Here is a 97,959-nt window from a genome sequence, read left to right as displayed (position 1 = left end):
TTAGGGGCGTCGCCAAGTGGTAAGGCAGCGGGTTTTGATCTCGCCATCCGTTGGTTCGAATCCAGCCGCCCCTGCCATCTATTTCATTACATACCAACCGCCAAGGGTGCTTCATGCCCAATCTTGTCGTTTTTAGTGGAAATGCTCATCCACAGTTCGCTCAAAAAGTCGTAAGTCACTTACATATCCCTCTAGGTGCTGCATCAGTCGGTCACTTTTCTGATGGAGAAATTTCAGTAGAAATTACTGAAAATGTTCGTGGTAAAGACGTATTTATCGTTCAGCCTACTTGTGCGCCTACCAATGATAACCTTATGGAAATCTTGGTTATGGCAGATGCTTTGCGTCGTGCAAGTGCTGGTCGTATTACCGCTGTTATTCCTTATTTTGGTTATGCTCGCCAAGACCGTCGTCCACGTTCTGCACGTGTGCCGATTACAGCTAAAGTTGTTGCAGACATGCTTACCACTGTTGGTATTGATCGTGTCGTAATGATTGACTTACATGCTGACCAAATCCAAGGTTTCTTCGATATTCCAGTCGACAACATCTACGGTACTCCTGCTTTGCTTGCTGACTTACGTCAACAACAACATGATAACCTTATGGTGGTTTCTCCTGACGTTGGTGGTGTAGTACGTGCTCGTGCTGTAGCCAAACAGATGGGTGACATCGATTTAGCAATTATTGACAAACGTCGTCAAAAAGCCAACGAATCGCAAGTTATGCATTTGATTGGTGATGTAAAAGATCGTGATTGCGTTATTGTAGATGACATGGTTGATACTGCTGGTACATTGTGTAAAGCAGCTGATGCACTTAAGCAATTCGGTGCACGTCGTGTTGTTGCATATGCAACTCACCCTGTACTTTCAGGTAAAGCAATTGAGAACTTACGTAACTCAGTAATTGATGAGTTAGTCGTAACTGACACAATTCCTCTTTCTGAAGAAGCATTGAACTTGGGCAAAATCCGTCAAGTTTCTGTTGCTAGCATGGTTGCTGAAACGATTCGTCGTATTAATAACGAAGAGTCTATCAGCGCGATGTTCGATAGTTTATAATATTGCAGCTTTTTCTTAACCCTGGCCTTGGCTGGGGTTTTCTATCACTAAACTGGTCGCAAGTTTAGTTTATTTAATCTTTAATGAGGATTTATCTCATGGCAAACTTCGTATTCAACGCTCAAGCGCGTGCTGAAGACAAACAAGGGAAAGGTGCGAGCCGCCGCCTTCGTCGCGAATCTTTAGTTCCAGCTATCATCTACGGTGGTAACGCTGAACCTGTAAGTGTTACTTTAGAACTTCGTGAGCTTGTAAAAGCTTTAGAAAGCAATGCTTTCTTTGAAGAAGTTGTAGAAATCAAAGTGGGCGATAAAGTTGAAAACGTTAAAATCCAAGCGTTACAACGTCACCCATCTAAAAACACTCCTATGCACGCTGACTTCAAACGCGCATAAGTGTTTAAAGGCGTAAATTAGTGTCAAATATTTCGCTAATTGTTGGTTTGGGCAATCCTGGTTCAGAATATGCCCAAACCCGCCATAATGCAGGTTTTTGGTTCGTTGAACAGCTTGCAGATAAATATGGCATTACATTAAAAAATGATCCAAAATTTCATGGAATTAGTGGTCGTGGTAATATAGAAGGGCACGATGTTCGTTTACTTCTACCAACGACTTATATGAATCGTTCCGGACAAAGTGTTGTTCCTTTCTCAAAGTTCTATCAAATTGCTCCTGAAGCAATTCTGATTGCTCATGATGAACTTGATATGAACCCTGGTGTAATTCGTCTTAAAACAGGCGGTGGGCACGGCGGTCATAACGGTTTACGTGATATTGTGCCACATATTGGTCCAAATTTTCATCGTTTACGAATTGGTATTGGACATCCAGGTTCAAAAGAAAGAGTTTCTGGGCATGTACTCGGAAAAGCGCCAAGTAGTGAACAAAGCCTGATGGATGGAGCAATTGATCACGCTCTTTCTAAAGTGAAGTTACTTGTTCAAGGACAAATATCACAGGCCATGAACCAAATTAATGCGTATAAACCAACTTAAATTGTTGAACAATCAAGCTTGCTATCTTGCTTTTTTAGGAGCAAAATGCGCATCAGCCACATTGCCAGAACGGCAAAGGCAAAAGATTTCACTATAAGATCTTCTTAGGTCTACTCAGGAGACGCTAGCCATGCTATCTCGTTTATTAAAATGCAAAATTCACCGTGCAGTTGTAACCCATGCTGAACTTCACTATGAAGGTTCTTGTGCAATTGATGGCGTATTAATGGATTTAGCTGGTATTCGTGAATACGAAGAAATCCACGTTTGGAACGTAACTAATGGCAAGCGCTTCACAACTTACGCGATTCGTGGTGAAGATAACTCTGGCATTATTTCAGTAAATGGTGGTGCTGCTCACCAAGCAGATGTTGGCGATCTTGTAATTATTGCTACTTTTGGTGATTTCACCGAAGCTGAAGCAAATGCTCACAAACCACGTTTGGTATATGCAAACCCAGACAATACAGTCAACCACACAGCGAACTGCATTCCTGTGCAAGTTGCCTGATTAAAGATTTAAAAGCAAAAAAGCCCGTAAATACGGGCTTTTTTATACACCTTTATAAACTTCTAGCAGTCCCCTTCCACCAACTGTGCTGTTGCTTACAGTTTAAAGGCTGTAGCTCTTCTCCACGTAAATCAAATAAAATCGCCTCTCCTTTTGTATTTACTTTAAATTCAGCATACTTTGCTTTCCCATAACATTGAGCTAGACCTTCGGCAAATAAGAAGCTTCGAGAAGCTGGATATAAAGCCTGTAAACGATTTTCAGGATTTTTTAAAATTAAACGCTGCCCAGTAAATGAATTGTGAGTATCTAAAATGGTACGAACTACTCGATTTTGTGAATCTAAAATAACTTTTGCTGGAACAGAAGCATGATTAAAAATCACTTGATCTAAAGCCTCACTTTCACTTCCCGAAAGCGCTTTGAGAGATTGTAAATTTAATTCATATGCGAGCGCCATATAGTCCCCCTGTAAAATAGAGCGAGGGTCAACCGGCTTAAGCTTAATAAAAATACTTTTACCCTGATACAGGTGCCATTCATTTTTCGCAACCAAACCTGCAAAAAATAATACAGTGGCTACTGCAAGCATAAGGGAGAAATACTTTTTCATTACTTTTCCCCCTCAATAAAATTGCTTTTAGCTTCCTTCAGAAGCAATCCATATAAAGCCAACAATATAATTCCTGACACTAAGATTGATGCACTTTTAGCTAAAAAACTTAATTGTAAACTGTAATAAAGTTGCCAAAGCACAAAGGTAAATACTATGAGCGTAACACCATAAACAATGCGATCTTGATTTTTTAAAGCCCATGTCAAAATTACAAATAGAATGAATACATCAAAATAGCCGAGTGCAATAAGTGCTATGCCAAAAATTAAAAAAGCAACGAAAGTGATAGCTTGAAGCTGCCTATATAAATAGAAAAGGCTAAAACACAATAACCATAGACTTGGAAAAATATAGATAAACCATAATGGCTGATCAGCAGAATCAATCAACGCAAGCCCCATAAAATTGTCAAAGAATGAGCTCACAAAAATGACGCTAAGTACAGATAAAAAAATACTCCGCTCATACCGTAAAACCGCTTTACTCCCTATCAGTAGTATCAAGCTAAAAATCAAATAGTTAAGTAAAGTTAAATTGAAATAAGTTTGAGTAGAATGTACCGACCACAGTGAATGGTCTAGTTGCAGTATGTAGATAAATGCTATGCCATAAGTTGCGAGCATTTGAATTAAAACAAAGAACCAATGAGGCTTAAGAAAATAACTGACGCATAGAATAAAAATCTGGGCAATCAATACCCATAAAATTTGATTTGTTTCAGAACCAAGATGAAATAAAAAAGCAGTCTGTCCACTCACAAATAAACAATATGCAAATTGCCGAATGAAATAGCTTTGCGATTTTGTTAGTAAAGTTATAGCTATAGCAACAAAGATGATTCCAATAACTAAGGAAATAGTTTCCCAAAATACTAAAGTAAATGCTGCAAGTGCTAAGCCAGCAAGCCAAGCACCAATTGCTAAAGGAATGATATAAAAACGGCTTTGGCGAAAAATTCTTATTAAGAAATAACTAATGAGTGCAAACCAAATAAAAATAATGCCCGCAATCAATAAGAAAATGAATTCATTAGAATCTTTAAATAGATGATTAATACCATCAACAAGCCATATTGTAGCTGTCACGCCAAGAATAGCAGCCATTAAACTGGCACATAGCTGATCATTCTTTTTGAAGAAATAATAAAAAGCAATAATTCCTAGTAAGAACGCCGAGATCAGATAGGGTAAATTTTCACTTGATAAGAATTGAATCATCCCTGTTATTGAAATAACAGCAAACCAAGCAATAAAAACAAAACGTAAGGCTATATATTTCTTTTGACAGATCCAGAACTGTACAAGACTTAATAAATTTAGAGCAAAAAGATAAAGATAAGGAAACTTTTCTGCCCAGAAAGTCTGTTTAAAAAATAAAAATAGGGCGAGTTGGCTTGTAATACAAATTAAAGCAAAGATTCCAATATTTGGTCGATATAGCCACGGCAATAAAAGCAAAGTCCAAATCAAGAAAAGTAAATAACTGTCTGCACCAGTTTGATAAACTTGTCCAATTACAGCCAAACTCAAACCGATCATTAAGCCGCAAGTACCATGTAAAGTCTGCCGTATTCCCTCGCTTAAGGTATCTTTTATGCTCACCCAAGCTATGACAAGCAATATAACAGGTGGAATGATGAGTTGAATGCTATCAGGAAGCATCAACCAATTAGCAGCAATTAAGTACAGAATACTGAGCGCCATAAATACATAACTGAAAATATGGAGATGCTGAATAAATAAAGTATTCCTAAATGGATAATAGTCTCTTATCTGCATGAAACACCTGTTTTATTTATAATTTTCTATAAAAAAACATAGCATTCCCTTTTAAAGCCAACAAGTAAGCGCTTGTTAAAAACCTATTTCGATTTATGAAAATACTTATTCATAATGAGACTTAGCATTCTACAAAAGCATCTAGCCAATTTTGCCAAGCGCGCTATAATAAAACCCATCGCTTCAGGGCGGGGTGTAATTCCCCACCGGTGGTAAAGTTAATTTTCATATATAAATTAACAAGCCCACGAGCTTAAATTGTGTAATTTGAGCAGATTTGGTGAAACTCCAAAGCCGACGGTATAGTCCGGATGAAAGAAGACGACGAACTGGGATAAATCCGTTTTATTTCAGTGCCAGCCTGTTTTTACATCAGTCCTGAAATGTTCAACCGTATTTTTACGAGAGCGTTTCATTATGTCTAGCTTAATTCAACCAGAACTTTTTTTCTCAGCCCTCTCTCCTGCAGAACAGCGCATTCAACAAGCATTAGAAGATATCCGTCAAGGTAAACCTGTATTGGTGATGGATGACTTTGATCGTGAAAATGAAGCAGATTTAATTGTTGCAGCCGAAACCCTAACTGTTGAGACCATGGCACGTATGATTCGTGATGGCTCAGGTATTGTATGTTTATGCCTGACAGAAGAATTAGCAGATCATTTAGATCTTCCACCAATGGTTTCTCAAAACTCAAGTCAGTTTCACACTGCATTTACAGTGACCATTGAAGCTGCTCAAGGTGTTACCACTGGTGTTTCTGCAAAAGACCGTGTAACAACGATTAAAACTGCAATTAAAGATGGTGCTGTTGCAAGTGACTTAAATCGTCCTGGTCACGTTTTCCCATTACGTGCACGTAATGGCGGCGTGCTTACTCGACGTGGTCATACTGAGGGAACAATTGATTTAGCAAGATTAGCGGGTTTAAAACCTGCTGGTGTGTTATGTGAATTAACTAATCCGGATGGCACTATGGCATCAGGCATTCAAGTTTTGGCTTATGCGCAAACTCATCATTTAACTGTGATTACGATTGAAGAACTTGTTCAATATCGCCAACAACACGGTGTTTAAATAAAAAAAGGTTTGGCTTTATATCAAAGCCAAACCTTTAAATTAAAACTTACTTATATTTAAGAAACTTTCTTTTGTGCTGCCACTTCTTCAACATAGTCCAAGAGTTCAGAGAATTGATTAATCATTGCTTTTGGCTGTGCTTGAGCAAGTTCCTCTGCTGTTCCATAACCATAAGTCACAGCTACCGCCTCAATACCATTGTGGCGAGCACCTAAAATATCATATTGACGATCACCCACCATTAAACACTCTTCTGGATTTAATTGCTCACGTTCAAGAATATAATGGATAAGCTCAGCTTTATTGGTGCGTTCACCCGTTAATTCACTGCCATAAATATGTACAAAATACTGGCTTAATTCAAAATGGTCTAAAATTCGTTTTGCATAAATCGTTGGTTTAGCAGTAGCAACGAACAAACGATATCCTTCTGCTTTTAAAGCTTTAAGGGTTTCTGCAACAGATGGATATACTTCATTTTCAAATAAGCCAATCACCGAAAAACGCTCACGGTAAGCAAGTAAAGCTTGCTCAGCTAGAGCATCATCTTGGGTAGCTAATAATTTTGCTAATGATGCTTTTAATGGCGGTCCAATTGTCCAATCAATATTTAAATCGGCAGCTAAAGGATAACCAAGCTTCTCCATTGCATAACGAATTGATGTATGGATGCCAACTTTAGGGTCTGTTAAGGTTCCATCTAAATCAATCAAAATATGTTTTATAGCCATTCAATCACTAACCCAGTAAAGTATTTAATTCAATTGGTCGAGAGTTTAATTAAACTCTCTTATACTAACGTAAATTTAAATTGAAAAGGAAATAACCGTGCGTCCAACCGTACTTTGTTTCTCGGGTTTAGACCCTTCAGGTGGTGCAGGTTTACAAGCCGATATTGAAGCGATTGGACAAAGTGGTGCCCATGCAGCAATTGCGTGTACAGCTCTTACCATTCAAAACTCACAACAAGTATTTGGCTTTGAAGCAACCTCAAAAGAACTATTATTAGCCCAAGCAAATGCTGTTGTAGGCGATTTACCGATTAAATGTGTTAAGTCCGGCATGCTTGGCACAACAGATAATATTGCGGCTCTAGCCGAATTTTTACGTGCCCATCCTGACTATCAGTATGTATTAGACCCAGTATTAGTTGCTAATAGCGGTGGTTCTTTAGGAGATCAGGCAACTTTAGTTAAAGCATTTGTTGAGCTGATTCCCCTAGCGACACTTATTACGCCAAATACAGTTGAATTACGTGCATTAACAGGTATTGATGACTTAGAAGAAGCGACTCACAAGCTCTTTGAAATGGGTGCTAAAGCTGTATTAGTAAAGGGGGGACATGAAGATACCCCTAACTTCATTAAAAATAGTTTATATATTGATGGTGAACTTGCAGCGAGTAGTACTTGCCCTCGCCTTGAAGGTGAATATCATGGCTCAGGGTGTTCATTAGCAAGTTTTATTGCAGGTCGCTTAGCTTTAGGTGATTCTCTAAAAATTGCAGTACAGCATGCAGAAACATGGTTGTTTGGTGTTTTAAAAAATGCCGAAACACCTGTACCTAATGGACAAAAGATTCCAAAACGATTTTAACAACCAAATAAAAAGGCGCTTAAAGCGCCTTTTTATTTATTCCAATTACTGTGGAATACGTAAAACTTGCCCAGGGAAAATCTCATCCGGATCTTTGAGCATTGGTTTATTTGCTTCAAAGATTTTCGGATACTGGTTGGCATCACCATAAAACTCTTTCGCAATTTTTGAAAGATTATCACCAGATTTTACCGTATAAAATTTGCTTTCCGGTTCAGGCGTAGCAACGGTCATCTGGTCATCTACATGTGCAACATGATCGACGTTACCAACAATAAGAATAATCTTTTCTTTATCCGCTTGGCTTTGTACTTGACCATTAATAGTCGCAGTATCAGTTGAACCATTATATGTTACAGATAAGCCTTCCACCCCGAGGCCTAAACTTTTAATTAATCCTAATAATTTATTCGCTACTTCTTGTGCAGAAGGTTCTGCTGGCGTTGCTGGAGCTGGTTGTGGTTCTGCTGGTGCGGTATTTTTCTTACCAATACCTTTTACAAAATCAAAAAGACCCATTTTTAGTCCTCATCTTATTGTTTATAGTAAAGTCATTAAACTGACCCTTATTGTTATACTTGAAAAAAGAGACACCTCTGCTATCAATTGAGGTTGATCTTGTAAAAATATGTATCTCTCCCAATTATTTTACTCAAATAAAAAAAGCCACCTTACGGTGGCCTTCTTTTTAATCAGCAATATGCGAATTAACCAAGTTTTTTAGTTACATAGTCAATTGCAGATTGAACTGTAGTGATTTCGTTTGAATCTTCATCAGGGATAGTGATGTCGAAGTCATTTTCGAAAGACATAACAAGTTCAACTAAATCTAAAGAGTCAGCACCCAAGTCATCCATGAAAGATGCTTCGTTTTTAATCTCTTCAGCTTTAAGACCAAGTTGTTCTGCAACCGCTTGTTTAACGCGTTGTTCGATATCGCTCACAGGAATTCTCCTCATTGCTTGTGGCGTTTGATTTGCCACTAGTTTAATTGAATATAAAAATTTTTAAAAGTTTATACATCGGCGTTAGGCCATGTATAAACCACCATTTACATGTAATACCGTACCGGTAATGTAACCTGCTTTATCACTTGCAAGGAAACTCACCGCATTTGCGATATCTTGTGGCTCACCTAAGCGATTTAAAGCCACTTGATCACTCATTTTTTTGCGAATGTCTTCACTAAGTGCATCTGTCATTTCTGTTGCAATAAAACCTGGTGCCACACTGTTTACAGTGATTTGGCGGCTACCCATCTCTTTTGCAAGACTACGGCTAAATGCTTCAATACCTGCTTTAGCAGCAGAATAGTTCGCTTGGCCTGGGTTTGCAAAATGAGCTACAACAGAACTGATATTAATAATGCGACCAAAACGCGCTTTCGTCATACCCTTAAGCACGCGTTTAGATAAACGATAAACGGCTTTAAGGTGGATATTGAGGATGTCATCCCAATCATCTTCAGACATACGAAGCAACAAATTGTCTTTCGTAATACCTGCATTGTTAACGAGAACAAGTACAGGACCATAGTTCTGTTCAATATGAGATACGACTGCTTCAATCTCATTGAGATTGCGCACATCGAGAGCCAAACCTGTACCTTGCTCACCAAAGCTATCAGTTAGCTTTTGTGCACCAGATTCAGAAGTCGCAGTACCTACGACAAAATAACCGTCTTGAATAAGTTGCTGGGCAATTGCAGCGCCAATGCCCCGACTCGCGCCCGTTACTAATGCAACTTTGCGTTCTTGTGTCATGCAATTTTTCCTTCTGCCACTAAAACAGCATTTAGGGCATCTTCCATTTTGCTCTTACTATCAATAGAAAAAGCTTTTTCAATATTTGGTAAACGCTTTGCGAGATTACTCAATACTGTACCTGGGCCACACTCAACAATGTACTGAATACCTTGGTCTTGAAGAGACTGCATGGTACGAGTCCATTGTACAGACTGGTACAATTGTGCTGTTAAAGCCTGACGTAATTGAGCAACATCGGTAGCAATTCCCGCGTTGACATTTTGTATTACAGGAATGGTAGGTAGCTCAATGGCAGTTTGTTCCAAAGCTTCTGCAAATTTTTCTGCTGCCGGCTTCATCAATGAACAATGCGATGGAACAGAAACCGGTAAAGCAATTGCTTTAGCAGATTGTTCTTTTGCAAGTGCCATAACTTGCTGTACAGATGCAGTACTACCAGCAATCACAACTTGACCTTGTGAATTATAGTTTGCTGCTTCAACTGAACCTTGACCTGATGCACTCACGCTCTGGCACAATTCAACTACTTTATCATCAGCTAAACCAAGAATAGCAGCCATAGCGCCTTCCCCTTGAGGAACAGCATTTTGCATGAGTTTTCCACGCAAATTAACTAATTTAACTGCATCCGCCAAACTCATTGAACCTGCTGCAACTAAAGCGCTGTATTCACCTAAAGAGTGACCTGCAAGGTATTTAGGGGCTAAACCACCTAAATCTAACCATAAACGCCATAAAGCAATACTGGCAGTTAATAATACAGGTTGGGTATTTTCTGTTTGGTCTAAACCTTCACCACTTTGTGCAATGTGCCAAAGATCAAATCCTAGCGCGTCTGAAGCTTCGGCAAAAGTTTGCCCAACTCCACTAAACTGTTCTGCGAGTTCAGCGAGCATACCAACTTTTTGTGAACCTTGACCTGGAAACACAAATGCAGTTTTTGTGGCTAAAGCTACTTGTTCAAGACGTTTAGCAGACATAAGAAATCCTTTTTGGGTTTTCACTCATTTCTCTGGAACGGAAATTTAACATTTAATTTGTATATTTATAATTGCGAAAAACAACAAAAAAAGGGAGCTTTCGCTCCCATTTTTTCTATACTTAAGCATCACGCTTAATGCATATCATGCAATTATTCAGCATCAGCTGCTTTAGCGAATAATTGGCGACCACGGTAGAAACCGTCTTTAGTCACGTGGTGACGACGATGAGTTTCACCAGTTGCTTGGTCTACTGTTAATGCATTCTCGGTTAAAGCGTCATGTGAACGGCGCATGTCACGGCGAGAGCGACTTTTACGGTTTTGCTGAACGGCCATGATGGCTCCTTACAAAGATCGAAAAAATGGATCAGAACAAATTCAGTTGTCTTATCTCATAATCATAACACAAATTATGAGTTAAGTTTACCCTTCAAACCTGCCAAAACATCAAACGGGTTATCCCGTTTCTCTTCGACAACGTTCTGAATGGTAGGTTGATGTTTATGTTCACAAGCATCATGCTTGGGAGATAAAGGCATCAACAATAACAGTTCATCTTCTAGTAATGCGAGTAAGTTGATCGAAGCAGGTGTATCAAAATCACCTTTTGTCGAAGACTCACTTTCACCTAAAACGATGAAATCAGCATCCTCATCCAAGCGCTCTATCAGTGACTCATCATCTACAAGTGCAATATGAAAGTCAGAAACAATTGGCATTTCAACAGGTTCCAAACAACGTTGGCACTCCATTGGAACTTTTGTTTCCATGTGACCATCTAACCACACAATGCGATGATAGGCATCCATTGATAGCTTACAGTCTATGTTGATCAATTGGTTATCAATTGATCCAACAGCTTCACGAGCAATACGAGCAAGACGAGACAATGGCAGTTGACCTGACCATGTAAAGCCTTGTTCAGCCCATTTAAACGGCTCAATCTGTGCCGGAAAGGTATTTGCTGACATAATTAAGGCGGCAATTCTACAAATTCATCGGTACTCTGTCAAAGATTAAGATACAATTTTGTACTTCTTTAGACAGAACTCGGGGTAAATTAAGCAATGCACCTGTTGCAGCCGCAACCTGAAGTTAACACTTCATTACTCGTTTGCACCCATTCAACTCACCAAAACACTCTTTTACCTGACGTGGTGCAACTCTCACCATGGCCAAGCTCAAAATTAGAGTCTGAGCAAGTTGATTGGCTTATTTTACACTTTAATCACTGGTTTTCCCACCATAATGTGACATTAGTTCGTGGAGAATTTGAACCAGAATATTTCCCAGCAAATGAACATGAGCCAGCTAAAATCCAATTTGCTCATGGTTTTTTCAATAGCGCTTTGCATGAAATTAGCCATTGGACAATTGCAGGTGCAAAACGACGTCTGTTGCCCGATTTAGGTTATTGGTATGCGCCAGATGGCCGAACTAAAGAACAGCAGGATTTATTTGAACAAGTAGAAATTAAACCTCAAGCCATTGAATGGTTATTTGCCCAATCTTTTGGCAGAAAATTTAGAGTATCTCTAGATAACCTGACAGGTGATGGCGGAGATGGCAAAAAGTTTAAAGATAATGTTTATATCCAAGTTCAACGTTACTTTTCTGGTGAAGCTAAACTACCTGTTGATGCAGCAAGATTCATTGAATGTATTTGCCAATGTACACGATCAGGTACAGCGTTACAATTAGATGAATTTAAACGTGAACTCCTTGATTAAATGACAAAAAAACTACGTAAGTTACTTGCTTCCGAAGTTTGAAAAGTCTAATACTATTTTTAATAATGGCGTGATGGAGTCTCTAAAATATGCTGCATTTACATGTACATCCTGAAAATCCACAGCAACGCCTCATTGATCAAGCAGTTGAGCGTATTCGTGCAGGCGATGTTGTGGTCTACCCGACCGATGCTGCCTATGCAATCGGATGTCAGATTGGTAATAAAAATGCGATGGAACGTATTGCCCAGATTCGTGATTTAGGCCCTAAGCATCAATACGCAATTATGTGTTGTGATTTATCAGATATCGCGACTTATGCAAAAGTTGATAATGCGACGTATAGGTTATTAAAAGCAAATACACCTGCCATTACGACTTTCATTTTACCTGCAACAAGTGAAGTTCCACGCAGGTTAATGCATCCTAAAAAGAAAACGATTGGTTTACGCATTCCAAGTAACCCGATTTGTCAGGCTTTATTAAAAGAACTTGGTGAGCCTTTACTTACAAGTACATTAATTTTACCCGGACAAGAAGACCCACTTGATGATCCTTACGATATTGAAAGTCAGTTGTCTAAACGTATTGATGTCTTTATCGATGGTGGTTTTGGTACTTTAACAACAACTAGTATTGTTGATTTATCGGGTGAACATCCGGAAATTATACGTCACGGTGCTGGAGATGTAAGTGCTTTCGAATAAGCACTTATTCTCCTTTTTACCAATAGTTAAAAAAAAAGTATTATCAAGAAAAAAAATACTCTTTATTTAGTTTGGATTTTTTTTACACTTTAGTCGTTAAGCAATTTATTAAAAGCCACAATTCCTTTAGAATGTTTTTCACTATCTGCTGTTCTTCTGCTACAGCTCTTATTGACTTGAAAACAAGTCTCATGCTTTTGAAAATTCGCGTGGCTTATAATCGTAATGAACCAATCACTTCATCAATCCATGGAAGACGTTCCACACATCCGTGTTTTAGATGAGTGGCACGACACAATTCCTGAAGATCTTTATATTCCTCCGGCTGCTTTTGAGATTTTACTCGAACAGTTTGAAGGACCACTCGACTTTTTAATTTATCTGATTCAGAAAAACGGTTTTGATCTCATCCAGCTCGATATTGCACCTATTGCAACTCAATATTTGGCTTATATGGATAGTATGAAATCCTTAAATATTGAGTTGACTGCCGACTATATGGTTATGGCTGCTCTATTGGCTGATTTGAAATCTCGCTTACTCTTACCTAAACCTACAGTAGTGAGTATCGAAAAAGATCCTAAACAGGATCTTATTGATCGACTTGAAACTTATTTACGCATTAAACAAGCGGCTGAACGTTTAGGTCAAATGCCAGTTCTTGACCGTGATACATTTAGTGCCAATGTAAGCTTAGGTCATATCGCGCCTGTTTATGAAGGTTATGATGTTTCAGCATTACATGACGCTTTGTTTTGCGTATTTAATCGTCCTGAACCCGTAACACACACAATTGCGCAAGAGCCTGTACTGTTAGAAGAACGTATTGCTTATATTGAAGAGAAATTAGAGTCAGGCGACGTGTTAAGTTTTAAAGAATTACTTAATCCCCAACAAGGCCGTATGGGAATGGTTGTAACTTTTATGGCTGTTTTAGAATTGACCCGACAACAAAAGATTAAAATTATTGCTACAGGTATTGAAGCTCCATTGGCTATTCAAGGGTCTGCGGCATGAGTTTTGAACAAAATAATAATGATTTGTCATTAGCTGACATTCATCACGAAGTTTTATTGCAACTTGAAGCGATTATTTTTGCCAGTGAAGCACCTGTTTCGATTGCTCGTTTAAAAGAAGCTTTTAATAATCAATATAACAAACAACAGCTTCGTCAGCTTTTACAACAACTTGCCCTCTTACAACATGGCCGCTCTATTGAGTTGATTGAAACCGCGCAAGGCTTTCGTTTTCAGGTAAGATCCAAATATCGCAATATTATTGCGCAGATTTGGCCAGAGCGACCAACAAAACTGTCGCCATCTTTACTAGAAACCTTGGCTGTCATTGCGTATCATCAACCAGTCACGCGTGCTGATATTGAACAAATTCGTGGTGTATCTAATAATAGTCAGATTCTCAGAACGCTATTTGACTGGAACTGGATTAAAGAAGCCGGTTTTAGAGATTTACCCGGAAGACCTGCGTTGCTAATTACAACGCCTCAATTTCTGAATGCTTTTGGTCTAGCCTCTTTAGGCCAATTGCCTCCCCTACAGAACGCCAAGGAAGCATTTATGGCTCTCGATGCGAATGCACCGAAATCATAAAGAGGTGGACTGTTGATCATTATGTCTAAGGTTGTGCTGTCATGAGTGAAAAATTGCAAAAAGTATTAGCGCGAATCGGATTAGGTTCTCGCCGATATATGGAAGAGGTTATTGCCGCAGGACGCGTGAGTGTAAACGGCCGCGTTGCCCAAGTGGGTGAGCGCATTGAACCAGGCGATGAATTACGCATTGATGGCCGTAAAGTTCAGTTCCAGATCGAAGATGAAATTCGTCGTCGTGTACTGATTTATTATAAACCAGAGGGTGAGATCTGTTCACGTAATGACCCAGAAAAACGCCCAACTGTATTTGATCATTTGCCACAAATTGCAAATGACCGTTGGGTAATGGTAGGTCGTCTGGATATTAACAGTACAGGTTTATTACTATTTACAAACGATGGTGAGCTTGCTAACCGCTTAATGCACCCGTCTAATGAAATTGAACGTGAATACGCTGTACGTGTAATGGGTGAAGTAACACCACAATTACGCCAAAACATGGTCAATGGTGTAGAGCTTGAAGATGGCCCAGCCAAGTTCGAATCTTTCTCTGAAATTGGTGGTGAAGGTATTAACCGCTGGTATCAAGTTGTAGTGAAAGAAGGCCGTAACCGTGAGGTTCGCCGTATTTTCGAATCGCAAGGTCTTAAAGTAAGCCGCTTATTACGTACTCGCTACGGTACTGTTATTTTACCACGCGAATTACGTACTGGTCGTTGGATGGAACTCGATAAAACTGATATCGACAACTTAGCTAAATCTGTTGAGTTGAAACCACGTCAAGGTACAGGTTTATTTGGTATGGCAAAACGTCGTACTGACCGTATGACCGAAAAACCAATGGCAGCACGTCGTGGTGGTTATTTACGTCAACAACGTCGTGATGATGAAAAAGAAGCACCAACTAACACAGGTAATCAGCGTAAATCGACTGGTTTTAACCGTGGATTTAAAAAGTTCTAAGTAAAACTTTTAAATCAAAAAAACCGCTCACTTTAGAGCGGTTTTTTATTATTTAATTTCAATTAATTCATTTTTGCTAGTTCAATCCACTCAGCTTCTGGAAAATGAATAGCTAAATAGTTCTTTAAATAATTTGAAGTATCCTGCGAAATTAATGGATCTTTTGATTCATCTTTTAAGTTATAAACCAAAGCTTTTAATTTCAGACCGCGTGACTTAAGTGCCTCGAGACTAAGCAAAGTATGGTTAATACTTCCTAGACGACCAGATGTCACTAAAATAACAGGAAACTGATGCTGAGCAACATAATCAATGGTGAGTAAACTGGTGGTTAAGGGCACCATTAAGCCACCCGCCCCTTCTAATAATACAATTTCAAAACGCTCAGCTAATGTTTGAGTCGCATTTTCAATTTTTTGAAAATCGATTTCTCGATTATCAAGACGTGTTGCTAAATGAGGTGAAGCAGGATAACTAAAGATTTCGGGCATAGTCAGCTTATCGTGATCTTCTTGAAACCAACCTTGCCCCATAATTTCACGATGCTTTTCAATATCTTCAGAAATATCAGCATTACCTGTTTGAATGAGTTTTTGGGTAATTACTTTTTTACCCTGCTCAGTCCATAATTTTGCTAAAAAACCTGTCGCGTAGGTTTTACCAATTTCGGTATCAATCCCACTGACAAAATAGATCTGACCACTCATTTACTTCATTCTCCGGGCAATACAATAAATTGGGTGATATGTTAGGGCATATCCCTCGGCGTGCTTATACCGATCATAATCTTGATAAAACTGCTGTAAAGTTTGCTTGGTCCAACGGTGCTGCGCTGTCGCTGTTACACCAGTCGCTTTTAAATGTTGTAATACAGCTTTAGGTAAATCGAAATAGAGCTGAGTTTCTGACTCAGATAGATACAGAACTTCAAAACCAGCCTGAGTTAAGGCACTGTTCCAACTTTCAAGATTCCAATAATTTAAACCTTGTCCGGTTAGCTCTTTAATTTCAATTAGGTTCTTAGGGCCAAATGTTGAAAAGCATAGCCAACCACTGTCAGTTAAAACATCATTACAACGCTTCAGCAAAAGCGGCAAATCCTGCATCCATTGCAAGGCAGAACCTGAAACAATCATATCGAGCTGCTGAGGGAGTTCTAAGGTTTCAACATCTCCAATTAACCATTTTAAATGCTCTTCATGATTGAAGTGCTCCTGCACCTCTGAGTACAGATCATTCAAAATTAAATCTTCAATTTGAAAAGCTTCAACAAGCAGACGAGTTAAATTGCCAGAACCACAACCAATTTCAAAAACACGTCGTATCTTACTTGGGCAAAACTGCTTGAGTAAGCTTGTTAAATTTTGACAAATTTGTTTTTGAACAACTGCGTGCTCTGAATAGCTTTGACCTGCTTTAGCAAAACGCTCGGCAACTAAATTTTTATTCAGACTCACAGAAAACTCACCAGTGCTTCAAGCTCGTGTTGCTCGACCATTGACGTTAAAGAAATACGTAAACGCGAACTATTTTTAGGTACGGTTGGTGGGCGTACAGGCATGGCATAAAAACCACTTTCCTGAACCTGCTTCGCCTTATCGATAGCAGCCTGACTTTCTCCCACAATCACTGGAATAATATGGCTGGTCGATGGACTCAAATAACCCTTTTGTACCACTGCTTGTTGAAGATATTGGCTAATATTTTTTAAGTGTTCACGCTGAGGTTGAGCCACTAATACTTTTTGAAAAATAAAATTTGCCCAAGCCATAACAATCGGAGGTTGAGCGGTACTAAAAATAAGCGGGCGCATTTTATTAATGAGATAATCTTTAATAATTGGATGGCAAATAATATAACCACCGACTGCTGCTAATGCTTTACCTAGGGTACCAACTAGAAAATCAATTTCCTGAATTACATTATATTGTTCAGCACACCCTAAACCTTGCTGTCCACGTACGCCAATTGAATGTGCCTCATCGACATAAAGCATGGTTTTACCAAAACGTTTTTTAAGCTGGACTAAAGCGGTTAAATCCGTTTCATCACCATCCATACTAAAAATACTTTCCGTGACCACAATGATTCGTTCAATCTTGTCATCATCATGATACTTTTGTAGAAGCTGTTCTAAGTGCTGTAAATCATTATGTCGATACCGCACATACTGGGCACCAGACAAACGGATCCCATCAATCATACTGGCATGAACTAACTTATCTGCCAAAATTAAAGTTTTACTATCAGCAACAGCGGGCAAAATACCAATATTCATATGGTAGCCACTATTGAATAACAGAGCTGCCCGTCCACCAAATGCTTGGCTTAGGCTATTTTCCAACTGTTCATATTCATCAAAATTACCTGTCAATAAACGGGCCGATGAAGAACTAAAATAGCTGCGTTCTAACGGTAAGCTATCTAAAAACTCTTGGCGAAGATTAATATCAGCCGCCAGTCCAAGATAGTCATTTGAAGCTAAGTTGAGCATTGTTTTATTTTTAATTGTAATAAAACGACCATGCTGCACATTTTGGGTAAATTGTCTGAAGTTACCTTGTTGTTTTAACTCATCTAACTCGGTAGCAAAATGATCGAGCAATGACATTTTAATGTGCCCCCTGCATCGTTTTAACTACTTCAACCAACTGTTCAAGCAAGTCACTTAACTCTTGTTGAGTAATAACATAAGGTGGCATCACATAAACCAGTTTGCCAAAAGGACGAATCCAGATTCCACGCTCTACAAATTGTTGCTGTAAAGTTTTCATATCGACATTAAAGGTGAGTTCTACCACACCAATTGCACCGAGCACTCTTACATCAGCAACATAATCAAGCTGGCTTAAAGGTGCTAGATATTGGCTAAGCTGTTGCTCAATTCGCTTAATATTGGCCTGCCAATCTTGCTCAATTAATAATTGCGTACTTTTTAAAGCAACGGCACAAGCGAGTGGATTGGCCATAAAAGTTGGGCCGTGCATAAATACCCCAGCCTCACCGCGACTAATGGTTTCAGCAACATGCTTTGTCGTTAAAGTCGCAGACAAAGTCATATAGCCACCAGTTAACCCTTTACCTAGGCACATAATATCTGGCTCGACTTGCGCATGTTCCCAAGCAAAAAGCTTACCTGTACGACCAAAACCAGTAGCAATTTCATCGAAAATTAACAACAGATGATATTGTTCACAAAGCGCTTTAGCCTGACGTAAATATTCAGGATGATAAAAGCGCATGCCCCCTGCACCTTGAACAATCGGCTCAATAATGAGTGCAGCAAGGTTTTCATGATTTTGCTGAATGGCTTGCTCTAGCTCGGCAATATCTTTTTGGTTCCATTCTTCATTAAATTTAGTTTGTGGTGCTGCTACAAAAAGACGATTCGGTAAGCTGGTACCAAAAATCTGATGCATACCTGTCACAGGATCACACACAGACATCGCATTCCATGTATCGCCGTGGTAACCGGACCGTGTGGTAATAAAGTTTGTTTTTTGTGGTTTTCCCTGTGCTGTCCAGAATTGCACAGCCATTTTTAAAGCAACCTCAACAGCGACCGAACCTGAATCTGCATAGAAAATTTTATCGAGACTTGGTGGGGTAATTTTTAAAAGAATTTTACCAAGCTCAATAGCAGGATCGTGAGTCAAACCACCGAACATGATATGTGACATGTTTTGTAGTTGATCGGTCACTGCTTGATTAAGTTCAGGGTGGTTATAACCATGTATTGCACACCACCAAGACGACATACCATCAATTAAAGTTCTACCATCATCAAGTTCAATCGTTGCCCCATAGGCACGCTTCACTTTAAATGTGGGTAAAGGTTGGGTCATTGAAGTATATGGATGCCAAATATGTTCCAAATCAAAATTATCGGTCATCCTCTATACCCTTTTACAGCAATCAAATCTTTCATTTAACGCATGTTAAACCTGTTAAGAATGAAAGAAAATTGCGAGATCAACCAAAGCTTATGAAATTTGCTGATGAATTATTAAAAATTGGCAGATTTCTTCAATTGTTCTTTCAGCCTGCAAGTAAGGAAAAGCGTGCGTAGCGTCTTTTAGCAACTTATAAGTCATGTTTTCTGTAGCGAAATCCTTAAAATTCTCGATAATTTTGCAAGGAATGACATTATCTTGCTCAGCAAACAGGTGAAGCTGTAGACCTGGATAATTTTTCAAGTTACCTACCAAGTTTAACTGTTCTAACATTTTTAAACCGTCTACCAGTATTTCCTGTGCGGGTGGATTTGCGATGTTTTGTACGCTCATCCAATCTTGTTTCGCTTGAGATGAGCCAAGTGTAATCAAATAATAAAAACGCTTTAAAGTGGCTTGTGGGTTCTGTAAAAAAGACCCTTTAAATTGACTAAATACATAAGCAGGCATTGCGGTTTGCCAATTATCATGAGCAACAAAACAAGGATTCGACGCGAGCGTAATTAATATTTTTGTTTGCCCTGTTTGCTTGTAAAAAATATCAACCAGTTGAGTTGCTAACTGCCCACCTAAGGACCAGCCTATTACCACATCAACTTCAGCCACTAAATCAAGCCGTGCTTGAAAGCTACTATCTAAAACATTAAAAATATTAATCAGTTGTGTGTCATAGCCAAATTTATTTAAACCTAATTTTAACGATTGCAGAGGTTCTATACCTACTCCCCACCCTGTAATCAATAAAATTTTATTTTGTAACTTCATATGCCTATCCACAGTCAACTTTAGGAAGATTATATATGAAGTTCAATTCTAAATATCTTTTAAAATCAACAGAACACTTGAATTTCAAAAAGTAAAATCAGTCATTTATAGTAGATAAATATTCTGAAATATATTGATATACAAGAGCTAAAATATTCATATGAAATATACAAAAATTTAATTATCTAAACATTGAAGCAAATCAAAAAACAACATAATCCACACTTCCCCCATAAATCCATTGTGCAATGTAATTAATGTTAATAGTTATGTTTTTTTATTAAAAAAAATGACTCATCAATTCACTTTAATGTTAGAAGATTAATTAATGATCAAAATAATGGGCGGATTAATATGAATACTCAAAGTGAAATATCTGACGGGAGAGAAAAAGATACATATTTTGTTACACCCAACGATATTATAAACACCTTACCTGTAGATAAAAATTATTGTTTATTTCTGGATATTGATGGAACATTAGCTCCATTTCAAATTCATCCTGAGCATAGTTTTATACCTAATACTACATTAGAAGTTATAAAAAAAATTATTGAATTAAATATACCAGTGATTGCTGTAACAGGACGTGATGTTGAAACAGCTAATAAGCTATTTCAGTCTATTGAAATTCCTATAGCTGGCTTACATGGTTTAGATATTTATTTTGATTCCGACAATTATATTCGTCCAGATTTAAGCAATATTAATTTCAAAAAATTAAAAGAAGATATTATAAAATCTTGTGAAAAATATCCCGATTTATTAATTGAGGATAAAGGATATTCTATTGCTTTACATTATCGAAAAAAACCAGAATTAGAAGATAATGCATTTTATATTATGCAACAAATTAAATACTTCTATCCTCAATTAAAATTAAATAAAGGTAAATTTGTCATTGAGTTATTACCTAAACAGGCAGATAAAGGTAAAGCAATTCAAACAATATTAGACCATCTTAATTTACCATTAATTCACCCAATATTTATTGGAGATGATTTAACGGATGAATCGGGTTTCACTTTTATTAATCAACAATTTGGTACTTCAATTAAAGTAGGTTCTGGTGAAACAGAAGCTCACTATAGATTAAAAGATATTAACAGCGTTTCTAATTTTCTTTTTTTCTTTCTAGAAAAAATCAAAAAGTTATACGTCAAAAATAGTCAAGATCAGAATGGAGAACAAATATGTCTAAATTAATCGTGTTATCGAATCGAATAAGTATGCCATCAGGTAAGGCCTCAGCAGGTGGCCTTGCAGTAGCTGTACAAGACGCATTAAATGACAGTAACGGTATTTGGTTAGGCTGGAACGGTCAGCAAATTACCGATACTGAAGCGCCTGAATTCGATCAGGCATATTCTCATGGAATTGACTACATTACCTGCCCTCTTACACATCAGCAATATGCACAGTACTACTGCGGTTTTGCTAACAAAGTTTTATGGCCTGCCATGCATGATCGAGATGAACTGATCGAATATGATGCTGAAGAATATAATACTTACCAAAGGGTTAACCGTTTATTTGCTGAAAAATTAAAAGAGACTGCTCAGCCTGATGATCTGATTTGGGTACATGACTATCACTTTTTTAGTGTAGCTCGTCATTGCCGCGAATTAGGTATGCAAAATAAAATCGGTTTCTTTTTGCATATTCCTTTCGCAAGCTTAAACATTTGGAGCAAAATTCCAGTTGCACTGCAGTTGGTACAAGACCTTTGCCAATATGATGTAGTTGGCCTACAAACCCAAGCCGATCAAAACACCTGTATGCAAACGTGTATGGGCTTACTTGAAGCTCAAAAAATACTAAGTGACCGAATCAGCTATAAAAAACGTCAAGTACTCATAAAGTCCTACCCTATTGGCGTGCAACCAGAACTTATTCAGCGCCAAGCACAACAGGCATTTCATACTCCCTATGTATTTAACTTTGAAGATATACCACGTCAAAAAACCATTATTGGCGTTGACCGGATTGATTATTCAAAAGGTCTGCTTGAACGCTTCAATGCATTTGCGACCTTCTTGGAAACTAACCCTGAATATCATGGACTGGTACGCCACCTTCAAGTTGCAACACCTTCACGTACAGATATTCCGGCTTATCAACGCTTATACCAACGATTTAAAACCAAGTTAGAACTGATTAATGAAGAGTTTGCTCACGAAGACTGGCGTCCAATTGATTGTTGCTACGACACTGTTCAACATGACAGTCTCATGCATATTTATCGTCGCTCTGATATTTGCTGGATTAGCTCATTACGGGATGGTATGAACTTGGTCGCAAAAGAATATATTGCGGCTCAAGATCCAGAGAACCCAGGTGTGCTGATCTTATCTAAATATGCCGGTGCTGCTGAGCAAATGACTCAGGCCTTAATTGTTGACCCATTAGATCGGGCAGCGATGATGGATACTCTAAAAACCGCTCTAGAGATGTCTAAAGCTGAACGTATTAATCGTTATGAACAGTTAATAGAAGGTCTGGCAGCCACTGACCTTAGCGATTGGAGAAATAATTTCTTGAAAGATCTTGAAAATGCTCCAACCTTTACGAAGACTAAGTTGTCATTACAAGACAAGTATCAACCCACTTATCATGTTTTGTAATGATTTAAGCTTATAGAACATCGAGAAGTTTTTCTCGATGTTCTATCGATTGGTAAATTGACTTAAGTTATTTTGCCTTTACAAGAGTAAAGCGATTGAGTATGGCAATCATAGTTAATAAAACCGCTACCCCAGATAACACTGTGGTTAGACTGGTCCACTGGCCAATCAAGCCAATTAAGGCGGGACCACTTAATGAACCTGTATAAGCAATCGTTGACACTAAAGATAGTGCCGCAGCCTTCGGCATATCATTTTGGCGTCCAACACGAGAGAACATGACTGGTACAATATTAGAACAGCCTAAACCCAAAAGTGCATAACCCAATACGACAACTTGCCAAACAGGTGCCATCACAATAGTAACCATAGCAAGGGCTGCAACAATTGCACTATAAGTCACAATAGTTTTCTCACCCCATTGTTTTAACAAGAGATGCCCTGCAAAACGACCACTTGTCATACTAAGCGCGAAGAAAGTATAGGCCAGCCCAGCAAAAGCAGGGTTAAGATGATATTTACTGGTCAAATAAATACCACCCCAGTCCATTGCTGCACCTTCTGACAAGAAAGCAATAAAACACATCATTCCAATCAACAGGATCGCACCATTCGGACGCGAAGTTTTTTTAGGTGCGTCAGTTATTTCAGCTGCACCTTGTTCATCTTGCTCAAATGTTGTTAAAGCAGATGGAATAGCAACAAAGCTCACGACCATTAAAATCATGACCACAGATAGCGTACTCATGAGTGGTGAAAGGCCAATTGCTAGTAGCGTGGTGACGAGCATGGCGCCTATTAAACCACCAAGGCTGCACATACCATGGAAACTAGACATGAGCGCACGTAAGCTGTGTTTTTCCACCACAACTGCCTGCAAATTAATAGCTACGCCAAGGCTGCCTGCTGCTGTACCAAAAATAAATAACGCCACAGCCATCGATACAAGACTATGCCAGATCGTTAAACTTGGTAGTAACACCATTAAGAGTATGGTCGCCACAGCAATTAATGGACGACATCCCCAACGCTTAACTAAAGCCCCTGTCGCAGGCATAGCAATCATTGAGCCGATTCCCATACAAAGCAGCAATAAACCAAAATTTGCATGATTTAGGTTTAAACGTTGCTGTGCATACGGAATGAGTGGTGCCCAAGCAGATATCGCAAAGCCCAAGCTAAAAAAGCTAAGACGAGTTGCTAATCGTTGTGTGCTTAAGAGAGTAGCTGTATCTAAAACAGCAGGTTTGGAAAATAACATATACGCGAAGCTCACCATAAAACCATTGGCGATCCATACCAACCGATTCCCCATAGAAAAACCCCTGCCTTATTAAGTTCCAGGCAAGGGTTTTTGTTGGCGAAATTATATCCAATTCCACAAAAAAAACATGGGGTCTGATACAAATTTTCTGACTTTTTTGTAACTGCCAAAGCCTTATATAGTAAGGCTTTGAATATATTCAATTTGACATTATTAACATCTAATCAGTGACTTCATTTTATTAAAATGAGCCAATAAAAAACCCAGCTTAAGCTGGGTTTTTCACATCATTAAATTTGAGACTGAATATAATTTTGCAGGCCAATCAGCTCAATTAAACGCAACTGTTTTTCAAGCCAATAAGTATGGTCTTCTTCAGTATCTGATAATTGTTGACGTAACATGTCACGACTAATGTAGTCGCCTTTTTCTTCACAAAGTTTAATACCTGTGGCTAATTTTTCACGCACATGATATTCAAGTGCTAAATCAGCTTTTAAGCAAGATACAACGTCTGTACCAACATTGATATCTTCACGGTGCATGTTTGGTTTGGCACCTAAAAACAATACACGACGAATGATTGCATCGGCATGAGAAGCTTCTTCTTGCATCTCATGGTCAATACGCTCATAAATCTTGTTTAAGCCCCAATCTTCATACATACGAGAATGGATTAAATATTGATCACGGGCAGCCAACTCTCCGCCAATGAGCATATTTAAATAGTCTATGACTTCTGGATTGCCACGCATAATAAATCTCCTATCGTATGAGTCTATTATGGGCAAACTTAAAAATGATTGCAAAATAAAAAATAGTTAAGTTTATGATTTTTATCAAATTAAAATGAGAAACATACGCATTTGCAGTTTAAGTTATTTAAATTTCCTTTGCAAAAAGAAACGCTTGTCCGATTTATAAGCTCAGACAAGCGTTCAAATATGGCATAAACCATCAATTTATAAATTTGTAACTAAAATCAATGGTTCTTATTTCGCTAAGTCTTTTAGCTCAAAGTCTGCCCATAACTCGCCATGAGTGATAAGAAATCTGTTTCATTCATGACAGGAATACCTAATTTCGTAGCCTTTTCTAATTTTGAACCGGCTTTTTCACCTGCAACCACACACTTCGTTTTGCTTGATACGCTACCGCTTACACGCGCCCCTAATGCTTGTAGCATTTGAGTGGCCTGATCACGGGTCATTTGCTCTAACGTGCCTGTAAGTACCCAGCTTTCACCATTTAAGGGTTGGCGTGTTGGTGCAGTTGGCGCATCCCAATGAATACCCGCGGCAATTAAACGATCGAGTACTTCAATGTTATGCGGTGCCAAGAAAAAGTCAGCAATCCACTCTGCTGTAATATCCCCTACATCCGGGGTTTTCTTTAAAACTTCTACATTCGCAGCTTTAAGGGCCTCAAGCGTTTGGAAGGTATTTGCTAACATTCTAGCCGTTGTTTCACCTACTCCACGAATACCTAATGCATAAATAAAACGTGCTAGAGTTGTTTTCTTACTTGCTTCAATCGCATCTATTAGGTTCTGTACTGACTTTTCTCCCATTTTTTCAATGCCCAACAGTGTTTCTCTGTGTTCATGCAAATGGTAAATATCAGCCACATCTTTAAGTAAATCGAGACGTAATAAAGATTCTACCCAACGATCTCCCAAGCCCTCGATATCCATCGCTTTACGCGATACGAAGTGACGAATGGCTTCAATACGCTGTGCAGCACAATATAAACCGCCTGAACAACGTGCGAGAGCTTCACCTTCAGGCATCACTACAGGAGATGCACATACTGGGCAGGACTCTGGTAAATGAACAACTTCTGCTTCAGCAGGACGGAACTCTGGCCAAACTTTTTCTACTTTAGGAATTACGTCACCTGTACGGTAAACACTTACAGTATCTCCAACACGTACATCTAGACGGTGAATTTCTCCAATATTATGCAAAGTCACGTTAGAGACAGTCACACCACCCACAAAAACAGGGTTTAAGCGTGCTACAGGCGTTAAAGTCCCTGTACGCCCTACTTGCCAGTCAATTTGCTCAACAGTCGTAAGAGCGGCTTGTGCAGGGAATTTATAAGCGGTTGCCCAGCGTGGTTCTCGGCTTAAGAAACCAAGCTGCTGTTGTTGTTTTAAGTCATCGACCTTTACGACCATGCCATCAATTTCAACTTGGAGGCTTGGACGTTCTTGCTGAATTTGCTCATAACGCTGCTGTACTTCTTGAATTGAATTACACAAGTACTGACGCTCAGCAATTTGGAATCCAAGTTCCGTTAACCATTGCAAGCTATCATGCATAGTTGTGAGACCATGATTTGGTTCACATTGTGCAATTCCATACGCGTAAAATGCCAAAGGTCGACCAGCAGCAATATTCGGATCAAGTTGTCTTAAACTTCCTGCGGCTGCGTTTCGAGGGTTAGCGAAGGTTTTTTCCCCTTTTGCTTCCTGATCGGCATTCAGTTTTTCAAAACCAGACTTAGGCATGAGTACTTCGCCCCGTACTTCAAGTAGACGAGGTATTTCATATTTTTCTGAATGCAGAACTTTAGGTAAGTTACGAATGGTTTTAACGTTTTGAGTAATATCTTCGCCAGTTTCACCATCCCCACGAGTTACACCACGAACCAGTACGCCATTTTCATACCATAGTGAAATCGCAAGACCATCGAGTTTTAACTCAACTTCATATTGTACTTTCTGGTTTGGTAGTCGCTCTTCTACACGGCGTGCAAATGCAAATAAATCTTCTTGGTTAAATACGTTACCAAGTGAAAGCATTGGCACCACATGCGTCACACTCTCAAATTTTGAAAGCGCTTGACCACCTACTTTCGTAGTTGGTGAATCGGTTTGTACAAGTTCCGGATATTGCTCTTCTAAAGCTTTTAACTGATGAAATAAATGATCATATTCACTGTCCGAGATTGTCGGCTGATCCATAACATAGTAGGCATGGTTATGCTTTGCAATCAGTTGAATAAGCTGACGCATCTGTTCGATCACGGAAGTTATTGCCATTATTTTATTCACCATAAAAAAGGGTGGAAATTTCTCCACCCTGAGCTGCGACTAGATATTTTGCAATTATCGCAACCTATACCAAAAATTTAAACTAGGCTGTTGCCTGTGCTGGACGATAATCAATCACATGATGGCGCCAATGTTCTTTTAACTGCGGCGTAAATTCAAGATTATTTTCATCATAAACCTTACCATCAATTTCACGAGCAATCAGACCTGCAATACTGGTCATCATGTCAAAACCTGTCACGGCTTTACTGTTTGGAAGTGCAAGGAAAAATGCCAAGCCTTGAACTTGTTCAGCAGATAAAGTTTCTAAATCGAAACCAGCAGGACCATTATCGGTCATACGAAGTACAGAGAACATGAGTGCACTTGGTTCATCTGTATTTTCATAGCGATGGAAACAAGACATTTCACCGTAACGTAGACCATATTTTAAAAGTACTTTCAGTGCTTTATCGCCCGATAATGCACGGCGCGGATTTGGATAAACATTTAATGCAATAATCTGTTCAGCCATTGCCAACGCACTTTCGTCGTCAAAACGTTGTTGCTCATGTAGATGTACATCCAGAATATTACTTTCACCTTCAAATTCGGCAATTTCAGCCGTTTCAATATTTGGGTTTAAACTTAATTCTGGCTCAATTTTCAGTTGCTCTTCTGCAACTTTTGGTTCTGATGAGCTAACAACTTCTGGTTCAGCAGAAACGGTATCGACTAACTCAACTGAACTATTTTCGCTTACAGTTGGGCTAACAGTATGTTCTTCAGCTTTAACTTCTTCTACTTCTACTGGCGTATTTTCAACGGGTACTTGTGTCTGGACTGTTTGAGCTTGCGAAGCCTGTTCTAGTTCTTTTGTTTCCTTTTCTTTTGGCTGTTCCTGCTCGCTTAAAGTTGGTTCCACTCGTTCAGCAACGGCTGCTGACGCAACAGTAACTTCTGGCTGTTCAAGTTGATCTCGTACATGACGAGGGATAACTGGTTGATTACTTTCAGGATTAATATGTAAATCACTGTCTAGCGAGGGTTCAGCATGGTTCGGCTTTTTTAAAATCATTCTTAAGCCAATTAGCATGATAATAATGGCAACAACGATGCCAATAATCGTATTGATTTCCATTCTATGACTCCGAAACTAACCCGTATTCTTTTGCCTGTTCTAAATTGACAGTGACTAATTTTGATGTACCCGGTTCAGGCATGGTTACACCCAACAAGTCAGTTGCCATGGTCATCGCCAGCTTATTATGTGTAATGTAAATGAATTGTACATGTTCAGAAAGCTCTTTTACCAAATTACAATATCTCTGTACATTCGCATCGTCGAGTGGAGCGTCCACTTCATCGAGTACACAAAACGGTGCCGGATTTAACCTGAAAATAGCAAATACTAATGCTAACGCTGTTAACGCTTTTTCTCCACCGGAAAGTAATGCCAGAGAACTGTTTTTCTTACCCGGTGGTCTCGCCATGAGCTTAACCCCAGATTGCCAATCATCCTCAAGACTTAAACTGGCTTCACCACCATTAAAAACTTTTGGAAATAGATTTTGTAACTCTTGATTAATCTGATCAAAAGTCGACATAAACAACTTACGGGTTTCTTGGTCAATGCTCTTCATTGCATCTTTTAACTGAGTTACCGTATTTTCCAAGTCTTGAATTTGATGACTCAACTCATCAAAACGCTGAGAAACCTCTTCAAACTCTTGTGAAGCAGCTAAGTTAACTGCACCGATTTTTTCAAACTGTTTCTGTACTTTTTCCAGTTTTTGCTGGTGTTCAGTTAAATCTATTTTCAAGCCCGTTTGAAGCTCGGCATTTAACTCTTTGAGCTGTTCTTGATAGTGCTCACGATCAGACTTGGCTGCTTGCCATGCTAAACGCTTTGCTTCAAGCTGCTCTCTAAGCTTTTCATCTTGCTGTTGGTATTGATGACGTTGGTCTGTAAGTGTTTGTTGCTTCTCTTGAACACTATTAAGCTCAATCTGCCATTCATTCCATGTCTTTTGCAGCTTTTCAGTTTGAGCAAATTGTTGTTGAAACTCTGACTCAAGGTTTGGCAACTCTAACTGAATAGGGTCCACAAACTTTTTCGCCTGTTCCATTTGCGCTGTAATTTGTTGATATTGGCTCTGCAAGAACGAAATATCTTTTTCAAGTAGCTCAATCTGTTGAGTTGTATGCGTACTATTACGGCGTAAAATCTCACGTTCTTGTTGTTGCTGTTGCAAGACTTGTTGCTGTTCTTCAAGCTGCTCTGTTAATTCTTCTACCTGAAATTGCAAAGTTTTATAGTCAGGTAAAATGGTTTCAAGCTTCATTGCTAATGCATGCAAATCAATTTCAAGATCGTCTTTTTGCATTGCATCTTCTTCAAGCTGCATATCTAACTGAGCGAGTTGATCTTTCAATTGTTGTTTTTGCAATAAAAATGCTTGTGCTGCGGTTTGCTGTTTAGCAATTTGAACATCTAGCTGTTGCAAGTCTTTTTGCTTTTGTTTAATGGTTTGTTGTTTCTGCTGTAAGTCAGCTTGTAGCTGTGTAAGTTTTTCTTTTTCCTGAACTACCGTTTCATCTAATGCTTGTAGTTCAGGTTGCTGCTTGTGAAGAACTTGTTCAATTTCATCTAGACGAATACGATGACTGAGCATACCTTGCGCACTTTGACTTTCGTCATCATACATAAGAGCAATTACCCAGTCCTGCCCAACATGATAACCATCCAAGGTTAAGATAGACTGGCCATGTTGCAATTGCTTTTGCTCGTTTAAAGCGTGAGATAAATCTTGTGCAATCGCCACATTGGAAAATATTGAAAGCTGTGGTGACGCAATCCAATCATTCAAGCAAGTCAGGTTGCCCTTAAATTTGCTTGATTGCTCTGAAGGTTTTAACTGGCGAGCAATTCCTTCCTGAAAAGCTTGTTCAGTTTCAACAATATGTGCCTGTAACCATTTTGCTAAAAACTTTTCAATAATCTGTGCGTGTAGTTTGCCCTGCTCGGTTAACTCTAAAGCCTGCATTAAACGTAGCGTATCTTGGTTTTGCTTTGGACTTTGTTTAGCAACAAGCTGGCTTAAGTTTTTCTGCTCTGACAATAAAACCTGTATTTCTGTCTTTAACGTTTGCTGCTGGTTTTTATTTGCCTGATACGATTGTTGAGACTGTTCAATATGCTGCACATACTGCTCAATATCAGCCTCTAAGGTCGAGATTTCACGACCAAGCTGCTGTTGCAGTTGCTCAAGCTCGCCTTGTTCATCTTCGTGTACTTGCGATTGAATCTGACTTGCCTGATGTTGCAGTGTTTCTTTTTGCTGTTCAATGCGCTGAACATTTTTGCCTAATTGCTCGATTTGAGCAGACATTTGCATTTTTTGCTGCTGTTGTTTTTCAACCTGAGCTTTTACTTGCTCAAATTGTTGCTGCGCTTGCCGTTGCTGTGATTGTAAACCAGCAAAATTTTGCTCTGCTTCAGCTGCTGTATGCTCAACTGCTGTTAAAGCTTCAGTTTGTTCTTCTAGCTGACTATTCAGTGTTTCAAGCTGTAATTCAGAAAGCTGTAAACGTTCTTTCGTTTGAGCTTTTTGTTGTTCCAATTGAACAAGGGTTGTACTATTTTGCTGAAATAAACTCTGTTTTTGCTCAAGAGTCATTTTAAGTTCAGATAATTTTTTTTCAGCTTGCTGCCACTCTTGTTGTAGTGGTGAAGATTGCTGAATAAGTCTCTGAAATAAAGCACTGGTAGATTCTAAATCATGTTCAATCGTACTTAGCTCAGAGCGAACTAATTTAAAAGTTTCCCCCAGTTCGTTCATTTGAACGGTATATTCTTCTTGTAGGCGTACACTTTTCTCTGCCTGAAAAGACAAAATTTCAATTTTGAGTGTACGAATTTGACTTTCTAAGGTTTTATATTGAACCGCAGCTTCTGACTGACGCTTAAGTGTTTTAAGCTGAGATTTTAACTCAAGCGCAATATCTTCCAAACGTGAAAGGTTTTGCTCCGTATGTTCAAGGTGCTGCAAGGTTTCGCGGCGACGCGCCTGATAACGAGAGACACCAGCTGCTTCTTCAATGAAAATACGCATTTCTTCAGGTTTAGCATCAACCAAGCGGTTAATCATGCCCTGTTCAATCACAGCATAAGAGCGTGGCCCTAAACCCGTTCCCAAGAAAATGTCGGTAATATCACGGCGGCGGCAACGTGTACCATTTAAGAAATATTCAGATTTACCTTCACGGGTCACCTGACGACGAACAGCGAGCTCGTTATAAGCGTTATAAGCTCCCCCCAATTTGCCATAGGTATTGTCAAAACGCAGTTCCACACTGGCAACACCCACTGGTTTACGCTTGGATGTTCCGGTAAAAATAACATCTTGCATACTACCACCACGAAGCTGACGAGCGTTTGACTCACCCATCACCCAGCGGATCGCATCAATAACATTGGATTTGCCACAACCATTTGGACCAACCACTGCTGTACGGTTAGCCTTGAAATTTAAAGTTGTACTATCTGCAAAAGATTTAAAGCCGGAAAGTTTTAAACTGCTTAAACGCATAATGCCCTAACTAACGGCGTGAGCGTCTCGCCCAAGCCAATTCAATCTGTTTCATTCGTGTCAGCGATTCCAACACAAGGTTACGTAAGTGTCGACAAAAATCTTCCATAAATAAAGCGGCTTGTTGTGATTTTCGGATCAAAATTGCATCAGTCACGAGTTTAAATAATGCAAACGCTTCTTGCAGTTCCCTTTTAGAGGTATTTAGCGTCAAAAAATAACTACGACGTAACGAAGGTAATAATTCTTTATAAAATTTCATTAAATAAGGATTACCCACCATATCTTGCTGTTCAGCCAGATATTGGAAAATGGCATCGTAGAATTTTTCAATATCGCCTGCTTTTACATGTTCAAGAAGCTGTTCTAACAAAAGCTGTAATTGATCAGCTTCATGGGCGCGCCATGTTTCACTGATGCGTTGTACAATATGCCCCAATAACATCATATTTGTATCAAACAGTGCTTTCACTTGTTGTGCCGACATTTCTGAAACAATTGCCCCCCGACGCGGAAAAATCTCAATAAGATGCGTACGTTCAAGCAATAATAATGCTTCACGAACTGACCCCCTACTTACATCAAGCTCTTTCGCAATACGAAGCTCTTGTATGCGTTCGCCTTCGACCAATTCGCCGCTAATAATCTGTTCGCTAATATATTTGACAATTTGCTCAGAAAGACTCTCTGTCTCTTCGAGATTCATAAATCACCCGCTACTTTTTATATGCATTAATCCATGCTTTTCTTTCGCATCCTTGTTTTTAACTGATCCCATCCATTAAAAACTATGTCATTGTCTGACAATTTTATTGCATTTTAAGCCAACCCGCCCAAAATCCATACAGAAATCGGATGAAAAACTCAGCTTTAGTCTGTTTAAATCTTCAAATAAAAAAAGCTTAAACTGTGAGAGTCTAAGCTTCCTTTTCTATATTTTTTAATAAAACGTTTTTAATTCATAAAACCTTTATAAATAAAATAACTGCCTACCACGACTAACAAGCAAGCAAAGCATTTTTTTAGCATTTGTGGTGACAATGCATGTGCAACCTTGGCACCAAGTTTAGCGGTCACAAAACTCATGACACTAATACCAATAAAAGCATAGATGTGCACATAACCAATCGTATTAGGTACAGAAATGTGCTCCTTAGCACCAAACCACATAAAGCCAATTGCACCCGCTACAGCAATAGGTAAACCACAAGCGGCAGAAGTCGCGACTGCTTTTTGCATGACTACACCATGACGGTTTAAATACGGAACAGTTAAGCTACCACCTCCAATACCAAAAATTGCAGAGGCAATACCAATACCACCACCTGCCATAAACTGCATAGGTGTTGAAGGAAGCTGACGTGTTGGATCAACAACCACATTTGCGCCTTTAAACATACGATAGGCCATCACAACTGCAAACACACCAATCAGAAGCTGTAAATGCTGACCAGATAAAAGATCGGCAATGCCTGCGCCTAAAAATGAGCCCAGCACAAGACCGGGTGCTAGATTACGAAAAACAGACCAAAGAACTGCACCTTTTTTATGATGGGCAGAAACAGAACTAAAAGACGTCACAATAATGGTTGCTAAGGAGGTTCCGACTGCAATATGCATGATTACTGCCGGGTCATAGTGCAACTGGGTAAAAACGACATAGAGGATTGGTACAATAATTAGTCCACCGCCAACTCCAAACAATCCGGCAGTAAAACCAGCAATTGCGCCAATGAGTAAATATATGATTAACTCCATAAATGTTTTACCACTCTGCTCATATTCAACATGGATTTAGAGACTCGCCAACTACAACAACTTTTAAGCGCAAAAAACCAGCTTCCAGAAGTGGTTTTATTAAAAGCAACCACAACTTCGACCAATGATGATATTCGTGAAATTGCCCAAAAAGGCATTACAACGGGCTTGGTTTGCAGTGCTCAACAAACTCAAGGGCGAGGTCAACATCAACGGCAATGGATTTCACCTGAAGGAAACATTTATTTAAGCACATTGGTGCAAACTCGAACACCCTTAGATGGTCGCTTAGCACTTGAAGTTGCTCTAAATATTCTGCAAATCTCACAGTTACAACCTTTGAGCTTACAAGTGAAATGGCCAAATGATTTGTATAGTGCGCATGGGAAATGGGGTGGAATTTTGGTCGAACCACTTTCTCAGCATCAGGCTATTGTAGGCGTGGGTATTAATTTAAAAACACCACCAGTGACTGATAGTGATCAGCCAATCACCTCTTTAGAAGATTTAGGTTTAGAGCAAATGAGTCGTCTTGAACTCATGTCAGAACTCTACGTTGCAATTCAAAATGCAGCTCGCTGGTTTGATCATGGTTGTTATAACTTAGCAGGTCGTTTTAACCATCATGCAGCTTGGTTGAATCAGTTAGTTCAATTCGAACATAGTCAAGGATTGGTACAGGGCCGTTTTGTTGGAATTTCTAATGAAGGTGCAGTAATTCTTGAAACTCCAGAACCACAGCAGTTTTATCAAGGTCGTTTAAGACCACAATCAACTCAGTAATCAGGTATTTTCCCCATGAAAAGTTTATGGCTTGATATCGGAAACACACGTTTAAAATACTGGATTACTGAAAATCAGCAAATTATTGAACATGCAGCTGAGTTACATTTGCAGTCCCCTGCCGATTTATTACTTGGATTAATCCAACACTTTAAACATCAAGGTCTACATCGAATTGGCATTTCTTCGGTACTTGACACTGAAAACAACCAGCGTATTCAGCAGATTTTAAAATGGCTTGAAATTCCTGTTGTTTTTGCCAAAGTGCATGCTGAATATGCGGGTTTGCAATGTGGCTATGAAGTACCTAGTCAGCTTGGGATTGACCGCTGGTTACAAGTATTGGCTGTTGCAGAGGAACAAGAAAATTATTGTATTATTGGTTGTGGAACTGCGCTCACGATTGATTTAACTAAAGGTAAGCAGCATTTAGGCGGTTATATTCTGCCAAACCTTTATTTACAGCGTGACGCACTGATTCAAAACACCAAAGGTATTAAAATTCCCGATTCAGCTTTTGATAATCTAAATCCGGGCAATAACACGGTCGATGCAGTGCATCACGGTATTTTGTTAGGCCTTATTAGTACAATTGAGAGCATCATGCAGCAATATCCTAAAAAGCTGCTCCTCACAGGTGGAGATGCCCCCCTTTTTGCTAAATTTCTAAAGAAGTACCAGCCAACTGTTGAAACAGACCTTTTACTAAAAGGACTGCAACAATATATTGCCTATTATCCTAAAGATTAAAATGTACAGCAAAATAAAAGGCGCTCTAGGCGCCTTTTATTTTATGGTTTTATTTCTTTTGGTCATTGTTACCAAAGAGTGGCCCCATACCGCCGCCACCGCCAAATTGTTTTTGCATATTGCCTAATGAACGCATCATTTTGCTCATACCAGATGGATTCGCAAACTTCTTCATCATTTTAGCCATTTGCGCTTGTTGCTTAATAAGCTTATTCACTTCAGCAACATCCATACCACAACCTGCCGCAATACGTTTTTTACGACTTGGGTTCATCAGGTCTGGGTTACGGCGTTCTTTAACAGTCATCGATTGGATAATTGCTTCCATTTTTTTGACTTGTTTTTCAGGATTCGCTTGCTCAATCGCTTGCTGGATTCCTGCACCGCTCATGCCAGGCAACTTGTCTAAGAAGCCCATCATGCCGCCCATTTTTTTCATTTGCTCAAATTGCATCAGCATATCTTCAAAGTTGAAGCTACCGCCTTTTTGCAATTTTTTCGCCATTTTTTCGGCTTTTTCTTTGTCGATTTTACGTTCAACTTCTTCGACTAAAGAAAGTACGTCACCCATACCTAAAATACGTTGAGCAACACGATCCGGATGGAATGGCTCTAAGGCATCAAGCTTTTCGCCCATACCCAAGAACTTGATTGGCTTACCAGTAATCGCACGTACAGAAAGTGCCGCACCACCACGCGCATCACCATCAGTTTTAGTAAGAATCACACCTGTAAGTGCTAATGCATCATTAAAGGCTTTAGCAGTATTTGCAGCATCCTGACCTGTCATGGCATCAACCACGAACAGAGTTTCAATCGGCTTAACTGCTGCATGCAATTCTTTAATTTCGTCCATCATGTCTTCATCGACATGTAAACGACCTGCTGTATCGACAATCAACACATCGGCAAACTGGATTTTTGCCTGCTCAATTGCACGGTTAACGATATCAATAGGCTTTTCAGAAGGATCTGAAGGAATAAAGCCTGCGCCAACTTCTGTTGACACAGTTTCTAACTGTTTGATCGCTGCTGGACGGTAAACGTCGGCAGAAACGGTCATTACTTTTTTCTTTTGACGTTCTTTTAAGAAACGTGCCAGCTTGGCAGCAGTTGTAGTTTTACCTGCACCTTGTAAACCAGCAAGCAATACAACCACTGGAGGCTTAGCACTTAAATCCAGTGTTTCATTGGCCTCACCCATCATCTTGGTGAGTTCGTCATAGACAATTTTTACAAATGCCTGGCCTGGAGATAACTGGGTCATCACTTCTTGGCCCAATGCCTCTTCCTTAACTTTCGCGATAAATTCACGAGTTACAGGTAACGCGACATCGGCTTCAAGAAGAGCCATACGTACTTCACGTAAGGTATCTTTAATATTGTCTTCGGTCAGCTGCCCTGAGCCAGTAACATTTCTTAAACTCTGCGTGAGTCGTTCTGTTAAGGTATCAAACATTGCAAAATCCGCTTAAAATGGCTAGTTGCAAAAAAATCTTTCTCGAAATAGAAAATTTATGCATAGAATGCTATAGGATACTTTAGTTCGCAGCGAATTTATATCTTATCTAGATGAATTAATCCTGAAAAAGGTTTGACATGATTAGCCTCCCCTTGGTTTACACAATTTTGGCACTCATCGCATATACCACTTCTTTCTGGTATCTGTTCATACGTTTAATGTCAAAACGTGAACCAAACCCATGGTTATTTGCTCTTGTTACGACCTTGGCACTGCTACTGCACGGCACAGTTTTATGTCATGCAATGCTCACGCCTTTAGGAATTAACTATGATGTTTTTAATCTAGTCTCTTTTACATCGTGGCTTATGTTGTTGTTAAGTTTAATTTTTAGTACTTTTCGTCCGATTGTACCTTTAAACTTATTAGGCATTCCTGTAGCAGCCATTGGTCTTATTTTAGGTTTTGCATTTAGTAAACCAAATCAGTTTATTGAGCAGCACTCATTAGGCTTAGATACGCATATTATTCTTTCACTTTCGGCCTATGCGGTTCTACTCATGGCAACCATACATGCAATCTTGATATGGTTCCAAAACCGTGAACTCAAAAAGAAACAAAAAAAACGCTTCTGGGTCAATTTACTCCCGCCCATTCAGGCCATGGAGTCCTTGTTATTTGATTTAATTATTACCGGTTTTATTTTATTAACCATTGCTCTGGCGTTTGGTTTCTTAACTGTTGATAGTTTCTTTGCTCAGCATCTCGCTCATAAAACCGTATTTAGTATTATTTCATGGATTATTTATGGCTCATTACTCATTGGCCATTACAAACTCGGCTGGCGCGGTCAAAAAGCGATTCGTTTTACCCTAATTGGTTTTGCATTATTAGCGATCGGCTTTATTGGCAGTAAATTTGTGCTTGAGATGATATTAGGCCGATAAAACAATTAAAATTTCAGCACTACTAGACAGCGTTATACATATCCCGTATAACACTGTTTTTGTTTTAATCAGGTGACTCAGACTGTGAAACTCATACTCGCTCCAATGGAAGGTTTAACTGACCCGATCATGCGGGATACACTCACATCTGTTGGTCATTTCGACTGGTGTGTAACCGAGTTTATTCGCGTTACAGACAGTATTTTGCCAGACCATATTTACTATAGTTTTTGTCCTGAGTTAAAGAACGACGGTAAAACAGCTGCGGGAACGCCTGTGCATGTTCAGTTCTTAGGGAATAATCCAGATATGCTGGCAGCAAATGCTGCAAAAGTGGTTGAACTAGGTGCTCCTGCAATCGACCTTAATTTTGGTTGCCCTGCAAAAACAGTCAATCGTCATAGAGGTGGATCCGTACTTCTAGATGAACCAGACGTGGTACATATACTCATTAAAGCAGTCCGCGATGCGGTACCAGCGCATATTCCTGTTTCAGCAAAAATGCGTCTGGGTTATCTCGATGAAAACCACACCATGGAAAATGCCCATGCGGTCGAAGATGCTGGCGCAAGCTGGTTAACAGTACATGCGCGAACGAAAGCAGATGGCTATACGCCTCCTGCCTACTGGGAAAAAATTCTACCGATTAAAGAAGCTTTAAAAATTAATGTCATTGCTAACGGCGAAATCTGGACCAATGCCGATGCAAAAGCCTGCCAACAGCAATCTGGTTGTGAAGATTTAATGATTGGTCGCGGTGCTGTGACGACTCCCGACTTAACGCAGTGCATTCGTAATAATATGGATGAGGCATTATTTAGTTGGGAACAACTCGTTGACTTACAAATCCGTTTTTTAAATGGTCAAGCCAAAACAGAAATTGGTATGGTTGGTCGTTATAAGCAATGGCTAGGTATGATGACCAAAGCCTACCCTCAAGCCAAAGAATTATGGGACCAAGTTAAACGCATTAAAGCTTTAGATGAAATTGTTCAAAAGTTACAACAAACCAGTTCATCACATCGTTAAACAATTAAAATTTATAAAAGAGGGTGGTTGTTTATACAACTACCCTCTTTTTTATTTCAGGTTAAGTAATTAGTTTTAAAAACCGCTTACTTTCATTTTAAAGTCGGTTACCGAAGCACCTGTAACTCCAAAACTCCCCATCGACCCATTAGGTAAATTATTAAACGTTGTTGGACTTTGTATTCCTGCATTTCCTAAAGTTATATTGTTAAGCGATGCATCAAATTTACTCGAGACACCTGTATTGCCAAAAGTAAGCCCTGTTGGGTCAACTCCAGCATAAAACCCATCAAGAACAAACCCTGTAGATGAATTTGTTCCTGCAAATTTAAATCCAAAATTCGCACCGGTATTATCAGACACTAACGTAATTGGACAACCAGATGCAGCAGAACAAATCGATTGAATGGCTCCACCAAATTTGACCATGACAGACTGGGCAGCATGACCCAATTGAATGTTTAAACGAGGTTTATTGGTCTGTACAAAGTTAATGTCCAAATTTCCAGTAGAGCGAATCAGTTCTTTCACGCCTGTATTTACTGTTGTTCCCGAACTAAAAATTGATTTTGGTGCATAACTAGTCACCGCATAATCCGAAGGACTAGAAACTGATGTATTAGGTGCCAAATAAACTGAAAATGGTGTAAGCCGAATACCATTGACATCACTTCCCATTGTGACAGCCAAGTTCACAAAAGGCTTACCGGCACCTGCATCGGTATCTATAGCAATATTGAAAGAAGGATTGGTCGATACAGCCGCTTTAATAAATTCTATACTTGGAACAGGATTAGTAGAGTTTCCTGCAATGACAAGACCAGCTTTACTATTGTAAGAGGTAGAAGCGATACCATTGGTATCAATCAAGGCGACTTGATTAAATTTAACTTTATCGGCCTGAATGCCTAGCGTTAAACCATTTTGACCCGTCGTTGCTGAAAGACTTTGGTCATCTAATGGTTGCATCGCAAAAACACTTGAACTACTGGCAAATAATAACCAGCAGACTATATTTTTATTTTTCATGTTGCTCTAATCCTTAAGAGACAAACGTTTATTATTTGTTCAGATTATCAGAATAATAGATGAGTACAAAACAATTATCTCTATAACCCGACGAATGCAAATCCAATCACATTCAAAATAAATTTTTTATAAAAAGTGGCGATATCGCCACTTTTCTTTATTAGTTAAAAGCACCATTTCTCGGCACAATACTGAAGCTACTATTTAAACGTCCACCAGTAATTGCAAGTTCACCTAAACGTGCGCCTGCCCCTGTTGAAGGTGGATAGAAATTAATATCTTTAACTCGTAAGGCACCATCAATATTCTTATCAGGGTTAAAGTACACTGCGGTATTTACACCAACCTTACCTAATCCACTCGCGCTGTCTTTTCCAACAACTAATGCCGTGTTAAACGCAAGCTTACCAGTCATATTCTCAAAACCAATTGCAGAGCCATCAATCGGATCACTAATTTGGACTGAGTTTCCAGTTGCTGTAGCAGGCATTGTAAAATCACCCAAAACAGTGAGCGCACTACCATCAGCAATTGAACTATTAGGTACAATCGATAAATTTAAATCACCGCCTAAGCGTAGTTTAAGACCAAATAAAACGTCATTATTTCTGGCAAAGTTATCAATTGGTGAAGTACAAGATCCTGTTACCGGACAAGTTTTATATTTAGCGCCTGGTAAATAACCCGCTGCAATTTCAGTTGATAAGGCCAGTAACATATCTTTTAAACCGATATTTAAACTGCCATTTTCTAAACCGATAGTGCCATTACCTTTGAGGAACATATCGATATTACGTAAGCCCATGTAATAGTCGGTAGGATTACCCGCATTATTGGCATTTGGAGAACCATCAATTAATAAAATTGAAGTTGTTTTTGTACCGCCTGTGTCACGTCCTGTTGTGCCAACAGCGACACCAAATCCTAAACGCGAAGTCGTTCCTGAGGTACCTACAGCATTCTGAACGGGTCTACCATTAGCATCTTTTGTATAGTAAAAAGCGCTATTCGCAGGTGCATCTACCCCATAAACTGCGGCATTAGCATTTAAATTATAAAAAGGTAACGCCAAGCCCCATTGATTACTTAAGCCATTATCTGCAAATTGATTAGCTGCAGCGACATTTGCACTGCTAGTAAAGCGACCACGTCTAGAAAATGCCTGAAACTCTGCTCCACGCATCGCAAGAATTAGACTAAATGGATTAGTCACCGTATCCCGGTGAATATTATGTTGATAATCGGCAGCGGTTGTTAAAGTGCCAGATCCTAAACGAATTGCATTTAACGTTGCGTTATTCGGCATTAATAAGGTTTTTGTATCAGCAAGATTTAAATAAATATTTCCGCTATCAAAGTAACCACGTGTAGCTGAGTTCAGCCCAGTTAAATTACCAAACTCAAAACCATAAGCATTCAACCCTGCCCCACCAATTTCTAAAGTCGTGGCTTTGCCATCGGCGCCTAGCATAGAATCGTTATCTTTAGTGAACTCACCTTTCATACGAAAGGCAATTCCAGTATTACCCAAAATACTATTACTTGAGGTGGTGCCTGAGGCAGTATTTGCTGTACCTAAGATTGCCGTGTCCGAAGAGCCATCCATACCACGGACTTGTAAATAACTATTTACCATACGTCCGCTTGCGCCTACACGAATTAAACCTTTTGAATTTTGCGGTGTATTCGTAGCATCTAACCCATAAGGATTGGTTTTATCTACATTAGAACTGAGCATTACTTCAATATTCAGACCTGAATTAGTCACTTTGCCATTGCTATCAACATAAGTACCTGCCGTTAAACCCGAAGCTGAGTCTGCTACCCGATTAAAATCGACATAGCCATATGTACTATTTGGTGTTTGTCCAATAGCAGCCATATTTGACCCAGTATTAGTTTGTAAAACCAAGCCACGGATAGGGTCAATAAACATGACACCTTTACCCACAAAATTAAAGTTAAAATTCTTTAAAATTAGTTGGTTGAGTTGACTACGAGCATCTAACTGTCCTAAATAAATATTTGCGTTATTTATACCCAATGTCATATTTGACTGGCTATTTGGAGTAAACAGGCCATCTTGAGTAGTCAATGCTAGATTTAAAGGTGATGTTGTTTGGATAGCCAACTGCCCTAACGTAGGTGAGCATGTAGCAGAACTATTACAAACCTTCACGCTATTTACCGTAATGAGGGATGGACTACTTTGCATAGAAAAATCGACCCCAGCTTTACCTGTAGTCGTATTACTCCCCACATCTAAACGGTAGTTCGTTCCTAAAGCTTGTGTAGAGGCATTACTTTTTTGTATTTTTACACCACTCGCTTGAGCTCTTAAAACCTGATCAGCACTTGTTGGCGTGCCCGCATGATCATCCCAATAAGCATTATCAACATTAATTTCGTTGAAAGTCGTTTGAATTGAGATCCCATCTTGACCATTGACTGCACTCAGATCGGCATCGGTTAAAGCTTCTAAAGCAAAAACTTGTCCACTCACTAACAACATGCTGGCTGTTAATGTATTTAAAATAAACTTTGAGCCGTGACTTTCTTTATTTTTGTTCATCACTTCAGTTCCTTTGAAATCTACATTAACCGTTAACAACGGGGATGGCTACCATCACAGCTAAACACCATGACTTTTCCTTGAATAGCCAAGTTGCCGTTCATCATTAAACCCATAAAACCTGTTTCACGTCCATAGTCATAGGCTGAAGGCGTTGCTGTGGCCACTTGCTGAGTCGCACTGTTTGCAGTTGCAGCATACGTTGGTTTTTTGAAATATGCATAATCATACATATTCGTACTCGAACCTTGGGTCGTTGTTGAACTTGTAAAGTTATCTTGCTCAATGGATAAAGCATTAAAACCAAAGTTACGAATTAAAATCGGTTGTGCTGCACTAAAACTAAGTTGAATAGCAGGTTTTATAATTTCGGTATTGGTTTTATCAAGATACTTCAAATCAGCACCATCCAAACCCATTTTTTGGATGTTTAAAGTTCCTTGTACACCTTTAAACACCAACCAAAGCTTATTACCGCTATCACTATTTTCAGCCCAACCACTTGGCTTAGTTGCATCTGCTTGCACAAAACGTTTATTAATTGCTAAACCAATGTGGCAGAACTCTACGTTTTCACAAACGCCGCCACTACCATTATCAAATATACCGTTACTGGTCTGGTTTAAATTAAGCATTAAAGACAAATCAGCACCAGCTTGACCATTAATCGCCTGTAAAGCGTCGTTGTCCAAAGTTTGTAATTCTGCATGAGTCGCAGTTGCCCAAAGAGTAAGGAGGAGTAAAGCAGTTATTTTTTTCATCGCATTATCCTCCTCTTATAGACCTTTTGTGGTGAGTTTTAAATGCTGAATGAGCAAGCCATCCACCACAGCAGAACCTAAATTATTGAGAGGAGTAATGTTATTTAATGCAGGTGCCTGATTGGCAGTTGGAATTACATAGCCAGTGGTACCATTACTGCTTCCAATAAAATCGTTGACGACTGCATTTCTTGATGTGAGCCATGGAATAGCAGAATTACTCCAGTCACGGTTTGAAACTGTTCCATACATTGGAGTTGAACCAGATGTACTTGTACATCCTAGCACACCAGAACAAGTTGCTGCATCAGCAGGTTTTGCTGTTGGGTTTGTAATCACCCAAGTACCTGTACCTTGGTTATATTCCCACTGATATAAATAACCAGCTGTTTTATAACCGCAGTTTGAATTAAACAAACCACAACTATAAGTTTGATTCCATATTTGAGTATTCTGTTGTCTTTGTTTGTAGCGGACTTCTGTCATGGTTGCAGATGTTGTTCCAGACACTGAGTTGGTCAATGACACTAGGCTACCAGCAGAGGTTCCAGAAACTTGTGTACCAGCTGAAATTAAGCGGCCAAAGGAGACTCCAATTGCACCTTCACTCGTATCTGCTAACAGAGTTTTTCCATTATCAGGACTGTAAACTGTCCCGATTGCGATACTGCTGTGTGTTGGATTAGCACAAGAATAAACGTTACAAGTGGCACCTTTATATGTGGTGTCAGCTCCAGTGTAATCGGTATAAATCTGCTTATATATTTCTGGCTTATTGGCAATTCGCGCAATTTCTATACTAAAGTTTTTGCCATCAGAACCCAAAATAAGGGGTTGATATAAATTACCTAGTACTAAGTTAATATTTGGATTGTATAGATATAAACCTTCAGTATCAGCAAACTTCGGTGCGATAGCACCAGTTGCATCTAATGCTAGTGTATATAGATTATTGGATGCATTTGGTGAATCTGAAGTTTCACGAGTACTCAATCGTAAAACTTTACTAGTATCATTAAAATCACTTCGTGTCTTACTTGATGTTTTTGTGTCTGTTCTTGTGCGATTTTCTACGTAATAGCGACATCCACGTAGTGTACTAAAACTTCCTGTACCACTATTACCACAGTCGCCACTACTGCTTGTACTTAAGGTTGAATTTGCACCAGCATGTACTGTTTGCCAACCATTATTCGCACTCGTTGCATAGGTTTGGGTTTGGCTCGTAACATTTTCAGTCACAATACTCGTATTTTTACTATCGCCCGTATTTAAGCGCACTAAACCAGACATTCCCAAAGTATTGTTATAAAAAGGACTCATTCCACCAGCAGAGGTTGCGCCACCTAGTGTTTGGAACATGCTAATCTGGCTACCATTTAGACTAAAACCATTTAGAATACCTTGTAAACGTAAACGGTTCGCACGACTTGTATCAATACTGGTACCAATTAATCCATTACTATCACCATATTGGAACTGTGCTAAAGAACCATTTGTCGTTGCTACAATATTAGGGTTCCGTACAAATGCATCTGCCCATAAACCTAATTTTAAATTATATGCGTCTGCACCCTCTGCACCATCAATAGTAGGTTGATATAAAGGAGCCTCTAAAGATAAATAGGTAACAGGATACCCCCCACTATCTGTAGTACTAAAGTTAGGAATATTGTTGACAGTTTTTACTTTAAATACCCAAGGGTTCGCACCTGTTCCCCAGCTTGAAATCGCTGCTGCTGTTGCAGTATTGGCAATACGTGAGTTGGCATCACCATCTGACTTAGAAAGTGCTAAACCATAAAGAAAGATATCCGCTTTCCCGACTGCTTTATCTTCGGGTCCAACAGTACCATTGCCACTTGTGTCTGCAGCGGCGACACTCAAAGGCCCAACAGGTACATAGTTAATGTAACCTGTATCTTTACTACGATCGGTAATTATTTGATTTACAGATTCATTTGGACCAGCACCACGAAATACCATGAATGCATTTTGAGGTAATATTGCAATACCCTCTCCCGTAGTTTCACTTAAACCGGCATCAGAAAGCTCTTCAAGAGCAAAACTCGATTGACTTAAACAGAGGCCAATTAAGCTTGCTAAAACGGTTTTTTGAAAACTGACCGTATAATTAAGTGTAGTCATCGTGACCTTCCTGTTTTATACGATGCCGCGCACCATATTTCTTTTTCTTTAACAGTCCTTGAAGTGTGATGAAATTATTTCCTTTTCCATCTCACAAGGGGCAAACTTCAAAATTGCCAACCTTTCCACATTTCCATTATGCTGAATATTTATTCAAATGCAAAATTAAATCAGCAAAAATGCATTTTTCCGATGAATGAAAAATGGTTAAAACACACAAATTAATCAGCAGAATTTTAAAGAACCATAACAGTTAGCAGAAAAACTCTGTTTTTGTAAAACAACATTGGTTAGGGTCATGGAAGCAGGTGTTTTACCAGTTAAGTCAACCGTCCCCACAGGAAGATTTCCTGCAATTAAACAACTACTTGCTAATAAACCACAATCTACAGGATTTTTATCTAAATACTTGCTTACTTGTCCTAAAGCATCAACAATTGTAGAAAGTGCAATATCAACACTACCAGCAGGAGTGATTTGACCAATATCAATCGGATTTGTAAGCTCTAGCCACCATCCAGTTTGTGCAGTAGAGGCAGCTTCTGGCCATAGAATATTCACGCCCTGTACAGATAAATAACCAGCAGATCCATTTAATTGCGCAGCATGGAAATAGCCCAGACTTTGTTTAATTGCTACATTTACATCTAAATTATTTACTGTCCCGGTTACATTACCTGAAATGGGAATAGGAAGTCCTAGTACAGTGGCCGTTGCATCTAAAGTTCCAGTAATAGCTAAACCACCAACTGTTGCTTTTGCATTTAAATTGGCCGTATTTATACGTTTACCCGTAATAACCTGCTGTCCCATAGACAGTGTTCCACTGCCTGCTCCCAAATTCAGATTATACCCAGTAGATGTAAATGGAACTGTATATACTTTACCTATAACTGTTGCCTGACCAGTAATTGCCGTGTTTGTCTCATCTTGAGTAATCCCATAGTATGGGTTGGTGGTTACCGTGCCTCCCGTTGGTTTAGTTACCATATATCCACTCAAAGAGTTAATACCACTCGCAGCATCCCCATTTTGTAAACCAAAAGTAAGTAGTCCAGAAAGAGATTTAGCACTTAATCGGAAACCTTGTATTTCACGTGTAGATGCAGAATTTGGGTTTTTAACCGCGAACTCTAAAAATGGATTGGTAATAACGGCGGAGGACGCAGCTCGTTCCGCACTAGTACTATCAACAGTGCCCCCACTTAGGCTCAAATAATCGATATCAATATCACAAGCCCCTGCTCCATTAACGCCACCACAACCTAATTGTAATTTTTTAATGTTGGCATTCAGTTCTAACTGGGCATCTAGGGCAAGTCGATAAAAACCCATGTTTCCGTTAGTGCTGGAGTTACTTGCAGCATCGGTAGGTGCGATATAAGACATACTCATCAAGGCTTGGCCACGAGTAGCTGACAACTCAGCATCTGACATTGGAACTAAGGTAGAACCAGCATAAGCTGAAGAAAAGCATAAACTTCCAAGTGCTAAAATAGCTAAATGAAGAGACTTAAACTGTCGCATGACCGACCTCCGTATCCTTGGGGGCATAATCTAATTTAATTTCTTTTTATTTGGCTTTCCTTTCTTTAATCTAATCTTAAATTGAATAAACAAAGAAATGCCGATATCTGATTTTTATGATTTAAATCCTTTTAAATTGTGTGATACAACTCAAAGAAACAAATCAATTATTGATCATTTTATATCATTTTTTACAAAAGAAAACGTTCATTTATAAATATTCCGATGAATGCCACTTTCTTTATTTTTCAACAAAAATGGGCCACTTCAAGTGACCCATTTTTTAGAATTTAATCTAATTTTAAAACAACTTAGGTTTTAGGAAGCGTAACGCCAGTTTGTCCTTGGTATTTACCACCACGGTCTTTATAAGACGTTTCACAAACTTCATCGCTTTCAAAGAACAACATTTGTGCAACACCTTCACCCGCATAAATACGTGCAGGTAAGTTCGTAGTATTTGAAAACTCTAAAGTAACGTGACCTTCCCACTCTGGTTCCAAAGGCGTCACGTTTACAATAATTCCGCAACGTGCATAAGTTGATTTACCCAAGCATACAGTTAAAACATTACGTGGAATGCGGAAATATTCAATTGTGCGCGCCAAGGCAAATGAGTTTGGCGGAATAATACAAACGTCAGACTCAATATCGATAAAACTTTTTTCATCGAAATTTTTCGGATCAACAATTGCAGAATGTACGTTGGTGAAAACTTTAAATTCACGTGCACAGCGTACGTCATAACCATAGCTAGAGACCCCGTACGAAATCAATTTTTCGCCATTCTTATCAAAACGGACTTGATTCTCTGCATAAGGTTCAATCATGCCGTGTTTTTCGCTCATTTCGCGAATCCAACGATCAGACTTAATAGCCATGTATTTTCTATCCAAAAGGTAATTTCATTGATTGCGACGTACTTTAACGTAAAAAAGCAATTATGAAAACAACGCTTGAGCTACTCTTCTCGATAAGAATAGCTCAGCAAGACTTTTAAAGGTTTAATAAAGCAGTATAGCTAATCGGAATTGAGAAGCTGACCAAAACCAGCGAAGCTGTTTTTTGTAAATTCGTCTGATTTAACCAACTTACTTTATTAGCTGCCAAGATTGATCCTAAAAAAATCCAAAATAAAGCAATCGGTGTAATTAAAGCCAAATAAGCCAGCATATGAATGAGATAAATATGAAAATCAGTCCATGCTGTAACAGGAAAAATTGCAGAAGCAAAAAGTAATGCTTTAGGGTTCAATAGAGTTGCACAAAACAATTCACGTGGTCGAATAGTTGGCTGATCTAACTCAAATTGTTGATTTGCTGTGTGCCATAACTTAATCGCTAAAAAAATAATGTAACAAGCACTTAGCAATTTAAGCATAGGAGGTAAGAAAGGAAGTGTTGCAGAAACTTTCCCGATTAACATGCCCCAAGCGGAAATCGAAATAATATATCCAAGAACTTCTGCTGGAATTAACTTAGCAGACTTCCTAAAACCAACTTGTACACCAGATGATGCCAGTAAAGTATTGGTTGGGCCTGGGGTAAGTAAAATTGTGGCAACTAAGCCAATAAAAAGCCATGAAATCATTTAATGACCTCACAATGTAGTCATCTCAGATTAATAGATATCTTTTATGAAGGCAAAATCTAATTGTAAGACGATTTTTTAAAACACTAACACGGCAAAAGTAAATATTATTAAACAAATAGATACAAAAAATTAAAGAAGCTTAAGCTAAAAAACTTTAGAGTCAGTTGTCGAGCTTTGCGTGCCAAATTGTATTAAGTAATATAAGTATTTTTATTTTAAATCTATTTTTAAGTTGAAAAGATCTATAATGAATTATTACAGCAGTAAGTTTAATTTTTAAGCTTTTAATAAGTTTCAATTAATATATTGTTTTTTTGTGTTTATATGAGTCACCAGACTCTACTATCCTATGATTATGGCAAAGCAATTTTTTCAGTCTTGGCTTCCTTCTCCAGAGAAAGTTTCAAATATGAAATTTTTAAGGATTTTTGGGCAAAAAACCCTTAATCCAGTGCTTTGGTATGTCAACCGTAAATCGATTACAAGAGCGGTTTTTGTAGGAACATTTTTTGGTTTACTGCCTATTCCATTTCATAGCGTTTTTATTGTGATGGCCGTATTGCTGTTTGAGGTGAATTTACCCATCAGCCTAATGCTTGCTTGGCTTAGTAACCCTCTCACATTAGTTCCTATTTTATATGTTGGATTCTGGTTTGGTTCACATATTTATCATGTACATATGATCAATAAAAAGATGCTCCTGGGCGTACTTCATCAGATTTCTAGATGGATTACTCATTTGGGTCATGGTCATATAGATTTCAGCCTCGCTAAAATTTTAATGACCGGGCTTATAGTTGAAGCTTTTGTCTTTGCAATCATACTGTACATAGTGACTGAAGTTTTCTGGCGTTGGATGGTCATCCGAAATTGGAAAAGTAGACCTGGTCATAAAAGACAAGAAGATGCCCTATAAGAACCCATCTTCTTGCCTATAGTTAAATTATTATTTTGGTAGTTTAGATTTCATATATTCTTCTGCCACATTAAGCACATAGTCTTGGCAAGCCTCTCCTGTACCAGGATCATACGCTCCATTATTAGTAATATTATTAGATAAAATCCGAATTCCTAAGAAAGGAACATTAAACTGACTTGCGATTTGTGCAACAGATGCTGCTTCCATTTCCTCAACAGAAGTACCATAACGCTGATGGAAAAATTGAATTCGGTCAAGCTCATTATTCCACACATCTGCCGAGCCAATCGTTCCTTCGACTACCTCACCTTTATCATAACGGACTTTATGCGCCGCCATTAATAGCTCTTGATCACCTTCAAATTTGCGTATTGCGATCGGTTCTGGGTCAGATTCATCTGTTGGCAAAACATCAAAGGCCTCAACCCATGTAAGTGAGTTTGAACCGCCACCTAATGGCTCTTTAGGCGTTCTAAACGCACCAATATTAGTTGCATATTTTCCTAAAACAATGTCATAAACGTGTAAATCTGGGTCATGACCACCTGCCGTCCCCTGATTAATAATTGCAATCGGCTTATAGCGCTCAATGGCCAAAGCTGTTGCAGCAGCAGAGTTACTCATGCCCATGCGTGTTTTAGAAATCACCATTGGGTAACCATTGTAAGTTCCTTTCCAGAATGTCCACCCACCTACTGTTTCAACAGTCACATTCTGTAATTTAGAAGCCATCTGTTTTGACTCTACAGGCAAGGCGCCTTGAATAATAATCGGCTGTAATTTCTGTTTTTGCTCTTCAACTGGCGTTGTTTGGGACACTGTTGAATGATCGTCGTTGCATCCAACCAAAAATAAAGCGCTACATAAACTGATAACGCCAAAAGTATATTTAAATTGCATTTCTCACCTATTTCTTTTTAAAAGCGTAAAGTAGCAATCTATATGCCAATTTCAAGTTCAGCTTTGTTATTTAGATTCAGTAATTTAATTTTTCTTTTAACCAACCAATAAAAAACCCAGCTTAAAGCTGGGTCAGTTGAATCAAAAGATTCGTTTATCATCACGCGTGCGTTGAGGAATTTTTTCAATTTGTTGCCACACAGCTTTAGCAATATCAATGTAGCTATCAGCTGCGTCATCCATTGCTACAACACTTGGTTTACCCTCATCAGCATGTTCACGTATTTGAGCATTTAAAGGCAAACGACCTAATAATGGAATATGGTATTGCTCGGAAAGCTTATCACCACCACCAATGCCGAAAATTTGTTCTTCATGTCCACAATTCGAGCAAATATGAGTCGACATATTTTCAACTACACCCAATACAGGTATGCCAACTTTATTAAACAGTTCAATTCCTTTGGTCGCATCCAGTAAAGCAACATTTTGCGGTGTAGTAACAATAATTGACCCTGTAACCGGAATACGCTGTGCAAGCGTAAGTTGAATATCACCGGTACCCGGCGGCATATCAATCATAAGTACATCTAAATCTGGCCAAAGTGTTTGGTTAAACAATTGCATTAAAGCACCGGTAGCTTTTGGTCCACGCCATGCAACAGGAGTATTGTTGTCGCCTGTTAAATGTCCAATAGAAAGCACAGCCATACCATATGCCTCCAAAGGTACAAAATTTTCACTTTCAATAAGAGGTGTTTTGCCTGCATTACCCAGCATGGTTGGAATACTTGGGCCATAGATATCGGCATCTAATACCCCAACCTTAAGCCCCATTTTCTGTAAGGCAAGTGCTAAATTGACAGTAGTTGTTGACTTACCAACTCCACCTTTCCCAGATGAAACTAAAATGACGTTTTTAATCCGAGGATGAAGTGGAACATCTCTTTGTTGTGGAGCAGCTTTTTGAATCGGAGGATTGTTTGGATCTGGCTCAGATTTAGGTGAGGCATCAAGCACAGGAGGTAAGTTCGCACTTTCTTTAGGTGCTTTAGATGAGCAGCCTTGGCCTGAACTTTCTTGAGCAGGACGTTTTTGTTGAACTACATGTAAGTTAAGTTCTTCAATACCACACTTTTGCAAAGCTCCAGCCAAATCATCATGAATTTGTTGCAAATACTCTTTTTCATCTGGAAAGGTATTAATGGTGAGTTGTAAAACTCGGCCTTGTACCTGAAGCTGACTAATGCGCTCTTTTAAGGCATCTTTTGAATGAGGTAGTAAATAGTTTTGGAGTACGGTTTGGATTTCATCTTCTTTCACTTCTTGTGCGGGTGAAAAAACGGACTTTAATGAAGAAAGCCAAGACATATTGTTTACTCCAAAAACAGATCATTACAGCTTGTTGGAGCTAGTGTAACAGTATTGATCCGCACTCGCTCAACTCGAAATGAATAATTGCTAATTTTAAAGCCTCATCATTTGAGTGAGGAGCACGAATTTTTGTTTAAATCAGCTTATTCAGCAGAATCGTGATTTTTCAATTTATTGAGTTTATCTGTTGCCGTTTTCTTCAATTCATCAAACTTTGCAGTTGCTTGAGTTTTTAACTCATCTAATTTTGATGCAGCCTCTTCCTTTAATTCTGCTGCTTTTGCTTTAGCATCATCAAGTTTATGAGCTGCTTCAGTTCGCAGGTGATCAAATTTGTCTTGCAGACTATGCTGAGCATCATCAAGTTTGCTCTTCAAATCACTGGCTTTCTCTTCCACTGCTTCTTTTGCAGCAGCCTGTTTCTCTTTTAAATTATCCTTCAAATCATCTAAGGCTTTTTCACCTTGGGCTTTTGCATCTGCTGCTTTTGCCTTTAGTTCATCTACTTTATCTTCAACTGCTTCTTTACCAGCAGCCTGTTTCTCTTTTACATTTTCTTTTAAATCTTCCAAGGCTTTTTCACCTTGCGCTTTTGCATCTGCTGCTTTTGTTTTCAATTCATCTACTTTATCTTCAACTGCTTCTTTGCCAGCAGCTTGTTTCTCTTTTACATTTTCTTTTAAATCGTCCAAAGCTTTTTCACCTTGTACTTTTGCATCAGCCGCTTTTGCCTTTAATTCATCTAATTTATTTTCAGTAGTCATCGTTGTTATCCTCATCGTTAATTAAAAAAATTACCTGAATAAGTTATTAGTTATACATCGTTATGGCTTGTTTTCTGACCGTAACTGCAATTTGAAACAAAGACAATACAGGAAGATTCAAATATTTTTTGATTTGTTTATCTGTTCTAAAGAGAAATCCTTTCTGGCTTGAGGCCCATTTCTGTAGATACCTCTTCTCTTTAGACAAAGATTATTAATCTTTGCTTATCTCCCTGCATCAGTTAAAATCTTCCACCTTATAAATACGAATGAGAGAATGAGATCCGTGCGTAAAATTTTAGTCACCAATGCCCTCCCTTATGCCAATGGTCCAATTCATATGGGTCATTTACTCGGTTATATCCAGGCAGATATCTGGGTTCGTGCCATGCGGGCAATGGGTCATGACGTGACTTATGTATGTGCGGATGATGCTCACGGTACAGCGATTATGCTACGTGCCGAAGCAAATGGTATTAGCCCAGAAGAGCAAATTGCGAATGTTCAAAAAGAGCACATTCGTGATTTTGACGGTTTTGGCGTTCATTTCGATCATTATGATTCAACTCATAGTGATGCAAACAAAGCTCGTTCAACAGATATCTATATTAAAAACCGTGAAGCTGGAAATATTGCAGTTCGCCCTGTAACTCAATTATTTGATCCAGAAAAAGGTATGTTCTTGTCTGACCGTTTCATTAAAGGTACATGCCCGAAATGTAAATCAGAAGATCAATACGGCGACTCATGTGAAGTGTGTGGTACAACTTATAACGCAACCGAATTACTTAACCCGCGTTCGACTTTAAGTGGTGCAACACCTGTTGAAAAATCATCAGATCACTATTTCTTTAAACTACCAAACTTCTCTGAATATTTACAGAAATGGACGCGTGATGAAGGTCGTCTACCTCTTTCAATTGCCAATAAATTAGACGAATGGTTTGAAGCGGGTTTAGCAGACTGGGACATTTCTCGTGATGCACCATATTTTGGCTTTGAAATTCCAGACGCCCCAAATAAATATTTCTATGTGTGGGTAGACGCCCCAATCGGCTATATGTCTAGTTTTGAAAACTATATCAAAACTAAACGTCCAGACTTAAACTTTGATGATTTCTGGAAAAAAGATAGTCAAAATGAGGTTTACCATTTTATTGGTAAAGATATTGTTTACTTCCATGCTTTATTCTGGCCTGCAATGCTTGAAGGTGCGAACTATCGCACTCCAACAGGCTTGTTCGTAAATGGTTTCTTGACTGTAAATGGACAAAAAATGTCTAAGTCTCGCGGTACTTTCATTAAGGCCGAGACGTATTTACAGCATTTAAACCCAGAGTATTTACGTTACTACTTCGCTTCTAAACTTTCAGATAAAGTTGAAGACTCTGACTTGAACCTTGATGACTTTGTTCAGAAAGTAAATTCAGATCTAGTTGGTAAAGTCGTCAATATTGCAAGTCGCTGTGCGAAGTTCATTAATAGTAGCTTTAACAATACTTTATCTGCTGAATGTGCAGAATCTGAGTTAGTACAAAGCTTTATTGATGCCGGTGATTCAATTGCTAAAGCATATGAAGCACGTGAATTCTCTACAGCTATTCGTGAAATTATGGCGCTTGCTGACCGCGCAAACCAATATATTGATGAGAAAAAGCCTTGGGCTCTTGCTAAACAAGAAGGTCAAGAACAACAAGTTCTTGATGTCTGCTCTGTTGGTATCAACTTATTCCGTCAACTCGCAGTGTACTTGGCGCCAGTTCTTCCAACTTTGGCGAAGCAAGTTCAAGATTTCTTAAAACTTGAAAGCTTCGATTTCGAGTCACGCAAACAAATTCTTGTAAGTCATGAGATTGCGCAGTTCCAGCCTCTTATGCAGCGTGTTGATCCAAAAGCTGTTGCGGCTATGGTTGATGCTTCTAAAGAGTCTTTAGGTGCGCCTGCTCCACAAGCAACTAAAGCAACAGCAAAGAAAGAGAAATCTGCCGAGAAAAAAGCAACCCCTACTCCAGCAGTGGGTGAAGCTGAAATTATCGGTATTGAAGATTTCTTAAAAGTTGACTTACGTGTTGCTCAGGTCATTGAAGCAGGTACAGTTGAAGGTTCAGATAAATTGCTACAACTGACGTTAGACGTAGGTGAAGCTGAACCACGTAATGTATTTAGTGGTATTCGTAGCCAATATGCGCCTGAAGACCTAAAAGGCAAATTAGTAGTGATGGTTGCTAATCTCGCACCACGTAAAATGCGTTTTGGTATTTCAAACGGTATGGTACTTGCTGCTGGAAATGGTGAAGGTATTTTCATTATTTCTCCAGATAGTGGTGCAAAACCTGGCGATAAAGTGTCTTAATTTGCCTTCATAAAAAAGCTCCCTAATTTGGGGGCTTTTTTTAACTATAAATTTTCTAGAAACATCTATAAGAAGATTTAAATTATGTCCATGGCCGCCCTTCACAAGGGTTACTAAGTAAAACATGTATATTCCCCAATTCCTCATTTGTTAAATAACCATTCTTATTTTTATCTAAATAATGAAATAGTTCTGTTTGCTTATTCTCTCCCTGAAAACGCTTATCCGTAGGCCAACGATAAGGATAGAAATCTTGTACCTGTTGAAACTCTTTTAAGCTGTACAAACCATCATGATTTACATCATATTTTTCTTGAAAAAGCTTCCAATCTAAAGATGCAGGCTCACAGGTACTTACTACATTTAAAATGCAGTAAGTGATGCAGCCTATGAGTAACTTAATAGTTAGATTGCTCATGATTGTTGGCTTGTAAATCAGAAATTTTGTAATCTTTTTCATGAACAGGAGTACCAACTATGCTCATAGTCCGCTCATTGGCTGGCTGTTGCTTGCTCATTGTTCTCATCTCACATCCTGTCGTTAAGATAAGAAAAGCTACAGAAATGCTCACCATCAATTTTTTCATAGCGTGACCCTCATTTCTTTTTGTTTTATTTATTAAGTTACCACTTTTTAAATGGTTAAGAACTAAAAAAGATATTTCAATTTGTATATATTTTACTCAAAAATAAAGCCAGACTATAAATAGCTGGCTCTGCATTTTTTAGATATTTTAATTAAAGACTTATCATTTGAAGAAAATTAACTTTAAGCCCAATATACTCACAATACTTCCAGCTACGCGGTCAACGCCAGTTTTTGCTTTTAGGTACATTGTTCTTGGCTTCTCTGAAGATAGCAGCATTGCAACACATGAATACCACCCCGCATCGATCATAAAACAAATCACTGGCAATGCAACATAGTAATAATTTGGGATTTCTTTGGGCAATAAAGCAGTAAATACACTCGCCAATACAACAGCAATTTTCGGGTTACTTAACTGTGTAATCAGGCCATATCGATATGCCTGTTTATAGGTCATTTTTGATTTGCCATCATTTTCCATGGCAATTGGTTCTTTGGCATGTTTGATAATTTTAAAAGCAAGCCAAAGTAAATATAGTCCACCACCAATTTTTAAAATTAGATAAGCTGAAGGCACTGCCAACAAAACTGCCTGTAACCCCATGACGGCTAAAAAACCAAAAAGAGCAGCCCCCGTACCTGTACCTAAAGCAGTAAACAAACCATGTTTACGTGATTTAGAAATTGAATTTTGTGCTACATAAATAAAGCTCGGCCCAGGGCTTATTGCTCCAAGCATCAATGCCATCGCAATTGAAAAAAGAGGAATAAGGGACTCAAACATTGTATTGACCTAGCATCATGCAATTTGGCGATATTCTAGCAGCTTTTTATGACACATATAAAAATGGAAAAATATAAATGATAAAAATTGAATTTTCATGTTTTTACAATTTATCTCTTCACAACGGACAAAAATGTCCGTTAAATATATCATCTTTAAATCTCCCCAATCCATGACATGAGTAAGCGTCAAAAAATTGCAGCCCATAATCGGGATGAATTACTCACTGCAGCCGAAGAATGTTTCCGTATTCATGGCATTAATGTGCCTTTACAAGTTGTCATTGACCATGCAGGTGTAGGTAGAGCAACCTTTTACCGAAACTTTTGTGATCGTAAGGCTTTAATTAGCGCTCTTTTAGAGCGCGCGATTACACAGCTAGAGCAAAAAGCTGCTCATTTTCAACAATTCGAGGATGGATTATTTCGTTTAATTGAAGGACATATTGCACAGCTTCCCAAACTCGCAATTTTGCAAGATTTTTGGAGAGTGATTGATCGACAAGATCCAATTATGTTAAAAATTTATGAAAGGCGAAATAATGCACTTAAACCACTGATTGAAAATGCGATAGAACAAAAATTGTGTCGAGCTGATCTGACTGCTAATGACTATGCAATGGTCACTGCAATGTTAGGTTCTTCATTTCAAGGACATGAGCCAGAAGAACAGACTCGCTTAGCAAAACGAGCAATTGAATTACTATTTAATGGTAGTCAAATACAAAAAATTCGAGGGATAGAATGAGTAAAACGCCTCGTTATTTAGAAACACCACCCGACTGGACACCAGAGGAACAACCGACTCTACCTGGTTCACCAGCAGCGATTGCACATTCTGTACCTAAACGTTTTATCTATTTTTTCATTGGCTTATTCGTTGCTCTTTCGGCAAGCTTAAGTAATGGCTTTATCACGGCAAATTTGCCTTTAATTCAAGGTGAGTATGGCCTAACCCCTTCCGAAGCTGCATGGCTGCCTGCTGCATATGTTATGGCAAATGTCAGTTCAAACCTGATTTTGTTTAAGGCCCGTCAACAATATGGTCTGAGAGTATTTTCAGAAATAGGTCTCGTCATTTTTATTGCGGTTCTTGTTTTACATATTTTTGTACATACCTATGAAATGGCGTTGTTCGCACGGGTTGTAGCTGGTTTAGCAGGTGCACCACTAAGCTCCTTAGGTATGTATTACACCATGCAAGCTTTTAAAAAAGCTGACATGGCAAAAGGTATATACATTGCCTTTGGTTTTCAGCAGTTAGGTGTTCCTCTCGCTTGGATTATTTCTCCATTTCTTGTTAGTACAGACAGTTGGTCTGTTCTATATACCTTTGAGCTTGGTTTAGCACTTTGTTGTTTAGCTATGGTTGTTTCATTGAAACTACCACGCAGCTTACGTATTTATGTGTTTGAGAAGCAGGATTTCTTTACCTTTGCTTTACTGGCTCCTGGTTTTGCATGCTTATGTATTGTGCTTACACAAGGACCAATTCTGTGGTGGTTTAATAGCGAATGGCTTGCTTATATATTAATTGCAGGTTTTAGCTTAGTTGTTTTAGGTTTACTTTACGAACACTACCGTGCCAATCCATTAATTATGACACGTTGGTTAGGTACTGCTTCGACACTACGTTTTATTTTTGGTGCTTTTGCGATTCGGCTTCTAATGTCAGAGCAAAGCTATGCTGCTGTTAACTTCTTAAAAGCCATGGGAATGGGGCCTGATCAGTTTGTACCTCTTTATGTTGTGATATTCATCGGGATTTTAAGCGGAACATTATTTAGTGCACTGACTTTTTCACGCGAACGAATTATCTTCCACTTACTTTTTGCAGAGTTCTTGATTCTGGTTGCCTGTGGACTAGATTATCACTTAACCAGTGATGTTCGACCTGTGAACTTTTTTGCAAGTCAATTCTTAGTGGGTTTTGCAGGTGGTCTATTTATTGGGCCGCTACTGCTTATTGGTTTCGCACAAACTTTAGCTAAAGGTCCTTCGTATGTAGTGACTTTTATTGTCTTGTTCTCTGCAACTCAAACCTTTGGTGGCTTGGTCGGGTCTTCTTTTTTCTCGACCTATCAACAACACCGCACACAAAACTATCAAGTCGAGATTATTAAAGATTTAGAACAATCCGACCCATTAGTTTCTCAAAGGCTCTCCACCTATCAACGTAGTGCAGCCATCACAACAAATGACCCAGCATTACAAACGACTCAGGCCATGCGCACACTCAATCAAGTGGTCACCCGTGAAGCCCAAGTGCGTGCCTACAATGATGTTATTGCGTTAAACGGTATTTTTGCTATCGCATTGCTCTTATGGGGTGGATTTAATATTGCCCGTAGTAAATATCTACAACGCAGAGGAATTAGCCGTCCTTAATGGCTTTCGTTATTGATGAAACAGAAATTGAGATTGATATATGTCAGATGATCAAAATAAACCGGAACAAAGCCCTGCTCAAACATCTAATAATGAGCCAACGCCTGCACCTGCACCTGCACCTGCACCTGCACCTGCACCTGCACCTGCACCTGCACCTGCAAGTAAACTGATTCCAACAAAACGCTCAACCCTCTTATGGATGTTAGGTGTTCTTATTATTGGTATTTTAGTGATTTTATGGGCATGGAGAATTGGGCCTTTTGCAACGAGTGTACAGCAAACGGACAATAGTTATGTCAAAGGTAAAACCACTGTTTTATCTTCACAAATTAATGGCTATGTTAAAGATGTATTAGTGAAAGACTTTGACCATGTTAAAAAGGGTCAAGTATTAATGCATATTGATGCCACTACTTACGATCAAAAAGTAGCACAAGCAGCTTCAGGCGTTGAACAGGCTAAAAATACTTTAGCCAATCAAACCCAATCAATCGCACAAAAACAAGCTGATATTGTTGCGGCGCAAGCCAAAGTAGATCAGGTGAAGGCTCAATACGAACTCTCTTTAGCACAGCTTAGACGCTATCAGCAGTTAGGAAATAGTGGTGCAGCCTCTAAATCTGAGCAAGATAAAGCCGCAGCAGACGCCGAAAATAATCTTGCAGCCCTTAAGCAAGCAGAAGCTAATGTATTAGTTGCAAAAGAGGCTTTAAAAACCGCACAGGTCGCAGAAGCAGGTTTAGAAGCACAAGTTTCTAGCGCTAAAGCACAATTAGATCAAGCACAAACCACCAAAGACTATAGCGTTATTGTTGCTCCTATGGATGGTCAACTTGGAGAAGTAAATCCTCGTGTTGGGCAATATGTCGCAGCAGGTTCACAGTTGCTCTACTTAATTCCACAACAAACTTGGGTGATTGCTAACTTTAAAGAAACCCAAATTGCCAATATGCGAATTGGACAAAAAGCATGGTTTACAGTCGATGCGATGAACCACAAAAAATTTACAGGACATGTTGAGCAAATTTCGCCTGCTGCAGGTTCCGAGTTCAGTGTGTTAAAGCCAGACAATGCGACAGGTAACTTTACTAAAGTTGTGCAACGCATAGCTGTACGTATCACCATCGACCCAAATCAGGAAGGAATGGAACACTTACGCCCTGGTATGTCAGTGATTACTTCTGTCGACACAAGCTCTTAATCAGCTTTTTAAAGTTCTCTTTAAAAAGTTACAATGTGATCATTCATTATTTTTTCTCAATTTCTAATGTTTGATTACATTGCCCAACCTATTTCTTACCAGCACATTGAACTCCCATCATCTGTTCATCTCGACATTAAACGTTTAGATCTCGTCCATCCTCAAATTTCGGGCAATAAGTTTTTCAAATTAAAAAACAATTTACTTGCCGCAAAACAACAAGGACTATCAAATATTTTGACTTTTGGTGGCGCTTATTCAAATCATATTGCCGCAACGGCCTATGCAGCTCATCTTTTTGGCTTAAACAGCATTGGAATTATTCGTGGTGAAGAGTTAGCGAATAAGCCTCTCAACCCCACCTTGGCAAAAGCTCAAAGTTTGGGAATGCAGCTACATTTTGTCTCACGCAATGAATATCGTTTGAGAGATGATGAAAACTTTCTTCAACAATTAATTCAACAGTTTCCTGAAACATACATAATCCCTGAAGGCGGCACCAATAAGTTAGCAGTTCAAGGTTGTCAGGAAATTCTTAGTCAGAGTGATTTAGAGAAATATGATGTGATTTGCTGTGCGGTAGGAACTGGCGGAACAATTTCAGGTCTTATTGAAAAAAGTTCAACACATCAAAAAGTCTTAGGATTTTCAGCTTTAAAAGGCGACTTTTTACAACAAGAGATTCGTCGGTGGACTAAAAAACAAAATTGGTCGCTAACAGATGCTTATTGCTGCGGTGGTTATGCCAAAACGTCACCTGAACTATTTGCATTTATTAAAGGTTTTGAAGCGCAATATGCTGTGCCTCTTGAACCAATCTATACGGGAAAAATGATGTTCGGTTTATCCGACCTTATAAAAAATAATTACTTTTCCGAAGGAACTCGTATTCTCGCTATTCATTCTGGTGGTTTACAGGCAGATATAAGAAATAAAACGGACCAATAATTCACTCTTTTTTAGTTAACGTTTTCTCTACCATCATAAATGTCTTTAGCACGAGTAAGGGCTGACATGGTAGTATATGCCCCTTTTTAATTTTCACGATTAATCGAGAATCTCTTATGTCTAACAGTCATGTCGATGTCATTGTCTTAGGTGCAGGCGCTTCTGGACTCATGTTGGCTGCACATGCTGCTAAACGAGGACGCTCGGTTTTAATTTTAGAAAAAGCCAATAAAATTGGTAAAAAGATTTTAATGTCGGGTGGAGGTAAATGTAACTTTACCAACCTGTATGTAGAGCCTGACAACTATATTTCTCATAATCCACACTTTGTCATTTCTGCCCTGTCACGCTATAGCAACTGGGACTTTATTGGTCTGGTGTGTGATTATGGAATTGCCTATGAAGAACGTAAACACGGCCAATTATTTACCCTAAACGGCGCTAAAGAAATTTTAGAGATGTTGGTGAGTGAGTGTAATAAAACCAACAATGTTGAAATCCAGACCCATTGTGAAGTTGGGCAGATTGATCCATTAGAACAAGGCGGTTTTTCTGTACACACCAACCAAGGTCGATTTAGCTGTGAGTCATTAGTCGTTGCTACAGGCGGTTTATCTATTCCGACTTTGGGTGGGTCTGGTTTTGGCTATGAATTGGCACAAAAATTTGGGCATACAGTTTTCCCAACCCGCGCTGGTTTAGTTCCATTTACTTTTTCAGATCATATTAAAGAAGTCACCACGCGCTTAAGTGGTAATGCTTTAGATGTCACGTTAAGCAACTCAAAAAATAGCTTTACTGAAGCGTTATTATTTACCCATCGCGGCTTAAGTGGGCCAAGTTCTTTACAGCTTTCTAACTACTGGAATACCGGTGAAAGTTTTAAAATTGACTTTTTCCCAAGCCAAGATTTAACGACTTATTTAAAAGATAAAAAGAAAGCACAGCCTAAAGTTTTATTACGTACCCTTCTTAATGAGTTTACTGCGAAAAGTATTGTACAAGAGCTACAACAACTCATATGGCCCGAGCATAGCGAAATGGCAATTGGTAATATGAGTGATGCACAGCTAGAACATATTGCCGAGCAGTTACATGGTTTTTCAGTTAAACCATCAGGCACTGAAGGATATCGTACTGCAGAAGTTACCTTAGGTGGAGTTGATACAACCGAAGTTTCATCTAAAACACTCGAAAGTAAAAAGCAGAAAGGACTGTTCTTTATTGGAGAAGTACTTGATGTGACTGGCCACTTAGGAGGCTATAACTACCAATGGGCTTGGTCTTCTGCTTATGCAGCAGCACAATATGTTTAACTATTGAATACGCTAATTTGCTGCTTTCGCATCACTTGATGATTTGTCAGCATCACGTGTATGTGTTGTTGCCTGTTTTGATGAATCAGATTTGCTAAATACAAATTTATAAGCACTTGCTAAAAAACCTACGGTAATCCCAGCAATTACAACAGGTGCTAAAAAACGACCAGGTTTTTTCATCGTATTTTCCTCACTTATTTGTTTTTATAGCTGTCAAAGACAGAACGACCACTCAATATAGAGTGGTCGAACTTATCACAAAAATCAAAGATTTTTTGTACTGTTTATCTGAAAATTAGTTACACCTACTAAATTTCATCATTTTCGCCAGTAGAACCAAACGGTTTATTTACTGGTGGTTGTGATGGATTTACTTGTGCAGAATCAGCTGGTTTTGCATCCGATGAAACTGTTGTTGATGGTGCTGTTGTAGTCGTTGACGGAGTTGAAGCCGAAGACGTACTTGCTGTTGTAGTAGAAGCTGGTTGATATAAAGGATTTGGTTGATTAGCTTCTTTTTTCGCTTTATCAAGCAAATCAGACAGCAATCTTTCAGCTGGTTGACGACCACCTAAACCAAATGCAAGTGCGAAAGCCACTGCAACTGCACCTAGAGTTAAGCCAAATGCAAGGTTCACAATCGAATCAGCAATACCCATCGCTTTTAAACCAAGCGCAAGGACTAAACCAATAATTAAGACACGAACCAAACTACCTAACCAACGTGAACTATTATATTCACCGCGTTGCACCACATTTGCCACAACATTGGCAAGCCAGAAACCAATAACCAAAATTACAGCGCCCAATAGAATGTTTGCACCAAAATGGATAAACATTGCAATCAGACCACTAATCTGTTCAAAACCAAGACGGTCAGCAGCTTCTGAAACTGCAAACAGCATCGTAAAGAACACGATTAACCAACCCACAGCGCCAGAAACTTTAGTTTGACCTAAAAAGCGTTGTACATCTAATTTTGCAGGGATTTCATCAACACCTGTTCCCGCAATCAGTTCGGCAACCAAGCGTCCAACAAAACGAGAAACAATATAAGCAACCAGTAAAATTAATCCGGCAGCAATAATATTTGGAATCGCTTGCAAGATTTCATTGAGCATTGCTGTCGCTGGCTGAGAAATAGTCTCAATACCTAAAGCTTCAAATGCCACAATTAATGTCGTAATGATAATAATGGCAAAAACAAAAGAACCTAAGAATTTGCCTACATTTGAGTTTTTGAAAAGACCGATTTTTTCAGCTTGTGCTTGAACGCCTAAGCTATTGATTAGGCCCTCAACAATACCGCGTACAATTTTTGCCAAGATATAACCAACAAAAACGATAACGCCAGCAATAAAGATATTTGGTAGGAAGGCGATTGCCTCATTCACCATATTTTGAACAGGAATAAGTAAACCTGTTAACCCTAAGATTGAGAGTACAATAGGAAGGAAAAGTAATAATACAAGCCAGTAAAGAATTTCACCAATATTCTGGCTAATTCCCCCTACCCCTACTTCACTACTTAACTTGTCATCAAGTTGCGTTCTGGATAGCACATTGGTAATTCCTGCCCGCACCAGTCGAGCAACGATCCAGCCAATGAAACCCACTACCACGGCAGCAATGATATTTGGAATATAGACGAGTACCTGATTCACCATATTGCTAAATGGCCCACTCACTCCACTAATGTTGAGCACATTTAAAGCGGCAACAACAGCAAGAATCAGAATAAACCAGAATATGACTTTGGAGACGAGGCCTTCTATGTTGGGAGTACGTCCTGTAGCTGAAGATAATTTGGCATTCGTATTTAATTTTTGCAGAAGTTTTTTTACCCCTGCCGCAACTAATAAAGCGATTATCCAGCCAACCAGTAAGATGACAATTGCAGCTAAAATAGGATGAAACTGATCCCAGTAATACATCGCATCAAACTGAGCGCCGCGAGGCCCATTAAAAAATTCATTCATATTGTTATGTCCTCAATTGTTATGTTCTTTTCAGTGTTATCAATAAATGAAAAACACCAGTTCGTTGTAAAAAATGACGATAAATGCGGTCTATGTCACCTTATGTTTTGAATATTTTTCAATCAACATTCTTCTGCATAAATACAACAAATTGATGCAAAAGATTGCAAAAAAAGCCTTCAGGGCACATCCTAAAGGCTTTCTATAGATATATACTGGTGAGCTTACTATCCTTTGTAAGTTTTCAAATCAGAATTACCCATCATGACATGTGGTGTAGTCTCATGTTGAAAAGCCGCTTCTTGTTTTGGTGATTGGTTATGTTCAGCAACCATATAAACAATAAGCGCAAGAAGAAAAAGCCCTACAATAATTAAAATATAAACTGGCAATCTTCTTTTTTTTGCAGTCTCTTCAGGACTCGTCACATGAGGTGGTTTTGAAAAATCATGCATCTTCTTTCCCCTCTTCTATTATCATTAACTTTATATTCATCATAACAATTTGATTTGTTGCATTGTGTGAAAAAGCATTATGCGAAGGTGACTAGGTTTGCAAAACTCTACTTTAAAAAAAATAATTTTAGTATAAAATTTAGCCACTTTATTTTTGACTATATAAAAAAATATTCTGACTTTATTCAAATTCTTTTGCGAAGTTGGATTTGTAATACAATATGTTTTAGCGCTTACTTTTTATAAAATAGGCTATAATAAGCCCCCTTGTTTTAAAGCTACTCAATTTTATGATGTATCGTCAGCAAAGCGTAACTCTTGATCTCGACACTGACGTCACACATCAATGTTATTTGCATCAGACAAGAGATGACCATCTCATTGGTATTATTGAATTTAATAAGCCAAGCTATGAGCTCAAATGGGGTGATCTTGAGTATTTCCGTCGCCGTACCGAAGAGTTCTCGGTCATGCCATTCCCTGAATGTGTTAATGCGATGATTGTTGATATTCGTAATATCAATGTATTTCTGGACAACGAAGTTCCTATTTTACCATGGCGTTTACTTGAAGAAGACTGCCCTGTTCGTTTGGTTGTTCCTCAAGATCGTCTTGAATATTATGCGGGCCTGTTTGAGCCAACTTGGCTTTCAACAGATGTAGACAGTGCAATTTCAGAAATTCGTGAATTTATGGATATGTTTGTCCATTAATAAACATATCCATAAAAATTCTCTTAAATTATTTTTACTTTCGGTTTTTACCAATAATTCTCTACTGCAATATTTCCCTCACCACGACGATTCATCGTCAAACCGCGGCGTTTTAAAGCCTCTTTGGTATCGTCAACCATTTGTGGGTTTCCGCATAGCATGACATGACTGGTTGCTGAATTAAGTTCCAGACTTGCTGCTTTTTCTAACTCACCATTTTCAATTAATATCGGTAAACGTTCATGCAACGGCGCAGATGGATCTCGGGTAATAATTGGAATAAATTTAAAACCTACATGCCCTTCGCCAAAAGTTTCGGCAATCTCTTGAATACGGTCAACATAAGCCAATTCATCTGCTGTACGTACACTGTAGACCAAATTGATCTTTTGATAATTAGACCAAGTTTCAAAGTCTTGTAGCATCGATAAAAATGGAGCCAAACCAGTACCTGTTGCCAATAACCATAAATCATGCGGTAAAGGTTGCTGATAACGCGCCAAAGTCAGATAGCCATATGGAATTTTTTCTAAATATAGCTCATCACCGACTTTCAAATGCTGTAGATTCGAGGTGAAGGCACCGTCTGGTACAACAATTGAGAAGAACTCTAGCGTTTCATCAAATGGAGAAGACACCACCGAATAAGCACGAACAACCAGTTCCTCCCCAACCTTTAAACCTATACGCGCAAACTGACCTGCGGTAAATTTAAAATGTGAAGGGCGATTCATGGTAAAGCTGAAAAGTGTTGGAGTCCAACGATGAACAGATAAAACTTTTTCTACGCTAAATTTTTCAATTGACATGATTTCAACGTGGCATGAAATAGTGCGCTCATGTTAGCATGACAGCCGAAATAATGAATACTTTTAAACGTTAAGGCTTTTAAACATGCGGATGACATTACGCCAGTTGGCTGTTTTTGTAGCAGTCGCCCAAGAAGGAACCGTTACTAAAGCCAGTGATGCGGTCAGACTGACGCAAAGTGCAGCAAGTATGGCTTTAGCTGATTTAGAAGACGGCTTAGGTGCTCCTTTGTTTGATCGTTTAGGGAAGCGCTTACAACTAAATGATCTTGGACGTTTTTTACTTCCACAAGCATTAGAGATATTAGGGCGCTGTGAAGCTTTTGAACAAGCTGCAAAAGGTGAGTTACAAAGCATTGACCTTCGTATTGGGGCGACCTTAACTATCAGTGACTATTTAATGCCTGATTTAATGGCTAACTTTTTACAACGTCATCCGCAAGCACATTTACAACTTCAAGTAGGTAACACACGCCAAATGATTGAAGCTGTGAATCAGTTCCAATTAGATTTAGCTTTAATTGAAGGTTCTTGTCACTTACCTCAACTCCAATGTATTCATTGGCGCGATGATGAATTAGCAGTGTGCTGTTCACCAGATCATCCTTTAACACGTTTAAATCGCCCACTTACACCTCAAGATTTTCATGACATAGAATGGATATTACGTGAGGAAGGTTCTGGTACTCGAGAAGTCTTTGATAATGCTATTTTGCAAGATCTACCCGATGCCAACATTCGCTTAACGCTTGGTCACAATGAAGCAATCTTAAAAATAGTGGCAGGTGGCTTAGGAATGTCTTGTATTTCTAGATTAGCAATTGAACCTTTAAGTGAAAAAGGTCAGCTCGTCATTTTAGATACACCATTTTGGCAACTGACTCGTCCGCTTTATATGCTGGTGCATCGCCAAAAATATCAAGGTCCGGGCCTTAAAGCATTTTTAAAATTCTGCGATGAAGATCAGGCTTAAAGCCTGATTTTCTAATGCCATCGTGAGTCATTTTCACACGGCTCACCGTCATGATCACCATCCATTTTAGTGTTCGGACAATTTCTTACAAACCAACGTGCTTCTTCTAAAGAATGCATTTGCGAACAGTACTCACGCCCATCACAATGAAAAACAGATGTTTCATCATTTACTCGTTCCGGGGCTGGAGCTGTTTGAGAAGCAACTGTTTGAGGAGTAAATGCTAAAGCCTTTTTCGTTTTCTCAGATAGTTGAATATCCGGCAATTTACCCAAAGCTGCGCGCTGTTCCTTAATAATCTGCTTCTGTTGCTGTATTAATAATTGCACTTTTTCATGTGATGCACGTTGTTGAGCCTCCTGACGATAGTGCAATACCATAAAACTCACACACGCAACAATGACTAAGACCATAACGGTAAATATACTGATGTATTCACTTGAACTCAGCTTGAATTTGCTGCGTTTGATTTTTCCCCGTTGATTCATATTTCCCCTTTTTTTAATTTTATTATTCGTTTTAAGAAAATTAAGGGAAACTTATATCTCCCTTAATGCTAAATCTCTCAATTTTTTTAAACACCAACCAAAGTAATTGCTTAATACATTATTTAAGTAATTTTAATGCATAAGACTTAGTTCACCTAGCGTCGGAAATTTGACAATAACTCACTGGTAATCGCTTTATTGTGTTCCGAAATTTTATTTTTTTTAGTTTTTGCAGGGTTTGGGTCCACACGCTCAATTTTGATCGCTTTAAATTTCCCCTGATTATCCGCTGCAAGAAATCTTACTTTTTCATTTCTTTTTGGCTCACCTTCTGATGCAGGGAAATCAGAAATATGAAAGAAAATATCTCCTTCAGTGGTTGAAATAAAACCAAATCCCTTATCGGCGTTATATTGTTTTACTCTTCCAACATAAAACTCTTGCTTCATGATCTTTCCCCTATTTTTTCCCATCCAATCGTTGCGGTAAATAAAAAGAGACTTTCAATTCCGCTCTTAAAAAAATATACGGTTTGATGAAGTCTCTTTTTATTGCTATGTCAAAAATTAATCTTTTTGAACACTACCAAAAATCTTGTCGCCAGCATCGCCTAAACCAGGAACAATATAACCATGTTCATTTAAGCCATCATCAATAGATGCAGTATAAAGCTGAATATCGGGATGTGCTGCTTCTACTTTTGCAATTCCTTCAGGAGCTGCAACTAACACCATAACACGAATATCTTTACAACCACTTGCCTTTAGCACATCAATGGCAGCAACTAAAGAATTACCCGTTGCTAACATTGGGTCAATAATCATCGCAATACGGTTCGCCACATCTGGAACTAACTTTTTATAGTAAGTACGTACTTCTAACGTAGCCTCATCACGTTCAAGACCTAACACACTGACTTTGGCACTTGGAATCAGGTTAAGTACGCCATCAAGCATACCAATACCTGCACGTAGAATTGGTACAATCGTTATTTTTTTACCAGCAATACGCTGAGTAGTAACATTGCCAGCCCAACCTTCAATCTCACAATCCACAACTGGTAAATCTTTGGTTGCTTCATATGTCAATAACATAGTCACTTCTTGAGCAAGCTCACGGAAATTCTTAGTACTGATGTCAGCACGACGTAATAAACCTAATTTATGACGAATAAGTGGGTGACGAATTTCTTGAATGGCCACAGATGTTACCTAAAAATATAAAAACGTATTTATTATAATCTTTTTTTAACTATCAATAAAAAAAAGCCTCCATATTTGGAGGCTTTTTTGTACACAAGAATTATTGCTGTTGTGAAAGCATGAAATGTAATGGAGATAAAATTTCTGCTTTTAATGCCAAATTAATCATTGGATCTGGATATACACCCAAAATAATCACTAATGCAGCAGCAGCCAACACCATTAAACCACCCACTTTTTGTCCCCAATGTGCATCAGCATCAATACGAGGAGTTTCAGGTGGAGTCATATACATAACAACCATCACACGTAAGTAGTAATACAAACCAATGCCACTACCTACAATAATCATTGCAGCTAAGAACCAGTGTTGAGTCGTTACAGCAGCCATAACAACCAAGAACTTACCAATGAAGCCCGCTGTTAATGGAATACCAGCCAAAGATAACATCATGACTGTTAATGTTGCTGTAAGTACTGGACGGCGCCAGAACAAACCACGGTAGTCTGCAAGGCTTTGAGCTTCATCTACGTTGTTATATGGGCTAGACATTAACGCTACTGCACCAAAGGCACCAATAGTGGTTAATACATAAGTCACCACATACACAGTTACACTACCTAAGCTCGCATATGTCATGCTAATTAAAGCAATTAACAAATAACCAAAGTGAGCAATAGATGAATAACCCAAAATACGTTTTAAGTTCACTTGACGAACAGCGAGCAAGTTACCGACTAAAATTGACAATACAGCGATGATTGTCAAAACAGTCACTAGCGAGTTCACCATGATTGCGCCAGAAGCAAGCAAATAACGTACGAACAAACCAATTGTCGCAACCTTAGCAGCAGTCGCTAAGAAAGTTGCCATTGGAGCTGGAGCGCCTGCATATACATCTGGTGTCCATTTGTGGAACGGTGCAAGCGATAATTTGAATGCAACAGCAAAGATAATGAGTGCTAAACCTAATAACACCATTGGCTGTTTGATTGCACCAAATAAAGCTTGAACAGAATCATAGAATGAAAGCGAACCAGTATAAGCGTAGATATACGCCATACCCATCAACAACATTGCAGAAGCTGTTGCAGAAAGCACAAGGTACTTAATGCCCGCTTCAAGCGATTGACTACGTTGATATGTATAAGCAAGTAAGCCATATACAGGAATCGACATTAACTCAAGGCTAATGAAGAAAGATGCATAATGAGAACTTGCAACCATCAACATTGCACCAGCTACAGAAGCAAGTAACAGAAGATAGAGTTCTTCGCGGTTGTCTTTATAAGTCTCGATATAAGCATGAGACAAAGTACAACAAGCCAATGATGCAACTAGAATCATGAACTGATAGAACAAAGTAAATGGATCAACCATAAACATGCCCATCACATTTGCCGGTACAAATTTACCGCCAAATAGTTCTAGCAAGATATAAAGTGCAGCAAGGTTTAAACCGACAACAGAAGTTGTTGCGATTAAATTATGGTTACGTTTAATTGAAATTAACAACATGACGACGACTGTTGTCAAAGCAACAATCATCACCGGTGCTAAAGGCATAAGCGTAGAGAATGATACTGTGAAGTTCATGATTATTGGATCTCCACATGGTCAAGTTGAGTAGCTGTTTGCTGAACAGTTTCAACGACTTCTTGTACTGGCACATAACTATTGACCAACCACTGCATACTTGAATGAGATACATCCAAGAATGTTTGTGGGAAGATACCAAGCCAAACGAGACCAATCGCACAAATCATCAAAATAACAACTTCACGAGCAGATAAGTCTTTTAATGGACTAGTGTAGTGTTGCTTTTGTTCAGGGTTTGGCTCACCAAATAAAGCACGGTGAATCAAGATCAAGCCATATAAACCTGCAAATACAAGGCTGATAGAAGCAAGAATCGTGAAGGCAGGATATTTATTAAATGAACCCATCAAAATCAGGAATTCACCAATAAAGTTACCTAAACCAGGCACACCAACAAGAGCAGCTACGAAGAACATTAAGAAGAATGGTAAGTATTGGAGTTGACCACGAAGACCACCCATCAAACGCAAATCACGTGTATGCAAGCGCTCGTAGATTTGACCAGACATAATGAATAATGCAGCAGATGACAAACCATGTGCCAACATCATGATCATTAGACCTTGGAAGGTCAAAATATTACCTGCATAGATTGCAAGTAAGATGAAACCCATGTGTGAAATCGACGTATACGCAAGTAAACGTTTCATGTCAGTTTGCTGGTAAGCACACCAAGCGCCGTAGAAAATACCAATCAAACCGAAAATAATCGCAATATCTGCAAACTGTGCAGAAGCTGCCGGGAAGAATGGAATTACAAAACGGAGCAAACCGTATGCTGCTGTTTTAATCAAGATACCAGCCAAGTCTACAGAACCTGCTGTAGGAGCTTGAGCATGGGCATCTGGTAACCAGCCATGCAATGGGAAAACTGGTAACTTCACTGCAAAACCAATAAAGAAGCAGATCATGAAACCATATGCGAAGCCAGCAGGTAAACGATTCGCTACAGCTAATAAATAGTTGTAATCAAAACCGATCATACCTGTCATCATGTAACCATAGACCACAAGGCCAAGGATACCGATTAACATCACTAAACCAGCGATTTGCGTATATAAGAAGAACTTAGTTGCAGCGTAAACACGTGAACGGCCGTTTGAACCTTTATGACCCCATAACGCAATCAAGAAGTAGATTGGTACAAGCATCATCTCCCAGAAGAAGAAGAATAGGAACAAATCGATTGCCAAGAACACGCCAATAACGCCACCTAAACTCCATAATAAGTTTAAGTGGAAGAAACCAACATTCTTTTGAATCTCGCCCCATGAACATCCAACAGCAAGTACACCCAGTAAAGCTGTTAACAACACCATGAGTAAAGACAAACCATCCACTGCTAAGTGAATGCCAATACCGAGAGACTTAATCCAAGGTAAATAGAACTCAGCTGACCAAGTTGGGACTTTTGAGCCTAACTCGTAGCTATAAGTACCATTTTGCCAAAGTGCAAGACCTAAGCCCAAAGTAATGAGCATACCAATTAAGGCAATCCAGCGTGGCAAAGTTTTGTCGAGTTTATCGACTAACCAACAAGTAAAACCTGCAATGAACGGAACAAGGATCAGCGCGGGTAAAATTAAATTGTTTTCCATTTTATTTCCCCACTACCTGAATAACGATCAAGATCATCAATAACACCACTACACCGAGTGACATGCTTGATGCGTATTCACGCAATGAACCTGTTTGACGTGAGCTTGTGAAACTGTTTCCGCCTTTAACAAGCGCAGGAAGAACAAGCCATAAGCTGTCAATCGGATCACGACCAAATAGTTTGGCGAAGAATAAATAAGGTTTAACAAAAACAATGTCATACAACGCATCGAAACCAAATGCAGTACGACAAATATGAGCTAAGCCAGCACCAAGACTTGTTTGAGCAAACGATTTCACTGCACCGTAAGCAAATGCAAATAGACCAATACCAACAGCTAAACCAACAAGCGCAATGCCTACAGCTAAATGCTCTGCCCCATGCATGCCTTCTACAAATTGTTCAGCAACATGGAATTCAGGAATTTTTGCTGTATTTAAAATACTAGCTACTGGACCTTTTAATGCAGCACCCACAAAAGTAGACAATACTGCCAAGATACCTAATGGCGCCCAGTAAGTTGCACCTTTAATCTCATGGTAATGCGTATTTTCTTTACCGAAGAATACAACCCAGATTAAACGGAAGGTATAAATTGAAGTCAGGAATGCACCTGCTACACCAGCCCAATATAAAGTGTGGTATAGAGCAATTGATTGACCTTGTACCCAAACTTCACCAAGAATCGCATCTTTTGAGAAGAAGCCGATTGTTAAGAATGGAATCGCTGCTAATGCACCGCCACCAATCGCAAAACATGCAAATAGGAATTTGTTTTTGTAGAACAAACCGCCCATTTTGAAAATGTTCTGTTCGTGATGGTAAGCAAGAATAACTGCACCAGAAGACAAGAATAATAATGCTTTGAAGAATGCGTGAGCTAACATGTGGAACAGGCCAGCTTGATACGCTTCTGCACCTACAGCCATAAACATATAACCAAGCTGACTCATTGTTGAGTAAGCCAAAATACGTTTGATGTCTGTTTGCACGAGAGCAGCAAAACCTGCAACTAATAAAGTTACAGCGCCTGTTACCGAAATGAATTGCATCACTTCAGGTGCAAGCTCAAATACGCTGAATAGGCGGCAGCATAAATACACACCAGCCGTTACCATTGTTGCTGCGTGGATTAATGCAGAAACAGGTGTTGGACCTGCCATCGCATCTGCCAACCATGTTTGCAATGGAATTTGAGCAGATTTACCAGCAGCACCTAAGAACAACATTAATGCAGTCCAGATAGTAAGTGACGAACTCTTCGTCATGACTTCTGCTGCGTGTTCAACGATGTACTGAGTATTAAGCGTACCAAATTGTTGGTAAAGCAAGAATAAAGCGATAAGTAGGAATACATCACCTACACGAGTAACTGTAAATGCTTTGATCGCTGCCCAACCATTTGCAGGGTTTGCATAATAGAAACCAATCAGCAAGTAAGAGCATAGACCTACGCCTTCCCAACCTAAGAATAACAACGCTAAGTTGTCACCCAATACAAGCACAAGCATGCTTGCAACGAATAGGTTGAAATAAGAGAAGAAGCGCGCATAACCTTCTTCACCACGCATGTACCATGATGCAAAGATGTGGATTAGGAAACCAACACCTGTGATCATGCCCATCATGAGTAAAGATAAGCCATCTAAATGTAAGCTAATGCCAGGAGCGAAACCACCAACATTGAACCATGTCCAAAGGTTTTGAACAAAAACCTGTTGGCCGCTGTTGGTAAATGCCATACCAGCAATCAATGCAAATAATGCAGATAAACCTACAGAACCCACACCGATAATTGCTGCAACATTTTCAGAGAGCTTATCACGCCCTGCCGCCAATAAAATAAAACCGATTAGCGGAAATAATACTGTTAGATATAAATAACTCATCCGCGCATCTCACTAGCAGCATCCACATCCAAATGATGGAAGCGATGATAGAACTGAAGGACAATCGCAAGACCGATACACGCCTCTGCCGCAGCAAGGGTTAAAATCAGAATGAACATGACTTGTCCATCTGGTTGTGCCCATACGCTACCCGCAAGAACGAATGCTAACGCAGCAGCATTCATCATGATTTCAAGGCTCATTAACATAAATAGTAGGTTGCGTCGCACCATTACACCGTAAAAACCGAGTGCAAAAAGAATGGTTGCAACAATCAAACCATGTTCTAAAGGGATCTGGCCCATTATTCTTTTTCCTCTTCTGCACCTGGTTCACGTTTACCTAAGTGGTATGCTGCAACAAGGGCTGCTAGCAATAACATCGCGGCAACTTCAACCAATAATAAGTAGTGAGTAAAGAGCGCTTGACCAACAACTTTTGGTCCAATTACTTGTGCTCCAAGTGGTGCAGAGATGGTTGTATATTCACCACCAAGCATCCAAACTAAAAGCAAGCCAAGTAAAAAGCTCATGAGTGCTGGATATGCCCAAGCATCTGAAGAAAGCCATTTACGCTCTTGTTCCACAGTGTGTTGCCCTAAGTTAAGCATCATCACAACGAATACGAACAAGACCATAATCGCACCAGCATAAACAATGATTTCGAGGGCGCCAGCAAACGGCGCACCTACGATCATGAAAATACCAGCAACAGCTAGTAATGAAACAATCAGACTAAGCAATGCATGTACAGGGTTCGTGTTAGTCACTACACGAACCGTAGAAACGATGGCCACGAGCGCCATCAAATAAAACGGCCACATCATGGTAATAGACTCCGTACATCGATTGGTGCACTTTCTTTTTGTGCTTGACCTTTCTCTTTACCGTTAATTGCCATACCAGTTACACGGTAGAAGTTGTAGTCTGGGTATTTACCTGGACCTGAAATGAGTAAGTTTTCTTTCTCATATACGAGGTCTTGACGTACGTATTCGCCCAACTCGAAATCTGGAGTTAACTGAATCGCTGTCGTTGGACATGCTTCTTCACACATACCGCAGAAGATACAACGAGAGAAGTTGATACGGAAAAACTCCGGATACCAACGACCGTCTTCTTTTTCAGCTTTTTGCAGTGAAATACAGCCAACTGGACATGCAACCGCACAAAGGTTACATGCCACACAACGCTCTTCCCCATCTGGGTCACGTGTCAAGATAATACGACCACGATAGCGAGGTGGTACAATTTCCTCTGCTGGTACTTCTGGATAAAGAATTGTGTCACGTTTACGGAAACCATGGGTAAATACCATGAATAACGTCCGAACGATTGACCCAACTCCAGCTAGAATTTTATACATTTTGTACTCCCTGCTGTCTTAGGCCTGATTCATCAGAATCACAGCACCAGTTACCAATAGGTTAACCAACGCCAGCGGCAAACAAATTTTCCAACCGAAGTTCATGACTTGGTCGTAACGTGGACGCATTAAAGAACCACGTGCCAATACAAACATCATTACGAAGAATGCTGTTTTAATCACAAACCAGAACACTGGTGGAATAAATGGAATTTCTAAATTGAATGGCGCTAACCAGCCACCAAAGAATAAAGTCACGATCAATGCAGAGATAAGTACAACGTTTACATATTCAGCAACGAAGAACATACCCCATTTCATACCGCCATATTCAACATGGTAACCTTCAGCCAATTCTTGTTCTGCTTCAGGTTGGTCAAATGGGTGACGGTGAGTTACCGCAACACCAGCAACCACGAAAATCAAGAAACCTAAGAATTGTGGAATGATGAACCAAACGTCACGTTGAGCTTCAACAATTTCACGAAGGTTAAATGAACCAGCGATTGCAACTACGCCCATTAACGAGATGCCCAAGAACACTTCATAAGAAATTGTTTGAGCAGCTGAACGCAAACCACCGAGTAATGAATATTTGTTATTTGATGACCAACCACCGAATAACACTGCATAAACCGCAATACCAGCCATAGCCATAAAGAACAACAGACCGATGCTCATGTCTGCAACACCTAATGCAGGGCTTACAGGAATAACCATGAACGAAAGCACCGCAGTTGCCATCGCAACTGCCGGAGCTAAACGGAAAGTTAATTTATCGGCAAATTTTGGTGTCCAGTCTTCTTTGAACATGATCTTAAGCATGTCAGCAACGATCTGGAACATACCACCAGGACCAACACGGTTTGGACCATAACGGTCTTGCCACCAAGCAAGTAAACGACGCTCAATAAAAGACATCAATGCAGCAACAAGTACAACGACAAGCAAAATCACAACTGCTTGAACCACTGCATAAGCAATTGGCCAGTTCTCAGCCCAAAGTGGCGTTTGACGTATAATTTCTTGATTCATGAATTACACTCCTAATGCCACTGAAACAGGCTCAGCTAAGGATACTGTCGGTGCTAAACCAACTGGGTAACCGATATAACCTGTAGGTAAATATTCAATTACTTGTACAGGTAAGCTCACTGTAGTTTCGCCTGCTTTAACTGTAATACGTTGACCTTCTTGTAGGTTCAAACGCGTTGCGTCTTGTTCGCCTACAGCAAATACAGCTTCAGGAATACGAGTTTCCATTGCAGGTGTTTTAATCGTGAATTCACCAGAACCAAAAATATGGTGCATTGGTACAAGACGGAAGCTTTCAGGGTTTGCAACTACTGCAGTTGGAGCAACATAGCTACGTGCTGGACGTTTTGCTAAACGGTCAAATAAACGAACGCCTGAATCACCACCTTTTAAGTGACCACCCACTTCATCTTGGTATTTGTTCCAAGATTGTGGAGAGTTCCAACCTGGCGCCCACGCAAATGGTACAAGCGAAGAAGCTTTTTGCGGACCTACATAACCTTCCATAGAGAATGTTAATGCTGAGTCCGGGTCTGTCGGTTGCTTAGGTTCATGAACCGATAAAGGTGCACGAATTGCTGTACGACCAGAATAGCGACGTGGTTCACGAGCAATTTTCAAACCATGTACACGATAGCCTGCATCTGGTGCAACATCTTGAATTGCTTCAAGTACCGGAACATTTTTAACGATACTTTCAATGACGTCATCAAGCAATGTCCAATCAACTGGCTTACCTTTAAGACCAGTTTCAATGGCATGCAACCAACGCCAAGATTCTTTAATCGCGTATTCAGGTTTGTAGTAGCTTGGATCGTAAACTTGATAGAAGCGCTGAGCACGACCTTCTTGGCTTACAACAGTACCATCACCTTCGGCAAAGCTTGCTGCTGAAAGCACAATATCCGCCTGTTTCACAGTTTCTGTTTCGCTGTGATCAAGCACGATTACTGTTTCAGCTTTATTAAGTGCTGCTTTAACTTGAGCAGCTGGTAAACGACGGAACAAGTCATTTTCAACAATAACAAGTGTGTCGTAGTCTTGAGCAAATGCTTGTTCAAGGCTTAAGCCACCAAACAATGCCAAGCCCATAGAGTTCACTTCAGGAACTACAAGGCTTAAACCAGCTTTTGACCCAAGGTTTTGTGTTAACTCTGCTGCAGCTTCCATAATTGAAGCATCTTGCAAGCTCGTACCCGCAATAATTAACGGTTTGTTTGCTGCTTTTAAAGTGTCTGCAATAGTTTGAGCAAATGCTTTTGCATCGTCATCTAAACCATTAACTGTTTCACCTTTAACTGCCGCAGCAACTGCAAAACCTAAACGCGCAATGTCATTTGGAGAGGCAACAACTTCACCAGTTGCAACATCGGCAAGACGAGTTTGAGTTGCAGCCAAAATATAGATCGGAGATTTCGCTTCCTGACCAATACGTTGTACTGGTTCAGCCAACCAATCTGGCGTACGTGTTTTTGCAGCCATTTCGCGAGCTTTGTTTTTCGCAGCTTGACGAACTGACAAAGCCATACGTGGTGCAGTTTGGGTTAAATCTTCACCCAAAATTAATACTGCATCATAGCTTTCAATTTCACGCATGTTCGGGTTGTAAATACCTTCTGTTTGCATGATTGAAGCAGCAAGTTCAATAAGTTTTTGCTCTTTTTGTGCAACACCTGTTGAGTAGTTTGCCTGGCCTACAAGTTCACGTAATGCATAGTTTGATTCTAAGCTTGCACGTGGTGAACCGATACCTAAAACTTTTTTACCTTCAAGTTTCGCAATTGCTTGATCTAAAGCTTGGTCAACAGAAACAGTTGCTACTGTTTCGCCATTACGGAACTGAGGTTGACGTGGACGATCTGCACGGTTTACATAACCTGTGCCAAAACGGCCTTTGTCACAAAGGAAGTATTGGTTAACCGAACCATTGAAACGGTTTTCTACACGACGGATTTCGCCATAACGCTCACCCGGAGAGATGTTACAACCTGAAGAACAGCCATGACACACGCTTGGTGCATATTGCATATCCCATTTACGGTTATAGCGCTCTGAATGAGTCTTATCGGTAAATACACCTGTTGGACATACTTCAGTCAAGTTACCAGAGAATTCAGATTCTAAAGTGCCTGATTCTGGACGACCAAAGTAAACACGCGATGCATTGGCAAACACACCAAAGTCTGTACCGCCCGCATAGTCTTTGTAGTAACGAACACAACGGTAACAAGCAATACAACGGTTCATTTCATGCGCAATGAATGAGCCTAGTTCTTGGTTGTAATGTGTACGCTTAGTAAAACGATAGCGACGACGGTCATGACCAGTCATTACAGTCATATCTTGTAAATGACAGTGACCACCCTCTTCACACACCGGACAGTCATGTGGGTGGTTGGTCATTAAGAACTCAACGATAGATTCACGAAAATCCGTTGCTTCTTTGTCTTCAATCGAGATATAGGTATTGTCAGATGCTGGTGTCATACATGACATCACAAGACGTCCGCGCGTATCTTCAGGATTTGCATACTGAGTTACGGCACATTGACGACATGAACCAACAGAACCTAAGGATGGGTGCCAACAAAAATACGGAATATCAATGCCAAGGGATAAACATGCTTGTAGCAAGTTTTCTGATCCATTGACTTCGTACGATTTTCCATCGACATGAATTGTAGCCATAGTCGAATCCCTTAAGCTTGTTCTACGTTGCTAGTTTGCACGACAGGACGATTCGTCACTTTCGCTTCAAACTCGCTACGGAAATGTTTGAGTGCGCCCATAAGCGGCTCCATCGCACCTGGTGCGTGGGCACAGAAAGTTTTACCAATCCATAACTTACGAGTAAGTTCTTGTAAATGATCGATATCTTCTTTCTTACCTTCACCTGTTTCAAGTGCTTTAAGCGCTTTAACAGCCCATGGCAAACCATCACGGCACGGTGTACAGAAACCGCATGATTCACGCGCAAAGAATTCTTCAAGATTACGGGTCAACGACACCATACATTGAGTCTCGTCTACCACCATCAATAAACATGTTCCTAAACGAGAACCTGCTTTCATAATGGTTTCAGCATCCATTGGTAAATCAATGGTATCTGCAGGTAAAAAGTCAGTTGACGCACCACCTGGTAACCATGCTTTAAGCTTTAAGCCTTCACGCATACCACCGGCATGATCTTCGATTACTTCACGTGCAGTCGTACCAAATGGTAGTTCCCAAAGACCAGGGAATTTAACTTTACCTGACGCACCATAAATCTTAGTGCCTGGGTCTTTTGATTTACCAGCTGATAAACCGATATACCACTCTGGACCACGAAGCATGATTGCTGGCAAGTTGTTATAAGTTTCAACGTTGTTCACAATCGTAGGACGACCCCATGCACCAGCAACTTGCGGGAATGGCGGTTTAGTACGTGGGTTAGCACGACGACCTTCAAGTGAGTTAATCAATGCAGTTTCTTCACCGCAGATATAACGACCTGCACCAGTATGCACGTGTAACTCGAAGTTCCAGCCAGAACCTAAAATGTTGTCACCTAAGTAACCTTTAGCGCGAATTTGCTCAAGCGCCTCATTTAGGTATTGAGCAGCTTCGATGTATTCGCCACGAATGAAGATATAGCCTTGAGTTGCTTCTAAGGTATAACCTGCAATTAACATACCTTCGATCAATTGGTGAGGAAGTTTTTCCATCAACAAACGGTCTTTAAAGGTACCTGGTTCCATCTCATCGGCGTTACAGATCAAGTAACGTGGGCCACCATCGTTTGGCGCCATAAGAGACCATTTGATCCCTGCTGGGAAGCCTGCACCACCACGACCTTTTACAGTTGCAGCTTTAATGACTTCAAGCACTTCAGCAGGTTTCATGCCTAATGCTTTTTTAAAGCCAGCATAACCGTCAAGTGCTTCATAGTCGTCAGCGCTATGTACGGCATCTTGTTTGCTTAAACGCCAAGTCAGTGGATGAGTTTCCGGATTACCGTCGCCATAAATTGGTTTTGGTTCAGTATTCATACATACTTCTCCAATAACTGTTTGACTGATGTCACTTCAACTAAACCGTGAGTATCTTCATCAATCATTAACGTTGGGCCTTTGTCACAGTTGCCTAGGCAGCAAATTGGGAGCAGTGTAAAACGACCATCTTGTGTCGTTTGACCAAACTGAATACCTAATTCACGCTGGAATGCTTCAGCTAATGTTTCAGCACCCATTAAGAAGCAAGCAATCGAGTCACAAAGCAAAATTACGTGACGACCTACAGGCTGGCGATAGATACGGTTGTAGAACGTTGCTACACCTTCTAAATCTGCCACACTAATCGTCAATAATTGTGCGATGGCGTTCATTTGAGCATCATCTACCCAACCGTTACGGCGCTGTACGCACTTTAATGCATCTAAAGAAGCTGCACGTGGGTATGGATAGTGACCAATGTGATGTTCAATTTCATGGATTTCTTCAGCAGTCAAAATCCCTTCAACATTCACACGTGGTTTTTTATCAGTCAGAATCATCATTTTGCGTTACCTCTTAGCGATCCACGTCAGCCATAACCACGTCAATGGTCGCCAGATAAATGATTAAGTCAGACACTAAACTGCCGTTAATCACTGAAGGAATTTGCTGTAAGTGAGTAAACGTCGGTGTACGGATACGAGTACGATAACTCATCGTTGCCTTATCCGAAGTCAAGTAATAAGTACTTGCACCTTTCACAACTTCAGTCATGAATGACGCTTCACCAGCAGGCATGACAGGACCCCATGACACGCTCAAGAAGTGCGTAATCAAAGTTTCAATATCTTGTAACGTCTTATCTTTTGGTGGTGGAACAGCCAATGGGTGATCCGCTTTATATGGACCAGAAGGCATGTTATCCAAACACTGTTTGATAATTTTGAGTGACTCAGTAATTTCACGGAAGTGAACAAGAACACGAGCGTAAGCATCGCCTTCATACTCAACTGGCACATCAAAATCAAAGTTTTCATAGCCACTGTATGGACGATATTTACGAACGTCGAAATCAATACCTGTTGCACGTAAACCAGTACCAGTTACACCCCATGCAAGCGCAGATTTTGCATCGTATTGAGCAACATTACGTGTACGACCAATAAACACAGAGTTTTTAAGCGCAGCTGTGTAGTATTCGTTGAGACGTTTTGGCATCCACTCTAGCAATTCTTTAACAAGTTTTTGCCAGTTATTTGGAAGGTCGTGTGCTGTACCACCAATACGGAACCATGCTGGGTGCATACGGTAACCCGTAATTGCTTCAACAATGTCGTATACTTTTTGACGGTCTGCGAACATATAGAATACTGGTGTCATACCACCGGCATCCTGAATTGCCGTACCACAGTAAAGTAAGTGGTTATTAATACGGAACAATTCGTTCAACATGACACGAATCACTTGTGCACGCTCAGGAACTTTAATTCCTGCAAGCTGTTCAACTGCCATTACATATGGCATGTTTTGCGCACAACCACCCAAGTAGTCAACACGGTCAGTATAAGGAATGAAAGAGTGCCATGTTTGACGCTCAGCCATCTTTTCCACACCGCGGTGGTGATAACCGATATCAGGAACACAGTCTTTCACTTCTTCGCCATCTAACTGCAATACAATACGGAACGCACCGTGTGCAGATGGATGGTTAGGACCCAAGTTCAAGAACATGAAGTCTTCATCAGCGTTACCACGCTTAAGACCCCAGTCTTCAGGTACAAAGCGTAAATGTTCCTGTTCGAAATCTTGCTTCGCTTTGTCTTGCATATACGGCGTATATTCTGTCGCACGTGCTGAATATTCTTTACGAAGCGGGTGACCTTCCCAATAAGTTGGCAACAAGATACGACGGAGCATTGGATGCCCTTCGAAATTGATACCGAACATATCGTAAGCTTCACGTTCATACCAGTTGGCATTTGGCCAGATATTTGTCGCTGTCGGGAGGCTAAGATCATTTTCGTTCAAGGCAACCTTGATACGAATGTCACTATTACGCTCAAGCGATAATAAATGATAGAACACAGTGAAGTCAGATGCTGGTAAACCATCACGATGTTGACGTAAACGCTCATCCATCGCTGATAAGTCAAACAGCATTACATAAGGACGTTCCACTTTACGCAGGAACATGAGGACTTCTTGCACGCGTGCGCGCTCAACCCAGACTGTTGGAAACTCTTCAAAAGTCGCCTGCACATAGAAGTTCTCACCAAACTTGGTTTTGAGCTCTTCTACGATTGCAAATGCTGGGCGTGAATCAACTGGTGTTGATTCTGGCATAGCAATGTCAGTTTCAGCCATTGGCTTGGCTTCCTATTTAATACAAATTCTGTCAATTTTCTCGATGAACATATCGGTCAGATATGTCAAAACACCGTCAAAAAATTATTTAATCTCATCCATAGAGCGTAAGTTTTTAACGGCAATACGCTGCGCATTCTTACGATCACGTTCTGGCATCATCTTTGGCTTATACACTGGCTGAAGATCATCACCAATCACGGCAGAAAGCGGGCGTCGCTCTAATTGAATCTGGTCTTGCAAAAGCATTAACGCTTGAATTAATGCTTCAGGACGAGGCGGACAACCTGGGACGTACACGTCAACAGGAATAATTTTGTCTACACCTTGTACTACTGAATAGATGTCGTACATACCTCCAGAGTTTGCACAAGCACCCATTGAAATAACCCATTTAGGTTCTAACATTTGTTCATACAAACGTTGAATAACCGGAGCCATTTTTACAAAGCAGGTACCTGCAACAATCATCAAGTCAGCCTGACGAGGTGAAGCACGAATAACCTCTGCACCGAAACGGGACAAGTCATGCACGCCTGTTAAAGTCGTTGCATATTCAACGTAACAACATGAGGTACCAAAGTTAAATGGCCACAAAGAGTTTTTACGTCCCCAGTTTACTGCTGTATGCAAGACATCCTCTAAACGAGTCATGAATACGTTTTTATTCACTTCCTCTTCAAGCGGATCAGTCACAATTTGGCGTTCTTGCAATGGGTATTGATCAGCATCCGGATTCGCGCGGGTCAGAGTATATTTCATCCCGACTTACTCCTTTTCAGATGACAATGCAGGTGTAGTTTTTGACTTAACACGACCTGATGATTGGGCTGGAATCTGGCCAGTAGGGTCAGTTACGAGCTCTTCAATAGAGTTAAAGCGTGTAATTTCAGCAATGTCCATTGTTGGTGAACCGACTTTAATCTTCTCACCAGCTAATTTACGGCGATCTGCCGGTGCCCAACTTAAAGCACCTACAGAGAAGGCATAAACAAGCGCAATTAATAGATCAACGACAAAGATTACAACAGTGGTATATCCCAACCACCCTACTTCACGCACAGAAGTAGACCATGCATAGAGGTAAAGGGCCTCTAAGTCGAAAACCACGAAGAAAATTGCAACTAGATAGAACTTTGCAGACAGGCGAATGCGAGCGCCACCAGCACTCACGACACCTGATTCAAACTGCTCTTGCTTAGCACGTCCCCACGATTTTCCCCCGAGGAGTAAGGGAACTGTGAGCATAAAGACGCAAAGAAATGTAACGCCGATCACGAAGGCGATAATCGCCCAGTCGTATGGAGTAATGGCACTCATGCGGGGATAACTCCTGGCAGGCCTATTATTTAACAAAGAATGTATGTATTGGCCTTTGAATACACCAAACACAAAATTAATCCCGCCAATTGTACCTGATTTCTAATTTCGCATGCTAGTTGAAGCGTCTTAGTCTTTTGGATGATTTTCCAATCAAAAGTATTGTTCTATGTCTTGTAGAGGGGGTTTCACCGCTTATAATCGGTTTATTTGATAGTTTTCTTAGTTGTAATGATTTTTTTCATTTTTTGATTTTTAATATTATTTGCACAATTGCTCAATCGGTCAAAATAAACACCTTACTTTTTTATAATATTAGACGGTTTTTTATTGTATTCATCTTCCCCTCTGAATTATGATGAATGTTTAATCATGCATTAATATTTTATTACTCTTGGATAAGAGTGTTTATCATTAAGGGCAGCTGATGCCATACTCACTTCGTGAATTTTCATTTTCTTCTTCCCTGAAGTTTTTTTTCCTATTTACTCTCATTATTTCAATATGCTGCTTTATTGGAATTGCATCTCGCCCTCTTAGTTTTCTTGCATTTTTCTGGCCTGCTAACTCCGTATTTTTAGGTCTACTCATTCGATTTCCACAAACACGACAAGTCGGTAGTTTTGTAGGAGCTTTTATCGGTTACATGATTGCCGATTTAATTAAGGGCACTCCTCTTTTTCTCACCCTTATTTTAACTGCCTCAAATTACCTATATGTCGTCATGACATTAGCACTTGCAATGTTATTTGGTCGTTATATAAAAGCTGCCTATCGAGGCTATTCTTACTTGGTTTTATTTGCTCTGTGCGGTATTGGTAGCATAACCGGTGCTTTTTTTGCAGCAACTTTTGTACCGATGTTTAATACCAAATTTATGATTGGCAGCTTTTGGGCTGAGTTTGGTTATTGGGTTACATCAGAACTTCAAAATGCCTTACTGTTATTGCCAATCATTTTAAACTTCCCTCCTTATCTTAAAATAAAAAACTACATTAAAGGTAATCAAGTATATGTAAAGGCTGTTGATTTTCTGCCTTTATTGGCTGTCCTCATTTCAATAGCTGTCAGTTATTATGACTCAGGTCCAGGTTCCCTACTCTATCCAATTGCCGCATTAATCTGGTGCGCTATACGCTATAAACCCATTATTGTGGCTCTCATTACTTCTTTTACGAGTGCGTATATTATTTATCATGTCTCTGGTCATTATTTATTACTGTATCCACAAGATTATTTAAGCAATACTATTTCTATCCGTATAGGGCTAATCATGATGACCATTGCACCACTTACTGTTTCCAGTATTAGTGCACTTCATTCTGAATTAATTCAAAAATTACAACATGCTATTGCCCATGATGAACTCACATCGAGTTTAACTCGACGTCAGTTTTTACAATCGGTTCGTTTACTCCAAGAAAAAGTACAAAAAGAACATAAAACCTCTGCATTTTTTATGTTGGATGTCGACCATTTTAAAAAGGTGAATGACAGTTATGGTCACTTGATTGGTGATAGAGCCTTACAAACCTGTGTAACCACTATACAAAATATTCTGCACCCTCATGACTTACTGGGTCGTTTTGGAGGTGAGGAGTTCGCAATTTTTATTCCTGACACGACTAAAGAAGCTGCTTTTGAACTTGCAGAAAGAATACGTATTAAAATTAGTCAGCAACCCATATATGTTTATGGCAAATTACCTATTTTTGTACAGGTCAGTATTGGCATTAGCTTATATTCTCCAAACTACCACCGATCTATTGAAAGCTTGTTTAAAGAAGCAGATGACGCACTCTATCAAGCAAAGCGCCAAGGACGTAACCGAGTTTTTATTTCTTTGTAATATTTTAAAGTCATCATCTAGTGTAATGAATTTTATACAATAACTTCTGTTTTGCCATGTATGCTAATAACAGATAATAAGGAGAAAAATGTATGAATCTAGAATATACGCATAAACCAGACTATTACTTGTTTGCACAATTACTCGTGCGACATATAGAAAGCTATATTCAAAAACACCCAGATGCAGATAATGCCATTTTTGACTTGCGAGATGTCTATGAAATTTTTAGACAAGATTTCGCGTCAACCACAACAAATCTAGAAGGCATTTTACATATTGCGGATTCATATAGAGTTGAAACTTTGAATGGAGACCAGCCTCTTATTCAAAAATATCAAATCGATGCTAAAAACAATTCGCTGTTAATTGACTTTAATACAGATGCGCTAAACAGTTTAAGAAGCGGGAAACCAATTTTAGAACCTGATGCCACTCAATTATAAATAAACCAATAAAAAAGCACCTTATGCAGGTGCTTTTTTATTTGCCTTTAATGGCGGCTGTTTAAAGCGATGTGCTGGCCACGTCATGATAAAACGTGCGCCTCCCAAGCTTGGGCTTTCATCTACTTTAATTTCACCACCAAACCAATAAGCAATACGGCTTACAATCGAAAGTCCTAAACCATACCCACCAGATGCACGTGTACGGCTATCATCTAAACGTGCAAAGGCTTCAAATACACGTTTACGATCTTGTTCAGGAATACCGGGACCATCATCTTCAACACAGACAAAAGCCATGCCATCGCTGTGAATACCACCAGTAATACGCACTTTGTTATCACAATAACGAACAGCATTACCTACTAGGTTTTGTACAACACGGTGAAGGTAACGACGCTCTGCATCTACTTTCACATATAAAGGTGGTGGAATGAGTTCAATTTCTTTCTGTGTTTTTAACGCTTCGGTTTCAACTGCAACCTGATCCAACACTTCAAAGAGTACAATTTCTGCAAAATCTAGTGAAGGTGTACCCTGCTCTAGTTTTGCGTAAGTCATGATTTCATCAATTAAGGTATTGAGTGCTTCAATATCTTTATCAATCATGTCGACCTGATGCATACGGTGATTGTAGTCATCTTCTTCGGCTAACATTTCTGTACCAAAGCGAATACGTGCCACAGGCGTTCTGAGTTCATGAGATACCGCTCTCATTAACTCACGTTGAGCTTCAATCAAACGCTGGATATGATCAGACATATTGTTATAACTTGAAGCCAAGTTAGCCATTTCGTCACTTCCTTCAATCGGAACACGCAATGACAAATCACCCGATTTCATACGGTTTAATGCATAACGCACTTGTCGAATTTTGCGCTCTAGCGGCAAAATCAAACCGTAAACACCCAAACTTAATAAGAATAAGCTAAATAAGGTAATACCCGCAGAAAGCTGTAAAGGCATCCAGTTAAACATTGGAACTGGGCCCAACACCAACACTTGTGCAGGATGATTCGGGATTGGAGAGACAATCGAAATGGTCGTACCACGTACTGTTGCACTATCTTTATACAACATGACACTTTGGTCTTGGCGTAAACGCCCAATCTGTTCAGAGTCCAGATTTACATCTTGAATGTTTTGAATATTGATTGGATATGAAAAGTGTTTTTGAATCTTGGCAAGGTACTCTTGTTCCTGCCCCGGATAAAACATTAAGTAGTCGAGTACAAAAATAGGGAGCGCCTTCATTTGGCGTTCACTAATTTTGTCGACTTTTATAGATAAGTAATGTTGTGGGTCGTCACGCAAACCAATAATGACATACGCAATGCTATTACTGGCATCGTAACGAACAACAGATTTTTGTGCTTCAATCCGCTTTTTCTCGGTTCGAGACAATTCAACCTTACTTGCATCAGTATAGTAAATTGGAAGTTCGAGCAAATCAGATGCATCAGAAATCCAATCTATCTTTTGCTGCTTCCCAGGTTGTCGAGCGACCCCTTCACTAATGACATAAGAAATACCATCAGTTAAAGATTCTCGGTATTCTTGTGCGCGTTGGTAGTTGATAATTTGTACCAGTAAATACCCAAAAACAGCCACCAAAACAACAAGAATTACCAGCCCCGCATATATTCGCAGGAATATACTGTGTTTAAACACTCGACCAACCTTATAGGAAGTTTAATCAGATTTTACAATCCATTGGTTTCTTTAACAAACAAGTAACCTTTACTACGTACAGTTTTAATACGTTTTGGATTTTCAGGATCATCGCCAATTTTTGGACGAATACGCGAAATACGTACGTCGATCGAACGGTCTTGACCATCGTATTCGATACCACGTAAACGTTCGAAGATATCTTCACGCGATAAAATACGACCAGCGTTTGATGCAAGCAACCATAACAAGTCATATTCAGCACTTGTAAAGTCAACAAGTTCACCGTTTAACGTTACAGAGCGGCCGCCATTATCGATGACTAGGTCGTCAAACTCGATACGTTGAGCAACTTCATCTTCAACAGTTTTATCTGTGCGACGTAATAGTGCACGAATACGCGCTAATAATACACGTGGTTGAACCGGTTTAGCGACATAATCGTCTGCACCCATTTCTAGACCAAGTACTTGGTCCATGTCTTCAGTACGTGCAGTCAACATCAAAATTGGTTGATGGTAGTGTGGACGAACTTCACGACAAACGGTTAAACCATCTGCACCCGGCAACATGACATCCAAGACCACAAGATCTGGTTGTTCACTAATAATACGACGAATTGCACGGTTACCGTCAGTTTCTACACCAACTTCCAAACCGTTGCGGATTAAATATTCTTGAGTTAATCGCGCTAAACGCTCGTCGTCTTCAACGATCAGAATCTTTGGTAACTTTTCTTCTTGGCTCATATCATTGCCCCTATAAATCTCATTACATGCATCTTAAAAATCTTGCAGATACATTCGTTTATCATTTGCAATATACACACGTTTACATTGTAAACAAGTAGGCGTTCACCAAACTGATACATGACAACCATGTTTTGTTGCATTTTATTAACCTTTGAATTTTCAAGTATTTTTGATATCTGTTTATTATTCTTATATGTCATAATCTATTCATATTTCCTATGTATGAATATTAAACAAATTATTTCTTAGATGAATTTAAATTCACTCAAGTGTTTGTTTTTTGAGTTATCCACAAAGTTATCTATAAGTGTTTTTTCATAGCTTTGGTATGCTATCTCCCGACAAATCATACAGATAAAAAATTACTAAAAAGTCAAGATTGATCTAGCTTAAAAAATCCCGTATCTTGTGTTGAAAATAAACTTTAACTACTAAGTCTTGTGTTTATCCCTCAAATATCGTGGCATGTTTTTTGCTCGGTTCAAACGGTCTATGAACATAACAAAAGTGACAATGGAGCTATGCTGGCATGAGCGTAATTACTTCGACTCCTGGTCAAATTCAGGTGATTAAGCGTACTGGAGATGTTGCTGCATTTGATGCAGAGAAAATTTCTGTTGCGATTGGTAAAGCTTTTCTTGCTGTGGAAGGTCAACAGAGTTCGGATTCAAGCCGTATTCATGACCGTATTACCCAGTTGACGGAAATGGTATTAAATACTTTTAAACGCCGTTTACCATCGGGCGGTACGATCCATATTGAAGAAATTCAAGATCAAGTAGAACTTGCTTTAATGCGTACTGGGGAACAAAAAGTTGCCCGCGCTTATGTAATTTACCGCGAACAACGTGCTAGCGCTCGTCAGCAAACAAATTCAAACCACCACCCTACCTTGCAAGTTACTGATGCAAACGGTCAGCTTCAACCACTTGATTTAAGTGCACTGAAAGCAACTGTAAATAGAGCTGCTGAAGGCTTAGAAGGTATTGAGGTTGAAGCAATTATCGATGAAACCGTTAAAAACTTATATAACGGCGTAAAAGAAAGCGATATTGCAACAACCATGATGATGGCAACACGTACACGTATCGAACAAGAACCTAACTATACATACGTAACTGCGCGTTTGCTCCGTGATGAGTTGGTCAGCACTGGTTTAGCATTCTTAGGTTTACCGGCAGATACAGCTGAAAATAATGCACTTGAAGCATTCTTGAAAAAAGGTGTAGAGCTTGATTTGCTTTCACCAGACTTGCTTAAGTTCGATTTAGAAAAACTAGCAGCAGCAATTCAGCCAGAACGTTCTAACCAGTTTACCTACTTAGGTTTACAGACTCTATTTGACCGTTACTTCATCCATTCAAATGGCGTTCGCTTCGAATTACCACAATTATTCTTCATGCGTGTGTCAATGGGTCTTGCACTGAATGAGCAAGATAAAGAAGAGCGTGCAATCGAGTTCTATAACTTGTTGTCTAGCTTCGACTATATGGCTTCTACGCCTACCCTGTTTAACTCAGGTACATTACGTCCACAGCTTTCAAGTTGTTACTTAACAACGATTGGTGACGACCTTTATGACATTTATGGTGCAATGCGTGACAACGCGATGCTCTCTAAATGGGCGGGTGGTTTAGGTAATGACTGGACACCTGTACGTGCCTTGAACTCTTATATTAAAGGTACAAACGGTAAATCTCAGGGTGTTGTTCCATTCCTTAAAGTTGCGAACGATACTGCTGTTGCGGTAAACCAAGGTGGTAAGCGTAAAGGTGCGGTATGTGCGTACTTAGAAACTTGGCACTTAGACATCGAAGAATTCTTAGAACTTCGTAAAAACACAGGTGATGACCGTCGTCGTACTCATGACATGAACACTGCAAACTGGGTTCCTGACCTATTTATGCAACGTGTGTTTGAAGATGGCGAATGGACACTATTTACTCCATCTGAAACTCCAGACCTCCACGATTTAACTGGTGCTGAGTTTGCTGAACGCTATGCATACTATGAGTCTGTTGCGAAAGAACAGAACATGTTGCACAAGAAAGTACGTGCGAAAGACTTATGGCGCAAAATGCTTTCTATGTTGTTCGAAACTGGGCATCCTTGGATCACGTTTAAAGATGTATGTAACTTACGTTCACCACAACAACACGTTGGCGTAGTTCACTCATCTAACCTATGTACTGAAATTACGTTAAACACAAACCAAGACGAAATTGCAGTATGTAACTTAGGTTCGATCAACCTTGTTCAACACGTTAGAGGCGGCGTATTAGACCGTGAAAAGTTAGCGCGTACGGTTAAAACAGCAGTTCGTATGCTCGATAACGTTATCGACATTAACTACTACGCTGTACCACAAGCGAAAAACTCTAACTTGAAACACCGTCCTGTTGGTATGGGTATCATGGGCTTCCAAGATGCGCTTTACGAAATGGGTATGGCTTACGGTTCTGATGAAGCTGTGAACTTTGCTGACGAGTCAATGGAAGTGATTAGCTACTATGCAATCCAAACTTCAAGTGACTTGGCTGTTGAACGTGGCGCTTACTCAACATTCAAAGGTTCATTGTGGGATCAAGGTATCCTTCCAATCGACTCTTTAGAAATTGTTGCTAAATCTCGTCCAGAACGTATGTTCGAAGTTGACCGTACTCAACGTTTAGACTGGGACACTTTACGTGCCAAAGTTCAAAAAGACGGTATGCGTAACTCAAACGTAATGGCGATTGCTCCAACTGCAACCATTTCAAACATTTGTGGTGTTTCTCAGTCTATTGAGCCAACATTCCAAAACTTATATGTGAAATCTAACTTGTCTGGTGAGTTCACTGTTATTAACCCTTACCTTGTTCGTGCATTAAAAGACCGTGGTCTTTGGGACACAGTAATGGTTAACGACCTTAAACACTTTGAAGGTTCAGTACAAAAAATTGCTCGTATTCCTGAAGAATTAAAAGCAATCTTTGCTACTGCGTTTGAAGTTGAGCCACGTTGGATTGTTGATGCTGCATCACGCCGTCAAAAATGGATTGATCAAGCACAGTCTCTTAACCTTTACATCTCTGGTGCAAACGGTAAGAAACTTGACATTACTTATAAGATGGCATGGTTACGTGGTCTTAAGACGACTTATTACCTCCGAGCTTTAGGTGCAACTTCTGCTGAAAAATCTACAATTAACACAGGTGCGTTAAACGCGGTTAAACCTGCAACTGTAGAAGCGGCAGCACCTGCAGCAGCGCCAGTAGTAGAAGCGAAAAAGCCTGAAGCAGTTGAAGAAGACGGCTTTACTCAAGCAGCTCCGGTTCCTATGGCTTGTTCAATCGACAACCCAGATTGCGAAGCTTGCCAATAATATTCAATAAAGTTGCTCTTTAAACAAAAAGAGCAACTTTAAACGAGGTAAAGATTATGTTTTCTCATCTCAGCCATAACTATATGCTTGGTGTTGGAATCTTAATCTTTGCCTTTATTTTCTTTTATACGCCTATGGTTTACGCCTTTTTTAAAATCCGTAAACAACAGCGTAAGCAAAATAAGTTGTAGGGATGATGGACCAAAGGCCCAAAATTTGGTCATACATCGATAAAACTTAATTTTGTTTACACATTATAAGCGTATAGTAGTGACATCTTCGTTTAGAGATGTCGAACATAGATATATACAACGAAGAGAGAACAACAATGTCTATCCTTAGTTGGGACGATTTTGAAGATGATTCGCAAAAACCGGCTGCACCTGAACACAAGTCTGCGCCCATCCAACCGGAAAAAACGTCTGATTCGCAGAATGTATCTGCTGCGCAGCCATCATCGCAGAGCGTGGCAGCTCCACAATCCGCTGGAACCCATTCCGTGCGATCAACAAATCCAACCGATTCAATGGCTCGAGCATCTGAAGCCTTAGAACATTTGGATGTTGCTCCTGGCCTTGAAGAGTTAGAAATGGGCGCGCAACGCGTTCAAGTTGACGACAAAGCCATGATTAACTGTCGCGCTGACTTGAACCAGCTTGTGCCATTCAAATACGAATGGGCTTGGCAGAAGTATCTTGACGGGTGTGCAAACCACTGGATGCCGCAAGAAGTGAACATGAACCATGACATCGCACTTTGGAAGTCTGAAAATGGCTTAACCGAAGATGAGCGTACTATTGTTATGCGTTCTTTAGGTTTCTTCTCGACTGCAGACTCTTTGGTTGCGAACAACTTGGTATTGGCGATTTACCGTCACATTACTAACCCTGAATGCCGTCAGTATATTTTGCGTCAAGCGTTTGAAGAAGCAATTCACACTCACGCTTACCAATACTGTATCGAATCTTTAGGTATGGATGAAGGCGAAGTCTTCAACATGTACCGCGAGATTCCATCAGTTGCACGTAAAGCAGCTTGGGGCTTGAAATATACTCAATCATTGAGTGACCCTACTTTCCACACAGGTACGCCTGAAAATGACCAACGTTTACTTCGTAACTTGATCGCGTTCTACTGTGTACTTGAAGGGATCTTCTTCTACTGTGGCTTTACTCAAATTTTGAGTATGGGCCGTCGTAACAAGATGAACGGTGTTGCTGAGCAGTTCCAATACATCTTGCGTGATGAGTCTATGCACTTGAACTTTGGTATCGACATGATTAACCAAATCAAGATTGAGAACCCTCACCTTTGGACTGCCGAGTTCCAGCAAGAAGTCATTCAAATGATTCTTGAAGGTACTATGCTTGAAATCGAATATGCACGTGACACGATGCCACGCGGTGTATTGGGTATGAATGCAAGCATGATGGAAGAATATTTGAAATTCATCTGTAACCGTCGTTTATCTCAGTTAGGTTTACCAGAGCAATTTGCTGGTGTAACGAATCCATTTGCGTGGATGTCTGAGATGATGGACTTACGTAAAGAGAAGAACTTCTTTGAAACTCGCGTAACTGACTACCAAACTGGTGGTGCGTTAAGCTGGTAAGATTAAGCATCTGCCAAATAAAAAACCGCTATCTATAGCGGTTTTTTTATTACTCAAAATGTCATAATTTCTTAAATATAATCAATCTTTTCCAGAGTACAAAACTGAGCCAACTAAAACGGCTTGACCTGCAATACTAACGTGTAATATTGAATCTATTTTCTCAACTGTCACTAGAACTCGCCCCGGTTTTTTTATTGCGAGACCTTGATACCCCCAATAACTTACTTTCTGGTCACATTCGATTAAATCATGGTGAACAAGGTACGCTCCCGCTGGACCATTTGCATTACCAGTTACCGGATCTTCATTTATACCGATTGCAGGTGCAAACATTCGACCATAAGTAATAGGTTCTTGCCTACTCCCTTCCAAGACAAAGGGGAAAAAACCATTGCAACCTATTTCAGCACTAATAGCTTTCAATTTTTCATTGTTTGGAATTAATTCATCGAGCTTATTTCTGCTCAGCATTGGCACCATCACCTTGGAATGCCCCGTCGTGACAACTTGTATTGGTAAGTCAGCAAAATCATTCACACTCACACCCAATGCGCTTGCGAGTTCAGCCCTTTGATTCGCATTAAAAGGTGATAAAAACTCTACACGACCTTGAGTCATTTTCACCAATAACTGTTCTGGACTTCCGAATATTGAAACGGGTAAATGACCAGCTCCTGTTTTTGCGATTAATGGATAGTCTGATTGGTGGCCTGTAGTTGCACGTAAAAAATGAGTGGCGATTGTCGCATGTCCACAGATTGGGACTTCATGTGTAGGGGTAAAATATCGAACATGTATGTCATGGCTTGGATCTTTTGGTGATAAAACAAAGGCAGTTTCTGAATACTCTGCGAATGCAGCAATATCTTGCATTTCTTGCGTTGTAAGTTGGTCAGCATCTAGCACAACCCCTGCTCGATTTCCTGTATTTGGTTGGGTGGTAAATGCATCAACTACATAAATGGTCGTCATGGCAGAACTCCTCTGTTGTTAATATTGTGATCTCAGAAATAGCTCCTGCCATAACCAGAAAATCTTATTTAATTGCAACGACACATGCCTTAGCTCTAAAAGGTTAGTCGTCTCAAATAATGAGTTTTGAGTACTTGTTTGAATTGTATAAATCTAAACATCGGCGATACTATAGTTTTTATTGCAAACGCATTTTCTAAATATGGAAAGGTATGAACTGGGACGATACTAAAATTTTGTTAGCTATTGGGCGAACTGGCGGGTTGAGCCGCAGTGCAAAATTGCTTGGTATTAGTGTTTCTACCGTACATCGCAGAGCCGTTGAACTGGAGAAAAGCCTCAATACGGTTCTTTTTTCTCGAGATAGTGATGGCTATACGCTCACCCATGTTGGAAAACATTTTTTTGCTTTGGCTGAAAAAGCAGAAGAGCATTTAATAGCGATGGAACGTTACAATGATCAAGGGCAACAATCATTGTTCCGCATTGCTTTACCTGAGTTAATCGGGCAACAGTTGCTTCAATCAAAGCTAACAGCATTGCAACTGAAGCATCCAGATTTACAATTAGAGATTTCAACGAGTGTCGTTCCAGTTGATTTTTCCCGACGGGAAGCTGACCTTATTCTTCGACTTGTTCGTCCAGAAAGTGGGCGTTACATTATTCGGCGGCTTGGCCAACTGGAGTATGGGCTTTATGGTAGTAAGGATTATTTCGCCAGTTTCACAGAGCATGCTGAAACGGCTGATGATTTATTGAATCATCGTATAGTTGGTTGGGACAGAAGCCTTCAATATACCTTTTTGGCACAATGGTTGCGTGAACTCACCCAAGATGCAGTCCCTGCTTTGTCTTTTGATAACATGCACTCGCAACTACGAGCAGTCATTGAAGGACAAGGAATTACAGCCCTGCCTTGTTTTATTGCGCAGGCTTCTGGTTTAGTGCCCATACTACCTGAGCAAACTTTAAAACAAGATGTGTGGTTAATGCGTCATTTAGATACTAAGGATAGTGACTATTCAACTTTGATTAGCGAGACGATTGAAAAAGAACTACAAGAATATCTGTTGTGATAAACATTAGTTTTTATTCTAATTTTGAATTCGAAAAGAAATTTTAAATTAAACCGAGTTATGTCTCACTCAAGTTGTACAGAGTGATTTTAAAAGGCTTTTTAAATATTATTTAGGTAACGCCCATTATGTTAAATAATAATTATTTGGATAAGATGATTGATATAACATGTTTTCGTCAGTTTATCCTTAATGCCACAGGACCTTTGTTGGCTAGCTAGCGGTTTGTAAAAGATTTGAGTTAAAGTTAATTCTGGGATAAGCAATTGCTGATAAATGGTCAAAATGAATAGAAATAAAATTGAACTACTTGCTTCTGCCAATTGGTCTCGAACAAACTGGGATTTAAGTTGGGAGTCCATCATAAAGTTAGATGAGCTTTTGCCTAGAGTTGGTGAAAGGTACCAAATTTCTTTACAAGACTCTGAAGCTCAACATACTAAAAATGGGCGATATTATTTGCTTTGGCTCCCTCCACATTCAGAACTGAATACTTTATATGATCGACCAACTGAAGTTTTAAAATCTTATGTTATTGAGGCTGAATTATCTCAAGGTGAGTGGATTAACGAGGGTCATAGTTTTGGGGCAGAACGAAGTTTTAGTGCAACTATAATTTCAATCAGAAGAGTGCTTGAGTATTTACCAGAAATTCAAGTCATACAGGGGCAAAAAATTTCTAAATATTTTGAATGCCATCCTTATCGAACTGAATTCTTGAAGTGGGATAATTTTTGTTTGTTCATAGTGGAAGATCAGTATCAGCATACTGAATTGTTATTCAATATTGATCAGGGAAATTATTATTTAATATTTGTCAATGATTGGCTTTCATATTCTTATGATAGCTATATTTGTAAGTATTTACTCGATACTCAGCAAATTGAGTTTTTAAAGAAATACATGATTGAATCAAATAAATTGACATCATGTACAGATGATTTAAAGGAAGAGCATCTAGTTCAAGGAGCATTGTATATGTAAATAAAATTTACACAGAGTAATTTAAGCAAATTAAACTACCCCTACGATTGAAACGATAATCTATATTTTTAAAATACAAATAAAACTATATGTGTTAAAGAATAAAAGGGTTTAACTTTTCTTTTGAATTAAGAAGAAAATCTAAAATTAATATAATACAGCTTATGCGAAATGTAATTTTCTCTGATATAAATCATAGTCTTATTTTTAAAAAAGCCCGACTCATAGTACTTGGGCTTTTTTAATGTTTTGTCACCTTTCAGGATTACTTATTGATCAACTCTCCACAATTTCATGTAATCTCTCTTGGTTCTAAAGCTGATAAATATCTAATCTAAATCCATCATATGTCGTAAGAGTTACTAAACTTTTGAATTACTAAAATAGAAAATGACAACTTATATATCACATGACAAACAGAAATCATGGCTTATGTCCGCTAGCTCAAATCCAAATACCCAAATACAGCTTTTTCAACTCGCTGCTGTAAATGATTTAAATCACTTTCCCCTGTTATACCTGCTGCGTTTATCATTCCTTTGCTTAAAGCAATCACATCTTGTGCGGCTGTCTGCGCATGTGAAATATCAGAACGTACAAACAGACCAGAAATTATGGTTTCAAGTTCGTGTTGAAGCTCACTTTCCTCAACATCTTTTCCAATAAGTTCGGAAGCAAACTCTAGTGTTCGTGCCAACTGCGGACGGCTCAATTGATGTTGCACAGCAGCCTGAATGATGAGTTTTAATTTTTCTTTTAAGTTTGCGGCTTCATGTTGCTGTATGGCTTCAACGATACGATTTGAAAGTTTTGCACGCTCACGTCGAATTAACTCAACGATTAAAGCATCTTTAGATGGAAAGTATTGATATAGGCTCCCAATGCTTACCCCAGCAAGTTCAGCCACGGTATTTGTGTTAAATCCAGCAAAGCCTAACGATTCTAAAATGCGAGCAGCCGCCTCTAAAATAGCTTCAAAAGTTGCCACTAAGCGTGCTTGACGCGGGCGTTTGCGTGGGTCTGGGAGTGTTTCTGACATGAGTCGAAATGCGAGTATTTAATGTGAGTAATCACTCATATACTGACTGAGTCATATTGATATGACAAGTAAATGCTGTCTTTTCAGTTGAACTACAACTCGGCTCAGTCATGGAGTAGTTATGTCTAGAACCTATACTTTTTTTATTCATTTAAGAGCTTTGCCTGCTTGGTTGGCTTTAGCTCGTGAAAAGCGCGCTGAGTTTAGTACACAAAAGCTTGAACCTATTTTTGAGAAGTACCCGACTGTAAAAGTTCGGTGGTATGACGTTGAAGCGTTTAGCACTAAAGCCAGTGATATTGCTGTGTTTGAGACCACATCTCTGCAAGATTATTATTTTGTGATTGATGCGATTCGAGACTCTGAATTTTGTACAGTGCCCTACTTTGAGTTTGTAGAGATTATTCCTGCAATTGAAGATGGGTATGTGGAGTATGAGGCTTTTTTATAGAGATCGTGAATAAAAAAACCGCTATCAAATAGCGGTTTTTTTATTCAATCTTTAAAATTTAAATTAAAGTATCAGTGATGAAACTAAATTATAAATACATCAGCTTTAATTAAATCATCCAAACTAGTAACATTTGTTTGATTATTTAAAATTAATAGCTTGGTAGCTGAATAATTTACATCATTTCCGTCTCTATCCAAACTTAGCGTAACTGTTGAACCGCTTTTTTCAAATGATACAAACTGATTGAGATTTTCTTTACTAGCTTGGCCAATGATTAAATCAGAAATATTGATTTTATCTCCTTGGGAAACCGTAAAGTCTGACCATGTATCAATGCCATTATGATGTGTGCTGAAAAAACAGGAGGTTTTAACTTGGTAAACTAAACACACTCATCAGGAGTTTACCATGAGCAAGAAACACAAGACTTACACCAC

The 97,959-nt window shown here is 39.4% G+C and carries 95 protein-coding genes, 1 tRNA gene and 1 riboswitch; of the genes, 35 read left to right on the top strand and 61 right to left on the bottom strand.

Features of this window, described 5'->3' with window-relative positions:
- Positions 1–2: 2 nt before the first annotated feature.
- From HMPREF0014_RS07225 to panD, 5 genes are all read left to right on the top strand, one after another.
- Positions 3–77, top strand: a tRNA-Gln gene (locus tag HMPREF0014_RS07225).
- 36 nt (positions 78–113) lie between these two features.
- Positions 114–1,064 carry a ribose-phosphate pyrophosphokinase gene (locus HMPREF0014_RS07220; protein WP_002050293.1) on the top strand — a complete coding sequence of 317 codons (951 nt, stop codon included), beginning with the start codon at positions 114–116 and terminating at the stop codon, positions 1,062–1,064.
- Between the two features lie 98 nt (positions 1,065–1,162).
- The gene (rplY, locus tag HMPREF0014_RS07215; RefSeq protein ID WP_002050375.1) at positions 1,163–1,459 is read left to right on the top strand and encodes a 50S ribosomal protein L25; all 297 of its coding nucleotides are present in this window, start codon (positions 1,163–1,165) and stop codon (positions 1,457–1,459) included.
- Between the two features lie 20 nt (positions 1,460–1,479).
- A complete protein-coding gene (gene pth / locus HMPREF0014_RS07210; protein WP_006581102.1) occupies positions 1,480–2,061 on the top strand; it encodes an aminoacyl-tRNA hydrolase in 582 nt (193 codons plus the stop codon).
- A gap of 130 nt (positions 2,062–2,191) precedes the next feature.
- On the top strand, positions 2,192–2,572 hold the full coding sequence (panD, locus tag HMPREF0014_RS07205) for an aspartate 1-decarboxylase (RefSeq protein ID WP_000952664.1): 381 nt from the start codon (positions 2,192–2,194) through the stop codon (positions 2,570–2,572).
- A gap of 52 nt (positions 2,573–2,624) precedes the next feature.
- On the opposite strand, the gene HMPREF0014_RS07200 is transcribed toward panD, so the two are convergent.
- Both HMPREF0014_RS07200 and HMPREF0014_RS07195 read right to left on the bottom strand, forming a co-directional pair.
- On the bottom strand, positions 2,625–3,185 hold the full coding sequence (locus HMPREF0014_RS07200) for a GDYXXLXY domain-containing protein (protein ID WP_006581103.1): 561 nt from the start codon (positions 3,183–3,185) through the stop codon (positions 2,625–2,627).
- Complete coding sequence (locus HMPREF0014_RS07195; RefSeq protein WP_006581104.1) at positions 3,185–4,966, bottom strand: DUF2157 domain-containing protein; 1,782 nt, start codon at positions 4,964–4,966, stop codon at positions 3,185–3,187. The genes HMPREF0014_RS07200 and HMPREF0014_RS07195 overlap by 1 nt, the downstream gene beginning before the upstream one ends.
- Positions 4,967–5,142: 176 nt before the next feature.
- Positions 5,143–5,293: riboswitch (FMN riboswitch) on the top strand.
- 90 nt (positions 5,294–5,383) lie between these two features.
- Here HMPREF0014_RS07195 and ribB point away from each other — a divergent pair.
- On the top strand, positions 5,384–6,043 hold the full coding sequence (gene ribB, locus HMPREF0014_RS07190; protein WP_006581105.1) for a 3,4-dihydroxy-2-butanone-4-phosphate synthase: 660 nt from the start codon (positions 5,384–5,386) through the stop codon (positions 6,041–6,043).
- Between the two features lie 59 nt (positions 6,044–6,102).
- Here ribB and HMPREF0014_RS07185 read toward each other — a convergent pair whose 3' ends face one another.
- Complete coding sequence (locus tag HMPREF0014_RS07185; protein ID WP_006581106.1) at positions 6,103–6,777, bottom strand: HAD-IA family hydrolase; 675 nt, start codon at positions 6,775–6,777, stop codon at positions 6,103–6,105.
- 97 nt (positions 6,778–6,874) lie between these two features.
- Here HMPREF0014_RS07185 and HMPREF0014_RS07180 point away from each other — a divergent pair, with 97 nt between their 5' ends.
- A complete protein-coding gene (locus HMPREF0014_RS07180; RefSeq protein WP_006581107.1) occupies positions 6,875–7,642 on the top strand; it encodes a hydroxymethylpyrimidine/phosphomethylpyrimidine kinase in 768 nt (255 codons plus the stop codon).
- 45 nt (positions 7,643–7,687) lie between these two features.
- Here the strand turns inward: HMPREF0014_RS07180 and lysM are convergent, their stop codons facing one another.
- From lysM to HMPREF0014_RS07150, 6 genes are all read right to left on the bottom strand, one after another.
- The gene (gene lysM, locus HMPREF0014_RS07175; RefSeq protein WP_002050305.1) at positions 7,688–8,161 is read right to left on the bottom strand and encodes a peptidoglycan-binding protein LysM; all 474 of its coding nucleotides are present in this window, start codon (positions 8,159–8,161) and stop codon (positions 7,688–7,690) included.
- Between the two features lie 188 nt (positions 8,162–8,349).
- Positions 8,350–8,586, bottom strand: a complete 237-nt coding sequence (gene acpP / locus HMPREF0014_RS07170; RefSeq protein WP_001279871.1) for an acyl carrier protein — start codon at positions 8,584–8,586, stop codon at positions 8,350–8,352.
- An 84-nt stretch (positions 8,587–8,670) separates the two neighbouring features.
- Positions 8,671–9,405 (bottom strand): 3-oxoacyl-ACP reductase FabG, encoded by a 735-nt coding sequence (gene fabG / locus HMPREF0014_RS07165; RefSeq protein ID WP_006581108.1) that lies wholly within the window; start codon positions 9,403–9,405, stop codon positions 8,671–8,673.
- On the bottom strand, positions 9,402–10,388 hold the full coding sequence (fabD, locus tag HMPREF0014_RS07160; RefSeq protein ID WP_001274818.1) for an ACP S-malonyltransferase: 987 nt from the start codon (positions 10,386–10,388) through the stop codon (positions 9,402–9,404). The genes fabG and fabD overlap by 4 nt, the downstream gene beginning before the upstream one ends.
- Before the next feature lie 152 nt (positions 10,389–10,540).
- The gene (gene rpmF, locus HMPREF0014_RS07155; protein WP_000290730.1) at positions 10,541–10,726 is read right to left on the bottom strand and encodes a 50S ribosomal protein L32; all 186 of its coding nucleotides are present in this window, start codon (positions 10,724–10,726) and stop codon (positions 10,541–10,543) included.
- A 74-nt stretch (positions 10,727–10,800) separates the two neighbouring features.
- Positions 10,801–11,361 carry a DUF177 domain-containing protein gene (locus HMPREF0014_RS07150; protein WP_002050389.1) on the bottom strand — a complete coding sequence of 187 codons (561 nt, stop codon included), beginning with the start codon at positions 11,359–11,361 and terminating at the stop codon, positions 10,801–10,803.
- Between the two features lie 96 nt (positions 11,362–11,457).
- Between HMPREF0014_RS07150 and HMPREF0014_RS07145 the strand changes: the two genes are divergently transcribed.
- The 5 genes from HMPREF0014_RS07145 (at position 11,458) to rluB (ending at position 15,399) form a co-directional block, all read left to right on the top strand.
- Positions 11,458–12,120, top strand: coding sequence for an elongation factor P hydroxylase (locus HMPREF0014_RS07145; protein WP_006581109.1), 663 nt, complete (start codon positions 11,458–11,460; stop codon positions 12,118–12,120).
- A gap of 89 nt (positions 12,121–12,209) precedes the next feature.
- A complete protein-coding gene (locus HMPREF0014_RS07140; RefSeq protein WP_002050309.1) occupies positions 12,210–12,827 on the top strand; it encodes an L-threonylcarbamoyladenylate synthase in 618 nt (205 codons plus the stop codon).
- A gap of 225 nt (positions 12,828–13,052) precedes the next feature.
- On the top strand, positions 13,053–13,844 hold the full coding sequence (locus HMPREF0014_RS07135; protein WP_006581110.1) for a segregation/condensation protein A: 792 nt from the start codon (positions 13,053–13,055) through the stop codon (positions 13,842–13,844).
- Positions 13,841–14,434, top strand: coding sequence for an SMC-Scp complex subunit ScpB (gene scpB / locus HMPREF0014_RS07130; protein ID WP_002050325.1), 594 nt, complete (start codon positions 13,841–13,843; stop codon positions 14,432–14,434). The genes HMPREF0014_RS07135 and scpB overlap by 4 nt, the downstream gene beginning before the upstream one ends.
- A 41-nt stretch (positions 14,435–14,475) precedes the next feature.
- Entirely contained in the window at positions 14,476–15,399 is a 924-nt protein-coding gene (gene rluB / locus HMPREF0014_RS07125) for a 23S rRNA pseudouridine(2605) synthase RluB (protein WP_006581111.1), read from the top strand.
- A 62-nt stretch (positions 15,400–15,461) separates the two neighbouring features.
- Here the strand turns inward: rluB and bioD are convergent, their stop codons facing one another.
- The 5 genes from bioD to HMPREF0014_RS07100 all read right to left on the bottom strand — a co-directional run bounded on the left by bioD (position 15,462) and on the right by HMPREF0014_RS07100 (position 20,117).
- Positions 15,462–16,106: a dethiobiotin synthase gene (bioD, locus tag HMPREF0014_RS07120; RefSeq protein ID WP_002050388.1), complete on the bottom strand. Its 645-nt coding sequence runs from the start codon at positions 16,104–16,106 to the stop codon at positions 15,462–15,464.
- Entirely contained in the window at positions 16,107–16,856 is a 750-nt protein-coding gene (gene bioC, locus HMPREF0014_RS07115) for a malonyl-ACP O-methyltransferase BioC (RefSeq protein WP_002050352.1), read from the bottom strand.
- Positions 16,853–18,010, bottom strand: coding sequence for an 8-amino-7-oxononanoate synthase (locus HMPREF0014_RS07110; RefSeq protein ID WP_006581112.1), 1,158 nt, complete (start codon positions 18,008–18,010; stop codon positions 16,853–16,855). Before HMPREF0014_RS07110 ends, bioC begins: the two co-directional genes overlap by 4 nt.
- 1 nt (position 18,011) lies before the next feature.
- Complete coding sequence (gene bioA / locus HMPREF0014_RS07105; protein ID WP_006581113.1) at positions 18,012–19,292, bottom strand: adenosylmethionine--8-amino-7-oxononanoate transaminase; 1,281 nt, start codon at positions 19,290–19,292, stop codon at positions 18,012–18,014.
- A gap of 90 nt (positions 19,293–19,382) precedes the next feature.
- Positions 19,383–20,117, bottom strand: a complete 735-nt coding sequence (locus HMPREF0014_RS07100) for a hypothetical protein (RefSeq protein ID WP_020992188.1) — start codon at positions 20,115–20,117, stop codon at positions 19,383–19,385.
- A gap of 354 nt (positions 20,118–20,471) precedes the next feature.
- Here HMPREF0014_RS07100 and otsB point away from each other — a divergent pair, with 354 nt between their 5' ends.
- On the top strand, positions 20,472–21,323 hold the full coding sequence (gene otsB, locus HMPREF0014_RS07095) for a trehalose-phosphatase (RefSeq protein WP_006581115.1): 852 nt from the start codon (positions 20,472–20,474) through the stop codon (positions 21,321–21,323).
- On the top strand, positions 21,311–22,741 hold the full coding sequence (locus HMPREF0014_RS07090) for a trehalose-6-phosphate synthase (protein ID WP_006581116.1): 1,431 nt from the start codon (positions 21,311–21,313) through the stop codon (positions 22,739–22,741). The genes otsB and HMPREF0014_RS07090 overlap by 13 nt, the downstream gene beginning before the upstream one ends.
- A 67-nt stretch (positions 22,742–22,808) precedes the next feature.
- Here the strand turns inward: HMPREF0014_RS07090 and HMPREF0014_RS07085 are convergent, their stop codons facing one another.
- From HMPREF0014_RS07085 to HMPREF0014_RS07055, 7 genes are all read right to left on the bottom strand, one after another.
- Entirely contained in the window at positions 22,809–24,002 is a 1,194-nt protein-coding gene (locus tag HMPREF0014_RS07085; RefSeq protein ID WP_002050338.1) for an MFS transporter, read from the bottom strand.
- A 293-nt stretch (positions 24,003–24,295) separates the two neighbouring features.
- Complete coding sequence (gene bfr / locus HMPREF0014_RS07080; RefSeq protein ID WP_001214863.1) at positions 24,296–24,760, bottom strand: bacterioferritin; 465 nt, start codon at positions 24,758–24,760, stop codon at positions 24,296–24,298.
- A gap of 254 nt (positions 24,761–25,014) precedes the next feature.
- Positions 25,015–27,051, bottom strand: coding sequence for an NAD-dependent DNA ligase LigA (gene ligA, locus HMPREF0014_RS07075; RefSeq protein ID WP_031944290.1), 2,037 nt, complete (start codon positions 27,049–27,051; stop codon positions 25,015–25,017).
- Between the two features lie 94 nt (positions 27,052–27,145).
- Positions 27,146–28,183, bottom strand: a complete 1,038-nt coding sequence (locus HMPREF0014_RS07070; RefSeq protein WP_006581118.1) for a cell division protein ZipA C-terminal FtsZ-binding domain-containing protein — start codon at positions 28,181–28,183, stop codon at positions 27,146–27,148.
- 1 nt (position 28,184) lies between these two features.
- Positions 28,185–31,634, bottom strand: coding sequence for a chromosome segregation protein SMC (smc, locus tag HMPREF0014_RS07065; RefSeq protein ID WP_006581119.1), 3,450 nt, complete (start codon positions 31,632–31,634; stop codon positions 28,185–28,187).
- A gap of 10 nt (positions 31,635–31,644) precedes the next feature.
- Complete coding sequence (locus HMPREF0014_RS07060; protein WP_001047228.1) at positions 31,645–32,340, bottom strand: GntR family transcriptional regulator; 696 nt, start codon at positions 32,338–32,340, stop codon at positions 31,645–31,647.
- A gap of 248 nt (positions 32,341–32,588) precedes the next feature.
- Positions 32,589–33,392, bottom strand: a complete 804-nt coding sequence (locus tag HMPREF0014_RS07055; protein ID WP_006581120.1) for a sulfite exporter TauE/SafE family protein — start codon at positions 33,390–33,392, stop codon at positions 32,589–32,591.
- 30 nt (positions 33,393–33,422) lie between these two features.
- Here HMPREF0014_RS07055 and HMPREF0014_RS07050 point away from each other — a divergent pair, with 30 nt between their 5' ends.
- Together HMPREF0014_RS07050 and HMPREF0014_RS07045 are read left to right on the top strand one after the other, a co-directional pair.
- A complete protein-coding gene (locus HMPREF0014_RS07050; RefSeq protein WP_006581121.1) occupies positions 33,423–34,175 on the top strand; it encodes a biotin--[acetyl-CoA-carboxylase] ligase in 753 nt (250 codons plus the stop codon).
- A 15-nt stretch (positions 34,176–34,190) separates the two neighbouring features.
- Positions 34,191–34,925: a pantothenate kinase gene (locus HMPREF0014_RS07045; protein WP_006581122.1), complete on the top strand. Its 735-nt coding sequence runs from the start codon at positions 34,191–34,193 to the stop codon at positions 34,923–34,925.
- Between the two features lie 49 nt (positions 34,926–34,974).
- Here HMPREF0014_RS07045 and ffh read toward each other — a convergent pair whose 3' ends face one another.
- Complete coding sequence (gene ffh / locus HMPREF0014_RS07040) at positions 34,975–36,384, bottom strand: signal recognition particle protein (RefSeq protein WP_006581123.1); 1,410 nt, start codon at positions 36,382–36,384, stop codon at positions 34,975–34,977.
- Between the two features lie 140 nt (positions 36,385–36,524).
- Here ffh and ccsA point away from each other — a divergent pair, with 140 nt between their 5' ends.
- Both ccsA and HMPREF0014_RS07030 read left to right on the top strand, forming a co-directional pair.
- Complete coding sequence (ccsA, locus tag HMPREF0014_RS07035; protein ID WP_000624644.1) at positions 36,525–37,334, top strand: cytochrome c biogenesis protein CcsA; 810 nt, start codon at positions 36,525–36,527, stop codon at positions 37,332–37,334.
- A gap of 84 nt (positions 37,335–37,418) precedes the next feature.
- Positions 37,419–38,363 carry a tRNA-dihydrouridine synthase gene (locus tag HMPREF0014_RS07030; RefSeq protein ID WP_006581124.1) on the top strand — a complete coding sequence of 315 codons (945 nt, stop codon included), beginning with the start codon at positions 37,419–37,421 and terminating at the stop codon, positions 38,361–38,363.
- A gap of 75 nt (positions 38,364–38,438) precedes the next feature.
- Here the strand turns inward: HMPREF0014_RS07030 and HMPREF0014_RS07025 are convergent, their stop codons facing one another.
- From HMPREF0014_RS07025 to HMPREF0014_RS06995, 7 genes are all read right to left on the bottom strand, one after another.
- Positions 38,439–39,392 carry a DUF6160 family protein gene (locus HMPREF0014_RS07025; protein ID WP_006581125.1) on the bottom strand — a complete coding sequence of 318 codons (954 nt, stop codon included), beginning with the start codon at positions 39,390–39,392 and terminating at the stop codon, positions 38,439–38,441.
- 160 nt (positions 39,393–39,552) lie between these two features.
- Positions 39,553–41,964 (bottom strand): DUF6160 family protein, encoded by a 2,412-nt coding sequence (locus HMPREF0014_RS07020; protein WP_020992186.1) that lies wholly within the window; start codon positions 41,962–41,964, stop codon positions 39,553–39,555.
- A 32-nt stretch (positions 41,965–41,996) separates the two neighbouring features.
- The gene (locus HMPREF0014_RS07015; RefSeq protein WP_004710345.1) at positions 41,997–42,725 is read right to left on the bottom strand and encodes a DUF6160 family protein; all 729 of its coding nucleotides are present in this window, start codon (positions 42,723–42,725) and stop codon (positions 41,997–41,999) included.
- Positions 42,726–42,740: 15 nt separating this feature from the next.
- On the bottom strand, positions 42,741–44,873 hold the full coding sequence (locus tag HMPREF0014_RS07010; protein ID WP_006581127.1) for a hypothetical protein: 2,133 nt from the start codon (positions 44,871–44,873) through the stop codon (positions 42,741–42,743).
- A 225-nt stretch (positions 44,874–45,098) separates the two neighbouring features.
- Positions 45,099–46,400 (bottom strand): hypothetical protein, encoded by a 1,302-nt coding sequence (locus HMPREF0014_RS07005; protein WP_020992185.1) that lies wholly within the window; start codon positions 46,398–46,400, stop codon positions 45,099–45,101.
- A gap of 311 nt (positions 46,401–46,711) precedes the next feature.
- A complete protein-coding gene (gene dcd / locus HMPREF0014_RS07000; protein ID WP_000985728.1) occupies positions 46,712–47,281 on the bottom strand; it encodes a dCTP deaminase in 570 nt (189 codons plus the stop codon).
- A gap of 115 nt (positions 47,282–47,396) precedes the next feature.
- Positions 47,397–47,990, bottom strand: coding sequence for a LysE family transporter (locus tag HMPREF0014_RS06995; RefSeq protein ID WP_006581129.1), 594 nt, complete (start codon positions 47,988–47,990; stop codon positions 47,397–47,399).
- A gap of 352 nt (positions 47,991–48,342) precedes the next feature.
- Here HMPREF0014_RS06995 and HMPREF0014_RS06990 point away from each other — a divergent pair, with 352 nt between their 5' ends.
- Positions 48,343–48,909, top strand: a complete 567-nt coding sequence (locus HMPREF0014_RS06990) for a DUF2062 domain-containing protein (RefSeq protein ID WP_006581130.1) — start codon at positions 48,343–48,345, stop codon at positions 48,907–48,909.
- Positions 48,910–48,939: 30 nt separating this feature from the next.
- On the opposite strand, the gene HMPREF0014_RS06985 is transcribed toward HMPREF0014_RS06990, so the two are convergent.
- The 3 genes from HMPREF0014_RS06985 to HMPREF0014_RS0206095 form a co-directional block, all read right to left on the bottom strand.
- The gene (locus HMPREF0014_RS06985; protein WP_002050438.1) at positions 48,940–49,812 is read right to left on the bottom strand and encodes a 5'-methylthioadenosine/S-adenosylhomocysteine nucleosidase; all 873 of its coding nucleotides are present in this window, start codon (positions 49,810–49,812) and stop codon (positions 48,940–48,942) included.
- A gap of 141 nt (positions 49,813–49,953) precedes the next feature.
- Positions 49,954–51,183 carry an iron-sulfur cluster carrier protein ApbC gene (gene apbC, locus HMPREF0014_RS06975; RefSeq protein ID WP_006581131.1) on the bottom strand — a complete coding sequence of 410 codons (1,230 nt, stop codon included), beginning with the start codon at positions 51,181–51,183 and terminating at the stop codon, positions 49,954–49,956.
- A 146-nt stretch (positions 51,184–51,329) separates the two neighbouring features.
- A complete protein-coding gene (locus HMPREF0014_RS0206095; protein WP_006581132.1) occupies positions 51,330–51,950 on the bottom strand; it encodes a hypothetical protein in 621 nt (206 codons plus the stop codon).
- 286 nt (positions 51,951–52,236) lie between these two features.
- On the opposite strand from HMPREF0014_RS0206095, the gene metG reads away from it, so the two are divergent.
- Complete coding sequence (gene metG / locus HMPREF0014_RS06970; protein ID WP_006581133.1) at positions 52,237–54,303, top strand: methionine--tRNA ligase; 2,067 nt, start codon at positions 52,237–52,239, stop codon at positions 54,301–54,303.
- Positions 54,304–54,385: 82 nt separating this feature from the next.
- Here the strand turns inward: metG and HMPREF0014_RS06965 are convergent, their stop codons facing one another.
- The 3 genes from HMPREF0014_RS06965 to HMPREF0014_RS06955 all read right to left on the bottom strand — a co-directional run bounded on the left by HMPREF0014_RS06965 (position 54,386) and on the right by HMPREF0014_RS06955 (position 55,676).
- On the bottom strand, positions 54,386–54,721 hold the full coding sequence (locus HMPREF0014_RS06965) for a hypothetical protein (RefSeq protein ID WP_006581134.1): 336 nt from the start codon (positions 54,719–54,721) through the stop codon (positions 54,386–54,388).
- Positions 54,702–54,890 carry an NF038215 family lipoprotein gene (locus tag HMPREF0014_RS26190; protein WP_004888592.1) on the bottom strand — a complete coding sequence of 63 codons (189 nt, stop codon included), beginning with the start codon at positions 54,888–54,890 and terminating at the stop codon, positions 54,702–54,704. The genes HMPREF0014_RS06965 and HMPREF0014_RS26190 overlap by 20 nt, the downstream gene beginning before the upstream one ends.
- Before the next feature lie 162 nt (positions 54,891–55,052).
- Positions 55,053–55,676, bottom strand: a complete 624-nt coding sequence (locus HMPREF0014_RS06955; protein WP_002050276.1) for a LysE family translocator — start codon at positions 55,674–55,676, stop codon at positions 55,053–55,055.
- A gap of 177 nt (positions 55,677–55,853) precedes the next feature.
- Here HMPREF0014_RS06955 and HMPREF0014_RS06950 point away from each other — a divergent pair, with 177 nt between their 5' ends.
- The 5 genes from HMPREF0014_RS06950 (at position 55,854) to HMPREF0014_RS06930 (ending at position 61,531) form a co-directional block, all read left to right on the top strand.
- Positions 55,854–56,423: a TetR/AcrR family transcriptional regulator gene (locus tag HMPREF0014_RS06950; RefSeq protein ID WP_006581135.1), complete on the top strand. Its 570-nt coding sequence runs from the start codon at positions 55,854–55,856 to the stop codon at positions 56,421–56,423.
- A complete protein-coding gene (locus HMPREF0014_RS06945) occupies positions 56,420–58,063 on the top strand; it encodes an MFS transporter (RefSeq protein WP_006581136.1) in 1,644 nt (547 codons plus the stop codon). The genes HMPREF0014_RS06950 and HMPREF0014_RS06945 overlap by 4 nt, the downstream gene beginning before the upstream one ends.
- Positions 58,064–58,103: 40 nt before the next feature.
- A complete protein-coding gene (locus HMPREF0014_RS06940) occupies positions 58,104–59,267 on the top strand; it encodes an HlyD family secretion protein (protein WP_006581137.1) in 1,164 nt (387 codons plus the stop codon).
- Positions 59,268–59,333: 66 nt separating this feature from the next.
- Positions 59,334–60,215: a pyridoxal-phosphate dependent enzyme gene (locus tag HMPREF0014_RS06935; protein WP_006581138.1), complete on the top strand. Its 882-nt coding sequence runs from the start codon at positions 59,334–59,336 to the stop codon at positions 60,213–60,215.
- Positions 60,216–60,331: 116 nt separating this feature from the next.
- Positions 60,332–61,531, top strand: a complete 1,200-nt coding sequence (locus HMPREF0014_RS06930) for an NAD(P)/FAD-dependent oxidoreductase (RefSeq protein WP_006581139.1) — start codon at positions 60,332–60,334, stop codon at positions 61,529–61,531.
- 12 nt (positions 61,532–61,543) lie between these two features.
- Here the strand turns inward: HMPREF0014_RS06930 and HMPREF0014_RS06925 are convergent, their stop codons facing one another.
- The 3 genes from HMPREF0014_RS06925 to HMPREF0014_RS06915 form a co-directional block, all read right to left on the bottom strand.
- Positions 61,544–61,714 carry a hypothetical protein gene (locus tag HMPREF0014_RS06925; protein ID WP_000742881.1) on the bottom strand — a complete coding sequence of 57 codons (171 nt, stop codon included), beginning with the start codon at positions 61,712–61,714 and terminating at the stop codon, positions 61,544–61,546.
- Between the two features lie 128 nt (positions 61,715–61,842).
- On the bottom strand, positions 61,843–63,513 hold the full coding sequence (locus HMPREF0014_RS06920) for a mechanosensitive ion channel (protein ID WP_002050337.1): 1,671 nt from the start codon (positions 63,511–63,513) through the stop codon (positions 61,843–61,845).
- Positions 63,514–63,740: 227 nt separating this feature from the next.
- The gene (locus HMPREF0014_RS06915; RefSeq protein WP_002050410.1) at positions 63,741–63,968 is read right to left on the bottom strand and encodes a hypothetical protein; all 228 of its coding nucleotides are present in this window, start codon (positions 63,966–63,968) and stop codon (positions 63,741–63,743) included.
- 293 nt (positions 63,969–64,261) lie between these two features.
- Here HMPREF0014_RS06915 and HMPREF0014_RS06910 point away from each other — a divergent pair, with 293 nt between their 5' ends.
- The gene (locus tag HMPREF0014_RS06910) at positions 64,262–64,681 is read left to right on the top strand and encodes a hypothetical protein (protein ID WP_170318166.1); all 420 of its coding nucleotides are present in this window, start codon (positions 64,262–64,264) and stop codon (positions 64,679–64,681) included.
- Positions 64,682–64,728: 47 nt separating this feature from the next.
- Here HMPREF0014_RS06910 and HMPREF0014_RS06905 read toward each other — a convergent pair whose 3' ends face one another.
- Positions 64,729–65,490: a ferredoxin--NADP reductase gene (locus HMPREF0014_RS06905; protein WP_006581140.1), complete on the bottom strand. Its 762-nt coding sequence runs from the start codon at positions 65,488–65,490 to the stop codon at positions 64,729–64,731.
- A gap of 85 nt (positions 65,491–65,575) precedes the next feature.
- Here HMPREF0014_RS06905 and gigC point away from each other — a divergent pair, with 85 nt between their 5' ends.
- A complete protein-coding gene (gigC, locus tag HMPREF0014_RS06900) occupies positions 65,576–66,463 on the top strand; it encodes a LysR family transcriptional regulator GigC (RefSeq protein WP_002050411.1) in 888 nt (295 codons plus the stop codon).
- An 11-nt stretch (positions 66,464–66,474) separates the two neighbouring features.
- Here gigC and HMPREF0014_RS0206085 read toward each other — a convergent pair whose 3' ends face one another.
- The 16 genes from HMPREF0014_RS0206085 to ndhC form a co-directional block, all read right to left on the bottom strand.
- Complete coding sequence (locus HMPREF0014_RS0206085) at positions 66,475–66,951, bottom strand: excalibur calcium-binding domain-containing protein (RefSeq protein ID WP_004710373.1); 477 nt, start codon at positions 66,949–66,951, stop codon at positions 66,475–66,477.
- 155 nt (positions 66,952–67,106) lie between these two features.
- Positions 67,107–67,400, bottom strand: coding sequence for a cold shock domain-containing protein (locus HMPREF0014_RS06895; RefSeq protein ID WP_002050402.1), 294 nt, complete (start codon positions 67,398–67,400; stop codon positions 67,107–67,109).
- 117 nt (positions 67,401–67,517) lie between these two features.
- On the bottom strand, positions 67,518–68,153 hold the full coding sequence (gene upp, locus HMPREF0014_RS06890) for a uracil phosphoribosyltransferase (protein WP_002050313.1): 636 nt from the start codon (positions 68,151–68,153) through the stop codon (positions 67,518–67,520).
- Between the two features lie 100 nt (positions 68,154–68,253).
- Positions 68,254–69,750 carry an NADH-quinone oxidoreductase subunit NuoN gene (nuoN, locus tag HMPREF0014_RS06885; RefSeq protein ID WP_002050422.1) on the bottom strand — a complete coding sequence of 499 codons (1,497 nt, stop codon included), beginning with the start codon at positions 69,748–69,750 and terminating at the stop codon, positions 68,254–68,256.
- 2 nt (positions 69,751–69,752) lie between these two features.
- Complete coding sequence (gene nuoM / locus HMPREF0014_RS06880; RefSeq protein WP_002050326.1) at positions 69,753–71,351, bottom strand: NADH-quinone oxidoreductase subunit M; 1,599 nt, start codon at positions 71,349–71,351, stop codon at positions 69,753–69,755.
- A gap of 1 nt (position 71,352) precedes the next feature.
- Positions 71,353–73,242, bottom strand: coding sequence for an NADH-quinone oxidoreductase subunit L (gene nuoL, locus HMPREF0014_RS06875; protein ID WP_006581142.1), 1,890 nt, complete (start codon positions 73,240–73,242; stop codon positions 71,353–71,355).
- The gene (gene nuoK, locus HMPREF0014_RS06870; RefSeq protein ID WP_000529822.1) at positions 73,239–73,547 is read right to left on the bottom strand and encodes an NADH-quinone oxidoreductase subunit NuoK; all 309 of its coding nucleotides are present in this window, start codon (positions 73,545–73,547) and stop codon (positions 73,239–73,241) included. Before nuoK ends, nuoL begins: the two co-directional genes overlap by 4 nt.
- Positions 73,547–74,065: an NADH-quinone oxidoreductase subunit J gene (gene nuoJ, locus HMPREF0014_RS06865; RefSeq protein WP_014205902.1), complete on the bottom strand. Its 519-nt coding sequence runs from the start codon at positions 74,063–74,065 to the stop codon at positions 73,547–73,549. Before nuoJ ends, nuoK begins: the two co-directional genes overlap by 1 nt.
- A complete protein-coding gene (nuoI, locus tag HMPREF0014_RS06860; protein ID WP_000276693.1) occupies positions 74,065–74,607 on the bottom strand; it encodes an NADH-quinone oxidoreductase subunit NuoI in 543 nt (180 codons plus the stop codon). Before nuoI ends, nuoJ begins: the two co-directional genes overlap by 1 nt.
- An 18-nt stretch (positions 74,608–74,625) precedes the next feature.
- The gene (gene nuoH, locus HMPREF0014_RS06855) at positions 74,626–75,642 is read right to left on the bottom strand and encodes an NADH-quinone oxidoreductase subunit NuoH (RefSeq protein ID WP_002050372.1); all 1,017 of its coding nucleotides are present in this window, start codon (positions 75,640–75,642) and stop codon (positions 74,626–74,628) included.
- Positions 75,643–75,645: 3 nt separating this feature from the next.
- Positions 75,646–78,330 carry an NADH-quinone oxidoreductase subunit NuoG gene (gene nuoG / locus HMPREF0014_RS06850; RefSeq protein WP_006581143.1) on the bottom strand — a complete coding sequence of 895 codons (2,685 nt, stop codon included), beginning with the start codon at positions 78,328–78,330 and terminating at the stop codon, positions 75,646–75,648.
- 11 nt (positions 78,331–78,341) lie between these two features.
- Positions 78,342–79,673 (bottom strand): NADH-quinone oxidoreductase subunit NuoF, encoded by a 1,332-nt coding sequence (gene nuoF, locus HMPREF0014_RS06845; protein WP_002050452.1) that lies wholly within the window; start codon positions 79,671–79,673, stop codon positions 78,342–78,344.
- On the bottom strand, positions 79,670–80,179 hold the full coding sequence (gene nuoE / locus HMPREF0014_RS06840) for an NADH-quinone oxidoreductase subunit NuoE (RefSeq protein WP_002050341.1): 510 nt from the start codon (positions 80,177–80,179) through the stop codon (positions 79,670–79,672). Before nuoE ends, nuoF begins: the two co-directional genes overlap by 4 nt.
- 13 nt (positions 80,180–80,192) lie before the next feature.
- Positions 80,193–81,980: an NADH-quinone oxidoreductase subunit C/D gene (nuoC, locus tag HMPREF0014_RS06835; protein ID WP_002050296.1), complete on the bottom strand. Its 1,788-nt coding sequence runs from the start codon at positions 81,978–81,980 to the stop codon at positions 80,193–80,195.
- A gap of 84 nt (positions 81,981–82,064) precedes the next feature.
- Positions 82,065–82,742, bottom strand: a complete 678-nt coding sequence (locus HMPREF0014_RS06830; protein ID WP_002050353.1) for an NADH-quinone oxidoreductase subunit B — start codon at positions 82,740–82,742, stop codon at positions 82,065–82,067.
- Positions 82,743–82,748: 6 nt separating this feature from the next.
- Positions 82,749–83,300, bottom strand: a complete 552-nt coding sequence (gene ndhC, locus HMPREF0014_RS06825) for an NADH-quinone oxidoreductase subunit A (protein ID WP_002050273.1) — start codon at positions 83,298–83,300, stop codon at positions 82,749–82,751.
- 427 nt (positions 83,301–83,727) lie between these two features.
- On the opposite strand from ndhC, the gene HMPREF0014_RS06820 reads away from it, so the two are divergent.
- Positions 83,728–85,149, top strand: a complete 1,422-nt coding sequence (locus HMPREF0014_RS06820) for a sensor domain-containing diguanylate cyclase (protein ID WP_006581144.1) — start codon at positions 83,728–83,730, stop codon at positions 85,147–85,149.
- Between the two features lie 92 nt (positions 85,150–85,241).
- On the top strand, positions 85,242–85,595 hold the full coding sequence (locus HMPREF0014_RS06815) for a hypothetical protein (protein ID WP_002050462.1): 354 nt from the start codon (positions 85,242–85,244) through the stop codon (positions 85,593–85,595).
- 21 nt (positions 85,596–85,616) lie between these two features.
- Here the strand turns inward: HMPREF0014_RS06815 and bfmS are convergent, their stop codons facing one another.
- The 3 genes from bfmS to HMPREF0014_RS0206080 are packed head-to-tail and all read right to left on the bottom strand — an operon-like array spanning position 85,617 to position 88,218.
- Positions 85,617–87,266, bottom strand: coding sequence for a sensor histidine kinase BfmS (gene bfmS / locus HMPREF0014_RS06810; RefSeq protein ID WP_004710386.1), 1,650 nt, complete (start codon positions 87,264–87,266; stop codon positions 85,617–85,619).
- 32 nt (positions 87,267–87,298) lie between these two features.
- The gene (gene bfmR, locus HMPREF0014_RS06805) at positions 87,299–88,015 is read right to left on the bottom strand and encodes a response regulator transcription factor BfmR (RefSeq protein ID WP_000076440.1); all 717 of its coding nucleotides are present in this window, start codon (positions 88,013–88,015) and stop codon (positions 87,299–87,301) included.
- Complete coding sequence (locus HMPREF0014_RS0206080; RefSeq protein ID WP_017393245.1) at positions 88,012–88,218, bottom strand: hypothetical protein; 207 nt, start codon at positions 88,216–88,218, stop codon at positions 88,012–88,014. Before HMPREF0014_RS0206080 ends, bfmR begins: the two co-directional genes overlap by 4 nt.
- Positions 88,219–88,547: 329 nt before the next feature.
- Between HMPREF0014_RS0206080 and HMPREF0014_RS06800 the strand changes: the two genes are divergently transcribed.
- The 3 genes from HMPREF0014_RS06800 to HMPREF0014_RS06790 all read left to right on the top strand — a co-directional run bounded on the left by HMPREF0014_RS06800 (position 88,548) and on the right by HMPREF0014_RS06790 (position 92,994).
- A complete protein-coding gene (locus tag HMPREF0014_RS06800; protein WP_006581145.1) occupies positions 88,548–91,382 on the top strand; it encodes a ribonucleoside-diphosphate reductase subunit alpha in 2,835 nt (944 codons plus the stop codon).
- Positions 91,383–91,438: 56 nt separating this feature from the next.
- A complete protein-coding gene (locus tag HMPREF0014_RS06795) occupies positions 91,439–91,573 on the top strand; it encodes a hypothetical protein (protein WP_002050433.1) in 135 nt (44 codons plus the stop codon).
- Between the two features lie 137 nt (positions 91,574–91,710).
- The gene (locus HMPREF0014_RS06790) at positions 91,711–92,994 is read left to right on the top strand and encodes a ribonucleotide-diphosphate reductase subunit beta (RefSeq protein ID WP_004710391.1); all 1,284 of its coding nucleotides are present in this window, start codon (positions 91,711–91,713) and stop codon (positions 92,992–92,994) included.
- Positions 92,995–93,075: 81 nt separating this feature from the next.
- On the opposite strand, the gene HMPREF0014_RS06785 is transcribed toward HMPREF0014_RS06790, so the two are convergent.
- Positions 93,076–93,969 (bottom strand): PhzF family isomerase, encoded by an 894-nt coding sequence (locus HMPREF0014_RS06785; protein ID WP_006581146.1) that lies wholly within the window; start codon positions 93,967–93,969, stop codon positions 93,076–93,078.
- Positions 93,970–94,181: 212 nt separating this feature from the next.
- On the opposite strand from HMPREF0014_RS06785, the gene HMPREF0014_RS06780 reads away from it, so the two are divergent.
- Together HMPREF0014_RS06780 and HMPREF0014_RS06775 are read left to right on the top strand one after the other, a co-directional pair.
- A complete protein-coding gene (locus tag HMPREF0014_RS06780) occupies positions 94,182–95,045 on the top strand; it encodes a LysR family transcriptional regulator (protein WP_006581147.1) in 864 nt (287 codons plus the stop codon).
- A 285-nt stretch (positions 95,046–95,330) separates the two neighbouring features.
- Positions 95,331–96,029: a hypothetical protein gene (locus HMPREF0014_RS06775; protein ID WP_227501316.1), complete on the top strand. Its 699-nt coding sequence runs from the start codon at positions 95,331–95,333 to the stop codon at positions 96,027–96,029.
- 439 nt (positions 96,030–96,468) lie between these two features.
- Here the strand turns inward: HMPREF0014_RS06775 and HMPREF0014_RS06770 are convergent, their stop codons facing one another.
- Entirely contained in the window at positions 96,469–97,068 is a 600-nt protein-coding gene (locus HMPREF0014_RS06770) for a TetR/AcrR family transcriptional regulator (RefSeq protein ID WP_006581149.1), read from the bottom strand.
- Between the two features lie 121 nt (positions 97,069–97,189).
- On the opposite strand from HMPREF0014_RS06770, the gene HMPREF0014_RS06765 reads away from it, so the two are divergent.
- Entirely contained in the window at positions 97,190–97,519 is a 330-nt protein-coding gene (locus HMPREF0014_RS06765) for a darcynin family protein (RefSeq protein WP_020992184.1), read from the top strand.
- A gap of 83 nt (positions 97,520–97,602) precedes the next feature.
- On the opposite strand, the gene HMPREF0014_RS0206075 is transcribed toward HMPREF0014_RS06765, so the two are convergent.
- The gene (locus tag HMPREF0014_RS0206075; protein WP_031944288.1) at positions 97,603–97,914 is read right to left on the bottom strand and encodes a type I secretion C-terminal target domain-containing protein; all 312 of its coding nucleotides are present in this window, start codon (positions 97,912–97,914) and stop codon (positions 97,603–97,605) included.
- Positions 97,915–97,959 lie beyond the last annotated feature (45 nt).

It is taken from the genome of Acinetobacter sp. RUH 2624, from assembly GCF_000162375.2.
In the GTDB taxonomy this organism is placed as follows: Bacteria; Pseudomonadota; Gammaproteobacteria; order Pseudomonadales; family Moraxellaceae; genus Acinetobacter; species Acinetobacter nosocomialis.
The sequence above is the reverse complement of the archived record's forward strand: the minus strand, read 5'-3'. Positions and strand labels throughout refer to the sequence as shown.

Excerpts from the sequence above, each read along its gene's own strand:
- nuoM (WP_002050326.1), bottom strand. The coding sequence starts at position 71,351 with ATGGAAAACAATTTAATTTTACCCGCGCTGATCCTTGTTCCGTTCATT.
- HMPREF0014_RS07090 (WP_006581116.1), top strand. The coding sequence starts at position 21,311 with ATGTCTAAATTAATCGTGTTATCGAATCGAATAAGTATGCCATCAGGT.
- HMPREF0014_RS06770 (WP_006581149.1), bottom strand. The coding sequence starts at position 97,068 with ATGTCAGAAACACTCCCAGACCCACGCAAACGCCCGCGTCAAGCACGC.
- bfmR (WP_000076440.1), bottom strand. The coding sequence starts at position 88,015 with ATGAGCCAAGAAGAAAAGTTACCAAAGATTCTGATCGTTGAAGACGAC.
- HMPREF0014_RS06765 (WP_020992184.1), top strand. The coding sequence starts at position 97,190 with ATGTCTAGAACCTATACTTTTTTTATTCATTTAAGAGCTTTGCCTGCT.
- HMPREF0014_RS06820 (WP_006581144.1), top strand. The coding sequence starts at position 83,728 with ATGCCATACTCACTTCGTGAATTTTCATTTTCTTCTTCCCTGAAGTTT.
- HMPREF0014_RS07045 (WP_006581122.1), top strand. The coding sequence starts at position 34,191 with ATGAAAAGTTTATGGCTTGATATCGGAAACACACGTTTAAAATACTGG.
- nuoC (WP_002050296.1), bottom strand. The coding sequence starts at position 81,980 with ATGGCTGAAACTGACATTGCTATGCCAGAATCAACACCAGTTGATTCA.
- HMPREF0014_RS0206095 (WP_006581132.1), bottom strand. The coding sequence starts at position 51,950 with ATGACTACTGAAAATAAATTAGATGAATTAAAGGCAAAAGCGGCTGAT.
- HMPREF0014_RS06785 (WP_006581146.1), bottom strand. The coding sequence starts at position 93,969 with ATGACGACCATTTATGTAGTTGATGCATTTACCACCCAACCAAATACA.
- HMPREF0014_RS07050 (WP_006581121.1), top strand. The coding sequence starts at position 33,423 with ATGGATTTAGAGACTCGCCAACTACAACAACTTTTAAGCGCAAAAAAC.
- HMPREF0014_RS06775 (WP_227501316.1), top strand. The coding sequence starts at position 95,331 with ATGAATAGAAATAAAATTGAACTACTTGCTTCTGCCAATTGGTCTCGA.
- rluB (WP_006581111.1), top strand. The coding sequence starts at position 14,476 with ATGAGTGAAAAATTGCAAAAAGTATTAGCGCGAATCGGATTAGGTTCT.
- HMPREF0014_RS06965 (WP_006581134.1), bottom strand. The coding sequence starts at position 54,721 with ATGAGCAATCTAACTATTAAGTTACTCATAGGCTGCATCACTTACTGC.
- HMPREF0014_RS07110 (WP_006581112.1), bottom strand. The coding sequence starts at position 18,010 with ATGTCATTGCTCGATCATTTTGCTACCGAGTTAGATGAGTTAAAACAA.
- HMPREF0014_RS06925 (WP_000742881.1), bottom strand. The coding sequence starts at position 61,714 with ATGAAAAAACCTGGTCGTTTTTTAGCACCTGTTGTAATTGCTGGGATT.
- HMPREF0014_RS07085 (WP_002050338.1), bottom strand. The coding sequence starts at position 24,002 with ATGTTATTTTCCAAACCTGCTGTTTTAGATACAGCTACTCTCTTAAGC.
- HMPREF0014_RS07060 (WP_001047228.1), bottom strand. The coding sequence starts at position 32,340 with ATGAATCTCGAAGAGACAGAGAGTCTTTCTGAGCAAATTGTCAAATAT.
- HMPREF0014_RS0206085 (WP_004710373.1), bottom strand. The coding sequence starts at position 66,951 with ATGAATCAACGGGGAAAAATCAAACGCAGCAAATTCAAGCTGAGTTCA.
- HMPREF0014_RS06895 (WP_002050402.1), bottom strand. The coding sequence starts at position 67,400 with ATGAAGCAAGAGTTTTATGTTGGAAGAGTAAAACAATATAACGCCGAT.
- HMPREF0014_RS07150 (WP_002050389.1), bottom strand. The coding sequence starts at position 11,361 with ATGTCAGCAAATACCTTTCCGGCACAGATTGAGCCGTTTAAATGGGCT.
- HMPREF0014_RS06955 (WP_002050276.1), bottom strand. The coding sequence starts at position 55,676 with ATGTTTGAGTCCCTTATTCCTCTTTTTTCAATTGCGATGGCATTGATG.
- smc (WP_006581119.1), bottom strand. The coding sequence starts at position 31,634 with ATGCGTTTAAGCAGTTTAAAACTTTCCGGCTTTAAATCTTTTGCAGAT.
- ribB (WP_006581105.1), top strand. The coding sequence starts at position 5,384 with ATGTCTAGCTTAATTCAACCAGAACTTTTTTTCTCAGCCCTCTCTCCT.
- nuoI (WP_000276693.1), bottom strand. The coding sequence starts at position 74,607 with ATGTATAAAATTCTAGCTGGAGTTGGGTCAATCGTTCGGACGTTATTC.
- nuoJ (WP_014205902.1), bottom strand. The coding sequence starts at position 74,065 with ATGTGGCCGTTTTATTTGATGGCGCTCGTGGCCATCGTTTCTACGGTT.
- scpB (WP_002050325.1), top strand. The coding sequence starts at position 13,841 with ATGAGTTTTGAACAAAATAATAATGATTTGTCATTAGCTGACATTCAT.
- nuoH (WP_002050372.1), bottom strand. The coding sequence starts at position 75,642 with ATGAATCAAGAAATTATACGTCAAACGCCACTTTGGGCTGAGAACTGG.
- apbC (WP_006581131.1), bottom strand. The coding sequence starts at position 51,183 with ATGTCTTGGCTTTCTTCATTAAAGTCCGTTTTTTCACCCGCACAAGAA.
- HMPREF0014_RS06920 (WP_002050337.1), bottom strand. The coding sequence starts at position 63,513 with ATGAATGAATTTTTTAATGGGCCTCGCGGCGCTCAGTTTGATGCGATG.
- HMPREF0014_RS06905 (WP_006581140.1), bottom strand. The coding sequence starts at position 65,490 with ATGTCAATTGAAAAATTTAGCGTAGAAAAAGTTTTATCTGTTCATCGT.
- nuoL (WP_006581142.1), bottom strand. The coding sequence starts at position 73,242 with ATGAGTTATTTATATCTAACAGTATTATTTCCGCTAATCGGTTTTATT.
- otsB (WP_006581115.1), top strand. The coding sequence starts at position 20,472 with ATGAATACTCAAAGTGAAATATCTGACGGGAGAGAAAAAGATACATAT.
- HMPREF0014_RS07010 (WP_006581127.1), bottom strand. The coding sequence starts at position 44,873 with ATGACTACACTTAATTATACGGTCAGTTTTCAAAAAACCGTTTTAGCA.
- HMPREF0014_RS07185 (WP_006581106.1), bottom strand. The coding sequence starts at position 6,777 with ATGGCTATAAAACATATTTTGATTGATTTAGATGGAACCTTAACAGAC.
- fabG (WP_006581108.1), bottom strand. The coding sequence starts at position 9,405 with ATGACACAAGAACGCAAAGTTGCATTAGTAACGGGCGCGAGTCGGGGC.
- bioA (WP_006581113.1), bottom strand. The coding sequence starts at position 19,292 with ATGACCGATAATTTTGATTTGGAACATATTTGGCATCCATATACTTCA.
- HMPREF0014_RS06930 (WP_006581139.1), top strand. The coding sequence starts at position 60,332 with ATGTCTAACAGTCATGTCGATGTCATTGTCTTAGGTGCAGGCGCTTCT.
- nuoN (WP_002050422.1), bottom strand. The coding sequence starts at position 69,750 with ATGAACTTCACAGTATCATTCTCTACGCTTATGCCTTTAGCACCGGTG.
- ffh (WP_006581123.1), bottom strand. The coding sequence starts at position 36,384 with ATGTTTGATACCTTAACAGAACGACTCACGCAGAGTTTAAGAAATGTT.
- panD (WP_000952664.1), top strand. The coding sequence starts at position 2,192 with ATGCTATCTCGTTTATTAAAATGCAAAATTCACCGTGCAGTTGTAACC.
- bioD (WP_002050388.1), bottom strand. The coding sequence starts at position 16,106 with ATGAGTGGTCAGATCTATTTTGTCAGTGGGATTGATACCGAAATTGGT.
- dcd (WP_000985728.1), bottom strand. The coding sequence starts at position 47,281 with ATGGCTATTAAGTCTGATCGTTGGATTCGCGAAATGAGCGAAAAACAC.
- HMPREF0014_RS07220 (WP_002050293.1), top strand. The coding sequence starts at position 114 with ATGCCCAATCTTGTCGTTTTTAGTGGAAATGCTCATCCACAGTTCGCT.
- HMPREF0014_RS06780 (WP_006581147.1), top strand. The coding sequence starts at position 94,182 with ATGAACTGGGACGATACTAAAATTTTGTTAGCTATTGGGCGAACTGGC.
- nuoE (WP_002050341.1), bottom strand. The coding sequence starts at position 80,179 with ATGATGATTCTGACTGATAAAAAACCACGTGTGAATGTTGAAGGGATT.
- ccsA (WP_000624644.1), top strand. The coding sequence starts at position 36,525 with ATGATTAGCCTCCCCTTGGTTTACACAATTTTGGCACTCATCGCATAT.
- HMPREF0014_RS07145 (WP_006581109.1), top strand. The coding sequence starts at position 11,458 with ATGCACCTGTTGCAGCCGCAACCTGAAGTTAACACTTCATTACTCGTT.
- HMPREF0014_RS06935 (WP_006581138.1), top strand. The coding sequence starts at position 59,334 with ATGTTTGATTACATTGCCCAACCTATTTCTTACCAGCACATTGAACTC.
- HMPREF0014_RS06790 (WP_004710391.1), top strand. The coding sequence starts at position 91,711 with ATGTCTATCCTTAGTTGGGACGATTTTGAAGATGATTCGCAAAAACCG.
- HMPREF0014_RS06830 (WP_002050353.1), bottom strand. The coding sequence starts at position 82,742 with ATGAAATATACTCTGACCCGCGCGAATCCGGATGCTGATCAATACCCA.
- HMPREF0014_RS06915 (WP_002050410.1), bottom strand. The coding sequence starts at position 63,968 with ATGCATGATTTTTCAAAACCACCTCATGTGACGAGTCCTGAAGAGACT.
- HMPREF0014_RS07070 (WP_006581118.1), bottom strand. The coding sequence starts at position 28,183 with ATGGAAATCAATACGATTATTGGCATCGTTGTTGCCATTATTATCATG.
- rpmF (WP_000290730.1), bottom strand. The coding sequence starts at position 10,726 with ATGGCCGTTCAGCAAAACCGTAAAAGTCGCTCTCGCCGTGACATGCGC.
- rplY (WP_002050375.1), top strand. The coding sequence starts at position 1,163 with ATGGCAAACTTCGTATTCAACGCTCAAGCGCGTGCTGAAGACAAACAA.
- HMPREF0014_RS06950 (WP_006581135.1), top strand. The coding sequence starts at position 55,854 with ATGAGTAAGCGTCAAAAAATTGCAGCCCATAATCGGGATGAATTACTC.
- HMPREF0014_RS06910 (WP_170318166.1), top strand. The coding sequence starts at position 64,262 with ATGTATCGTCAGCAAAGCGTAACTCTTGATCTCGACACTGACGTCACA.
- fabD (WP_001274818.1), bottom strand. The coding sequence starts at position 10,388 with ATGTCTGCTAAACGTCTTGAACAAGTAGCTTTAGCCACAAAAACTGCA.
- ligA (WP_031944290.1), bottom strand. The coding sequence starts at position 27,051 with ATGGCAATAACTTCCGTGATCGAACAGATGCGTCAGCTTATTCAACTG.
- HMPREF0014_RS07055 (WP_006581120.1), bottom strand. The coding sequence starts at position 33,392 with ATGGAGTTAATCATATATTTACTCATTGGCGCAATTGCTGGTTTTACT.
- HMPREF0014_RS06990 (WP_006581130.1), top strand. The coding sequence starts at position 48,343 with ATGATTATGGCAAAGCAATTTTTTCAGTCTTGGCTTCCTTCTCCAGAG.
- ndhC (WP_002050273.1), bottom strand. The coding sequence starts at position 83,300 with ATGAGTGCCATTACTCCATACGACTGGGCGATTATCGCCTTCGTGATC.
- bfr (WP_001214863.1), bottom strand. The coding sequence starts at position 24,760 with ATGCGTGGCAATCCAGAAGTCATAGACTATTTAAATATGCTCATTGGC.
- HMPREF0014_RS06800 (WP_006581145.1), top strand. The coding sequence starts at position 88,548 with ATGAGCGTAATTACTTCGACTCCTGGTCAAATTCAGGTGATTAAGCGT.
- HMPREF0014_RS06795 (WP_002050433.1), top strand. The coding sequence starts at position 91,439 with ATGTTTTCTCATCTCAGCCATAACTATATGCTTGGTGTTGGAATCTTA.
- HMPREF0014_RS07025 (WP_006581125.1), bottom strand. The coding sequence starts at position 39,392 with ATGAAAAATAAAAATATAGTCTGCTGGTTATTATTTGCCAGTAGTTCA.
- HMPREF0014_RS07135 (WP_006581110.1), top strand. The coding sequence starts at position 13,053 with ATGAACCAATCACTTCATCAATCCATGGAAGACGTTCCACACATCCGT.
- HMPREF0014_RS07195 (WP_006581104.1), bottom strand. The coding sequence starts at position 4,966 with ATGCAGATAAGAGACTATTATCCATTTAGGAATACTTTATTTATTCAG.
- nuoF (WP_002050452.1), bottom strand. The coding sequence starts at position 79,673 with ATGAATACTGAACCAAAACCAATTTATGGCGACGGTAATCCGGAAACT.
- nuoG (WP_006581143.1), bottom strand. The coding sequence starts at position 78,330 with ATGGCTACAATTCATGTCGATGGAAAATCGTACGAAGTCAATGGATCA.
- HMPREF0014_RS07005 (WP_020992185.1), bottom strand. The coding sequence starts at position 46,400 with ATGCGACAGTTTAAGTCTCTTCATTTAGCTATTTTAGCACTTGGAAGT.
- HMPREF0014_RS07140 (WP_002050309.1), top strand. The coding sequence starts at position 12,210 with ATGCTGCATTTACATGTACATCCTGAAAATCCACAGCAACGCCTCATT.
- HMPREF0014_RS07200 (WP_006581103.1), bottom strand. The coding sequence starts at position 3,185 with ATGAAAAAGTATTTCTCCCTTATGCTTGCAGTAGCCACTGTATTATTT.
- HMPREF0014_RS07020 (WP_020992186.1), bottom strand. The coding sequence starts at position 41,964 with ATGAACAAAAATAAAGAAAGTCACGGCTCAAAGTTTATTTTAAATACA.
- HMPREF0014_RS06945 (WP_006581136.1), top strand. The coding sequence starts at position 56,420 with ATGAGTAAAACGCCTCGTTATTTAGAAACACCACCCGACTGGACACCA.
- HMPREF0014_RS06995 (WP_006581129.1), bottom strand. The coding sequence starts at position 47,990 with ATGATTTCATGGCTTTTTATTGGCTTAGTTGCCACAATTTTACTTACC.
- HMPREF0014_RS07015 (WP_004710345.1), bottom strand. The coding sequence starts at position 42,725 with ATGAAAAAAATAACTGCTTTACTCCTCCTTACTCTTTGGGCAACTGCG.
- HMPREF0014_RS06985 (WP_002050438.1), bottom strand. The coding sequence starts at position 49,812 with ATGCAATTTAAATATACTTTTGGCGTTATCAGTTTATGTAGCGCTTTA.
- HMPREF0014_RS26190 (WP_004888592.1), bottom strand. The coding sequence starts at position 54,890 with ATGAAAAAATTGATGGTGAGCATTTCTGTAGCTTTTCTTATCTTAACG.
- lysM (WP_002050305.1), bottom strand. The coding sequence starts at position 8,161 with ATGGGTCTTTTTGATTTTGTAAAAGGTATTGGTAAGAAAAATACCGCA.
- HMPREF0014_RS0206080 (WP_017393245.1), bottom strand. The coding sequence starts at position 88,218 with ATGACATATAAGAATAATAAACAGATATCAAAAATACTTGAAAATTCA.
- nuoK (WP_000529822.1), bottom strand. The coding sequence starts at position 73,547 with ATGGGCCAGATCCCTTTAGAACATGGTTTGATTGTTGCAACCATTCTT.
- HMPREF0014_RS06815 (WP_002050462.1), top strand. The coding sequence starts at position 85,242 with ATGAATCTAGAATATACGCATAAACCAGACTATTACTTGTTTGCACAA.
- HMPREF0014_RS06940 (WP_006581137.1), top strand. The coding sequence starts at position 58,104 with ATGTCAGATGATCAAAATAAACCGGAACAAAGCCCTGCTCAAACATCT.
- HMPREF0014_RS07100 (WP_020992188.1), bottom strand. The coding sequence starts at position 20,117 with ATGAAGTTACAAAATAAAATTTTATTGATTACAGGGTGGGGAGTAGGT.
- gigC (WP_002050411.1), top strand. The coding sequence starts at position 65,576 with ATGCGGATGACATTACGCCAGTTGGCTGTTTTTGTAGCAGTCGCCCAA.